Consider the following 115,343-nt stretch of genomic DNA (forward strand, 5'->3'; position numbering starts at 1 on the left):
CGGTCGTCGGCTGAAGCTCCAGTTTGGTCGGCATTGTCCCGCCTTTCAAGCGTTTCGGAGCGTCTTTCTCAAATTTTGCCCAGCTTGAGGTAAATGGGAGTCGTTGCAACAGCCTGGACCTATTCTATGTTCACGTTGAACGGGGGTGAGGTATGCCCGAAAACAGCTCAATGATCCCAGACATGACCACTTTTCTGCCACTGGTGAGTCGATGACTCGGGCGATTAGCAGAAACAGGGCATCGCCAACTGCTCAAAACAGGGTCACCACGCCCACACCTTAGCTCGCTCCCCCACACCTCACGGATTCAGGAGAGTAGAAAAGATGGAGTCAACCCGAACTCAACAAGCACGGGGGAAAGTGCCCATGGGGAACAACTTTCTCCCTTTCTTTGAGAAAAACGGAAGGTGAGCTTTCTAACGCCACGGCTGGAATCTCTTCTATGTGGCTGCCCTTGGTTTGGGGCCCACCGGCGCATGGCCGCAAGGCGTCCCTCTTCAAACCGCAAAGTGTGCACACAATCCATGGGACCAAAATTCTTAGCCTATGCCTCTACCATGATCTCCTCGTCGCCGTAGACAAAGGTCTTGCCGTGGTCGGCATTTCGATGCGGGTATCCGAATTTTATCCAGGGGCGGAACGATGTGTGTCTGCCCCGCAGATTTGTGAATTTCTGGCGGGCATAGTGATACGTTCTACAGGGTTCTTCTCAGTTCGTCATGGCATTGGGCTGCACGGGCTTGAACACGATCCAACGCAGCCTGCACTTTCTGTTCGACATCTTTTCGGAATGCGACATCCTGAATGGAACTTAGGTTGATCCAAACATTATAGGCGGCAATCCTTGCAGCCGCTGAAATCATCTGTACGGCGGCTCCGGCGTCGCTGACGGCACTGGGGTTTCCGGATTGAACCGCTTCCAGGGCATCTTCCATCATCCGGTCCAGAGTCAAAAGCGTTTCCAGGGGCACTCGAGCCGCCTCCCGAAAGGCATGCTGCATGGCCGCATCACGCCGATCCCGCTCTTCTTCCGTGTTTCGAGGCAGCCGAATACTTTCCACAACCGCCTGATAGGCTTCGGTGTCCTGTTGCATAAGCACCTGGAACGCCGCCCGATGTTTTTCGGCTTTTTTTTCTACGGCCGCCATGAGGGGATGACGATCTCGAAACTTTTCTTTGGCCAAAGTAAGCCGGGCCACCATGGTCGTGAGGGCCGCAGCCAGGGCTCCGGCCAAGGCCGCCACACTGCCCCCTCCGGGAACAGGCTTCGAAGAAGCTAGTTCTTCAAGAAACTCCGCGACGGTCAACCGGTTTAGGTCCTTAATCATTCATGCACTCCCTCATCATCGTGGGTCGAATGGGTCGGTGGACACATTTTTCCATGAGATCCCGAGCCCTTGGCCCGCTCCCTCCGCGGGCGGGACGCGCTGCTTTCAGCAAAAGACCGAGCTTCGGTCCCATGAGAGCCATACACACTTCGCCTTGATCACCCCTAAAAAAACGGCCTGAGCCGAAGCGTTCCTGGTAATTTCTTGACGAAATTTCTACGGCATGTGTCTTTCGCCTTTTTTGTAGACTTCCAGCACGGGATTGGATCCGGCATGAAAGGCGACAATGGCCGGCGTTTCCCCATCAAGGACAAGAAAATCCGCCTGTTTTCCCACATCCAGGCTTCCCACCCGCGGCGCCGCTCCCAAAGCATAGGCGGCGTTCAAAGTCGCCGCTGTCAAGGCTTCTTGGACGCTAAAGCCCATCAAGAGCACAGCGAGGCCGAACACAAAAGGCATGGATTCCGTGTACGAAGATCCAGGGTTAGCATCGGTGGCCAGCGCCACGGGCACTTCCAGATCCATCATGGTACGTGCTTTCGCGAAGGGTTTACGCAGGCTGTAGGCGGTTGCCGGAAGAACCACGGCGATGGTTCCCGACCGAGCCATAGCTCTAAGGTTTTCCTCACTGGATGCCAATAAATGTTCCGCCGAAACCGCTCCCAGTTCCGCCGCCAATCCGGCACCCCCCAGGTCGTGCACCTCATCGGCATGCAACTTGGCTCCAAGACCAGCCTTTTGAGCCGCTTGCAAAATACGTCGCGCCTGTTCCACAGAAAAGACGCCCTTTTCACAGAACACATCGCAAAACCTAGCGATTCCCTGGTGTACCACCTGGGGTATCATTTCTTCAATGACCAGGTCCACGTAAGCGTCCGGCCGGTCCCGGTATTCTTCCGGAACGGCATGAGCCCCCAAGAAGGTGGCGACCACATCCAGCGGAGTTTCACGGCCCAGGCGTTGGATGACGCGAAGCATTTTCAGTTCCGTTGCGGTCTCAAGCCCATAACCGCTTTTGATTTCCATGGTCGTGGTGCCCAGACGCAAGGCGGCGAGAGCTCTTCGCCGAGTAGCCTCGAAAAGGGCTCCCTCATCCGTTTCCCGAACCGATTTCACCGTAGAAAGAATACCTCCTCCTTGCCTGAGGATCTCCAGGTATTCCACGCCCTGTAGCCTCATGGAGAATTCACGTTCCCGTGGCGCCACGAAACACAGATGAGTATGCGGGTCCACAAAGCCAGGAATGACACAGCGCCCCTGGAGATCCACTTCAATGTCCAAGTGACGTGGATTCAGCCCCTTCATGACCGCATCTTCAGGCCCCACGGCTTCAATGATTCCGTTCCGGCACAGCAAAGCCCCTCGGTCCACCACGCGCAGCATGCCTTGGTCGGGTCCTGCTTTGGGTTTTCCGGTATCCACCGGTGTGTGAATGGCGGCGTTTCGAAAAAGCTTGGTGATCATGGCAGGTCACCTTCAAGCATCTCCAGTAACTTGAGCTCAATGACCTGAGCGGGAGTAAAATCTCTAATCTGTAGGTAATAGGCGGTGCTGTCCATAAGAGCCGCGGCGGGAACCATGCCGTAAACTTCCGTTTCCACCACGGGGACCCCCCAGCGCTTGGCTTCCATGCGGATAAATTCCGTGATTCGATAAAGAGTGTTTTTTTCGCAATCGGTCACGTTAAGACTGACTTGGACAAGCCCTCGTTCTTCCAACGCCAGGCCGATTGCCTTGACATAGCCTAGACCTCCACTGGAAGCGCGTATTGTCTTGGCAATTTCTTTGGCGACACGCACATCGGTGGTACCAAGGTTCACGTTGAAAGCCACCAGGAACTTTCGAGCTCCGATGACGGTAGCGCCTGCCGTGGGATGAAGCCTTGGTTCGCCCACGTCCGGGTGTCGTTCGGGGTTTTCGATCTCTTTTTTCAAACCTTCGTATTGGCCTCGGCGAATCACTTCCAAGCGCGACCGCTCCGGGCGAAGGGCCGCTTCTTCGTAGAAATAAACAGGGATACCGGTTTCCTGCCAGAATCGTCGGCCGAAATCGCGGGCCAAGGTTACGCATTCTTCCATGGAGATATGGCGCAGAGGGATAAACGGGATGACGTCCACAGCCCCAATGCGTGGATGGGCGCCTTGATGCCGATTCAGGTCGATGTGGGTGATGGCCGCCCTTGTGGATTCGAGCAAGGCTTCCTGGATGGGGCCTGGTGTTCCGGCAAGACTGACCACCAGCCGATTGTGGTCGGGGTCGGCTCGGTAATCCAACAGCACGCAACCTCGGCGTTCGCGAAACGGGGCCACGATGGCTTCGATGATTTCAGGACGGCGTCCTTCGCTGAAGTTGGGTACACACTCAATCCATGGCGTCATAGGCGGCCTTTCTTACAAGCTTTGCACATTGAAATTCGTAGGGGCGGAGACATCGGTCCCCCCTACAGAAGAATGTTGATTTACAGGTGCTACCTGAAAGGCAGCATGGGAATTTTGACGCCACGTTCCCTGGCCACGTCTATGGCGCGTTCGTATCCGGCATCCGCGTGGCGCATGATTCCTGTGGCCGGATCATTTCGAAGCACCGTGGTCACCCGCAATTCTCCTTCGTCGGTGCCGTCGGCTACGGTGACCTGACCTGCATGCAACGCATAGCCGATCCCCACGCCGCCTCCATGATGAAAACTGACCCAGCTGGCTCCAGAAGCCGTGTTAACCAGAGCGTTGAGCACGGGCCAGTCGGCGATGGCATCGGATCCGTCTTTCATGGCTTCGGTTTCTCGGTTAGGAGAGGCCACAGAACCGCAATCCAAATGGTCGCGACCGATGACAATAGGGGCTTTGACCGCGCCTTGGCGTACCAAATTGTTAAAAATCCTTCCGGCCTTGTCCCGTTCTCCGTAACCCAGCCAACAGATGCGTGCCGGCAGTCCCATATGCGCCACGCGAGCTTCAGCCATCTGTAACCAGCGCACCATTCGCGTTTTTTCGGGAAAAGCTTCCATCAGAGCATGATCGGTGACGACGATGTCTTGGGGATCTCCAGAAAGGGCGACCCACCGAAAAGGGCCTTCACCTTCGCAAAAAAGAGGGCGAATATAAGCGGGCACGAATCCTGGAAAATCGAAGGCGTTTTTCACACCGCGCTTGAAGGCCTGACCCCGCAAGTTATTGCCGTAATCGAAAGCGACGGCCCCTCGATGCATCATGTCCAGAATGGCTCGGCAATGGACCGCCATGGAATCCATGGCCATGTCGATGTAGCGCTTAGGGTCTTTTTGGCGCAAAGCTAAAGCTTCTTCGTAAGGAAGTCCCGCCGGCACGTACCCGTTCAATTCGTCATGGGCACTGGTTTGGTCTGTAACCACATCAGGAATAAAGCCCATCTCCAACATCTTGGGTAAGACCTCGGCGCAGTTTCCCCAAAGACCGATGGAAAGGGCACTTTTGGCTTCCGCTGCTTGGCGCGCCATGACAATGGCTTCGTTCAGGTCTTTTACCGACACGTCCAGATAGCGGGTCTCCAAACGCCGTTGAATGCGACGCCGATCCACTTCCACGCAAATGGCCACGCCCTCGTTCATGGTGACCGCCAAAGGCTGCGCACCGCCCATGCCCCCGAGACCTCCGGTCACGGTGATCTTGCCCGCCAGAGAACCACCGAAATGCTTTTGCGCCAATGCGGCAAAGGTTTCGTAGGTTCCTTGAAGAATGCCTTGAGTGCCGATGTAAATCCAGGAGCCGGCGGTCATTTGACCGAACATGATGAGTCCCTTGGCTTCCAGTTCGTGGAAATAGTCCCAAGTGGCCCAGGCGGGAACCAGATTGGCGTTGGCGATTAGGACACGAGGTGAGGTCGGGAAGGTTTTGACGATCCCCACGGCTTTTCCCGACTGCACCAGCAAGGTTTCATCGTTTTCCAGATCCAGCAGGGCTTGAACGATGGCATCAAAGCACGCCCAATTGCGGGCCGCTTTGCCGGTGCCTCCGTAGACGATGAGTTCTTCCGGCTTTTCTCCTGTTTCCGGATCCAGGTTGTTACAGAGCATACGGAGAGCCGCTTCCTGATGCCAGCCTTTGCAATGCAACTGAGAACCCCGAGGAGCTCGAACCGGACGTGGCACACCGCAGCCGATCTGCAGCTCCCGGAGTAATTTTTCTTTCGGTGTAAGACTCATTTTTCTTTATCCTCCTACCAGGGGCTTTTGAATCGCGACCAGAGCGTATCATTGACGTGGCCGCGGCAACGAGTTGCTCCCAGTCCGCAAGGTCCGGGTTCTTTTCCTTAACCACGGCAAGGTACGGCTTGTTTGTTTATAGGATAGGCTTGTTCGTAAACTAAATTCAGCGGTAGGGGCGTTTTTGGAAAGAGAGTCTTCACACCCATCACACAATCCTGCTGGATGAGTTTTTGGGCTAATCCAACAGCTGCCTTCGCAGATGTGCCGAAAAATTTCTCTCAAGAGGACAGCCGGTTACAAAGACTCAACGACAGAGACCTTTGAGCCTGACCCTCTAAAGAACCAAGGGAGGAAACTTGTCCTGCTCTAAAAGAAGTTTCCCGGCTCTTTGCGTGGGCCTTTTAGTGGCCGCGTTCCCCGCGGTGGATTTCCGCAAGGCGGCCTCCTTCAAAACGCAATCTATGCATAAAATCCATGGGGCCGAAATTATAAACCCATTCCTCCACCACAATCTTTTCATACCCATAGGGGGTGCGAAGGATCTTTTCTCCCACGTGCTGTTGATAAAGGGGGGGACCGCACTTGACGATCACATCCCCTTTGGTTTCTCCAAGACGCACCAGCCGCGAACCGCACCGAAGCGACGACAGGGACGTTTGAGCCTGCGTCGTTGCCGCTCCATGCCAAAGCCCGAACCCTAAGACCACCAGCAAGGCCCACCATCTCATCGTCGCTCCTTTCCCGCTCCACGGTTCCTGCTCATCCCCAATGTTCTTCATCGAACACTCCATCCCTGCCTTCACACTCCATGCAGAAATCAAGCCCATCATAACCCTCTTTGAAGGTATGCACAATTTTGTTTCGCTCCCGAGCAGCCTTCAAAACGCCTGTTTGTTCCGAAAAGACACGCCGAAACCAAGCATCGAAGACTATGGTGGAACAAATTTGTCACCAAAGATGGTCTCTTGGGCGCTCCATATGACTCCAAATGACCTGCAAACACGTATCCATGCTTTCCTACGATTCCTATGGCGCGAACCTTGCCTAAGCGAATGATAGGCAACGGCCAAGGGATAATTGTTTTTTTGGAGAAGACTCACAAATGGAAGGAGAAGGAAAAAGATGGACAGCGGGGATACGGCATTCATGCTTTTGGCGACGGCTCTGGTGATGCTTATGACTCCGGGGTTAGCCCTTTTTTACGGGGGGTTGGTGCGTTCCAAAAACGTTTTGGCCACCATGATGCAAAGCTTTATCTGCCTTGGCGTGATATCCATTCTTTGGGTGGTGTGCGGCTACAGTTTGGCTTTTGGACCCGACAAAGGGGGAATCATCGGAGGCTTGGAATGGGTTTTTCTGCGATCGGTGGGATTGGATCCCGGTCCCTATGCGCAGACCATTCCTCATTTGCTGTTTTCGGCTTTTCAGCTCATGTTCGCCATCATCACTCCGGCACTGATCACGGGAGCCTTTGCGGAGCGCATGAAATTTTCGGGATTTCTTCTCTTCACGGTTTTGTGGACGCTTCTTGTGTATTTTCCCGTATGCCATTGGGTCTGGGGAGGCGGATGGCTTGGCGGCCTAGGAGCCTTGGATTTTGCAGGTGGAACCGTGATTCATATCAATTCGGGATCTGCCGCGCTGGCAGCCGCTTTCGTGGTGGGAAAACGGCGTGGGTACCGCAAGGAACCGTTTCAGCCTCATAGTCTGCCTTTGACGGTCCTAGGTGCCGGATTGCTGTGGTTCGGGTGGTTTGGGTTCAACGCGGGGAGTGCGCTTACGGCCGGGTCTGTGGCGGCGGTGGCTTTTTTCAACACGCAGGTGGCGACCGGAGCCGCCGCGGTGGCTTGGATCACCGCGGAATGGATCAAGATTGGAAAACCCACCACATTGGGTGCCGTTTCCGGAGCCGTGGCGGGACTGGTGGCCATAACCCCGGCCGCTGGTTTTGTCGCTCCCATGGCCGGTGTCGTCATCGGTCTTGTGGCCGGATTTGTCTGCTATGGTGGGGTTCTGGCCAAGGAAAAGCTCGGTTACGATGATGCCTTGGACGTGGTAGGCATTCACGGTGTCGGGGGACTCTGGGGAGCTTTGGCCACGGGACTTTTTGCCACCACGTCCTACAATGCCGCAGGAGTCGACGGCCTTTTTTACGGCAATACCACACAGCTTTGGATCCAGGCCGTCGGGGCCTTTGCCGCCGTTTTCTACTCTTTTGTGGTATCCTGGATTTTGCTCAAGCTGACGGGAGCTGTTACAGGACTTCGCGTGCCCGATGAAGAAGAGGTTCAGGGATTGGATCTGTCCCAGCACAGCGAAACCGGCTACGTGCTTTAACATCCTCAAAGGGGCGCTTCAAAGCGTTCGTTTACAACGCCCTATGTCGAAAAGGTCTGTCGCGAAGAAAGGACTCGGTCATGGTTAAAATTGAAGCCATTATCAAACCGTTTGTTTTGGAACAGGTCAAGGAAGCTTTAAACACTATCGGCATCGCAGGCTTGACGGTGACGGAAGTGCGAGGATTTGGCAGGCAAAAAGGACACCGAGAAATCTATCGCGGCGCCGAGTATCTTGTGGAATTTCAGCCCAAGATCAAGGTGGAAACGGTGGTCCCGGAATCCCGAACAGAAGAAGTGGTGGGAACGATTCAGAAAGCCGCCTGCACGGGAAAGATCGGAGACGGTAAGATTTTCGTGTATCCTCTCACTCAAGTCATTCGAATCCGTACAGGAGAACGCGGCGAAACCGCCATTTGACATTCGTGAACGACATTCCTTCGCATCCCAGCCAACACATGCGGGGAGACATTCCTTTGTATTACAGCCAACATCTATGGGGGCGCATTCCTTTGCATCCAAGCCGACACCTGTAGGGGCGGACCTGCGTGTCCGCCCTACAATGATTGACCGTTGCTCATTACTTGTCTTGCTTTCATTTTGAATTCCGATCCGTTAAAAGCCAAACGGCGACCGAATTTATTCTGGGTATTTTTACTCATGGGCACTTCGTCAACGACCAGCCCTGACCTCATGGTTTTAAGCACCGTTCATGCCTCTTTGCCTGTGCACATTTCCGAGAAGGATTTGATCGTGGTGCTTCAGGAGGGCAAGCAGCAGAGCGTGATCGAGCCCATTTGGTAGCTCTTTTTACTGAAGTTTCTTTGGATGTTTTAGATCGGTTCCTAAGGCACCATGGTATTTCGTCTAATAAAGCTTTGCAGTGCTATCTGAAATATGTGAAACCCACGGACTCCAAACCCCCTGGTTGAGGAGTGGTTGGGTGAACGACTAGATCTGTAAGAAGCTTCTCCGTAGCGCCCTACAATGTTTAGACAGTCTTCCTCAATACCCTGAGCCTTTCTGGAGCCTCGGGGGTGGAACGGCGTTGATGCTTCGTTACGACCATCGAATCAGCAAGAACATAGATATTTTTATTCAAAACGTACAATACCTTACCTACTTGTCGCCGCGCCCGAATGATGCCGTTGCCGCCGTGTGCGACGGCTACGACGAACAATCCTCCTTTCTCAAGCTGCGTTTGCCTGATGGGGAAATAGATTTTATCGTCGCTCCCATTTTGACGAGCCAAGGATAGAAAGAACAGCGTTTTGAGGGACGCGCTCTTCGTCTCGAGACTCCTGTGGAGATAGGGGCGAAAAAGGTTTTTTCCAGGGCTTCAGAGTTGAAGGTTCTGACATTCTCGATCCAGCCTTTGTTTTGCACTATGACCCTGCGAAGGTCTCAGCGGATAAGGCTGTTTTTTCGCTAAGGCGGACATTGTGCGCTCTCGGCCGACCCTGCTCGAAAAGAACTTTAAGAGATGAGCCAGAGAACAAGTAGCTTTTTCGCCTCGGGGATTGGAGATGCTTCCTTTGGCATGAGGCAAGGTGCGGTCTTTTGAAAGCGGAAGTCCCGAATAAGCCATTCCATGCCATTTGGGTATGCATGGTGGGGCACGGTAAGGGGCGAGGCGCCGCCTCGGCCCATATGTGAATGGTGGGTTCTTCCAGGAGCGTGGGCCTTCGGCCCGCCGTTTGTGCGGGCGGTCTGCCCGCGCTCACGGGGCAAGGTCATTTTCAGGCAAGCTCCAAGCCCATGCATGACCGCGGCTTGCATTTTCTTGCCGGTCAAGCCGCCTTCTTACTGGTTCACCCAGACAGCTTGATGCTGAAAGTCTGCGAGGATTTTCTTCGTCACGGAACTTCTCAGAAACCCCCAGGTGCCTTCGGAACCCCCGTGGCCCAGCACCACGATGCCGGCACGTTGTTCAGCACAATAGGCGAGAATATCCGAAGCTACCTTACCGGACATGGGAGCGGCCACAAGGCGAAGCCGGTCCGAAGGGAGATTGCTCTGAGCAATCATTTCCAGGGCTTGAGCATAGTTTTCGCGGACTCCTTTAGGCTGATCGGCTACCCATCGGTTCATTTCCGTTGTAGGTTCCCGGCCTTGGGAGACAATCCTTTTGGAGAGTCTTTTGGAAAAATGGACCACATCGATCCGGGTTGCCGTGTGTTCCAGCATGAACAGAGCATGATCCAAGGCTCGAACCGACGCAGCGTGTTCGGAGACGCACACGACCGCACGGGAAGTGTCCACCGGATTGTCCACAAACCAAATAGGGCTGACCAGGCAGTGATGCAGGAGTGCAGAAGTGTGATCGCCTTTAAGAAACCCTTCCAGGCGGCTACTGGATTGTTTTGGAAACAGAACAGCGTCCACGCGTTTGATGTCGGCGAGACGACAGGCATGATGGGCGACGCTCAGTTCTTTTTCCTGCATCAGTTCATGAATAATGTCTTCGCTGAATCCCGATTCAATAAGCACTCGCTTGGCTCGAGCGCACGCTTTTAGAGCCGCTTCCTCGCGTTCCTTGAGAAATTCTTTCTTTTTAGCCACCTGAGCGGGACTCAGGCGTCCTTCGGCATACACGGGAGGAAGAGCTGGCATCAGGTAATGAATGGTAAGACTGATTTCAGAGCGGTCATGATACAGTTCGGTCAGAAAACGAATAGGTCGAAGGGATTCTTCCGTATCGTCGATAGGCAGGAGAAAAGCTTTGGGTGTTGCAGCCATGAAGGGCCTCCTCAGGGGCTCAGTTCGCATAACGGGGTTGCCCGGTCCTGAGCGGCGATAAGAAAGCGCACATGATGCCATTGTTCTCCATGCAGCCGCTGCAGACGGGTGTCTTCGACCAGTTTCGGGTGATTGTTGATTTCGCTCAAATGAGCCATGACGACCACCTGCAGGTTCTGATGATGCACATCCTGCAAAAGATCGCAGCATTCTTCGTTGCTCAGATGCCCGTGACGGCTTCGGATCCTTTGTTTGAGATGCCAGGGATAGGGACCATGTTTGAGACGATCCACATCATGATTGGCTTCCACGATCAAGCCATGGCAGTGTTGAAGGCGCGTACGTACCAATTGGGTGGCCGTGCCGCAGTCGGTACAGACGGCCAGCCGGCATCCATCGTGTTCGATGATATAGCCGACGGGATCCGCGGCATCGTGGGAAAGAGAAAAAGGAAGAACGGTCAGGTCCCCGACGTTGAAAAGACGACCTGAATGGATAATATGCACCCCTGCCAATTCACCCAACTGACTGGGCAGACCTTCCAAGGTGGCTTGCGTTAGATAAACAGGAAGGTCGAAACGTCGGCTGAAGACTCCCGCTCCACGAATATGGTCACTGTGTTCGTGAGTGATCAGGACGCCGGCCAAGCGCCGTGGAGGCAGACCGACGTTTTCCAGGCGTCGCACCATTTCCCTGGCGCTCAAACCCGCATCCAGAAGCAACGCCGTTCCCGGACTGGCCACATAGACGGCGTTGCCTTTGGATCCACTGGCAAGGACTTGAAACACTAAAGCCATGGCCTTGACACTCACGCCGCCGCCATCGAACCCGTATCATCTTTCACGGGTCCCAGAAGCATCACGGCGGTATGTTCCCTTTGATAATGTTCGCGAAACCATTCCCGCACATCATCCACCGTGACGGCATCGATCGCCTCTTCCACTTCCTTCAAAGGCACATGACGCCCGAAAACGAATTCGTTCTTGGCCAGGCGGTTCATGCGCGCATCAGTGCTTTCGGCGTTCAAGTAGATGCTTCCTTTAAGGTGTTCTTTGGCGGCGGCCAGTTCCGACACTGAAATGGAATCGCGGCGGATGGCTTCCATTTCCGTTGTGATGACGTGCAGAGTCTCGTCCACATCCTCAGGAGCCACGGCGGCGTAGACGCCCATCAGGCCTGTGTCTTCATGGCTGTTGACAAAAGAGTAGATGGAATAGGCAAGACCCCGTTTTTCCCGCACTTCCTGAAACAGGCGGCTGCTCATGCTGTTTCCGAGAACCACATTAAGCACATGGCAGGCGAAACGCTGAGGATCCAACTGGGAACATCCTGGAAATCCCAAGCAAATGTGAACTTGTTCCAGATCCTTGGGCAGGAGTGTTCGATGCGCAAACACACGGGGTGGATGCCGGTGCGGAGCCTGGCGGGCATGGTTCAGGGATTCCACATGCGGGGCGACCAAGTCCACAAAGGCGTTATGGTCCACGTTGCCCGCTGCGGCGATAAGGACGGCTTGCGGAGCGAATCGTCTGCCGAGAAAACCGAGAATTTTGGAACGGTCCAGGGCCAGAACAGATTCTTCGGTGCCGTAGATGGGTGCGCCCAGAGGATGATCTTTCCAGAAGTTTTGCTGAAAGAGAATGTGGATCAGGTCTTCGGGAGAATCTTCGATCATGTTGATTTCCTGAACCACAACCTGGCGTTCCTTTTCAATTTCTTCCTCGGCGAACAAGGAATGAAGAAAGATGTCCATGAGCACATCCACCACCAGGTTCAGGTGGGTGTCCAAAACCTTGGCATGAAGACATAGATTTTCTTTGGATGTGAAGGCATTGGCGAACCCTCCGACCGCGTCCAGCGCTTTGGCGATGTCCAGGGCGGAGCGTTGTGCCGTGCCTTTAAAGAGCATGTGTTCAATAAAATGAGTGATTCCTTGTTCGTGGGGCTCTTCGTCCCGAGACCCCACGTTGACCCAGATGCCCGTAGAGACGGTATAGACTCCTGGCATCTTTTCGGTCAGGATACGAACACCGTTGGATAACTGCGTTTTTTGAACCAACGCGGCCTCTTTATTTGCGTTGTTCCGGATTACCCAGCACGGCCTTACGGCTGAGTCGAATACGGCCTTCACGATCGATGTCGATGACTTTCACCAACACCTCATCACCTTCCTTAACAACGTCGGTGACTCTTTGAACCCGTTTGTGGTCCAATTGAGAAATATGAATCAGACCTTCCGTGTGCGGAAGGATTTCGGCAAAGGCGCCGAAGTCCGTCACCTTGGTGACCCGAGCCATATAGACTTGCCCGATTTCGGGTTCCATGGTGAGTCCTCGAATCTTGTCGATGGCCTTTTGGCATGCCTCCTTGTCCGGACTCATGATGACCACGCGTCCTGAGTCTTCCACATCGATCTTGGCTCCGGTTTCGGCCACGATTCCTCGAATGACCTTGCCGCCCGGGCCGATGACATCGCGGATTTTTTCCGGGTTGATGTGAATGACTTCCATGCGCGGCGCATAAGGGGACAGTTCCGGTCGAGGGGCGCTCATCACTTCCCGCATTTTGGACAAGATAAACAGGCGTCCTTGCCGGGCTTGCTCCAAAGCCCGCGTCATGATCTCACGGCTGATCCCCGCAATTTTAACGTCCATTTGGATGGCGGTCACACCTTTCTCGTTTCCGGTCACCTTGAAGTCCATGTCCCCCAGGTGATCCTCATCGCCGAGGATATCGGAGAGGATCAGAAAATCTTCCCCTTCTTTCACTAGACCCATGGCGATACCGGCCACCATGTCCTGCACGGGGACTCCGGCATCCATGAGAGACAAGCAGGCACCGCACACGCTGGCCATGGAACTGCTGCCGTTGGATTCCAGCACTTCACAGACCACTCGAATGGTGTAAGGAAAAGTGCCGTTGGAAGGCAAAATAGGTTTCACGGCCCGTTCCGCCAGAGCTCCGTGTCCGATTTCCCGTCGGCCTGGTCCCCGCAAAGGGCGCACTTCACCTACCGAATAGGGCGGAAAATTGTAATGGAGCATAAAAGACTTGAAGGATTCTCCGGTAAGGGCTTCAATCTTTTGCTCATCGCTGGAAGAGCCCAAGGTGGTCACGGCCAGCACCTGGGTTTCACCACGACGGAACATGGCCGATCCGTGAGTCCGTGGCAGAAGCCCTACTTCAATGCTGATGGGACGAATTTCATCAAAGGCCCGCCCGTCGATACGGCGACGTTCCTGTACCATCATACGGCGCACCGTTTCCTTTTCCAGCTTTTCCAGGACTCGTTCCACGTCCTTTTCCGAGCCGGGAAACTTTTCCGCCATGACGGCCAGCACGGTCTGATGAAGAGCTTTCTTCTTGTCCCGACGCTTCATCTTGTCGGCGGTGGTCATGGCTTCGCGCATGCCGTCGCCGACGGTTTCTCGAACCGCCTGTTCCAGCTCGAAAGGCACGACCGGTTCCACAATGTCTTCCTTGGGCAGTCCTGCAAGACGTCGCAACTCGTCCTGAGCGTCCAAAATAGGCAGAATAGCTTGATGCGCCGCGTCGATGGCTTCCAAAATGTCCGCTTCGGGAATGAACTGAGCGCCGCCTTCCACCATAACCACGGCGTCCCGGCTGCCGGCCACCACCATGTTCAAATCACTGCGTTCCAGTTGGACGGCACTGGGGTTGATGATCAGCTGCCCGTTTACACGCCCGACACGCACGGCGGCCACAGGTCCTGCAAAGGGAATGGCCGAAAGGTGCAAGGCGGCTGAAGCTCCCGTTAAAGCGACCACGTCCGGTTCGTTTTCCTGATCCACGGAAAGTACCGTGGCGATCACCTGGGTTTCATAAGCGAAACCTTTTGGAAACAGAGGCCGAATGGGGCGGTCGATCAATCTGGACGTAAGGGTTTCCTTTTCGCTGGGTCTACCGATTTCCCTTCGAAAAAAGCCGCCTGGAATCCGGCCCGCCGCGTAGCTCATTTCCTGGTATTCCACCATGAGCGGCACGAAATCGATACCTTCACGGACGCGATCTTCTTTGACGGCGGCGACCATGACCACTGTGTCCCCGTAGCGGACAAAGACCGCTCCGCTGGCTTGACGGACCGCATGGCCCGTTTCGAAAATGAGGGGGCGTCCGCCCACCTCAACCTGAACCGTTTTCTTCATAGATGTCTTCCTCATCTTTTCCGGGGTTGATCCGCATCCGTCTTAACGGCGCAGCCCCAAGCGCTCGATCAGAGTATGATACCGATCGATGTTCTTGCGTTTCAAATAATTGAGCAACTGTCGTCGCTGGCCGACCAGCTTGAGCAGACCGCGCCGAGAATGATGATCCTTTTTATGCACCTTGAAATGCTCGGTCAAATAATTGATCCGTTCACTGAGCAAAGCGATTTGCACCTCGGGTGATCCCGTATCGCTGGGATGAATCTTGAAAGTGTCGATGATTTCTTTTTTCCTTTCTGGGGTGAGAACCACGGGTATCCTCCTTTGTCTAGATGAAATTGTGCGATGATTGAAAAACCTTCAGACGTCGTTGGCCAGGATCGGTCACGGGCCACCACAGGGCCAGCAGCTCGTTGTCGGGACCCATAAGACGTACGGGTCCGCTGTGTCCTTCCGCAACCACCGCTTGTGAATCCAGCCAGGCTTCAGGCAGATGGCCGTGGCGCAACCGGTTTCGAATGGCAGAATCCGTCACGACCAAAGCAGGCAGATGGGAAAGGGCCGCATGCAGAGGAATGACATGGCGCATCCACTCTCGATCGTGAGCCATCCTTTCCAAAGTGTCCAAAGGCAGGGCGTCATGGACCGAAAACGGTCCATTTTGCGTTCGACGCAGTGCCGAGACATGAGCGCCGCAGCCGAGGCGGCTTCCTATGTCCGCGGCCAATTGTCGAACGTAAGTTCCTTTGGAACAGTGCACACTGCAGGTGATTTCAGGCCAGGAGGCATCCAGGACATGCAAAGCGTAGATGTGCACGCCTCGCGAAGGTGTTTCCACTTGGTGGCCGGCCCGAGTCCATTCATAGAGTCGTCGTCCTTGCACCTTGACGGCCGCATAACGAGGGACCCGTTGCATGGAGGGTCCCACCATGAGGGCCGCAACTTCCCGCACACGTTCGGGGGGGATGGGCGGACCTTCATAGATGTGGGTCACTTGACCTGTGGGGTCAAAGGTGTCCGTTTCCACACCCAAGCGCATGCGGAAAATGTAGTGCTTGTCGGTGAGAGTGAGGAGATCGGCGATGCGAGTGGCTTCGCCGAGGCAAAGGACCAGAAGTCCTGTGGCGAAGGGATCCAAGGTGCCCGTATGCCCCATTTTGGAAACACCTAGGCGGCGACGCAACGTGTCCACTACCTGATGCGAGGTCCATCCTTCGGGCTTGTCCACCAAAAGGATGCCGTGCACAGAAGCTGAAGCCTTCCTTTGTTGCGAACGCTTCGAGGGATCCATGGACGTCGGCAGCGTTTCAGGCATGACTGTCTAAATACTCCAAAGCGGCTTGCGTCACCGAAGCCCGCACTTGGGACAAGGTTCCTCGTGTGCGAAAGGCCGACGCATGGCGATGTCCGCCGCCGCCGTAACGGCGTGCAAAAGCCGCCACATCCACAGGGTCCTTGGATCTGAGACTCACATGCACGGTTCCGTCCTCTTCCTCGCGAAACAGAGCGGCCATGAGCACGGAGCGGACGCTGCGCAGATGATTGATAAAACTTTCCGCATCCGATCGAGTCGCTCCCGTTTCACGAAACATGGCCCGGCTTAGTTCAGCCGTCGCCAGCCGATTGTCGGCTTCAAAAGAGACGGTGAGAAGGACTTGGGCCAGCAGGCGTAATCTTTGAGGGGATCCGGAATCGTAAATCTGAGCCGCAATAAAAGCGGGCCGAGCTCCATGACCGACGAGTTCCGTGGCGATCTCCAGCACTCTGCGGGTTGTGTTGGAAAACCGAAAGGATCCGGTGTCTGTAAGAATGCCGGTATAAAGCTGGGAAGCCAGTTCCGGAGTGATCGGCACCCTCAGAAAAACCGCAAGATCGTAAAGGAGTTCGCAGGTGCTGCTGGCCTTGGGATCCACCCAGGCCACGTTCCCGAAGGGATCCTCTGTGATGTGATGATCAATATTGACCAGGATGGGAATTCGAGACAGAGCATCCGCCAGCACCGTGCCGACCCGATTGAACTCACCGCAATCTACCAAAATGGCCGTGTCGTAGTCTGCGACGGCGTTCCAGGTATGATGAATCTCTTCGACGCCCGCAAGGAAATCATGGCCCGAAGGCGGCGGGTCTTGGCAATAGGTGTCGACGGTTTTCCCTAAAAGCCGCAGCATGGTGGCCATCGCTAAAAGGGATCCCACGGCATCCCCGTCAGGGCGTACATGGGTTGCCACCGCAAAACGCCGACCTTGGTGGATCACCTGTTTCAGAGAAGCCAATGTTTGAGCCTTAGCGGCCTGCTCAAAGGTTTCTTCGTGCAACACCGTGCGTGAACACTCACCGTAACTTTCAGGATTCTTCATGGATTCGGTGAAGCAGCCGTTCAATTTTTTCTCCGTAATCAAAAGAGGCGTCAAAAAAGAATTGAATGTCCGGCACATAACGAAGTTCCACACGCCGGCCGATTTCGCGACGAATAAAGGGGCGAGCCTTTTCCAAGGCTCGAGCCACTTCCGGGCGTTCTTCGACTGTCCCCACAAAGCAGTAGTAGATCTTGGCGTACCGAAGATCGGCGCTTACTTCTACGCCCGTCACGGTCAACTTGGCCAGTCGAGGATCCCGAACACGTCGCAGAAGAATTTCGGCGACGGTACGCTGCAGAAGATCCGCGACACGGTCCGATCTTTTGTATTGCATCGTCTTTCCAGTGTCCCCTGTTAAAGCGGGATCATTTCGATATGATGACTTTCCAAATCGGCAATCCCCATGCCCACCATAAAATCCACCACTTTATCCAGAATGGAATTCAGCAGGCGTGCATCGTTGCCGATGACAGCTATGCCCAACGTCGCCCTTTGATAGCGGTCCAGGTCATCCACCTCCGCAATGGCAATGGGAAACCGATGCCGGCTTTTTTCAATAAGGCTTTTGACGATCTTGCGCTTTCCCTTTAGGGAATCGTTTCCGTGAAGCCGAAATGTGACCCGGGCCACACCCACGCTGACCGTGGTCTCCTTCATGGTGCTCACTCACACTTTCAACGGCAACCATTCAACTTCGGCCGGTGCTGCCACCTTTTTTTCATCGAGATAACTGCCCCCGCCTGGGACGGCGCAAAGGGTTGCGCTTTCACGGCACAGACCCGCCGATACCTCAGGCCATGGCGGGCCGCCTATGGCTGAGGCCGATCCTCTTGAGGCGGCTTGGTTTCCAGCACCGGAGCCACTTCCACCATGTGGTAGACTTCCAACAAATCTCCCACCTTGATGTCGTTAAAGTTTTCAATGGTCAAACCGCATTCAAAACCAGCTTTGACTTCCCGTGCATCATCCTTGAATCTTTTCAGGGACGAGATCTTACCGTCCCAGACCACCACACCGTCTCGAATGAGGCGGACCTTGGCGTTACGTTCAACTTTCCCGTCGGTGACATAGCAGCCCGCTACGGTCCCGATCCGTGAAATATGAAAGGTCTGGCGCACTTCGGCTCGCCCCAGAATTCGTTCTTCGTACTGAGGTTCCAGTAGGCCCACCATGGCGTCCTTGATGTCGTCCAGGATCTGGTAGATCACGTCATAATACCGGATGCTCACTTTTTCTTGTTCGGCCAGTTCCTGGGCTTTGGCATCGGCACGGACATTGAATCCAATGATGATGGCGTTGGAAGCCGAGGCGAGCATGACATCGCTTTCGGAAATGGCGCCGGTGCCTGCATGGATAAGAGAGACCTTCACTTCGGGAGTAGAGAGTTTCACCAAGGAATCCCGAATGGCTTCCAGGGACCCCTGGACGTCGGTTTTGAGAATGACGTTGATTTCTTTGATTTGGCCGTCTCGAATCTGTTCATAGAGCTTCTCCAAAGTCACTTTGGTGGTGCGAGACAGCTCTTTTTCTCTGGCCCTCATCTGCCGATGTTCAGCGACCAGCTTGGCCTGTTTTTCATCGGCCAGCACCACGAAATCATCCCCGGCATTGGGCACTCCGGAAAGCCCCAGCACCTCTACGGGAACCGACGGCCCTGCGGCCGTGATTCTCTGGCCCTTGTCATTGAACATGCTGCGCACGCGGCCGGAGTAGGTGCCGCACACATAGGCGTCCCCTTCCCGAAGGGTTCCTTCCTGAACCAGAATCGTTGCGACGGGACCTCGACCTTTGTCCAACTTGGCCTCAATGACACGGCCTCGAGCCGGCTTGTCGGGGTTGGCCTTGAGTTCCATGAGTTCGGCCTGAAGCAGGACCATTTCCAGAAGATCTTCGATACCGATCTTTTTCTTGGCGGAAATTTCCACCATTGTCACATCACCGCCCCATTCTTCAGGCAGAAGACCATGTTCGGACAATTCCCGTTTGACGCGATCCGGGTTGGCATTCGGTTTGTCGATCTTGTTAATGGCCACCATGATAGGTACCCCGGCGGCCTTGGCATGGTTGATGGCTTCGACGGTTTGTTGCATGACGCCGTCATCGGCCGCGACCACCAAAATGACGATATCCGTCACTTTGGCACCTCGAGCGCGCATCGCCGTAAAGGCTTCATGGCCCGGTGTATCCAGAAAGGTGATATGTCTTCCGTCCAGTTCCACGAAATAGGCGCCGATATGCTGAGTGATACCTCCGGCTTCTTCGTCGATAACCTTGGTGTGGCGAATGGCGTCCAGAAGCGATGTTTTGCCGTGGTCCACATGACCCATGACGGTAACGACGGGCGGGCGTGGCTTAAGATCTTCCGGGCGATCTTCGGTCGAATGGAGAATATCTTCTTCTTCGAATCCGGCTTTTTCCACTTCGTAATTGAATTCCGAAGCCACCAGAGCCGCTGCGTCAAAGTCGATGGCTTGATTGATGTTGGCGGGAAGGCCGAGAGCAAGCAGTTTTTTGATGATTTCCGTGGCCTTGACGCCCATCTGTTTGGCCAGATTGGCCACGGTGATGGCTTCATCAATGCGGATACGGCGCTTGATGGCCTTGGGCACGGTTACCAAAGGCTTTTGCGCCCCGGTGTCTTCACGTGGCAGGCCGGCTTTGCCTCGTTCGTCCTGAGCCCGTAGTTCTTTTTTGCTGTAAAGGTCTTCACGCCCGACGACTTCTTTGCGGCCTTTGCGCAGCTTTTTTTCGGCAACCGAAGGTTCCTCGTCCGGACGAAGGCGTTTTTTACGTAGAGGTTCCCGTGTGATTTCCTGTTCTGGAATAAAGCGCACCACTGTCGGAGGAACGTCAGGTTCTTCTTCCGGTTCAACTGGAATGACTTCTGGAAGACTGATGATACGAGCGGGTTCGTCTTTTCGGCGTTTACGACGGCGCCTTTTCGCTTTCTTTTTCTTACCTTTCTCGTCTTCTTCCGCTTCTTCCGGCAGAGGCTCGAGGACCTGACGCTTTTCAACAACAGGTGAAGGTTCAGGTCGAGAAATGATTCGTGCCGATGTTTCATGTTCGGCGAGAGGCGCTTGCTCTACCGGTTCTTCTGGAGCCGGTGTCCGTTCCGAAACCGCTGGCTCAAAGGATGAGACCGGCTCAACAGGCTCTTGGACCGAGACCGACTCCACGGTCCCCTCTTCAGGGCCGGCTTCGGCCTCCTCAGGCTCTTGAACCACGGGTTCGGTAAGAGCCGTTCTCGGCTCCTCTTCTTGAGAGAGCTCGATCGTGGGTTCAGGCTGCAGTGCGGTAGTAGGTTCGTCCTCTCTGAAGACTTCGACGGCCGGCGGGGCAGAAGGCGGTGGTTCCACGGCCGGCGGCAGGGCCGGTTCCTCAACCTCGGCTATGGGCGCAACAGGTTCTTCGACCTCGACGTCTCGGGGCGGGGCCTGAGCCTCTTCCTCCATGGCTTCGAGCTCTTCCGCCGTTTCCGGCATTTCGACCTCCACGGGCTCCTCGGCTTCAGCCTTTTTCCGTCGTCGAATTACTTGTCGGCCGATCCTTTTTTCTTCCACCCGTTTGGTCCCATCTCCTTGGAGGTGCTCCCGAATCTTGGCGATGGCCGATTCACTCAAGGTGCTCATATGGTTTTTTACGGAGATCCCCATCTTGAGGATCCTCTCAAGGAGATCCTTACTATTCATATCCAACTCTTTGGCTAGTTCGTGCACCCTCATTCGTGCCATGGAAAAAACCCCCTAGAAATCTTCAACGGCCGTGTCCCCGGACTTAAACCGCGGACGTGTTTGGGTATTACGCACACATAACGATCGATCCTCCGTGGTTTCGCAGCCCGTCAAATCCTTGAGAAGAGTAGACATTTGCCTCATCAAGGATGGGGACACTCCCCGTAGCCGGCCTCGAAAAGCGCGAAAGAGTGCTTTGCCTTTCACAACGTGCTTAAGACACGAAGCACACGCATAGGCACCGCGTCCCGGCAGACGTTGTTTTCGATCATGGATCACCAGGCACTGTTCGTCCAAAACAAGCCGCACAAGGTCTTCCTTGGGTCGCTTGGACCGGCACACGATGCATGTTCGATATGGCGTGTGTCCTTGGCGAGGCACTCTTATTCCACCGGTTTCATGTGTTCTTCGGATTCGGGCTCTTCACTTTCCCCTTCCTCCCCGGCATGGTTTTCGTCTTCATCAAGCTCATTCTCCTCGACTTCCAGCTCTCCAGCGCTTTCCAACAGGGATCGAGCCTGGGACTGCATGGCTTCCAGAGCTGACGCGGAAAGGCCGGTCAGAGTCTCCAACTCATCGATTCCCGCTTCACAAAACTCGTTCAGGGAAGTGATGCCCGCTTCATAGAGCTTGTCGGCCATTTCTTCCGACAAGTTATCGATGTGCAGCAGAGCCTGGTAGCCGGCTTGCTTTTGACGTTCATAGCGGGATTCGCTTTTCACGTCGATATGCCAGCCCGTGATTCGCGATGCCAGCCTCACATTCTGACCTCGACGGCCGATGGCCAGGGACAGCTGATCATCAGGCACAATGACTTCCATGCTTCGATTGGCCTGATCGATGATGACCTTGGTGATAATGGCCGGAGCCAAAGCGTTCACCACAAACTTGGCCGGATCCATGTTCCAGGGGACGATATCGATCTTTTCTCCACGCAGTTCCTGTACCACCGCCTGAACCCTGGATCCCTTCATGCCCACACAGGCACCGACGGGATCCACGTCCGAATCCTTGGACACCACGGCGATCTTGGCTCGGGATCCAGGCTCGCGTGCCGCGGCCAAAATACTCACCGTTCCGTCGCTGACTTCAGGCACTTCAAGGCGAAAGAGCTGAATCAAAAAATCCGGATGCGTGCGGCTCAGGACGATCTGCGGGCCCTTGCTGATCTTTTTCACATCCAAAATATAGGCACGAATGCGATCCCCCTGCCGGTACACTTCGCGAGGAATCTGTTCTTTGACCGGTAAAACGGCTTCGGCGCGACCTAGATTCACGATGATGCCGGAACGATCCACCTTTTGGACAATCCCCGTGACGATTTCGCGTTTTCGGTCCTTGTATTCTTCGTACGTGGCTTCCCTTTCGGCATCCTTCATCTTTTGAATAATCACCTGTTTGGCCGATTGCGCTGCGATGCGGCCAAGGGTGTCCGTGTCCATGCGGATGCCTAGTTCATCGCCGATTTCCGATTCCGGGTCCAGGTTTCGAGCCTGTTCCAGTGAAATCTGCTTTTCCGGATCCTCGACTTCTTCAACCACTTCTTTGAACGTAAAGGCTTCCATTTCTCCAAACTCGTCGTTATAGGTTACCTCTACGTCAATCTTGGACCCGTAGCGCTTCTTGATGGCCGACTTGACCGCTTCGACCAGGGTTTCTATCAACACGGCACGATCGATCCCTTTTTCTCGACTGACTTGATCGATCAACCGTTTCAATTCACTGGCCATAATGCCCTTTCTCCTCCTGTGCTTCTCTTCGGTCCCGGATTCGGTCCCGTGTTCTTCAATGCTTCAGTTTTCCTGCCTTGATTTCGGTACTGCCTCAAGCGATTCAAAATAGCGCAAACGGGCCCTTTCCACAGCGTCCAAGGGAATGTCATAGGGAATGCCGTCACAGTCCACACGGATCCCTTTCGGGTCCGCCGCCAGCAGAATTCCCTTGAAATTCTTTCGAGAGCCGATGGGAAGGCGGGTGCGTACAGCCACCACCTTGCCGATCTGGTGCGCGAAATGCTCCCAACGTCGAAGCGGCCGGTCCAACCCCGGAGAAGAGACTTCCAGATGGTAAGGACCATCAATGGGATCCACCACATCCAAAAGGTCGCCCACAACACGACTTACCGCCGCACAGTCTTCCACGCTGACCCCGCCGTCACGATCCACAAAAAGACGAAGCACCCATCCTTGACTTTCCCGGCGGTACTCCACTTCCACCAATTCCATGCCTTCCGCCGTAATTACAGGGGTGGTCAGATCCCAAATTTTCTCAACGACCGCTCTCGCAGCGTCCTCTTTCATGTCCATGACCACATGCCCAAAGCAAAAAAAAAGTGGGCGTTCAGCCCACTCCCATTAGCAGAGCAATGATCACAGAAAATCCGGCTTCAGTGCCGTGAAATGCGACGTTCACAAAAGACCGTGTTGAACATTGTCATCCACTAATCGAAGTCGGCGTCCGCCGGAAACCGCGCTCCCGCCACCTCAAAAAGGGAAGCCCTTTCGATCGAGGAAAGGGTGAGCTTCATGTCGCGTGGAGCGGGCAACGGGATTCGAACCCGCGACCCCAAGCTTGGGAAGCTCGTGCTCTACCAACTGAGCTATGCCCGCCCAACCGCCACAACAACGTCATCCTAGAGAGTTCCCCCAGCGAAGTCAAGCCCAATGTCAGGAAGATGGCGTGAACCCAGCCCGTATTCAACTATAACCGGTTCGTGAATCCATAGGTATATAAAATCCTAGGAGCTTGTCCGAAAATTGGCAATACCAAGGTGTCTTGCCATCACAAGGTAGGGGTGAGGAGGCGCCTCACCCCTACAAGGCGAACCTGGGCTATTTCTTGGGCTGCCATCCCTCAGGCTCGGCCTTTGTGCGAACGGGATGCCCGCGCCCCAAGAAAAAACATTCTCAGCTTCAAGCTTCTCTTTGGTTTTGGAACCGGTTACCTCTATAGCATGAAAGATGATGCAAGAGACGAGCCCAGGGGCACGGGACCTTTGCCAAGACTGTGAAGACCATGAGCGGTGTGGAAAAAGGGGTTCTAATGGGTGGCAACGGTGAAGCAAAGGATCAGAATCTCTACGAAATCATCGATCACACGGCGGATGTGGGGCTTCGTGTACGAGGACGCCATGTGGCAGAGGTTTTTGAAAAAGCGGCCTTGGGATTCTATGACCTCATGGTGAGTCTTAAGGCTGTGGAAGCTGGTGCTGTTCGTCATGTCAGCGTGGAAGCCGAGGCGTTGGATGATCTTTTGGTGCAGTGGCTTTCCGAGCTTCTTTACCTTTTTGAAGTGGAGGGTTTTTTGGGCAAGAAGGTGCAAGTGGTTATCCATCCGCAATGGAGCCTGACCGCCGCCGTCCAGGGTGACTTTTTCGATCCGAAACGCCATGAACTCAAGCTCCTTTACAAAGCCGTAACGTATCATCAAGCTTCCGTAGATTTCTCTGACGGCACATGGACGGCTCAGGTGATCTTTGATATCTGACATTTTCGCTTGCCTGAAGGCTGATATGGCTGGGAGGTTCAAGTATGAGCGGCAAAGAACGTCTCTCATTGGAAAGAATCGATGGGTGGCGCTGGAAGATTCCGCGCACCGGTGCCATGCGAACGGACGGTATCATTTATGCCGGAGAAAAAATGCTGGATGCCATTCGTCAAGATCAGGCCATGGACCAGGTGGCCAATGTGGCCTGTCTTCCCGGGATCGTGGGTTATTCCATGGCCATGCCGGACATTCATTGGGGCTATGGGTTTCCCATCGGAGGGGTGGCCGCTTTTTCCATGGAGGAAGGCATTGTTTCGCCGGGTGGTGTCGGATACGACATCAACTGTGGCGTGCGTCTCATGACCACTCACCTTAGGGCTCTTGAATTGGGTGCCGACAAGATTCGAGAACTGGTCACAGCCCTGTTTCGAAACATTCCCTCCGGCGTCGGATCTAGTCGCAAGGATTTTAAACTGAGTGAAGCCGAACTGGATCACGTGCTGCTCAAAGGGGCTCAATGGGCGGTTTCCAAAGGGTTCGGCGAAGCTTCGGACTTGGAACGCATCGAAGAGGGTGGGTGTATTCCATGGGCTGATCCCGAACAGGTGTCCGCCAAGGCCAGAGAACGTGGCCGATCCCAGTTGGGAACACTGGGATCAGGTAATCATTTTGTGGAAATCGGTGTGGTGGAAGAGATCTACGAGCCGAAGACGGCGGAGGTTTTCGGTTTGTTTTTGGGACAGCTCACCGTTTTTGTTCATACGGGCTCTCGCGGTCTGGGTCATCAAGTCTGCGACGACTTTATCCGTGTCCTGCTCAAGAGCACGCAAAAGTACGGCATCGAGTTGCCGGACAAACAACTGTGCTGCGCCCCTGTGACTTCTTCGGAAGGACGGAGTTACCTTGGAGCCATGGGAGCCGCGGCCAATTTCGCCTTTGCCAATCGCCAAATGATCAGTCATTGGGTTCGAGAAACCTTTGAACAGTTTTTTAAAGAACCGTCGGAACGCCTTGGTTTATCGCTCCTTTACGACGTATGCCACAATATGGCGAAAATTGAAGAGCATGTCTGGCAAGGGCGGCGCCTGAAATTGTGCGTGCATCGCAAGGGGGCCACTCGAGCCTTTGCGGCAGGTCATGAAGCCGTACCGGATCTCTACAGGTCTGTGGGACAGCCCGTGCTCATCCCCGGTGATATGGGTCGCTACAGCTACGTGCTGGTGGGAACGCAGCGGGCTATGGAAGATACCTTCGGCAGCACATGCCACGGTGCCGGCCGAGTGCTCAGCCGTCATCAAGCGGTGAAAAGCGCCAAGGGTCGAAGTGTCCTTAAGGAAATGGAAGATCGAGGCATCTTCGTTCTCGGCGCCAGCAAGGCCACTTTGGTGGAGGAAATGCCCGAAGCCTATAAGGATGTGAGCGATGTGGTGGAAGTTGTGGCCCACGCCGGTATCAGCCGCCCGGTGGCCAGGCTTCGCCCTCTCGGCGTTATGAAAGGGTAAACATTGTTGGTCTTGGAGCTTGAAGCGGTGGCGCAGTGCCAGCTAGAATCTGACAATTCCTATCAGGACCGCCAGGAACGAAAAACCGATCCCCATGGTCCACTGCATAAAAAGGAACCGCTTGTCCATGCTTTCAAACCGTTGATTGATAGCCTCAAAGCGCGTGTGCATTTCTCGCTGCAGGGCTTCGAAGCGTTTGTCCATGGCTTGAAACCGCTCATTGATGGCTTCAAAGCGCGTGTGCATTTCTCTCTGCAAGGCTTCGAAGCGTTTGTCCATGGCTTGAAACCTCTCATTGATGGCTTCAAAGCGCGTGTGCATTTCTCGCTGCAAGGCTTCGAAGCGTTTGTCCATGGCTTGAAACCGCTCATTGATAGCTTCAAAGCGCGTGTGCATTTCTCGCTGCAAGGCTTCGAAGCGTTTGTCCATGGCTTGAAACCGTTCATTGATAGCTTCAAAGCGCGTGTGCATTTCTCTCTGCAAGGCTTCGAAGCGTTTGTCCATGGCTTGAAACCGCTCATCCATGGTTTGAAACCGTTCATTGATGGTTTCAAAGTGCGCGTGCATTTCGCGCTGCAAGGCTTCGAAGCGTGTGTCCATGGACACAAAACGGTCACAGATGACCTGGAAGCGGTCCATTTCCATTTGGCGAAGTGACTTGACTTCCTCTTCGACACGAATGATCCGCTCCAGTAGCGAGAGCTCCTTGGCCCGGAGTTCATTTTCCCTGAAGAACTGGGCGATCTTTTCGCTGATGAGGTTTTCCGCTTCTTCGTGCAAGAGGCGCCGAAGGGCCCCAAGCATCTTTTCGTCCAGAATGGGATCTTGCGGTATTTGGGACAAAACCATAAAAATCTTCCTCCGTCGGTCATTGGGTGACCGATCTTACGAACTCTTCAGCCACCTTATCATGACAGCCTGGGTGGAGCAAGAGTCCCTTTGGAAACACTGACTTAGAGCTCATGGACGCCGCTGTCTTTGAAAATATTCCGGCACCGATGTCAAATACTCAGTTACGAAAAAAGGAATACCGGCCTGATACAGGCGAATCTCAAAGGGCCGTCTCCTAGGGCTCCGCGCCAAATCCTTTGAATGGGAAATGTTGCCACAACGCTGAATGGCTACCCAAAAGCGGGATTCCTCAACACTTGGCAAAAAGGGGTCTACATATCCACGTGCAGGATGCGGTAGGTGCGTTCGCCCGCTGGGGTTAGGACGGTGATTTCCTCGCCTTGGGTTCGGCCCATGAGGCCACGTCCTACGGGGGAATCAATGGAGAGTTTGCCGTTGCGCACATCCGATTCAAAAGGGCCGACCATTTGGAAATGAAAGGTCTGACCCGTATCCACATTGAGAACAATGATTCGGGTTCCAAAGGCTACACGTCGAACAAGGAATTTTCGACCCACCACGATTTCACACTGGGCGATCTTGGTCTGAAGATCCTCGATCTTTCTCTGCAACGCCCGGTGTTGTTCTCGAGCCCAAAGGTACTGTTGGTTGTCAACCTTGACCCCGTACAAGCGAGCTTCCTGCAATTCTTCCAAGACGCGAGGTCGCACCACACGCCTTAGGTACAAGAGCTGCGCATAAAGGTTTCGAAAGCCTTGTCGTGTAATGGGAACCTTTTCCATAGCATTCTTGGAAAGAAACTTGTGCTACCAACAAATGCCGCCGTAAACGAAGGGCCGCCGAACCTCGAGAAAGAGACCTGACGCGTCTTACGGGGTCGCAGTCAGCAGGCCTAGGCTTCCTTGTGCCTTGAGGCTCTCATAAAGACACAGCGCGATCACGGTCTTACCGTCCGTGATGGTTCCTTCACGAATACCTTGCATCACCTGATGCACCGAAAGAATTTCAACCTTTGAAATTTCATCCTGATCGCCGTAGACTTTTTCACGTTTAAGTCCAAAAGCAGCAAAAATGACAATGACTTCATTGGAATACCCAATCGCCGGATAGTATCGAAAAATGGGCGCAAGGGACGAGGCCGAGTACCCCGTTTCTTCCAGAAGTTCTCGGCGGGCGGCGTCTTCGGCAGATTCCCCCGGATCCAGTTTACCTGCCGGTATTTCCAAGGTTTCCCGACCGATGGCGTAGCGCCACTGGCGTACCATGAGCAGCTGCGTGCCTTGGGGATCCGTAAAGGCCAAAACGGCGGCGGCTTCAGGATGTTCCATGCGAATGCGTTCTGTGACTCTTCCTGTGCGCAGCCTCACGGCGTCCAGATGAGCGCTGAGATGATGCGCATGAATACTGGCCAGTGTGCGAAGGCGTTCTTCCATGTCTGCGTTGGACTCCACCAAAGGAACAAAGCTATTGCGCCATTGAAACCGTGCGCTTTTCATTAGAACAGTCGAGGTGCTTTTGGAAAGCTTTTTATGATGAGCCGAAGGAATCCTCTACGGGCACATCCAGCACGGGGTGTTGGGGTGTGGCGGTGGAGCTGAAAAGAGAGGCTGTCGATGGGACGGCCGGCCCATGGAGGGGCGGACCTGCGTGTCCGCCCCGGAGTGTTTTGAAACGGGTGCGTAACAAGGCGGACCCATGGGTGCGCCCCTCCAGGTCGTTCGAGAGGAATTGGCCAAATTCGGGCGCCTCGGGGTGTTGTGCATCAAGGGGCTACGGGGAGCACCCCTTTCGAATGTCCATTGTGGCCCGCACAAGGTCCAAATTGTTTTCGGGAAGGGAAAGGCGCGGGGAGAGCCACCCATTTAAGAAGCACAAGGCATGAGGGTAGCTTGTGAAGAATTTCATTGACACAGGCGCTTCGGTGGCCCATATTTGTGCAACCGGATGGTTCCCGTGGAAATGGATGCGGATGATCGGTGTGTGGATGCTCCAAGGATCGAGAAAGCGGGTAGGGGGCTCATGAGGCGTCCAGCGGTTTTTCAAAACCCTTCCAAAGACCTGAGTCCTTCCGAGGTCGTTCGAATTCAGGAAATCATTGAGCAATACCGAGGAAAGAAAGGGGCGCTGCTTCCTTTGTTGACCGAGGTGCAGGCGGTCTGCGGGCAATGGCTGCCGGCCAATGTGTTGGCCTGGATCGCCGATGAGGTGGATGTGCATTTGAGTTATCTTTACGGCATAGCCACCTTTTACACCATGTTGTCCTTGGAGCCTCGAGGAAAGTACATCATTCGTGTCTGTGAATCCCCGGCCTGCCATATTTTGGGAACGGGAACGGTCCTGGAGGCGCTTCGGACCGAATTGGGTATTGGCGAAGGGCAAACTACGGCTGACGGACTGTTCACTTTGGAACTGTCTTCCTGCCTTGGCGTGTGCGAAGTGGCTCCGGCCATGCAGATCAATGAAGTGGTCTTTGGGAACCTCACCCGCGAAAAAATTCATGATGTCCTGGAGCGGTATCGGCGAGGGGACGTGGTGGATTATCGCACCTTGCCCGGTTCCGGAGGAAGGGTGCGCACGGACTGGGAGATTCATCGTCGAGCGGTGCTGCTTCAAGGAGTTGGGGACATCGATCCCGAAAACATTGACGATTACTTAGCCATCGGCGGCTATGAAGCTCTTCGTAAAGTGATTTCGGGCATGTCCCCGGAAGAGGTGGTGGAGGAAGTCAAGGAATCGGGTTTGCGCGGCCGCGGTGGAGCCGGTTTTCCGACGGGTATGAAATGGTCTTTCACGCTGCCTTTAAAAGCACCCGAAAAATATGTGATCTGCAACGCGGATGAAGGAGAGCCCGGTACCTTTAAAGATCGCTACATCATGGAAGGGAATCCGCACCGGCTTTTGGAAGGATTGATCATCGCCGGGTATGCTATCGGTGCCTGTAAGGGTTTTATTTATGTTCGCGGGGAGTATTACCTTTCCATGCATCGGCTGCGCCGAGCCGTGGAGCAGGCGCGGCAGCGCGGCTTTCTCGGGGAACGTATTCTGGGATCTTCTTTTTCCTTTGAGGTGGAGATTCGATCCGGTGCCGGCGCCTACGTCTGCGGTGAGGAAACGGCTCTTATTGAATCCATCGAGGGACTGCGGGGCAACCCCAGGGTTAAGCCGCCTTTTCCCGGAGTTCGAGGCCTCTGGGCCATGCCCACGGTGGTCAACAACGTGGAAACCCTGGCCAATGTGCCGCTGATCATCAAAAACGGCGCTTCATGGTACCGGTCCTTTGGCACGGAAGATTCTCCAGGAGTGAAGCTCTATCAAATCTGCGGCCATGTGAATTCGCCTCAGATCGTGGAAGCCCCTTTAGGACTCACCCTTCGAGAACTTATTGAAGTGTACGGCGGCGGCATGAAAGATGGTATTCCTTTCAAGATGTGCCAAACGGGGGGAGCTTCCTTCGGCTTTTTTACGGCGGAACATCTGGACACGGTCATGGACTATGTGTCCATGCAGAAAAAAGGCGGCGCTTTAGGATCCGGCACCATGCTGGTGATGAACGAAAAGACCTGCGTGGTGGATGTGGTCCGAAACATCATGCACTTTTTCCAGCATGAATCCTGCGGATTTTGTACACCGTGTCGGCGGGGCACTCGAGTGCTTTACGAAACCCTGTGCCGAATCGCTCAAGGGGAAGGCCGTGAAAGCGATCTTTCCATGATGATCGATTTAGCCCAGACCATGTCGGCGACGGCCAATTGTGCCCTGGCCATGTCTCCCATCTTTTTTGTTCGCACCACCATCGAACGGCTCAAAAACGAATACCTGGCCCACATTGTCGACAAGAAATGCCCTCTGGGAGTCTGTCCCGCATGAGTCCTAGGGGTATGAGGTGCGAGGAGGCCGGTCTATGACGGCGATGTATATTCCTGTGCTGATCTATCTTGTGATCACGATGGGGGTGATAGGCGCCATCATTTTTCTTTCCAGGCGCATCGGCACACGAAAGGTCACTCGAGAAAAGATGCTTCCCTACGAGTGCGGCATGGATCCTATCGGCACATTGGAAATTCATTTTCCCGTTAAATTCTATGTCTTGGCCATGATTTTCATCATTTTCGACATCGAAACCGTGTTCCTCTACCCGTGGGGCGTGATTGTTCGGGATCTGGGCTGGTTTGGATTTGTCGAAATGCTTGTCTTCACTGTGGTTCTGTTGATCGGCCTTGTCTATCTCTACCGAAAGGGGGCTTTGGAATGGGACTAGAGCAACAGATCCGAAGCCAGATACTCACGTCCACATTGGAAAAATTCGTCAACTGGGCCAGAAAGTCTTCCGTATGGCCGGCGACGTTCGGGTTGGCCTGTTGCGCCATCGAAATGATTTGCACGGCCGCTAACCGTTTTGACATCGCTCGGTTCGGCATGGAAGCCTTTCGTGCCTCTCCGCGACAAGCGGATCTCATGATTGTGGCCGGCACGGTGACCAAGAAGATGGTGCCGGCCGTCGTGCGCATCTATGAACAGATGCCGGAACCCAAGTGGGTGATCGCCATGGGGGCGTGCGCGAGTTCGGGAGGCATCTTTCGAAGCTACGCTGTGGTGCAGGGTATTGACCGATATCTTCCGGTGGATGTGTATGTTCCGGGATGCCCTCCCAGGCCGGAAGCTCTTCTTTACGGCATTCTGAAACTCCATGAAAAAATCTTAAAGGATCCGTTTCTGACGAAAAAGGAAGGACCCATCGTGGCGGATCTTCAGGCGGCACAGAATCTTCGGGAGGTACGGGCGTGAGCGGGGAAGCGGTGCCCAGGACTTATGTGCAAGAAGTCATGGATGAACTGGCTGCCGAAGCTGTTCGTGGTCGGACATGCTTTCGGGAGCAATGGACCCTTGAAGTACGCTCGGAGTTTTTGCTGCAGGTTATGACGGAACTTAGAAACCGATGGGGATTCCGATACTTGATCGATGTGACGGCCGTGGATTTTCATCCGAAAACCCCTCGGTTTCAGGTGGTCTACCATCTTTGGTGCCACGATCGTCAGGCGTTGCTTCGTGTGAAGGCATGGGTCGACACGGATCCGCCAAGTGTTCCATCCGTCACGGGACTGTGGAAGACGGCCGGCTGGCATGAAAGGGAATGCTACGACCTTTTTGGGATCACCTTTATGGGACATCCTGATCTACGACGCATTCTGCTCCCAGAATCGTGGCAGGGGCATCCATTGCGAAAGGATTATCCCACCGAGGGTCCCGACTGGGATCTGGATTAGGATCGCACCATGAGTGAGCTGACCGAACGATTGATCCTTAATGTAGGGCCTCAACATCCCAGTACCCATGGGGTGCTGCGGGTGGTGGTGGAATTGGAAGGGGAGGTCATTGTGCGGTGCACGCCGGACATTGGGTACTTGCACCGCGGCATTGAAAAGCTCATGGAATCCAAGACCTACCACCAATGCCTGCCCTTGACCGACCGCATCGATTACCTGGCCGGTTCCGCCAACAATTTGGGGTTCGTGCTGGCGGTGGAAAAGCTTCTGGGCATCGAGGTGCCGCCTCGAGCTCGGTACCTTCGGGTGATCGTGGCGGAAATGACTCGAATCTCCAGCCACCTCTTTTGGCTGGCCACCCACGCCCATGACCTTGGAGCCATGACACCGCTGTTTTATGCGTTTCGAGAACGGGAACAACTCATGGATCTTTTTGAGGCGGTGGCGGGAGGGCGTTTGTTTCCGTGTTATTTTCGTATCGGCGGCGTTGCTCGCGATGTTCCTGACGGCTGGACCGATGGGGTTCGGGAATTTTGCCGCACTTTTCCCGAAAAGATGAAAGACTATGAAACCCTTCTCACCAAAAATCCTATCTGGATCAAGCGCACCAAGGGTGTTGGGGTGCTCACGGTGGATGAGGTTTTGGACTACGGGTTGAGCGGCCCGGTGGCGCGAGGTTCCGGCATTCCCTGGGATGTGCGGCGCGCGGATCCCTACTGCGGGTATGATGAGTTCGATTTTATCATTCCTGTGGGGGAAAACGGGGATACCTACGATCGGTATCTGGTACGATTGGAAGAAATGCGCCAAAGCGCCCGCATCATCCTGCAGGCTCTAGATCGGCTTCCTTCAGGGGATATCGCCGTCAAGGATCCCACTATCACTTACCCGCCGAAGGCGGATGTATACACCAAGATCGAATCCCTCATTCAGCACTTTCTATTGGTGGAGGAAGGCATTCGGCCGCCTGAAGGAGAAGTTTTTCATCATACGGAAGCACCGAAAGGGGAACTGGGGTTTTACATCGTCAGTGACGGTTCGTCTCATCCTTTTCGTGTGAAAGTGCGAACCCCTAGTTTCGTGAACCTGCAGGTGCTGAGCAAGATGGCGGAAGGCAGACTTTTGGCGGATCTCATCGCCCTCATTGGAACCATTGATATCGTGCTTGCGGATGTGGATCGATAGCGATGATCACAGTCACCATCAACGGAAAAGCCTTGGAAGCCCAACCGGGCATGACCATCATGGAAGTGGCGGACAGATACGGGATTTACATTCCCAGACTGTGCTACCACAAAGCCTTGAGTCCCATCGGGGCGTGTCGCATCTGCGTGGTGGAAGTGAAACCGGGTCCGCCACGACCTGTACCCGCCTGTACAACGCCTGTGACCGACAAGATGGAGGTGACCACCGAATCGGAGCGGCTCACCCATTATCGTCGAGAGCTTCTTCAGTTGTTGCTTATCAACCATCCTTTGGATTGTCCCATCTGCGATAAGGGCGGGGAATGCGAACTGCAGAACCTGACCCGTCATCTGAAAATTCAGGAGCAGCCTTATAAAGCGGCACGACTGACCCCGAGTTATGACAGTCAGTCTCCTTTGATGGAACGGTACCCGGATCGTTGTGTGAACTGCGAGCGATGTGTTCGTGTTTGTCGAGATAATGTGGGCGCTGCCGCTCTTTATTTTGACAATCGAGGTTATCGTACGGCCGTGACGGCCGGCGGTGCGGTTATGGATTGTGAGTTTTGTGGCTCATGCATCGCGGTGTGCCCCGTAGGGGCCATCATCGACAAAACATTCAAGTACAGTGCTCGATCCTGGCAGATGGACAAAGACACCGCGATTTGCCCGTACTGCGGCGGTGGATGCCACCTGGTGCTCAATACCAAAAAGGGACGTTTCAAAAGGGTCACCAGTTCTTTTGATGAACCGGTCAATGCCGGCCTTTTGTGCAGTCGGGGCCGATTCGGCCTGAACATTGTGCAGGAAGAATCCAGGCTGAAAGAGCCGCTCCTTCGCAAGGACGGCCGTCTTGTACCGGTTTCCTGGAATGAGGCTCTGGATTTTGCCGCCGACCAACTGCGACGTCTTCAGGATCAGTTCGGGCCCAAAGCTTTTGCCGGTGTAGGATCGCCTCGAGCCACCAATGAAAGCAACTATGTGTTTCAAAAGTTCTGTCGAGCCGTCCTGGGGACGCCTCACGTGGATGCCACCACGGCTCTGGATCACCAGCGCATGCTCAAAGCCCTTGTGGATGTGCTGGGGCGTCCCAAGGTGATCTATGCCAACGAAAAGGAAAGCCTGCCTCGAGTCATTCGAGGGGTTTCTGGATTTCAGTTGGCTTTAGGCACTTACGACGATCTGGAAAAAGCCGATACGGTCCTGGTGATCGGCTCCGATGTCAAAAAAGAGATGCCGCCTCTGGTCTGGAGGGTCAATGCCGGGCAAAAGCAGAAGAGGCTTCAAGAACTGCTCATTGTGAGCTCACGGCGTACACGGTTTCGGTCCGCAGCCCAGTGGAACGCGTTCTGTCGACCTGGAAGTGCGGGTTTTGTGGTCCTTGGAATCCTCAAGTCGCTCTTTGAAAAAGCTGACACCCGGCTTCGAGGGTTCGGAGATTTCCGTCGTGAGGAGGTCTTAAGAAAACGGCTGGATGCCACAGACTGGAGTCTGGTGGAAGAAGCGAGCGGGCTGCACCGAAACGATCTGGACCATGTGGCCCAAAAGCTTATGGATGCCGAAAGGCCGGCTCTGATTGTGGGCTACGATTTAGGTGGTCTTGCGGACGGCTATGGGGCCATGTGCTACGTTGCCGACCTTATGTTGGTGCTGGGCAAAAAGCTTCGGCTCCATCTCACTGCCGAAAAGGCCAACACCCAAGGTTGTTCGGACATGGGGGTCAGTCCCTTCTGGTTGCCGGGCTATGTGCCTTTGCATGAGGCCGAACGCATTGAAGCCTTGTGGGGGCGCTCGATTCCTAAGGAAGCGGGTTTTCCCTTGGATCAAATTCTGCGCGCCGCCGCGGAAGGCGGCCCGGAAGCCCACAAAGGCCTTCTCCTCATGGGGACGAACCTTTTGGGCACGCATTATTCTCGATCCTTAGTGGAAAAGGCTTTGGAAAAGGCAGCCTTCGTCATGAGCCAGGAAGTGTTTCTGAACGAAACGGCGGCTCGGGCCCATGTGGTCTTTCCGGCTAAAACCGCGGTGGAAAGCGAAGGCACGATCACCAGCGGAGAACTGAGAGTCCAAAAGCAGCGAGGTCGTTCCTTTGTGGACGGGCCGTGGGATGACTGGAAAATCCTTCAGGAACTGTCCCGTCGCTTGGGTGTGGACTTAGGCTATGGCTCAGTTCAGGATGTGTTTCAGGAAATTTGCACTGTATTCCCCCACTACGATCAGTATCCCTTTCCGGAAATTCCTCGGGAAGGGTACTGGTGGAACCGTATGTATCGGGCCAAATACGGGTCGGCCGGTTGGCGTCGGGTTTTAGATCCCACTTTAGGGGCGGTGATCCCTTGGCTGGAATTTCCTCCACAAGCTTCCGACGCTTATCCCATGTTTTTAATGGTCAGCCGGTCGCTTTTTCAATCCGGCACTTACGGACGCTACGGGACGGGTCCCAAGACATTGGAACCGCAAGGGGGTGTGTGGTTGAGTTCGGAGGATGCTCGAGCTTTGGGCATTCAAGACGGGGATACGGTCGTGTTGGCGACGCCTCATGGGATGTTGGAAGCTCAGGTGGGCCTTGATCGTCGAGTTCCTCAAGGCGTGGTGCAGGCTGCGACTCACTTTGAAAATCTGCCCTTAAACCGGATTACCGATGGCGGTCTATTGACGCCCGTACGGGTGGAAAGGTTGAGTCCCTCAAAGGCGGTTCGGCAATGAGGAAAAGCGCTGGTTTTCCTGGAAGGGTGAGCCTGGTGCCCGCTGTTTTCGCGGGCGGAACGCCCGTGGATTCCAGGGAAGAATGCGCTCTCGAACAAGCGCTAGGTGCAGTGAAAGGCGGCACACCATGGAATGGATCGTCTACGGTGTTCTCACGCTAGCCAAGACGGCTCTCGTGCTCTTTGTTTTGCTCACAGCCGTGGCCTACGCCACGCTCATGGAACGTAAGGTTTTGGGTTTCATGCAGCTGCGTTTAGGACCGAATCGAGTCGGGCCCTGGGGACTGCTGCAGCCGTTGGCGGACGGTGTTAAGCTTTTCTTTAAGGAAGACATTGATCTGCCGGTATCCGAACCGCGCCTGTACACTCTTGCTCCATGGGTGACCGCGGTGGCGGCCCTGACACCCTTTGCGGCCATTCCTTTTGCGGACACGATCTTTCCGGAAACCGTCAGCCTTTTCGGCCGCACGGTGGATTTAACCTCGTATGGCATCCATCGCGGGGTCATCGCCGATCTTCCCGGAGCGGTCCTTTTCATTTTAGCCGTCTCTTCGCTTTCCACGTACGGCGTTGTCCTGGGAGGCTGGGCCTCGGACAACCGATATTCTTTGTTGGGCGGGATTCGAGTGACTGCGCAGATGATCAGCTATGAACTGGCTTTGGGCATGGCCGTGGTCGGTGTGCTCATGGTGGCGGGATCCATGCGGCTCACCGAAATCGTCGATGCCCAAAGCCGTGTCCCTTTTGTGGTTTATCAGCCTTTAGGGTTCGTGCTGTTTATGATTGCCGCTTTTGCGGAAGCCTGCCGCACCCCCTTTGACCTCATTGAGTGTGAAAACGAGCTGGTGGCCGGATACCACACGGAATACAGCTCCATGCGCTTTGCCTTGTTTCAGTTGGCCGAATATGCCCACATCATCACGGTGAGTGCCGTGGCGGTCACCTTGTACCTTGGTGGATGGCAAGGGCCGTGGCTGCCTTCCGGAGCTTGGTTTGTGTTAAAGACGGCCGCCTTGGTGTTCTTCTTTATCTGGGTACGGGCCACGTATCCTCGAGTGCGTTTCGATCAGCTGATGCATTTCGGGTGGAAGGTGCTTTTGCCTTTATCTTTAGCCAATATCGTGGTCACGGGATGCTTTGTCCTGATCTGGGGTTGATATGAGGGTTTCAAGGAGAGGACATGCTAGGACCGCTGGTTAAAGGGCTCGCCAAGACCTTTGAACAACTTTTTCGCAAGCCCATCACCATCGAATATCCGGACAAGAAGCGGGAAGTGACCGAACGGTTTCGAGGGCATCCCAGGCTTCTCAAAGATGAAAACGGGCGCATCAAATGCGTGGCTTGTCATTTGTGCGAGACGGTCTGCCCATCCAAGGCCATCTCCATCGAACCGGAAGCGGGGGAGACCATGCACGAGAAGCGGCCGCGCAGTTTCGTCGTGGATCTAACGAGATGCATCTTTTGCGGTTTTTGTCAGGAAGCCTGCCCCAAGGGAGCGATCATGCTCAATCGGAAGTACGAACTGGCTCAGTATGACAAGAACGCTTTGCTCTACGACAAGGAAAAGCTCCTTCAAGATTAGGACATGGTGAGGACCGTTCCATGGAACTTGTGCTGTTCGTGGCCTTTTCTTCCATCACTTTGGTGAGCGCCGCCGCCGTGGTTTTGCATCCGCATCCCCTTAAGAGCGCCCTGTTTCTCATTGTGACCTTTTTTGCCATGGGCGGTCTGTATCTTCTTTTACAGGCGGAATTCATCGCCCTGATGCAGGTTCTGGTCTATGCCGGCGCCGTCATGGTCCTCTTTCTTTTTGTGATCATGTTGCTGAACCTGAAACCTCGAGGTGAAGACCGGTCGGCTTTCAAGAAACGTTTGAGCTGGGCTTTACCGCTGGTTTTGGTTTTCGTGGGAGCGGTTTTAACCGTGGTCACCAGTCCTTTGGCCCGTTTGGGCCCTTCAGCGCAGCAGGGTGTTGCCTGGGTGGAAACTCAAGGGGGCAATGTGAGGGCTGTGGGTCGAGCCCTGTTTACGTCGGCCTTTTTGCCCTTTGAAGTCACTTCCATTGCTCTTCTGGTGGCCGTTGTGGGAGTCATTGTCCTGGCCAAAAAGGAACGCAAATAGACAAAGACTCCGTGATTCGAAGGATGTTTCAAAGCAGGCTTCATGGTGTGGGCCGACACGGGAAAGGATAGGGCATGGCGGTTCCGGTTGAATACTATGTCCTTGTGAGTGCGTTGTTGTTTGCCGTGGGGGTGTTAGGCGTCCTGACCCGGCGAAACGCCATTGTGATCTTCATGTCCATCGAATTGATGCTCAACGCGGCGAATTTGAGCTTTGTGGCTTTTTCCAGGGTTCTTGAAGGCCTGGATGGACAACTCTTTGTCTTTTTCGTCATGGTGGTGGCGGCGGCGGAAGTGACTGTCGGCCTGGCCATCATCGTCACTCTGTTTCGCAATTGGAAGACTATTTTCGTGGACGAAGTTCGGCTTCTCAAAGGTTAAGGGAAGAAAAAAAGAGGTCACTATGGAGACGGCGTGGATCATTCCGGCCTTGCCCTTTACCGGCTTTCTCCTGAACGGTTTGTGGGGACGACGGCTGCCCAAAAAATATGTGGGCCTGATTGCCTGCGGTGCCATGGGTCTGGCGTTTGTGTGGGCTTTGCATTTCCTGCGGATGCTTCTGCAGCAGGAACCGTCCCAAAGGTTTTGGGAACCCGTCTGTTACACGTGGATACGAGTGGGGGAATTTCAGGCCGATATCTCATTTCTTATCGACCCTTTAAGCATGGTCATGATCCTGGTGGTCACAGGCGTGGGGTTTCTCATCCACGTTTATTCCATCGGATACATGCATGACGATCCCGGTTACAGCCGCTACTTTGCTTACCTCAATCTCTTTGCTTCGGCCATGTTGCTCTTGGTCATGGCCGACAATCTGCTGGTCATGTTTGTGGGTTGGGAAGGTGTGGGTCTCTGTTCGTATCTTCTCATCGGCTTTTGGTATGAAAAACAATCGGCCGCTGATGCCGGAAAAAAGGCTTTTATCGTGAACCGTATCGGCGATTTCGGTTTCCTGCTTGGCATCTTTTTGACCTTCTGGACATTCGGGTCTCTGAATTTTCGAGAGGTCTTTGAGGCGGCTGCCGGAAACTTTGCCGTGGGAGACATGGTCCTGGTCGGGATCACCTTGCTGCTTTTTGTGGGGGCCATGGGAAAATCAGCCCAGATTCCGCTTTATGTGTGGCTTCCCGATGCTATGGAAGGTCCCACTCCCGTTTCGGCCCTCATCCATGCCGCCACCATGGTCACCGCCGGGGTTTACATGGTGGCTCGATGCAGTGTGCTCTATGCGCTTTCTCCGTTTTCCATGGGTTTTGTGGCCATAATCGGGGGAATCACAGCCGTTTTTGCGGCTTCCATCGGCTTGGTGCAAAACGACATCAAAAGAGTGCTAGCCTATTCCACGGTAAGCCAGCTGGGATACATGTTCCTTGGCTGCGGTGTCGGTGCCTTCGTGGCGGGCATTTTTCACCTCATGACCCACGCCTTTTTCAAGGCGTTGCTGTTTCTTGGAGCCGGAAGCGTCATTCATGCTCTGTCCGGAGAACAGAACATTCAGCGCATGGGTGGGCTTCGTTCTTCTCTGCCTGTCACCTTCACCACTTTCATGATGGGGACTTTGGCTATTGCCGGTATTTTCCCTTTTGCAGGCTTTTTCAGTAAGGATGAAATCCTTTTTGAAACCCTCATGAGCGGCCGGACCACGCTTTACGCTCTGGCTTTGGCTGGAGCGGGTTTGACGGCTTTTTACATGTTCCGCTTGGTGTTTTTGACCTTTTTCGGTCCAACACGCCTGGATGAAGAAACCGCCCACCATGTCCATGAAGCTCCGAAAACTATGGCTGTGCCTTTAATGATTCTGGCGGTTCTGTCGCTGGTCGGAGGATGGATTCAGATGCCGGGGATTGAGGGAGGACGGCTTTTGGGACTGTTTCTGGAGCCCGTCTTTCAAGAGGCGTCCCATCTCTTGGGGCATCATGGGGATGCGGTCCATCCGTCCTTGTGGCTTGAAGGAGCTCTTATGGGCGTTTCGGTGGCCGTGGCTGTGGTGGGTATTTTCATCGCCTACAGGTTTTATATGGCCGATCCGCAACGCCCTGTGCGTTTGGCGCAGAGGTTTTCTCGAGCCTACCGATGGTTGTGCCACAAATATTATGTGGATGAATTTTATCAAGCGACCATTGTTGAGCCCCTCAAAAAAGCGGCCGAGAGTGCGCATCAATGGGTGGATCGGCGGACCATCGACGGTGCCGTTGACGGTACAGGGAGCCTGTTTCGCACTGTAAGCGGCCTGGTGCGCCGTGTGCAAACGGGTGTCTTTCCCCACTACGCCTTGTCGGTGATGGCCGGAGTCTGTCTTCTGCTTTTGTTCATCATGGCTCTTTGACGGAACATGCCTCGATAAAAGGATGTTGTGATGGAGTCTGTGTCCTTTCCTCTACTTTCGACGCTCGTTTTCCTACCCTTGGTGGGGGTTCTGGTGCTCCTTGTGGTAGACCGGAACAACGAACCGGTACAGCGCTGGACGGCGCTGACGGTTATGGGCATCGGCTTCGGCCTGGCCCTTTTTGTCTATGCGGGATTTGACGCCACCAACGTGAGTTATCAGTTTGAAGAGAAATACTCATGGATACCCGGTCTCGGGATTTCGTATCACCTGGGTGTGGACGGCATCAGCCTGCTTCTGGTCATGCTCACGGCTTTTCTCGGACCCATCTGTGTCCTGGCCTGCTGGTCGGACATTCAATATCGACTCAAAGAGTTCCTTATCTGCCTATTGTTCTTGCAGACGGGCATGTTGGGGGTTTTTGTGAGTTTGGACCTGGTCCTGTTCTATGTCTTCTGGGAAGTGATGCTCATTCCCATGGCCTTACTCATTCTCATTTGGGGCCATCCGGCACGAAGGATTTACGCGGCCGTTAAATTCTTCCTTTATACCATGGCCGGGTCGGTGTTCATGCTGGTCGGCATTCTTGTTTTGTATTTCCATCATGCGCGGACGACCGGCGTCTATTCTTTTGATTTGGTCACCCTCAGTGGTATGGTTCTGCCATTTTCGTTGCAACTCTGGCTTTTTATTGCTTTTGGCCTGGCCTTTGCCATCAAAGTGCCCATGTTTCCTTTTCATACCTGGCTTCCTGACGCCCATACGGAAGCTCCTACCGTCGGTAGTGTGGTGTTGGCCGCCGTGCTTCTGAAGATGGGCACCTATGGTTTTTTGAGGTTTAATCTGCCGCTGTTCCCTGATGCTTCCGTGTTTTTCATGCCGGTCATGGTGGTTTTAGCCTTGGTGGGGATCATCTACGGAGCCTTCATGTGCCTGGTGCAAAAAGATCTGAAACGACTCATCGCTTTTTCCAGCGTGAGTCACCTAGGGTTTGTGGTTTTGGGTTTGTTCAGTTTCACGTTGCAAGGGATGCAGGGAAGCCTGCTGCAGATGATCAATCACGGTTTGAGCACAGGAGCCCTCTTTCTTCTTGTGGGAATGCTTTATGAGAGGCGTCACACGCGGTTGATCGCCGACTTTGGGGGTCTGTCCAAGCCCACACCGACTTTGACCACCTTTTTCATGATCGCCACGTTGGCTTCCATCGGACTGCCGGGTTTGAACGGCTTTGTGGGTGAATTTTTGATTTTGCTTGGAACATTTCGTGTCAAACCTGTGTGGGCGGTTCTTGGGGCCACAGGAGTGATTCTTGCCGCCTGGTACATGCTCTGGATGTTTCAGCGTGTGTTTTTCGGCGAAGTGACCCACGAAGAAAACAAAAGGCTTCTGGATCTGGTTCCTCGAGAAATCGGCCTCTTGGTGCCCGTGGTCCTCATGATGGTCTGGATCGGCATAGCGCCTACACCCTTTCTGGAAAAGACCGAGCCGGCCGTCGCGCGTGTGTTGCACCTTGTGCAGGAACGTGTGCAGACGGCTGAAGCATGCCGCCCCGTATGGATGACGGTCTGTGCGGCATGGGAACACATCAAGGGAAAGTGAGGCATGGTCCATGTCGATGGTAGCGCTTCTTCATGAATGTCAAGGGATTCTTTCCGTTCTGGTCCTTTCCATAACCGGCGTTCTCGTGTTGCTCTTGGACGCTTTTTCTCCTCTGGAACGTAAAGGCCGACTGGGAGCTCTGGCCGTCGTCGGAACCCTTTTGGCTCTGGCCTCGTTACGTCTCAAACCCGCGGGAACGGCCTTTTTTAACGGTATGGTGGTGTGGGATTCTTTCAGTGTGTTTTTGAGCGGCGTGCTGCTGTTGGGAGCGGTGTTGGTCATTCTTCTATCTTTTGATCAAATGAGGCTTACCGGCCTGGAATGCGGGGAATACTACGCCCTGGTGCTGTTCGCCACCACGGGCATGATTCTTATGGTGCAGTCCTCCCATTTCATTTTGCTTTTTTTAGGTTTGGAAATCTTTTCCATCGCCATTTACATCTTGGTGGGCATTGCACGTCATGAAAAGAGAGCCAACGAAGCAGCCGTAAAATACGTCCTTTTAGGGGGGTTTGCGTCAGGCTTTTTGCTTTACGGCCTTACGTTTATCTATGGGGCTACAGGATCCCTTTCCATGAACGCCATGGCAGCGTATTTGGGAAAAGGGGATACCGTCTACAATCCCTACCTCCTTTTGGGTTCTGCTCTGGTTCTGGTGGGTTTCGCCTTCAAGCTGGCGCTGGCGCCGTTCCATTTGTGGACTCCGGACGTGTACGAAGGGGCGCCGACACCCATCACCGCTTATATGGCTGTGGGAGTGAAAGCGGCTGTTTTTGGGGCCTTGGTGCGCACCTTCTGGGTGGCTCTACCCATGGTTCATCCTCACTGGAACATGTTTTTCTGGGCCTTGGCGGCAATCACCATGACCGTGGGGAACCTCATGGCGCTGTCCCAGGAGAGTGTCAAGCGTATGCTGGCCTTTTCCAGTATTGCCCATGCGGGATACTTGTTCATGACCGTGGTTGCCGATTCCAAAGAAGCTTTGACCGCTCTCTTGGTCTATCTTCTTGCTTACACCGTCATGAACGTCGGGGCATTCGGCGTCCTGGTGATGGTCCAGAATCGACAGGAAAGCGGCGAAAGCCTGGAAGACTTCCGCGGACTTGCGGCTCGTTCGCCTTTACTGGCGGCGTCTATGGCTCTTTTCCTGTTTTCTTTAGCCGGGATTCCGCCGACGGCAGGCTTTATTGGGAAGTTCATGGTCTTTTCGGCGGTGGTTCAGTCGGGTTATACATGGCTGGTGATTGTGGCGGTCATCAATTCGGTGATCGCTGCCTACTATTACCTTCGTGTGGTCATCATCATGTATCGACCCGGTGAAGAAAAGGCGATCTCTTTTTCAGGAACGTTCATGGCAAGTCTTTCCAGCGGGGAAAAGGGAGCGCTGCTAGGCGCGGGAGTCCTGACGGCCTTGGTGGGACTGTGGCCTCATACGTTTTGGCATCTGGCACGCCAGGCCGTGCATGTTCTTTTTTAGGTTTCTCGATCCATAGCCGGCATCGAAAGGAAACGTTATGGAAAAGAAGACAAGTCCACAAGTACAACGGGCGCTCACCCTGGTGCTTCAAGGGCTTTTGGAAAGCCTTTCGGAACCTCAGGTGGCCGATCTGGTGGTGGATCGCCTGGCTCGAAAGGTGCAACAAGACGGCTGCTGCCCGCTCAATATCAAGGATGTCTCCGACCTGGAAGCGTGCCCCTTTACGGCTTTGTCCTTGGAATGTTTTCACCGGCAGGCTTTTGTGGGGGAAGAAATCGATGAAGATTCCGTCGCCATGCTGCGCCTTTTCAAAAATCCGTACCTTCAAGGGTTTATGAACATCAGCCGAACGGTGACATCCACTTTGGAATATCGCAAGGTGCTTCAGGTGATTGTGGAAGAAGTGACCAAGATCTTTCAAGCCAAGGGATGCACGCTGCTTTTGCTGGATAAGGAAAAATCAAGGTTGGATCAGGTGGCGGCCTTCGGATTGAGTGAGAAATATCTGGAAAAAGGGCCCGTGGACGCGGCTCGTAGCATCGCGGAAACCACTTCGGGAACCCCCGTGCAGATCTATGATGTGCAAAACGATCCACGAGTCCAATACCCGGCGGAAGCGGTCTTGGAGGGGATCGGATCCATTTTGGCCGTTCCCATTGTCATTCGGGATCGAGTCATCGGCAGTATGCGTATTTTTACGGAAAACAAACGACGTTTTCACAAGTACGAAGTGGAATACGCCATGGCGGTGGCGGAACAATGCGGCATTGCCATTGAAAACGCGCTGATGTACAGCAAGGGTCGAGAAAAATACCGTTCCCTGCTTTCCGAAGTGCACAATTGGATCGAATACTGCGCCTATCGGCCCGAATAGCAAGGCCGGTCGGTTACTGCACACGAAACACGCGCTCTGTCCACTCTAAGGCCTGAAGGTATCGAGTTGTGAGGGCTGAAACGTCGAGGTGAAGCTCGGAGCCGATGCGACCGAGGGTGTCCCACTTGGCTTTTTCATAGGCAAGAACGGTTTCGTACAGAACGCGGTACCGATTCATGCTACCGAGAAGGGACGCTTTGATGGCATCGTCAAGTGGGACCTCCTGCAGGGCCTCATCTATGGGACGCCCCAGCAACGTATCCATGACGGAAAAGATGCCCATGAGGAAGAGTTGATCCTTCTCCGCACCCATTCCCACAAGATCCGCCAATAGTTCCAGAAAGCGACCTCGAATCAGGGACATCTTGACCAGTTCGTTGGGCTGCTTGGCTGTTAATCTCGAATAGACACTCAAGGTGGCCCACTTTCGAATTTCCCGTTCCCCAAGAAGGACCATGGCGTGCCGAATAGAGCTGACCCTATGCCGCAGGCCGAAAAAGGCCGAATTGATGTAGCGCAGCAGCTTGTAGACCAGAGCAGGATCTTGTTTGATGACCTTATGGACGGCTTCCATGTCCAGATCGGGCCGATTTAGCTCGGCGATGAGCTTCAAGGCATGGTACTTAAAAACCGGGACGTCTTGACGTCGAATGATAACGGGTCGGCTGAAAAAATAGCCTTGAAACAGCGTATAGCCGGCTTCCAGCGCCTGTTGAAATTCTTCACGTGTTTCTGTTTTTTCCGCGAGAAGATGGGGGACACGATGTTTCAGGTCTCGAGCGATCCTCGCTTGGAAATCATTACCGGTTCCTCGAAAATCCACTTTAACGATGTCCACCAGCCCCAGGAGTTCGCGGTGTGAGTCTTCCAAGACGATCACATCGTCCAAAGCCAGCGAATAACCGTCTTCTTTCAAACGGCGGCAGGCCGTATAGACGGCCGGGGATGGTTCCACATTTTCCAAGATTTCAATGACGGCCCATTCTTTGGGAAGGAAGTAAGGGGCGTTTTGGAGCAAAAGATTTTCCGTAAAATTGATAAAAGCCTTTCGGCCTCCCACAAAAATTTCTGTCCCCATGGTAAAGAAAAGATTTTGAATCACACTGACGGAAGCTTGGTCGCCGTCACGAAAAACGGCCTGTTGATCCTGAGAAGCCGCCCGGTATAAAAGTTCGTAACCATAGACGTGAAGGCGTCGATCGAAAATGGGCTGTCGAGCGATAAAGCTTTCCATCGGGTAGGAAAGACGCAAAAGGGTGTCGTCGGCTCTCACCGGTGTTGGACGATCGATTTCCATGCAACGAGGTTCTTTATCCTTGCCCATTGGCATGCGCACCGTTTGTCAGGACAAAGTTTTTCGGACAGGACGGATCCTTGGCTACGGGTTCATGAAATCAGAGTGCCCAAGACGATCCCAACCTCTTGATTGCAGTATATTCTTTCAGGCACTGAAGCCATGTGGGTGATGCTTTCCATCCTGACCGCTTTTGCGGCAGCTTCCGTTGATGCCTGGACCAAAAAATTTTTCGGGCATCGAGATGCCGTCACTATGGCTTGTTATCCTCTCGTTTACAGCCTGCCGCTTCTTCTTGTCACGTTTCCTTTTGTTGCCATACCCGCCTTGGATGCCACTTTCTGGTGGTGCTTTGGGCTCTCCATTCCCATCAACTGCCTGAGTTTTGTCCTTTACATGGAAGCCATTCGCCTTTCCCCTTTATCGTTAACGGTGCCTTTTCTGACCTTAACCCCAGTGTTCATGCTGGTCACCGGTTACGCCGTCCTTGACGAGGTCGCCTCATGGCCTGCCGTTGTCGGCATCGGCGTCACTGTGTGCGGCGGGTACCTGCTCCACGCCCCCTCTGTCCACATGGGCTTGCTGGAACCCCTGCGATCCATCGCCAAGGAAAAGGGATCTCTCCTCATGATCGCCGTCGCTTTCATCTATAGCTTTTCCGCGGTGCTGGGCAAGAAAACCATCCTTCACTCCTCTCCATTGTTTTTCGGTTTATTTTTCTTTCTCCTTCAAAACTTTTTATTGGTCGCCTGGGCCGTTCTGACGCGCCGAGTGAACGCTCGCCAATTGCTAGCCAGGTCCGAAGGGTCTAAAGGCCTTCTTGTGGGAGGATTGTATTACCTGCATGTCATTTTGCACGTGTGGGCCATTTCCATGACCCAGGCGTCCTACATGATTTCCCTTAAAAGACTAAGCGCCGTCTTTGGGGTGCTGTATGGAGGGTGGCTGTTCAGGGAAGGCCACTTGGGATGGCGTTTGGTGGGAGCGGCGGTCATGGTGGTCGGATCGGCTCTGGTGGCCGTGGCAGGTTGAGTTCCAAGAGTGATCAAAGCTTGTATGAAATAGCGTTGTTTGACCGTTGTGTAGGAGGCATCGGCATGAGGACACAGTGTGCGCGATATGGTGTGGGTATCTTGGCTGGGGCCCTGTGGATCGCCTGCTTTTTTTCCATAGCTCCAGCCGCTGAGAATGTTTTCTATCGAGCCGGGTATGTCATAGGGTTTCGAGATGCCCAAACCTGGAAAACTAAAGACCCTTCTATGACGGCAGGCCGCTATGCTGAAATGACTCGGGACGCTCTGGCAGCTCAAGGGCCGGTGCCCAGAGTTTTCTGGCGTGGTTTGCGTGATGGGTTCCGAGATGCCGTGCGGGCCTACACGCCTAAATTTACTGCGAAAGATGTGGATGTGGAACAACTTCCTGCCCACCTTCGTCCGTGATGAAATAGTCGTCTTTTGTACTCAAGTTTTCATTCTTTCTGACCGATTCAAGAATATGACGGGCAAAGGATGTGTGTTTTTCGGGTACTGGACAGGAGGAATGGCCATGGAAAGGTTTGGGGGCAAGAAGGGAAAGTTTTCCACAAGAATCATTGTTTTTGGTGTCGGCGGAGTATTGACTTTTACGGCGGTTTTGACCTGGATTTCGTTTACGCTGGAATCGCGCATCATGGATGAAAAGAAAATTGCCACTCGACATGTTGTGGAAGTGGCGTATTCCCTGCTGGAAAAGTCCGCCAAAATGGCTCAGGAAGGGGGCCTTACGGAGGAAGCTGCCAAACGGCAGGTCTTGGATCAGATTCGTGCCTTGCGTTACAGGGAAAACGATTATTTTTGGATCAATGACTTGAAGCCGGTGATGGTCATGCATCCCTTCAAACCGGAACTTAACGGAAAGGACCTTGCGGATTTTAAGGATCCGAACGGTAAGCATCTTTTCGTGGAGTTTGTCAAAGTCTGCAAGGAAAAAGGAGCCGGTTTCGTGGATTACCTCTGGCCCAAGCCGGGTTTTGAGAAGCCCGTACCCAAAGTGTCCTATGTGAAATTGTTTGAGCCGTGGGGATGGGTGATCGGGAGCGGTATTTATGTGGATGACGTGCGGGCTCAGGCGAACCGTATTCGACTCGCTTTCGGTGGAATCGCTGGAGCCATGCTACTTATCGGGCTTTTGGCTACCTGGTGGATCGTGCGCTCCGTAGCCCGGCCCATTGATAATGTGGTTCGTGGACTTTACGAAGGTTCCGAACAGGTGGCGGCCGCTTCCGAACAGGTCTCGCAAGCGGGACAATCCCTAGCCGACGGCGCTTCCCAACAGGCGGCATCCATTGAAGAAACCTCCTCGGCTCTGGAGGAACTGGCTTCCATGACTCGACAAAATGCGGACAACGCCGCTCAAGCTCATGGGATCGTCAAAGAATCGGCCCGAGATATTGAAGAGGCCACGACGGCTATGGGCGATCTGACTCAGGCTATTCATGCCATTACCGCAGCCAGTGAGCAAACACAAAAAATCATCAAGACCATCGACGAAATCGCCTTTCAGACGAATTTGCTGGCTCTGAATGCTGCCGTGGAGGCGGCTCGAGCCGGCGAGGCTGGAGCGGGTTTTGCGGTGGTGGCCGATGAAGTGCGTAACCTGGCCATGAGGGCTGCGGAAGCCGCTCGAAGCACTGCCGAAATTATCGAAGATACCGTCAAAAAGGTTCGGGATTGTTCCACTATGGTCGGTCGAGCCAATGGTGCCTTTCATAAGGTTGAAGGAGGAAGCCGGCGCATCGGGGATCTGGTGGCGGAAATCGCGGCGGCAAGCAACGAACAAGCCGAAGGGATCGAGCAGATTAACAAAGCGGTGTCCCAATTGGATCAGGTGGTCCAACAAAACGCCGCGCATGCCGAAGAAACGGCTTCCGCATCCAATGAATTGAAGCATCAGGCGGAACGTATGAAACATTATGTGGCGGAACTGCAAAGTATTGTGGGAACGACCGTCATTGATGCCGACGGATCTCAAAGAGGGCACGGTAAGAAACCACGTAAGAAAGGAAACGGGAAAGATGTTGAAGCTTTTGATGCCGTGACGATTCAAAAAGACATGAAACCGCTCCCGTCTCTTCCAGCATCTCATAAGGAAAATCTCCGCCAAAGGAGGCTGAATTTGAAGGAATTTTAATGGTTCTGTGAACCCCATCAGCCCTAGGAGCCTGTTGAAGAACGCATAGTACCAAGGTTTTAAATGGCGTTTCAAGGTAGGGGCGAGGCATCGTCTCGCCCCTACTGTGTCTTTTCCTGGAGACCTGGGCCTCCCGATGGATGTGTTCAGATCCCACCAGGGTGGAACACCTCCAGACCGTGTCTTTTCTTTGAGACCTCGGCACTTAAAACGATCATTTTGCGGGCGGGACGCCCACCGCTCCCAAAAACAAATCCGTTCGCGTACAGATTCCTGAAAGGGCGGGTCAAGAATCCCGTCCTGAACTTTGGAAGAAAACCCATAGACCCGCCTTCGGGCAGCCTCCCTTCGGGATGCTCCATGCTCGGCAGCCGCACCCACCCAACAAGGGACGGACCAATGTGTCCGCCCATAACCCCGTAGGAGCGCGTCGGTGTGTCCGTTCCCACAGTTTCGGCGTACCACGCACCTGGTGTTCATGGAGCTGTTATGCTACAAGGGTCGAACAAGGCTTGGGCGTCACCGGTATTTTCATTTATAGGGACTTCGAAGAAAACTTTTCCCGGAGTCTGTTTCATGACCGCTGCGGTGGGGAAGAAGGCCTTGGAAAACAGGATCAATTGTTTAAGCCACGGCGTCTTGTTTGAGAACCTTTCTCAGGAACAGCTCACCACGCTTGCGGGCATCTGCAGTGAACGTTTCTACAAGAAGGGGGAAACGCTGTTTGCTGAAGGTAAAAAAGCGGAAGGTTTCTTTGTGGTCTGCAGCGGTCGGGTCAAGGTTTTCAAGGTTTCTTTTGAGGGTCGAGAGCAAATCCTCCATCTTTTTGATGCCGGAAACATCTTGGGGGAAGTGCCCATGTTTGCCGGCGGTTCCTACCCCGCTCATGCCGAAGCCTTAACGGACGTGACGGCTTTGTTCATTCCTCGCCATGAATTCATTCGCCTCATTCAAAAAGACAGCGGACTGGCTCTGACCATGTTGGCGGTTCTTGCTCGAAAGCTTCGCCATTTCACCGCTCTTGTGGAAAGCCTTTCCTTGAAGGAAGTTCCGGGAAGACTGGCTTCGTACCTTCTTTATCTCAGTGAGCGCAACCCGACCACCGACACCGTGGACCTGGATTTGTCCAAAACACATTTGGCGGCCGTGCTGGGCACGATTCCGGAAACCCTGTCCCGCATCTTTTCCAAAATGGCTGCCGCCGGACTCATCGAAATGCAGGGACGAACCATTCGCCTTAAAGACCGCGAAGCCCTCATGGCTCTCTCTCAGGGGGAGAAGCTCGGGTAAAGCGCCGATGTGTCAGACCCGCTTGAGGATTGCCAAGACAGTAACCCACGAGTCCTCCCACGATCAGGAACAATCCAGCCCAACCCCACAGCGTGGGCCAGGCTCCGTGCAGCCAAAGGATTTCACCGGCAAGGGAAAACAGCACCTCACCCGCTTGAGTGGCGTCCACAGCCGCGATGGCTAGGGGATCATGCGATGCATTACGCGCCTTGTAGAAAAGGGATGTGGCCACCACGCCCGAAGACAGAGCCACAATGCCTGTGTGCAGCCATTGAGAGGCATCGGGAGGATCCGGGCGAACAAGAATCCACAGAAAAATCCAAAAAGGCACGGATCCCAAGGTCATCAGGAACACGCAGGTGGGGGCGTCTCTAAGGTGTGAAGAATTCACGAATGGAATCCGTTGAAAGCCGCCGTGACGGGCTGCATTGAGCATCTGGTTTCCTATGGGATAAGCAAAAGCTGCCAGCACAACAAAAATAGCTCCGAACAAGGCTTCTCGGACTTGGGCGGGGTGGCTGACCTGTTCGGCATGGACCAAAAGAATTCCCATAAAGATGATGGTGGTGAAAAAGACACCCACATAGGGCACGGGGCGCTTGAAGGCCCACAAGACTACCGGTGTGGCCAAAATGGTGATCTGCCAGGTGGCGGCCACGATCCATCCGGGAGCATGATCCGCCGCAAAACACAGGGCTCCGTAAAACACACCAAAGCCGATGGATCCCGCCGTCATCCAAAAAAACCCATGGGCTCGAAAAATCTTGAAAACTCCAGTGAAATACATCCATCCATGACGGGCAAGTATCCACAGGGAAAGGATCCAGAACATATGGAAATAGCGAAGCACCGCCGACCACATCCAATGGCCGCCTCCAAGACTCATGGCACGGTTCAGAATAAACGTCGCGCTGAAAAAGGCCGATGCGGCTAATCCAAGAAAAACAAGGCGAATCATGGGATTATGACTCCGTTATCTCTAGATGTGAGGAGTTTATGACATCGTACTATTTGGCACGAAAGTTGGCCTGTGGTAAAGGAAAATGACGTGAATGTCAGGCGCGGCTCCTCTTCCTTTTCCGTTCCCTTTTCCTGTTCATGTTGTTCCGACGCGGGTGAGACTTCCACAGACACAAGGAGCCATGGGGACTGGTGAAAAAAGTACGAAAACAGAACACAAGGAGGATCGCATGGACAGAAGGTCGTTCATTAAGAAGGTGGGTTTGGGAACGGCGGCGGCAGCAGCGGCGGCGACGATCAACGCGCCTTACGTCTGGCCTAAAGGTCAGACCTATCAATGGCGTATGGTGACCACCTGGCCCCCTCAGATGCCCGTGCTCCAAACCGGGGCGGAACGATTCGCCAAACGCGTGGCCGAGGCTACAGAAGGACGCCTGAAAATCGATGTGTATGCGGCTGGGGAATTGGTCCCCGCTTTGGGTGTCTTTGATGCCGTGTCTCAAGGCACTGTGGAATGCGGCAGCGGGGCTTCCTACTATTGGGCCGGCAAGAGCCCTGCGGCTCAGTGGTTTTCCGCCGTTCCCTTTGGATTTAACCCTCAGGGTATCAATGCCTGGTTTTATTCCGGTGGAGGGTTACAGCTTTGGGAGGAAGTCTACGCCCCGTTTAATGTGGTGCCCAGACCGCAGGGCAACACGGGTGTGCAGATGGGCGGATGGTTTAACAAAAAGATAGAAACCATAGATGATTTCAAAGGCTTAAAGATGCGTATTCCAGGCCTTGGCGGCAAAGTGGTGGCCAAGGCCGGAGGTACCGTGGTGTTGTTGGCTGGAGGAGAAATTTACACGTCCTTGGAACGGGGCGTCATCGACGCCACGGAATGGGTCGGCCCGCTTCATGACCTGCGCATGGGCTTTTATCAAGCAGCCAAGTATTACTACTACCCTGGATGGCATGAACCGGGGACGACTCTGGAGGTCATCTTCAACAAGAAAGCTTACGAATCGCTTCCCAAGGACTTGCAGGCCATCCTTGACGCCGTGGCCATGGAAACCAACCTGTGGAGCTTGTGTGAATTTGAAGCCCAAAACGGAGCCGCTTTGGAAACGTTGGTGAAGGAACACAAGGTGCAATTGGTGAGGTTTCCAGACCAGGTGTTGGAAGCGTTACGAAAACTTTCCGAAGAAGCCATTGAAGAGGAGGCCAACAAGGATCCTATGGCCCGCAAGGTGCATGAAGCTTTCAAGGCTTTCAAGGCAAAGCTGGGTCCGTGGGGCACTGTGTCTGAAAAGGCCTATTATGATCTTATTGCCGCCAAAATTGGTGCGTAAGGACTGAGGCGGCCACGATTGTCGGCGTCCCCGGGAGGGGCGCCGACAAGATACCGGTTCTTTTCAACGCAAGAGAGCCCGTGGAAGCCAGGTGGCCAGAGGTGGAAAAAAGACCACGGCGATCAAGCCCATGAGCTGTAAAAGAACAAAAGCGATAATTCCTCGATAAATGTGCCCGGTGGTGATTTCAGGAGGAGCTACACCTTTGAGGTAGAAAAGGGAAAACCCAAAGGGTGGCGTCATAAAGGATGTCTGAAGGTTCACGGCGAAAAGAATGGCGAACCACAGAGGATCAAACCCCAATTCTTTCATGATAGGGGCCAGTACAGGAATGTGAATGAACGTAATTTCAATGAAATCCAAAAAGAACCCGATAATGAAAACGATACTCATGCAAATGAAGAGCACGCCCCACTTGCCGTAAGGAATATGGGTCAGAATATTCCGGACCCAATGGTCTCCTCCTAGACCTCGAAAAACAAGTCCGAAAGCTCCCGCTCCCACCAAAATGATGAACACCATGCAGGTGAGACGCGTGGTGGTTTGCATGACCTGCACGAGAATATCCAAAGAAAATTTCCTGTTGAACGCAGCAAGGACCGTGGCTCCGGTAGCTCCTACCGCGGCGGCTTCCGTCGGGGATGCGATGCCGGCAAAGATGGAACCCAACACACTAACCATGAGCACCAAGGGAGGGACCAAGGCTTTGGCGAGACGCCGAAAGAATCCCGCAGCAAGGATTTCTTTCCATTCCTCCTGAGGAATCAGGGGAGCCCAGGCTGGTTTGAGGCGGGCCACAATGAGTATATAAACGATGTAAAAGAACACCAGCACGAGGCCGGGGATGATGGCGCCGATAAAAAGATCTCCTACGGAAACTCCAATGATGTCTCCCAAAAGGACAAGGACGATGCTGGGGGGAATGATCTGTCCCAGCGTGCCCGAAGCGGAAATGGTGCCTGTGGCCAGTTCCGGCTGGTAGCCTCGCCGCAGCATGGTGGGAAGACTCAACAACCCCATGGTGACCACCGTAGCCCCTACGATGCCCGTAGAAGCTCCAAGAAGGGCTCCTACCACGACCACAGATACGGCCAATCCCCCTCGAATGCGCCCGAAAAGAAGAGCCATGGTTTCCAGAAGCTCTTCCGCAATCCCGGAACGTTCCAGCATCACGCCCATAAAGACGAAAAGAGGCACGGCAAGCAGTGTGAAATTGGTAATGACGCCCCAGACTCGCAACGGAAGTAAGTTGAAAAAGTTCCAGCCGAAACCATAGAGGCCGAAAAAGAGGGCCGTGCCGAGAAGTGTAAAAGCGACGGGAAAGCCGAACATAAGAAGGATGGTCAAGGCGAGAAACATCAATCCCGGCAGGGATTCCATCAGTGTCCTCCTTTTCTGGCTTCAGTTGCGGTGTTGATTTTGCCCATAATCACCATAAGGCTTCTTAAGGTCATGGGAACGCCTTGAACGGCAATGAGGGTAAAACCCAAAGGAATCATCGCCTTGATAACGTATCGGGCTGGAAGACCTCCAGGATCCGGGGATCCTTCGCCGATAGCCCACGAAGCCGCCAGGAATTTCATTGAAGTGGCGATGACGAGATAACAGCCGGGTAACAGAAAAAAAATGCAGCCCAGGAAATTGATCCAGGCTTGGGTTTTCGGGGAAAGACGCTGGTAGAAAACATCCACGCGAACATGAGCGTCGTAGAGTAGAGTGTAGCCGGCCCCGACAAGGAACAAGACTCCAAAAAGATGCCACTCCAGTTCCTGCACAAACACAAAGGTTTTTTTGAACATGTAGCGCATGATCACATCCGCCGTGACCACAACCACCATAATGAGGGATACCCAGGAGACGGCCCTTCCGACGGTTCGGTTTATGCTGTCCAAGCGATTGCAGAATCGTTCCAGTTTTTCCATGGAAATCCTTTACCTCCTTAAGCTGGGCTGAGCAGGGTTCACCATGCCAAAGCACAGGCCGGAAAAACGGCGCTGCGATGGCCTCGAGGATCCGCGGCCGCGACACACAATCCGTTGTGTTCCCGAGAAACCGCACAAATGAAGCCCAGGCTCCACGGCGGTTCCACAATCACGTCATGCCCGAGGGTTTCCAGAGATCGCAGGGTTTCCTCGGGGATTCGTGATTCCACTCGCAGTCGTGCCGGAAATGCGTCATGGGGATAAAAGGTGCCGGGAAAATGGTCCGAGCATATTTTGGGGCTCTCTATGGCTTGTGCCGTGTCCATGCCAAAGACGGTTCGGTTGAGGAAAAACTGCAGGGTCCACTGATCCTGTTGGTCTCCACCCATAGTGCCGAAAGCCATCCAGGGCTCGCCGTTTCGAAAGGCAAGGGATGGAGTCAAGGTGGTCCTGGGGCGTTTGCCAGGATAGAGAGCATTGGGATGAGCGGAATCCAGGTAGAAGGTTTGAAGCCTTGTGCCCAGAGGAAATCCCAAGGCAGGAATGACTTCATTTCCGGAAATCCAGCCGCCGCTGGGTGTCAAGGCGGCCATGTTGCCCCAAACGTCGGTGACGGCCACATGCACTGTGCCATATCCCCACCTTTCCCACCGAAAGACAGCCTCTGGAGAAAGAAGGGCATGGCCTCCTCGTGGATCCCCTGGTCGATGTTCCCGGCTGGCTCGATGAGGATCGATAAGTGAGCGTCGAAGCGAGGCATAGGATGGGCTGAGCAGTTCACGCAAGGGGACATCCACAAAACGGGGATCCGCATAGTATTGCTCACGGTCTGCAAAAGCCAGCTTGGCTGCTTCCACCCATAGGTGAAGATAGACCGGGCTGTGCCATGCCATGGTTTCCAGATCAAAGGCTTCCATAAGGCGAAGTATTTGCAAAAAAACAGGGCCTTGAGACCAGGGGCCGCATTTGAATACCTGGGTGTTTCGAAATTCCACGCTCACAGGGTTTTCAAAAAGAGTCTCATAGGCTTCCAGATCGCTCCGGGTCAGAAACCCTTCCTTTTCTTGAACGAAACGGTCAATCTCCTGAGCGATATCCCCCTTGTAAAAGGCGTCTCGAGCGGCACGTATCCCTCGCCATCGATCCTCCCCGAAGCGCCTGGAAGTTTCCATAAGGTGATCCATAACCTGTCCGTAAGCGGCATTGACGAGCCGAGCGCCCAAAGCCGGAACTTTTCCTTGAGAATCAAGGTACAAAGAAGCCGACGCCGGCCACTGCTTTTGAAAAAGATCGGCATTTTCGCGAATGCCGAACTTGGGCATGTCCAGCAGACCTTCATGCACGGGAAAGCCGTCTCGAGCCAAAGTCTTGGCGGGTTCGAGAATATCGTGAAGAGGCAATGTGCCGAACTTTATCAACATGTCTAGAAGGGCGGCCACGGCGGCAGGAACACCGACTGCCGGCATGCCTTGGGGAGGGATCAAGGTCATGCCTCGGCTGACATAGGCTTCCAAGGTCGCCGCAGCAGGGGCTTGAGTGTTGCCGTTGACCACCGTCACTGAGCGGTTTTGAGCGACATAAAGCACCATGGGACATTCACCGCCGATGGTGAACATGTGAGGATTGACCAAGCCCTCCACAAAGACGGCGGCGGCCGCCGCGTCAAAGGCGTTGCCTCCGGCTTTGAGCATGTCCATGGCTGCTTGCGCGGACAAGTAATGCTCGGAGGCGACGGCTCCATGAAACCCCAAAGCGGCACGAAAGTCACAGTCGATTCCGTCGGTTTTGCCGAAAGCACGCATGGAAATCCCCCTGCCGGTGGATACTTTCCACCGTCCCAATGTGCAGCATCGAACATTTTCCCCAAGGGTGGGGAGAAGCCCTTCAAGGGCATGGGGGGCCGAGCGAGAAAAGCCGGAACTGGGTTGTGTCGAGGGAGGAGTTCTTCGGTTCGCTATCGCTGTCGCTTGCAGAAAACCCGGCCCATTTCCTGGTGATGACGTCACGCCGGCTTTGCAGGCTTTTGTCAAACACCACGCCTGCATACCCAAACCAAACGCAAAATTCAAGTCTGGACTGAGATGATTCCTGGATCTATAGATGGGGATGATTTCAGAGTGCTGGTATGGAGAACAGAAACACCACAGTACTCCTAAAGGGCTCTGAAGCCGGCGGGAGCGGGGCGTTAGGAATGCCGTTGAGGATCAAAGGGGAGAAGCGAGAGTCTTGAATCGTCCACGCGCCTATACAGAAAGCCGATCGCAGATTGTCAGAGCCCGGCTTGAGGTTCTGTTTTCTTTCTTAGAACGTCACGGCTTTGTTTTGGGGCTGATTCTGGTAACGGGTTTGACCTTGGCCGATGACGCTGAATTAAGCGTTCAATGGGGTCGCTGGCTCAAAGAGCATCATGCGCCGAATGTTCTTATCGGAGCCATTTTTTTCTTTTCGGGTTTGTCTCTGGAAAAGGAAACACTTTATAAAGGCGTCTTGGACTTGAAGGCCGTGCTGGGCGCCTTGAGCCTCATTTTTCTTGTCTCACCCCTTTGGGCTCTTGCTTTGGCTCGAGAACCCTTAGGGCCTGGACTCACGGTCGGGCTTTTTCTGGTAGCGTCCATGCCTACCACCCTGAGCAGCGGCGTTGTTTTGACAGGCGCTGCAGGCGGGAACATGGCTACAGCTCTTCTCATTACCATCGTTTCAAACAGTGCCGCTGTTTTTGTAACACCCTTTCTTCTCGAGTTTCTTGTCGGCCAAACCGTGACCCCCACATCCATGGAGCTGCACAAAACCTCTCTCATGATCACCTTGGTCGCTCTGGTTTTTGCCCCTCTGGCTTTGGGCATGAGCCTCAGAGCCGCATGGCTGACCCTTTCACAGCGCATTAAAGGCCCTCAACCGTCCACCCTGAACACCTTTTTGGTGCTTTGCATTGTCTGGATAGGGGTTTGCGGATCCCGTCACACCATGGTTCAGGGAGTCCACCTGTTGCCTTTGGTGGTTGCCTTGAGTGTGGTGTTTCATGGGGGACTTTTGCTTTGTGCTTTCCTTATGGCTCGCGCTCTTAAGTTGTCGGTGGGTCGTCGTGAAGCCGTGATCTTTATGGGAGGTCAAAAGACACTGCCTCTTTCCGTGCTTATTCAAACGGCTGTTTTTCCTCAATATGGAGAAGCCCTGGTGTTCTGTGTGTGCCATCATGTGGTGCATCTCGTGATGGACGGATGTGTGTTGAGTTTCATTAAAAACTTCAAAAAAGGGTGAAAAAGAGCTTAGAAGCCTGTACCCTGAGGATAAAGCACGAAAAGTTCCCGGGGATGGCAAGGTTTCGGGACCGCTTTTCCTGTAGGTGAAACGCCTGCGCTTGCGAGAAGCGTCTCGGTTTCTTGCAGCCTTAAGGACGCTCGAGAAGACCGGAAATGATTCTTTTGGATAAAGACGGTTTCACTGTGGAGCAGCTGGTGGAGGTGGCTCGTTGTCGCGTGCCGGTGGATTTCACTGAGGCGGCCCGCCTTCGCCTTCTTAAGGCTCGGGCTCTGGTGGATTCCTGGGTGGCGGAAGGGCGGGTCATCTACGGCGTCACGACGGGTTTTGGTGCGCTGAGCGATGTGGTCATTTCCGCAGCGGATGTGAGGACTCTCCAGACCAATATTCTAATGAGCCATGCCGCAGGCGTGGGCCCGGAATTGGCTCCGGAAGAGGTGCGGGCTCTCATGGCCCTGCGCCTCAAAGATCTGGCGCGGGGTCATTCCGGGATTCGATGGGAAACGGCGGAGCGCCTTCGGGACTTTTTAAATGCCGATATTTTACCGGTGATTCCGGAAAAAGGATCTGTGGGAGCCAGCGGAGACCTGGCACCCTTGGCACATATGGCGTTGCCTCTCATCGGTTTGGGAGAAGTCTTTTATCAGGGTAAAAGACTGGCGGCCGGAGAAGTTCTGCAGCTTTTGGGGTGGAACCCTTTGGTTCTGGAAGCCGGAGAAGGTCTAGCCCTGGTGAACGGCACGCAGCTCATGACCGCCCTTGGAGCCTTGGCTGTTTATGATGCCCAAAACTTATCCAAGGTCGCTGATATTGCGGCTTCCATGAGCCTGGAAGTGCTTATGGGCAGCCGGATGGAGTTCGACCCCAGAATTCACCGTGTGAGGCCCCATCCAGGCCAAGCCAAGGCGGCCCATAACATGCGCCGTATCACGCACAATAGTGAGATTATCTCGTCTCACAAGGATTGTTCGCGGGTTCAGGATGCCTACACCTTGCGATGTTCTCCCCAGGTGCATGGCGCTTCCAAGGATGCCATAGCGTATTGTCGGGAAGTTATAGAAAGGGAGATGAACGCGTCCACGAACAATCCATTGATTTTTGCCGACTGTGAGGAGTTTCTTCTGGGAGGGAATTTCCACGGACAACCGGTGGCCCTGGCCATGGATTTTCTGGCGATCGCTCTGGCCGAATTGGCGGACATTTCGGAACGGCGCATCGAACGTTTGGTCAATCCTCAGTTGAGCGGCCTTCCCGCTTTTTTGGTTTCTCAGGGAGGGCTCCATTCGGGATTCATGATTGCCCAATACACGGCGGCGGCTCTGGTTTCGGAAAACAAGACCCTGGCCCATCCCGCCTCGGTGGATTCCATTCCCACATCCGCCAACAAAGAAGACCATGTAAGTATGGGAACTTTTGCGGCCCGCAAATGCCGCGAAGTGGTGCACAATGTGGAAACCGTGCTGGCCATCGAACTTTTGTGCGCCGCTCAGGCTCTGGACCTTTTTACCAACATGCGCCCGGGTGTGGGCACTCTGGCCGCCTACCGACGGATTCGCCAGGATATCGGCCACTTGGAAAAGGACCGTGTCCTGGCCCCGGACATTCAAGCCATGGTCGAACTCCTTCGCACCCAAGAGCTTGTGCGGGCGGTGGAAGCCGAGGTGGGAGGGCTTCATGCCTGAGCTGTACCAGGAGCGAGCCGTTATCGTTTTTGAATCATGGAAGCCATGAAGAGGATGGCTGAAAAGTTGTGAGTCATGCGGTCGGAGACTTTGCCAAAAGCGATCCGCGTACTATAGTAATTTTAATTGTTGGGTTTCCGTGCGGTCGGACACTTCCTCCTCCTCCTAACCTCCTGAAACAGACCTACCTTGGGGCAACGGCACAGGTTTTTGTCTGGCCCTGTCACGGCCTCCTCGAGCGTTCACGGAGGATTTTATGTCGACGCCCGTTTTTCAACCAAAACAGAGGGCCTATGAATCCTCTGAACGATTGAGGGTTCTTCTCGATCTGAGCCTTGCCCTTTACCGCTGCGTGGACCTGCATTGCTTGATGCGGGACACTCTTCCAAAGGTTCGCCAAATTCTGAACGTGGAAGCGGTGTCCATTATGATTGCCGATACCCCGGAAAACTTTCTGCAAGTGGTTTGGAACGAAAATCTTCCCGAAGCCCTTGACGATTTCCTGAAAAAGACGCGTATTCCCATGGAAAGAAGCATTGCCGGGTCTGTTTTCAAAAGCCGTTGTGGCGAAGTGATTGCGGATGTGCGTCAGGATTCGCGCCATTATGCGTACCTGGATCAAACCTTGGGTTTTCAGACACGATCTCTTTTGGCCATTCCATTAGTGTCGGAAGACCATGCGGTGGGGGTTTTGGAATGTATCAATAAAACCGATGGGGCTTTTGAGCCGGCAGATGTGGAGCTGGGGGAGGCGGTGGCCGGTATTTTGTGCCTGGCCATTCAAAGGGCCACACTTTTCGAGGATCTGAAAAAACGTAATGTCCAGCTTCAAAATCTGGTCGATTCTTGCAATCGGAAGATTCTGGAGATAGAAAGCGAAAAAGAGCGACTGTCGAGAGAGTTGCAGGGGCGCCACCAGTTCCAAAGCATCATCGGCTCCAGCGAAGCCATGCTTAGAGTTTTTGAGCATGCTCGGCATGCCTTGAACTCGGACATTACGGTTCTGATTCAAGGTGAGACTGGAACGGGCAAGGAACTCATTGCGCGATGTCTGCATTACGAAGGTCTTCGAAGAGACGGGCCGTTTGTGGCGGAAAATTGTGCGACCATTCCGGAGAATTTGTTCGCATCCGAACTCTTCGGCCATGTCAAGGGGGCTTTTTCCGGCGCCGTCAGAGACCGAAAAGGATTGTTGGAAACCGCGCATAATGGAACACTTTTTCTGGATGAAGTGGCTGACATGCCCATGGACGTCCAAAAAAGCTTACTAAGGACTCTTGAGGACGGTTCCTTTCGGCCGGTGGGTTCCAACGAAACCCGAAGGTCCGATTTTAGGCTTATTACCGCCACACACAAGGATCTTCAAAAAGAAGTGGATGAAGGTCGATTTCGACAAGATCTCTATTATCGAATCAGCGTCTTTCGCATTGACATGCCGCCGTTTCGAGAACGTTATGGAGATGTCCCTCTGCTCGCTTTGCACTTTCTCAAAGAGTTCGATCAAAAGTACTGTAAAAATATCTCAAGCATTGACACTGAGGCCTTGGAACTCCTGAACAGCTATCCTTTCCCTGGGAATGTTCGAGAGTTACGAAATGAAATCGAGGGTGCCTATGCCGTTGCGGATGCCGGCCGCCCCTTGATGAAGAAACACTTCAGTCCTAAGTTGTTGGCATTTGCCAAAACCACGACCCAAAAACGTTCTCAGAAGCTTAAGGAATGCCTGGAGACAGTGGAATGCAACCTCATCCTTGAAGCTTTGCAGTCTTCCAAAGGCAACCAAACCCAAGCGGCCGCCATGTTGGGATTGAGCCGCTACGGTCTTGCCAAGAAAATTCGGCGTTACAAGCTAAGTTTTGAGAAAGGAAAACATCGTTGACAGAAGCCAACGCTGTTGACTCTTGAGGGCCGAAGCGATCCCGCGGGGTGTTTGAATGTCTCACGCCCAAAAACCAGCAGGCTGATACGAGAAGACGGCGCAGCGTTTTTTCAAAAGGCGTCAACAATGTTGCCACCAGTAAGGGTCTTTTTTTGCGTCGACACCATCCTCATTGCCGCAACCCATGGAATTTCTCCATGATTTGGTTCTGGCACGAAAACTGATCATCCCAAAGACCAAAGATTTCTGAAGATCCATCACCGAAACCCAAATCTTGGAGGAAGCCATGAAGCAAAAACTTGATATCAGCTGGCTGATGGGGATGATCGTTAAAACACCTTGTATCATCGGGCTGTTTTGGCTTGTCATCGGGATAAGTACCCCGGTTGCGCTGGGGGAAGAATCGGAGGCTAAAAACTATTATGACCAATGCATAGAAAGTCGTCTTGAAAATTGTGAAAGAAAAGCATCCTATGAAACGTGCGCAGGTCCCCGGTTGCAAGAGTGTGCGGCCCGAGCCCACAAAGAAGCCGCTTTCCTGAGGGCCAACAAGGACCAATTGATGGCCGACATGGAATCGGAAAAGGTTAAACCTATCAAGTACAAGGTGGATTATACGCTGATCAAAGCCTATCACCGGACAGGGGAATGAACCGTGTAGAAAGCATTGTTCGGCGCCGTCCTGAAAAAAGAACGGCGCCTTTCTTTAGATTCCTAAAACTTCCTTGAGGGCTTGCTCGATTTCTGGATAACGGAAAACATAACCGTGACGCAGAAGCACGGAGGGAAAGACTCTTTGGCCTTCGAGCAGCACGGAGCCGAATTCACCCAAAGCCAGCTTGAGAGCAAAGGCGGGGGTTCTAAGAAAGCTGGGTCGATGAAGCAGTTTTCCAAGAACGTGGGCCAAGGTTTCGTTACGGACAGGGTTGGGAGCACAAAAATTCACAGGCCCTTCAACGGCTTTATTTTCCATGACAAACAACATGGCACCGATGAGGTCTTCCATGTGAATCCAGGAAAACCATTGGCGTCCGTCGCCTAAAGGCCCCCCGACGAACCTTTTGAAAGCCGGAATCATCTGCCCCAAAGCGCCTCCCGTTTTGCCCAACACGATGCCGAATCGTGGACATACCACACGGGCTCCTTTGGATCGCGCTGCTAAGGCAGCCGCCTCCCAGTCCACGCAAAGGGATGCCAAAAAATCCGAACCGGGGGGCTCGTCTTCCGTCAGGCTGGCATCCCCTCTGGGGCCGTAGTAACCTACCGCGGACGTGCTCAGCAGGGTCAGGGAGGTCCCATCGGGAATGGCCTGAACCAGATTTCGAGTGGTGAGAATGCGGGAATTGTAAATGATCTTTTTAGAATTGGGTGTCCAGCGCCGAAAGATGGAGGCTCCGGCCAAATTGATCAGGATATCCTGGGGAGCGACGGCTTCTTGCCATGATCCTGCCTGAGTGGTATCTGCCGAAATGTAGTCCACCTCGGGGGGCAGAGCGTTCGGCCGAGGCCCCTGGGCCACGCCTGTGACCTGATGACCACGTTCCACCAATCGATGACACAACTGAGTGCCCACAAACCCTGAAGCTCCGGTTATCAGAACCTTCATGGCGTGCTCCTCGTCTTATGGATTGGGCGATGGCGCCTCTATGGTTTTGAGAACCACAATAACCTAGAACCCTTGGGGTTCCAAGGCCGACAAAGAAGGAAAGACACAAAAAAACCCGCCCGGTGAAAAGGCGGGTTTGTTTGCGGCGTCTTTCAGACTTACTGAAAGTAAGCGCACTTTTCGCACGTAAAGCCGCTCCACATCCCTTTTGCGGCCTTATCCAGGCAGTCGTCATAGTGCAGACAGTCAAAATTGCGCAATCCTTTGCCTTCTTTGCACTTGACAGGGTTGGGAGTCGGCTGGGGCGTCGAAGGGACGCACCTTTGCGTTGACGGTCGCGTCATGGCAACCTCCTGTGAAACTTCAAGGATTAGCCCTCATTCGTTGGAATGTGATACACGCGCATGAGAAATTGTTTACCTGTTGGTGGAACTCTTGCACAACATGCCTAAAAGAAGAAAACCTGCAGCGGCGATGGCCCAGCACGCCATGTCCATAAAACCCTCCATGGTTCCGGTCATAACTTCGCCCTTTGGAAAGGCGCGGGTAGATAACTTAGGTCGGCAAAGAGGTCAAGAGTTTTTTGAGCAGAAAAAGGAAGGCACCGAAATTTTTGTTTCATGCCGTGCAATCCCATGCCCGTTCGGGTCGATCTTAGCCGCATCAACGTATCGCGCCTTTTTACACAATCGCGAGGACTTCGTCAAAGAAAAAATGTCGAAAGCCTTTCATCCCGGTTTGCAGCTCTTTCGTTTCCAGGAACAGCATGAAAATATCTTGGACAAGTATCATTTTGTGGTTACATTGGCACGATTGATACCCAGGGGAGCGGCCTTAGCGGCGACACGGATCGATGGACGCCGTAAGGGGCATGACGTGGGGTTGAACGAAAGAGTGAAGGGGGTGTCGGATTCTTGGGGGCTTGTCCGAGAACGGTTTCCCCCTGGGAGCGCAGGCGCCCGCTCGGTTCAGATGGCGGGCCGGAGGTCCGCAGAAGCAGTCAATAGCCCGGTTTCGGGGTTGTAATGGCGAGGCGCCGCTCAGTCCTTACTTGAAACCCCATTAAAGACCTTGGTACTGCCGGTTTTCGGACAAGCTTCCAAGGGGTTTATATAGTTTTTGGCGCCGAACATGGCTTCAGCAACGGAGGGATGAGGAAACCCATGAGGTCTCTTAAACGGCGTATCGCAAAACTCTTCCTAACCTTATTGTGTCTGCCCGCCGTCGTGTTTCAGAGCGGTTGGATTCCTGCGGCTGCCGGCTCTGAAGCGACTCTAGGAGAAGTCCTGTCCCTTAAGGATGCTTTGCAGGAAGCCTTGGCGAACCACCACCTGATTCGAGAAGCCGAGGAATTGGAAAAGGCGGCCATGAACGAAGAGCAAAGTGCTCAGGCGGCCATGAAGCCGTCTCTCTCCACACACTACCAGTACTTTCGCCTTGAAGATCACCCTTACGCTATCTTTCGAACCAATCTAGGGGTTCAGCAAGTCAATATGGGTCATCGAGGAACCTACACGTGGGACGTGACCTTGACCCAACCTCTTTTTACCGGATTTGCTCTTTCCACCAAGAAAAAGATCGCCGGTTTGGATGTGGCGGTCTCTCAGGTTCGAAAGGAAGCGGCAATTCTGGATGTCATCAAGCATGTCAAGACCGCGTATTACCGAGTGCTTTTGGCACAACGCTACCTTGACGTGGCTCGAGAGGAAGTGGATCTGCTGACAGCTCACCTTAAAGATGCGCAGCGCTTTTATGATCAGGGGCTTATCCCTTATAACGATGTGTTGAAATCCAAGGTGGCTTTGGCTCAAGCCCAACAGGTGCTTGTGCGGCGACAAAAAGACCTGGAGGTGGCTTCGGCGGACTTGAACCGGCTTCTGGGTCGAGACTTGTCCCGGCCGCTTCGGCTGCAAGAGGCGGCTTCTTTTCAGCCACAGGCCCTCTCTTTGGAGGCTCTGATTGCAGAAGCCTTGAGAACACGGCCCGAACTGAGCCTTCTAAGGCTTGAAGTGGAAAAGGCCAAAGAAAGTGTTCGAATGGCAGCCAGCGAGCTTTATCCCAAACTCTATGCGGTGGGAGCCTACGAACGCACAGGCAAGGATCCGTTAGGGGAAGAAAACGATTATCGAAATCCGGAAACGGCTGCCGTCGGAGTACGCATGGACTGGTCTGTCTTTGAATGGGGTCGAAGTCTGGCTCAGGTTCGTCGGCAACGCCATACCCTTGCGGCTCTGCAAGAAAAACTGGCGGATATTGAAACCAGTGTGGCCTTGGAAGTGAAAGCTGCCTTGGCTGATGTCCAGGTTGCGGAAGAAAATATTCAAACGGCTCAAAAGGCTCTGGAACAGGCCAAGGAAAATCTCAGAATCACGCGTTTACAGTATCAACAACAAGTGACCACCGTCACCGAAGTCCTGGATGCCAGAACTTACCTGACGCAGGCGGAGGCCAATTTCTATGCGGCTCATTATGGACGCCGCATCGCTCAAGCGGAACTGGATCGGGCTGTCGGATTCCGTGCTCTGGATGAGGGGGATAAAGATGGGAGATAGGTCCTTAGAGCAGGCAGCGGGACACAAGGCCAGATGGATTGTGTTCGCCGTGGCAGCGGTCCTTTTGATGGTCAGTGCCTTTAACGTGATGCGGTTTCGCACACGATCTTCGGAAACCAGGGAACTTCAGGTGGTGGTGCCTGTGGAAGTTCGAGAGGCGCGAAACGCTCTGGTGGAGGAATTCCTCAAAACCACCGGAGACCTTGTGCCGTTGCAAGATGTGTATCTTTACCCGGCCGTGCCTGGAAAGAAAATTCTGGAGGTCTTTTTTGAACGCGGTCAACTAGTTCCCAAAGGTGCTCTGGTTGTGCGCCTGGATGATGCCGAAGTGGCGGCCAGGCTTCGACAGGCTGAAGCGGCTGTGCACGCGGCGCGCACTCAGCTGGAACTGCTGGAAAAAGACAAGGCCAGATTGGAAAACTTGTATCGTCAAAACGCCGTGGCCAAGCAGAGGTTGGACCATATTCAAGCGGAATACCGAGCGGCCCGCGCGCGGCTCGACGAAGCTCAAGCCGCTCGAAAAGCCCTTGAAGAGATCCATGGGGATTTTTTTCTGCACGCGCCTTTGAGCGGCATACTGGCCGAACGCTATGTGGACCCGGGGAATCTTTCCGATGTCAAGAAGCCCATCGTCCGTATTACCAATGAAACCGTTCTCAAGGTCGTCTTTCATGTGCCTGAAAAGGATTTCCCCCTCATAAGTCCAGGCATGAAAGGCTTGTGCCGCTCGGATGCCTTTCCCGATCGAACCTTTGAAGGAACGGTGGCCGTTCTTTCTCCGGTCCTGGATCCTCGCACCCGCACGGCTCTGGCCGAGCTCCATGTGCCCAATCCCGAACTGGTTTTGCGATCCGGTATGTTTGCCCATGTGACGTTGCCTCTAAAGACCCGTGAAACCCTGGTGGTGGACCGTGACGCTCTGGTGCGCGTTCCAGGAACAGGACAGCCCTATGTGTTTGTCGTGGAAGATGGAAGGGCACGGTTACGTAATGTGCGTCTTGGGGTGGAACAAGAAACCTATGTAGAAGTCGTCGAAGGGCTTCGGCTGCACGACCAAGTGATTGTGCGGGGTCAAAACCGTGTTGTGGATGGATCCCCGGTGGAAATGGTTGCGACAAAGGCCTCATCGTAAAGGCTCAAGCAAGCGACTCAAGATGTTTTAAGGAAGCTGAAAAGGGTTTCTCATGCGACTGCCCGAATTCGCCGTGCGCCAACCTGTGGCCACCTTGATGATGCTCTCCGCAGGCCTTTTGCTGGGCATCATGTCCCTGTTTCGCCTCAGTGTGGATATGTTTCCGGACATCAGTCCTCCCGTGGTGAGCATTCTGACCACATGGCCAGGAGCCAGCGCCTCTGATGTGGAAACCGAGGTGACCAAGGTCATCGAAGACCAAGTCAACGCCGTCAATAACCTGGACACTTTAACCTCCAAATCCCTGGACAACCTTTCCGTGGTGGTCTGTCGTTTCGACTGGGGAACCGATCTTTCTGTAGCCACCAATGATATACGAGACTGGCTGGAAAGGGCCAAAAGGGATCTGCCCGCCGATGTGGAAGCCCCCATGCTTTATAAATTCAGCAGCGCTACGGCGCCTATTTTCTTTATCACGGTGACGGGCGAAAGCAGCTGGCCTCGTTTGTACCACCTGGTCGACAAACGTATTTCCGATGAACTGAAAAGGGTTCCGGGCGTTGGAGCCATTCAGCTCTACGGAGGTTTGCGGCGCCGTATCAATGTTTATTTCGACCTCGAAAAAGTCGAAGGATACCGGCTGTCTCTAGAACAGGTCAACCGTGTGCTGGCGGCGGAAAATGTCAATGTTCCGGCCGGAGCCATCAAAGCCGGCCAAAAAGAATATTTCGTGCGGGTTCCCGCACGATTTGCCGATGTTCATGAGATGGAAAACACGGTGGTGGGTTTTTATGAGGGTCGTCCTGTGTATCTCCGTGATATCGCGCGAGTGGAAGACGACTTTAAACCCATGGAACTGAACGGTTGGGGGGATGGAAAGCCTGCCATTGTGCTTATTCTGCAAAAACAAACAGGTGAAAACACGGTGGAAGTTTCCCGCCGTGTGCGCGCCAAGATAGAAGAAATCCAAAAGAGTCTGCCCAGCGATGTACGCATTCACATTGTCATGGAAATGGCCGAAAATATTCTCACCTCCATCAAGAACCTTCGTGTCACTCTGTTCTACGGTATCGCCTTGGTGATTCTAGTCACATTGATTTTTCTTCGTCAGATTCGTTCGGCGCTCATTATCGCTTTGAGCATTCCCTTTTCGCTGATTCTTTCTTTTATCTTTTTGTTTTTATTCGGTTATACGATCAATTTGATTTCCCTCATGTCCCTGGCCATTGCTTCCGGTATGGTGGTGGACAATGGGATCGTGGTTTTGGAAAACATTGTTCGTTACATGGAGCGGGGTAGCCGAAGAACATCGGCGGCCATGTTCGGAGCCAGTGAAATGGGTTTGGCCATCACCGCATCCACCTTGACCACGGTGGTGGTCTTTGTCCCCCTCATGTTTCTGACGGGATTGCCTGGGATTCTTTTTAAGCAATTGGGTTTTACGGTGGTGGTCACTTTGGGAGCGTCCCTGGTGACGGCTCTCACGCTCACGCCCATGCTCAGTTCCCAATGGTTGCATCGAAGGTATTTTTTGCCGGAACGCCATACAGGGATGTTGGGAAAGCTGTATCACTGGAGCGAGTCCGCCTTTCAGGCTTTGGAACGCAGCTATGAATGGACCTTACGGTGGGCTCTGCAACATGGAAAGACCACGCTCTTTTTGGCTTTTGCCATCTTTTTGAGCAGCCTTTCCTTGGTGCCGTTTCTTTCCACGTCTTTCATGCCGGAAGTGGACAGTGGGGATATTCTTATAGATTTTCGGCTTCCGGAAGGCACACGTGTAGAAGAAACCAATCGTGTCGTGGACGCGATTTTGGAAAACATCGATCGAGTGGTGAAGCCTGAGGAATTTCGCCATTCCTACGCCTTTGCGGGGCAGTCCGAGGAAGGTATCGGAGTGGCTTTGGGATTTGAGGAAGGGGCCAACACAGGTTCCATTGGATTTAAGCTCGTGGATCGGGACAAGAGGGATCGTAGCGCCCAGGAAATCGCAGCGCTTCTTCGTCAAGAAGTGCAAAAGATTCCCGGCATCAGCCGGATCATGGTCAGTGCTCAGGATCCCATCGCGCAGATCCTCAAAGGTCGTGGCAAAGCCGTGTCCCTAGAAATCCAGGGAGCGGACATGGATGTTTTGATGGATACGGCCCAGCGTGTGGAAAGAGTCTTTCTTTCCATGCCCGGCCTTGTGGATGTGGAAATCAGTCAGAAGCCACCGCGTCCCGAATTATGGGTGATCATCGATCGAGAAAAAGCTGCGGCGCTCGGCCTACGCGTCGCCCAGGTAGCCGCGGTGCTTCGAAACTTTTTTTACGGCAAGGAAGCCAGTCAGTATCGGGATGCAGGGGATAGTTTCGACATATTTACACGACTGAAGGAAGAAGACAAAGATCGGTTGGAAAATCTTTTGCGTTCTCCTGTGCCCTTGCCGGACGGGCGCATGGTGCAGCTTAAAAATTTTGTGACATTGCGCGAAGGTTCAGGACCCATTGAGATCGAGCGCAAGAACAGGCAAAAGATCGTTCGCGTGGAAGCGGATCTTTTCGGTCGATCCTTAGGATCCGCCAGTGCCGAGATTCGGGAACGTCTTGCGGCCTTGGACATTCCAGAAGGGGTGAGCGTGTCTTTTGGAGGCGATGTGGAAGAGCAGCAGAAAGCGTTCAGGGAACTGAGCGTTCTTTTCATTTTAGGCATTGTGTTGGTGTACATGGTGATGGCTTCTCTTTTCGGCAACCTGAGGGATCCTCTGATCATCATGTTTTCGGTACCTTTTGCCATTAGCGGGGTCCTGTATGCTTTTTACCTCACAGGGACGACCCTGGGCGTGGTCTCCTTCATGGGTGTCGTGATGTTGGTAGGCATTGTGGTCAATAACGCCATTGTCCTTTTGGACTATACGCATCTTCTGGAAAAGAGAGGCTTGATGCTTTTTGAAGCGGTGACGCAGGCAGGACGCACCCGCCTGCGTCCGGTGCTTATGACCACGATGACCACCTTTTTCGGTATGTTACCCATGGCCGTTTCGCGCAGTGTAGGGGCGGAAACATGGAACCCTCTAGGGATCACTATGTTGGGGGGGCTGACCCTTTCAAGCACGGTCTCCCTTATTTTGGTGCCGACTTTTTATTATCTTCTGGAAAAACGCCGACAGGCCTTCAAGGCGGCACGCACCGGCGGAGCATAGAGGTGAATTCATGGACATGTATTGGATTTTTTACGACGCCTCCTATGATGAGGATGTGACGGAAACCCTGGAGCATTGTTGCGTGACGGGGTTTACCAAATGGGATCGAGTGTTGGGCAAAGGTCCTCACGCGGAGCCCAAGATGGATAATGCGGTGTGGCCTGGGTACAACGGTGCCGCGGTGGTGATCGTTCCGGACGAGCAAAGTCGTCGTTTGAGGGCGGCTCTGCTGGAATTGCGGAAAAAGCTTGGAGGACGAGGGATGGAGATTTTTGTGACTTCGGCACAACGTCTTACCGATGAGGCATAAAGGAACGCGACCATCAACGAGCACGGAAGCGCCTCACGGTGCCTGGATGGCTCGAGCGCATCTGCATGCTCACGTCAACGCTGTCTTGGCCCCTAAGGCTTTTGGGGTGCAGGTGAACACTTGGGGATCAACGGCCATCATGTCCTGTAGGGGCGCCCCGGCGTGTGCGCCCCGTACCTCATCTAAATGGAATTGTTGTTCCTTGATGCCTGTTTCATCCATTCGAATCAGGAAAAAAGGTGGAAGGGCGTCTTGGGTTTGGTGGGCGCGGCGTCGCAACAGATCTTCCATGAGATTTTGCACCGTGACGAGATCTTCCGGGGTTTCCGAAAGACGGCTTGCCCGCACTTCAAATCCCATGTGTCGAGGAATGGCCAGTGCGGATCCAACAGGGAGACGCTCCACGGGTGCTTCATGGGATTCGGCCCCCAGAAGCATCCAGTGGGCGGTGGGTGGATCGGATCTTAAGGAGATACCCGCTAGAAGGATGTAAAAACGTTCGAGATCGGGATCCTTGGAACTGTTCAAAAACCCCAAGTGCTGACGCACCAGAGGCGCTTGGGCTCTGGCAAAAGGCAGCGCTTTGGGAAAGATGCTTTCCACGTCCCAAAGACCCTGGGAACGTACGGCATCGGCGAATTGATGGCTTAAGGCGAGGCCGACGCCGGATCCTCCTGCGATCACAAGGACCGATGGAGATAGATGGACGAACTTGCGCACTGTCTTTCGATCCCAGCCACCCTGAGTGTCAGGGCAGAGAGCCAAACTGTCTGTAGCTAAAAGGATTGTATGTGCTGTATGATAGCCGAAAATTTGGGTCATGGGACGCTCCTTGGTGCTTAAAGTCACTGCACGGTATGGGCCGAGCACGTGCAGCTGCATAACATGGTCGAGAAAGGAAAGTCATGCCCTTCGCGCAGAAAATGGAAACGGACACCATAGGCTGCTTGGAATTTGAAGGCGGGAATGTTCTCGGCGTTTTGTTTCCTTGGTTTCAGTCCGGCGTGTGGGTTCTTCTCCCCGCGGAGTCCACCGTAGGTCTTCTTCTGACCCAAGAATGGGGGCTCGATCCAGAAAGCCTCGATGAAAAACTCGGGACCGTTTTTCTGAACGGCACACCCTTGGACGATATGGAATCGGCTTTTCTTTGCGATGGGGACGTTCTGGCCCTTTCCGGACCCATGCCTGGGCTGGCGGGGGCCATTCTTCGAAGAAACAGCCCCTTGGCGGTCTTGCGTCACGGTTGCAAGACCACGAGCTTTGAAACTTCACCAAAGGCGTCCGGACCGATTCTTGTGCGGGTCAAACTCTTCAACCGGCTCATTGAGGATCTTGGACCGATCTTGCTTCGAAAGGGTATTCTTTTGGAAAAAGACGATGCGCTGCAGTGCCTGAGGACCTGGAAGTATTCCGAAAGAGCGAAACCCACAAGGGTATGGCTGAACCGAGAAGAGGTATCCTTTGAGAACCTTGAGCTTAGCCCAATCCACAGGTGTTCCTACGTGGAATTTCGCTTGGCGGATGGATCCGCTTAGGAGCTTGTTCGACAATTTAGGATCAGCCATTCCTTGTCACAACGTAGGGGCACGGCGTGCCGTGCCCCTACGTCCCAAGCCATTTTTCCGCTGGGAGCGTAGGCGTCCCGCCTGAACAAAAGGCGGGCCCAAAAGGCCAGAGCTCCAAGAAAAAACACCGTTTTTGGCCTGATGGGTGCGAGGCGCTTCCTCGCCCCCACCTTGAAAATCCGTCCAAGACTTAAGTTCTATAAATTCTTCCACAAGCTTCAGAGGGAATGGCTTTCGGCTTGCGCAGCCTACTGCGAAACAAAAACTTTGGCCTAGCGCCCGTTTCACATGCTCGCGTATCGTGCCAGGTAGTTTTCCAGGCGAACCTTGCGAGCCGTGTTTTCTGAGGACATGTAACGAATCTTTCCAAACACAGGGCGTTCGGGGCCCCAAGGTCTGTCGTAGCGTCCGAGAACCCAAAAGATGCCCGTGTATGAATTGGGATCCCGGCCGTCCAACGCATATTTGTTGTTCAATTCAATCATGATCTCAAGAGCTTCCTGAGGGGAACGGCTCCAGTGGAGAATCTTTTTTCCCCATAACATGCGAAGGTAATTGTGGATTCGCCCTTCGGTGACAAGCTGCCTTTGGGCGGCATTCCATAGAGGATCATGGGTTTCGGCTCTTTCAAAGTCCTCAAGCATATAGACGTAAGGTCTGGTATCTTTAGCATGGGCTTCCAAGGTTTCCCGGGCCCAGGAAGGCAGGGACGCATAGGTGTCGTAGTCGTCATGATAGCGGCACATATTGAATCCCAGCTCCCGCCATGTGATCAGCTGGTCCAGAAAGGCTTCCGCCCCTTCGCTCATCCCCCACCACCCGGAACGGGATCCGGTGGCCTTGGTGCCCAGCCTCTCAGAAGACCAACCTTCATGGCTACAGACTGCCTCAAATACTTCGTGAACACTCAGGTGCCCGAAATGCAGGTAGGGAGAAAGCCCACTGGTGACCTCTTCATCCGGATGATTACGTTCTTCCGCATAGCGAGACAATAGATGTTCAAGGAACTGTCTCAGGCGTTTTTGACCCGCTGTTGTGCCTCCCCGGGTTGCACAGGCACCCACGTGATGATTCACGGGAAGGGCGGCGAGCAGATCCAAAGGGCGGAGGAGCTCTTTTTCCGTGCAGAGTGGCCACTTTTGAAAGATGTCCTCAAGAGCCACCCTGTCTGCGGTATAGGGTAATTGTTCCAAGGGATTTTTCGTCGGTTTCTGGTCCAGATGATTTCTCAGGACGCTTTGAAGGTAACGTCGAAAAGCATAAGCCGATGGAAAAGCCCTGCCGGGACTGTTGAGAGGAAGAAGTCCGTTGGAATCGACTTTTTCCAAAAGCACCGTCAGTTTTCGGCCTGCGGCTTCAATCATGAAAGGGATGAAAAAGGCGGGAAAATCGTCCGTAATCACAACACAGGCACGATGTCCCAAAGCGGTGAGCAACCCCTTTCCCTCCCCGTTGGATTTTTCCACGTAGGCATAATAGGTCACCGCCGTGTTTCGGCTTTGCGCTTCATTTTCTCGCATCCCTTCGAGGATAAAGGTATGAAAACGCTCACAAGCCCAGGGGTAATCCAAACGCAAGGCTTCGAGAATGACCAGAGGCTTTTGCAGTTCCAAAGCCCACTGAACGGACCGGTCCAAAGCAAAATTCCAGGAAAGACGCCGGTAGGCCGTCATCCAGTAGAGCACATAATCCCCTTGAGGGTTCACAGGATGTTGATTGACAAGGTGAATACGTTCCCGAGGCACTTGAAAGCCGGACATGGGGATTTCCTTTTGACATGCTCTTAGGCACACCGCCTAAATTATATCGGGTCAGTAAAGCCACCACAATTTCGGCAGCCAGAGGCTCAAGGCCGGAAACACGGTCGCTAACAAGAGCGTTGATACCATGGCTGCAATGAAAGGCAAAGTGGCCAGGGATGCTTTTTCCAGGGAAACACCGGCAAAGTTTGGAGTCACACAGAGAACCACGGCCACAGGAGGCGTAAACTGCCTTATGGCCAGGTTCAGTGTGATGACGACGATGAACCACAGAGGATCCCAACCAAAATGAGACATGATTGGCATCAGAATGGGCTAGAACACATAATAGATGGAAATGGCATCCTAGAGCATGCCTGCTATGAAAATGAGAACATTGACGTGCAGCAAAACAACACCAGGTTGCAAGCACACATGGAGGAGGGAACCGGCGACTTTTTCCATAACACCAAGGGTGGCTCCCGCCCAACTGTACAACCCGCCTAAGGCGACAGTTGGAAGTACTAAAGAAATGGAGGCATCGACGAGGATCTGACAAAAGCTTTGAAGGTTCAAAGTTCGATAAACGACAAGACCTAAAAGGACCACAATAAAACACGGCAACAATGGCAGCTTCCGTAGCCGTGAAGATCCCCCGTTAATGCCACCCAAAATCACCAACGGGTCCAGAAGGCCCCAAAAAGCGTCCCTAAAAACGGCAGCCACTTCCTTCAAACTTCCACGTTTTTCACCCATGTAGCCTCTGTGCTCTAAAATCCAATAAGCGGGCCAAATCAGGGAAAGACCGGCGAGGATACCGGGGAAGATGCCTGCCGCAAAAAGGGCTGGAACCGACGTGGTAGTGATCACCCCGTAAAGGATGAAAGCGATGCTGTGAGGCACCACTATGGCTGCGGAACCTCCAGCAGCGATCAGGGCCGCACTGAAAAATCTTTAGCGTAATTTTTTCGAGCCATGGCAGGGATAAGCACCGCTCCCATGGCGGCGGCATCCGCTGGGCCGGAACCACTGACGCCGCCCAAAAACACACATAGACAAAGATTGATACAACGACCAATCCGCCGGGAAATGCCCTCAACGAGACTAGCCAGATGAACCAAACGTCAGGAGACACAGCAATGCTCTAAAATCATGCCGGCCAAAATGAAAAAGGGAACAGCCAAAAGGGGATACTTGGCGATGCCCGCATAGAAATTGGAAGAAACCACCGGAATACCCAGCTGGAAATGTCCAAGGCTCAGGATAGTCACTCTTTTCAGAGCCACTGCAATGGGAACTCCCAGAAAATGCAGCGTCAGGAAAGAGAAAAAAGCCATATTGCCGAATCTATCAGAGGAACCCCATTCCAAAGCGATGGCGTAGATCACCCTTCATCACGCCAGAGGACACGAGTGCGTTCCAAAGCCCCTAGCATGATGAACACGCCGCCGATGGAAACCGCCAAGGTATAAATCCATCGAGGGACCTGCATGGCATAGGAAGTGATCGACAGAACGGCTTCCTCACGAATCTGCAAAATGCAGTAGTAGGTTAGATTGCCGAAGACGATGAAAACCAGGGTCATGGAGAGGACGAGCACCGCATGTCGCAGGAATCGAGGAAAGCGCACGAAAATGAAATGAAGCCCAAGATGCAGTCCTTTGCGAAAGGCAGCGGCGGCCCCAAACACGGTCAGATAAACCAGAGCGCTCACTTCCACTTCTGAGATAAAGGCAAAGGAGTAATTGGTGCTGTAGCGAAGAACCACATTGACAAAAGCGATTATGGCCATCACCAGCAGGAATAGCGCACAGGCGGCTTCCTCAAAATGATCGCGAAGCCAGACAATCATTCAGCGAAGCATCTTTTGGGATGCTTTTCCTGCGTTCATTCCTAGCGTCAGAGAAGTTTTTCCGCCTGAGTGACCAGATCGGTTCCGATCATTTCTTTCCATTCGTTATAGACGGCTCGGGTTTTTTCACGGACCGCGGCGCGCATCTCGGGTGTGAATACTGTGACCTCCATGCCGTTTTGCCGCAAGAGCTGCAAACCTGCCGTGTCACCCTCAAGACCCTGACGTGGTTGTTGAATCTCCCCTAACATAGGCGTCCAGGGCGGCTTGGTTCACAATGGCCTGATCTTCCGGACAGAACGTTTTCCATGTTTCTTCTCTGGCACCTGGAATGAGCGGATCGATAGCGTAGTGCCAAATGCTGATGTATTTATGCACTTGCCAGAGCTGTTAAGGAATAATGACGTCATTCGCAGGGTTTTCTTGGCCGTCCACGGTCCCTTGCTGAAACGCGGTTTGAGCTTCGCCCCAGTTCATGTTGATGGGATTGGTTTCAAAGGCTCGAAAGGTGTCGATAAAGAAGCCTACGTTAAAACATTTCCTGGGCTTGCCTGCGGTACGAACATAGAGCCGTCCCTTTGCCGGGTCTGATACGGTAAGCTTCCTCATTTCATAGGTTTCCTGTTGGACGCAGAATGTCAACCTAGTCGTTCGACACACCTCCTTCATCTCACTGACTGGGTGGCACAGATGGTTTATTGGGATGATGGGGAAGCTCTTTGGGGATCGCGTTGAGAGTCCTGAAGCAGCGACGATGATTCGGATCGAGCCCTGCGGGTTGATTTTCCACACTGTCGTCGGGCTTTGAGCCAAAAGGTAAGCTTTCGGGGAACCGCGCCTTCCCGGATCAGTCAGAATAGCCCATAGTGGTTGCGCACGGGATGTGATCTAAGCAAGGTCGATGATTCAGGCTAATTCCTTATCTATCGGGGAAGAGTCCAACAAAAGGGCGGCTTGGAACTGGATAGCCGGCTCGAGGTTGCGGGACCCATGGGGACTCATAATGGGAAAGTGCCCCGCAACGAGCAGCATCTCTGGTCTGCGTGGCAAAATTCATGGCATGGGCGAGAGGTTTCTGGATTTGCAGAAGGCGTTCCATCCTGGCAAGCTCGGAATGCTGGTGGACGCCGTTGAAGAGAAGGGGGTTGCGAGAGACAACCCGCGTGGCTTTACTGCGACTATCCGTCGGTAAGAGACACCGTGGAGAGGTTCCTGTGGCATAGGGGGCCGGATCCTACGCCGTGACGTTTTGAGGAAGCAGCCGGCGCCAATTCTCTTCCGTTTCCGCCAGGGGGACATGGTCAAGAAGAAAATGCAGATAACGGCTGGGGTTCAACCCGAGGACCTTGGCCGCGCTGGTGAGGGCCAAGGATCTTGCCGCCGTGTGCGCCCCGTTGGGATCTCCGGCAAAGAGCCGGTTTTTCCGATCCAGGGCCAGGGGCCGATCTCGTTTTCGATCCGGTTGTTGTTCGGGGTGATGGAGGAATGTTCCAGATACCGAACGATTTTCTTCCAGCCATTCAAGAAATAGCCCACGGCTTTACCCAGATGGCTCTTGGGCGGGACTTCGGGTGCCACAGATGCCGCAGCGCGCCCGTGACGAAAGCGTTCGAACTCGGAAAAGGCCCTCTCCTTGCGGAAGGCATAGAAATCCTCGGGGCTCAATTCCTGGCTGTAAGCTTTATTTCCAACGGCCTAGAGCCGCTGAAGGCAGCCCAAGGACACCTCGGTACGACCGGTTTTTCCCTTGGCGGATTGGGTTTGGAAGTCAAGGAATTCTTAACCCACATTTGTAAGATCGGTGACCTCCGATGCCAGGAGGACATAAAAGGCGCAGGGAAGCATTATGGATGTGTTCCTCCCCCGCGCAAGAACTTCCGTAGAACGAGGATTTCGGGTTCGCTCGACGGGATGTGGCGGATTTTGCTTGGCAGGAGAGGATGTGGCGGATTTCGCTTCGCTTCATTCGCCCTACGGATACTACGGATACAGAGGCGGATTTCGCTTCGCTTCATCCGCCCTACTACAGGGTTACTGAGCCCGCTGACATGCCAAGAGACAATCCGCCTAGGCTATTGTTCCTAATGTTCGCTCTCGTACTTACCGCCCCCTTGGTTCATTGATAGCCTCCTTTAGCTTTTCGGAGATCATGAACGAAAAGGCTTCAGACCGGAAGGTAGGGTTGCCCGGAAGCTGACGAATCATCTGATAGGGAAAGTTTGGATCGATGAACGAAGCCGCCCTGGTCTTCTGTCCCCAAAAAGGCCTTCTGTAGCATCCGCTAGAGAAAGATGGATGTCGATCCCGTAGGGTTCTAAAAGAGCATGTGGGAAAGGGGGAGTGAAGGGAGGTGATGACTTATGCCGAAATGCGGAATCTACGGAGGTGAGGCGTCGCGTCAAACGTGTATCACCGAGGACGGTCGATGCGATCTGTATGGCAGAAAAGGGGTGCTGGTCGAGGAAGAGACCAAGGAAAAGAAGGAGAAGAAGTGAGGCTTCCTGGAGGGGGTGCGAGCAGACCCCCTTCTGTGTCCCAAGCGCACCGGGCGGACCGCATGTTCCTGATCAAGGCCGGGCGGGTCAGGCTTACCAAAGTGCAGGAAGACGGCCACGAAATCACCTTGGACTTGCGCAAACCGGGAGATTTTCTCGGCGAGCAGATGCTGTCCGAAGAAGCGGATTACCCAGTGAGTGCTGTCTGCATGGAACGCACTCTCATCCGCGGGATTTCCAGGAAACGCTTCGAGGCTCTGGTGAGAGAGCGCCCTGACGTGGGGCTTCAGGTGATTCAAAACTAAAGCACTAGAATACATCTGTTGACGGATCGAGCTGAGAGTTTCTCCTTTTCCAATCTTGAAGAGCGCCTCTATCGGATCTTGGTCGCCGTGGCCAAAGAGCACGGAAAGCGCATGGCAAAGGGCCACGTTATCCATTTCCCGCTCACCCACGAGGACCTTAGTTTCCTTGTGGGAGCGCACCGGGTGAGTATCACGCGGGCCATGGGAGAGCTTCGCAAAAGCCGGCGGATCTCTATTGAAGGCCGAAGACTCCTTGTCTGCGCGGAACCTTTGTCTTAGGACCTTGTCCGAAAACTCAGAATTACCCATTCTAGACAACGCAATTTCAAGCACTTAGCATTCCCAAGAATGCCAAAAACGGTATTCCGGGAAAAGCCCCCAGTGCATTCCATGACGCTTTGGGCTTTCACCCTCAGGTCCCCGATCCATACGAGTCGCCAGCCCAGCAAAGGGCGAACAAGGAATTTTAGGCTTAGGCTTGAACCGCGCACGGGAACCTCAAATGAAAAAGACAAGGCACACAGAGCCCCGACCACGCGTTGGAGCCTTGCGGTGTGACTTGCCCGTAAAGTCCAGGTTTACAATGGAATGAACATTGACTCATGACACCCGTGCTTCGTTTTTAGAGGCGAGCGATCGGTTTTTCTGAACATCAGACCTGTGCCATGCTTCCTAAGGTTCACAGACGCCGAAAATGCTCGGACGTCCTGATCCAATTGCACCGACGAGGATCTCTGAATTTCCCATTACTGGGAGAGGCTGCGTTGTGTCTGAATGGTCGGATCGTGGTGAGTGGATCGACCTGGTTCAGATTTGCCGCCTCAAACACTTCGGGGTTCAGCTCCGTGCAGCGTTGTCACTCAGGGATCGGTTTGGGGCTCAATGAAGATATTCTTTTTCGAGACGCTCCATCAGGCGGTGAAACTCTTCATGTTTTCCGTGGCCGATGCGTTCCTGCTCAAGCCGCTCAAAGGCCTGTAGGAGGTCATTGTCCGACCAAGGCTCCAGGTGAGACTCGGCCATAGGAAACAGGACGTTGTCCTCTTTGTCGATGTGGGTCCTCAAAAGTTCACCGTATTGGTTTGCGATCTCCTCAACTCTTGAATGTGCCTCGGGATCTCCCGCCCGCAAAAGGGCCGTAGCCTCTTCGAGCCTAGCCACAAGGGCTCTGCCTTTCTCATGTTCGGCCAGCATAACACCGATGGGACCGCCCTCGCGGAGCACGCCGACCGATTCCAAGGCTCGAAAGAGAAAATCCTCTTCTTTTCCGTGATGACAACGGTCCACAAAAACCTTCAGGAATTCTAGTACACCCTGCACATCCCTTTCAGGAACGTTTTCCCTTCGGCCGATCTTTTCGCTGAGCACCTTCAGGATCTCAAGCGTGCCCTTGATACTCTGGTGTTCCCTTTTCAATTCATCGATTGCTTTCATGACCATGCCTCCTCACGAGGTGTTTCGACGCCCACAACGTTCAGGGAAATCCGTTTTCGCGATGCTTCGACGCAATGGTGGCAGCCAGCCGGTCCAGAGCCTCGAAATCTTCCTTGGTGGGCAATCCCTTGCAAAGCACAGGATCCAGAACCTCCGCCTTCAAGTTGGTGAGCATGCCAGACAAGACTTTTACAGTCATCCCGCCCCATCCGTAGGAACCGATTACGGAGAGAAATTTCGCTTTGGGTCGAAGGGCGTTGGCAAGGAATGCCGCGTAGACGGCCAACGGGTGGGGACCACCCAGAACCGTCGGCGTAGCCAGAACGATAGTCGCCGCGTCCACCAGGGTCACGGCGAGCTTTCCAATGTCCACGACGGTCAGGTTGAAGGGTTCCACGGAAACGTCTCGAGCGATCAAAGAGGAAATGAAGCGGTCCACCATAAGCCTTGTGCTGTCATGCATGGACACGAAGGGAAGGACAACCAGACTCCTTGGATCTTCGGAAATCCAAGTTTCGTAGGCTTCCAGAATCGAAAAAGCATCCTCATGGATTTGACCATGGCTTGGGGCAATCATACGGATGTTTAAGGCTTTGAGCTTTGCCAGGTTCTTTGCGATCACCGAGCGATGCGGCATCATAATCTCGCCGAAATACCTTTTGCATAGCTCCAGAACCCGGCCTTTATCGACCACGAAAAGATCGCTGGAGGCGATGTGAGACCCGAAAAAGTCACAGCTGAATAGGATACCTTCCTCCTCCAAAAACGTTACCATTGTTTCCGGCCAGTGCACCCAGGGGGTGTGCAGGAACCGTAAGGTGCGATCCCCCAGGCTGAGGGTTTTGCCGTCCTCCACCGTCACGAACACGTTTTCCCGCAGGTGGAGCAGGTCTACCAGCATGCCCTTGGCCTTGGGAGTACAGATCACCTTCGCGTTTGGGAAGCGCTCTAAGACGAGCGGGATGGTTCCCGAGTGATCCTGTTCAGCATGGTGCGAGATGATGAAATCCAGATCCCGGATTCCGTCTAGCTGAGCGAGCAGTTTGGGAGCCATGTAGGGATCGACGCTGTCCAAAAGAGCCGTTTTTTCGCTTCCTCGAACCAGGTAAGCATTATAGGAAGTGCCGTCGGGTAGCGGGATCAATGAATCAAAAAGACGCCGATCCCAATCCACCGCTCCCACCCAGAAAACGCTATCGGTAACTTTTCTTGGCTCCATATGCAGGTCCTTTACCCTTCGTTGTGGAACAATACTGTGGTGTCGCACTCGGCGCTTTAGTTGTGGGCCGAGCGCCGTTCCCATCTTCTTGCGTGAATCAGTTTTCCCAGGAGATGCATTCGGCCGGGCAGGATGCCATCGCTTCTTCGATGCATTCCTCATCGCCTGCGACCTCACTCAGTACGTAAGCCTTCTCCTCTTCTGTATGCATGGCAAACACTTTGGGGCAGAGTTCCACGCAAGTGCCGCAACCCAAACAGCATTCCTCATCCAGAACGATTCGCTTTTCCACCTTGCACCTCCTTTTCTTGACTCCCTCAACCGAAAGAGACGTATGTGAATGTTTATTCACTGCGGTAATCATATAAGCCCTCTTGGAACAAGATCAAGATTTACAAAGATTTTCTAGAGAAGTTTTTCTCGGCTCTCAAGGAAACCTGAGGGGCTCTAAGGCTCTGAGATGGAAATTCATATTCACATTAAATCCTCAATAAATCTGTGGTTCACATGTGAAAAATCGCTGAACCTTGCGCTCTTTCGGGAAACCTGATGCCCAAAATGTGCCGCGGACCCGAGCTGGAAACGAATCCAGAAAAATGCGGCTTTGAAACGGATCCCTAATACTGCGCGAGACTCGGAGTGGCCTTCAGCCTTCCCACGGTTTCAGGTTTTCTTGATCATTGCCTTTCCAGCTGTTTATAAGGACGTGAGCCAGTGAAACGACCGAGCTTCACGGACGACGCTCACACATACCCGTGGCCGTGCATGATCTCGGTGCTTGAAACATAGGATAAGTCATGAACATTTTGGTTTTTTTGGTGGGCTTTCCCGTGATGGGGGCGCTCCTTGTTTTTCTGGGAGCCAAACGCGGGCGCACCATGGCTACCTGGATGGCGGCGGTGTCCTTGGGATGTGCCTTGGGACTTTTGGCGAGCCTGTCTTTTTCTGTTTTCCAGGGACTGTCTCTGGAATTTCGCCTCGCTTGGATGCCTCATCTAGGACTGGAATTCGCCCTGCGCCTTGATGGATTGTCATTGATCTTTTGTGCCATCATTTTTGGCATCGGCCTTCTCATTGTTCTTTATGCTCACTACTACATGCCTCAACGGGACTCACTAGGCCGCTTTTTGGCTCTGTTGCTACTCTTTGCCGGTGCGATGACCGCCCTGGTGCTGGCCGATGATCTTGTGTTTTTGTTCGTTTTTTGGGAAGTAACAAGCTTGGTTTCCTTTTTTCTTGTGGCCTACGATGGCGCTTCTCGAGAGGCCCGGCATGGAGCCCGGTTGGCCTTGACCGTCACGGTTGGAGGCGGGTTAGCTCTTCTGGCCGGCTTTCTGCTCCTCGGGCATATGTGCGGCACCCACCGTCTCTCGTCTATCCTGCTTATGGGTCATGTGGTGCGCACCCATCCACTCTATGCGCCGGCTTTGATCTTGATCCTTTTCGGCGTGTTCACCAAATCGGCCCAGTTTCCCTTTCATTTTTGGCTCCCTGCAGCCATGGCGGCCCCGACGCCAGCCAGTGCCTATTTGCATTCGGCGACCATGGTGAAGGCCGGGGTTTTCCTGCTGGCTCGGCTCTTTCCTGTGTTCTCCGGCACCTCGTTGTGGTTTGGTCTTGTGGTCGGCGTGGGGCTTTGCACTCTTGCCGTGGGAGCCTACATCGCCCTTTTCAAACACGACCTGAAGGCCCTTCTGGCCTATTCCACGGTGAGCCATCTCGGGCTGATCACGTTGCTTCTGGGATTTGGGACACCTCTGGGCGCTGTAGCGGCCGTTTTCCACATGATCAACCATGCGACTTTCAAAGCTTCCCTTTTTATGGCCGCGGGGATCATCGATCATGAGGCGGGCACGAGGGACATGCGGCGTTTGAACGGGTTGTGGTTCTGCATGCCGTACACGGCTTTGCTGGCCACGGTTTCGGCGGCGGCCATGGCCGGCGTGCCGTTATTGAACGGGTTTTTGAGTAAGGAAATGTTTTTCGCGGAGCTCCTGCAGCAGGAGGTTTTGGGGCCTTTTCGACACTTTTTGACCTTTGCAGCGGCTTCGGCCGGAGTCTTTTCCGTGGCGTATTCGCTACGGTTTATTCACGATGTTTTCTTTGATCGGCCATGGTGCGAACTCCCGCAACGCCCCCATGAAGCTCCGGCATGGATGCGGGTGCCTGTGACCGTCCTTTCGGCTCTATGCCTCTTGGTGGGTGTGTTTCCTGACCAGAGCGTTCGGCCTTTATTGGAGGCGGCGTCTGCCTCCGTGCTCATGGGCCCGACGCCCGAGTATTCCCTTGCCCTGTGGCATGGTCTGACACCTCCCTTGATCCTGAGCCTGTGCGTGATGACAGGCGGCGTTGTGCTTTACGGGTTTCGAGAACGCCTTTTTCAGCTGCACGATGCGTATTTTCCCCCATGGACCGGAGGCACGCTATTCGATGCCCTTATGGATAAACTCCTGTCCTTAGCTCGTAGCTTCCATAAGGTGTTGGACAATGGGTCTATGACACGTGCTGTGGCACTGCTCATAGGTTCGGCGACGGTGCTGGGTGCGTGGGCCTTTATGGGTACCCGAAGTGTCCTTTTAGGTCCTTTGGGCCTTTCTTCGATGGACGGGCCGGCTCTTGTGGGAGCCGCGCTTCTTGTGGTTGCCACGTGGGCGGCGGTCATAGGACGCAGGCGTCCATTGCTGGCGATCGTTAACCTGGGCGTCACGGGGGTGGTGGTCACGCTGACTTTTGTGCGTTTTTCAGCCCCTGATTTGGCTTTGACCCAGATAGCCGTGGAAATGGTCTTCACAGTGCTGCTTCTTTTGATTTTGTTTTTCATGCCCCAGGAAATCCCTCCGCAATCTTCCCCTTGGCCACATGTTCAGAGCGCCTTTCTGGCCCTTCTGGCAGGGTTGGGCATGACTGCCGTGACCCTTGGCGTGCTGACCCGCCCCTATGCTCCTATTTCCGATTATTTTCTCAGGGTCGGGAAGCCTCTTGCCGGAGGTGCCAATGTGGTCAATGTGATTCTGGTGGATTTCCGAGGATTTGACACGCTGGGGGAAATCACGGTAATGGCCATTGCCGCCCTGGGTGTTTTTGGGCTGCTGGACAGTTTGCGCAGGCATCGAGTCTCTTCCGGGTTCACTTTGGAAAACCGGGCCATAGAAATTCATCCGCCGCTCCTGGCCCATATTGCCCGGCTGCTCATGCCTTTTGCGCTTCTGGTGGCTGTTTTCCTCTTCTTTAGAGGCCACAACCGGCCCGGGGGGGGATTCGTAGCCGGGCTTGTGGTGGCCACCGTGCTCATTTTGCAGCATATGGCCAGCGGGATTGAATGGACACAGATGCGACTGCGCTTTCGAATTTTGCCGTGGATCGCCGCAGGTCTTTTTACAGCCCTTTTGACGGGATTGGGAAGCCTCATCGTCGGCCGGCCTTTCCTCACATCGGCCTTGGTTCACGGACGGATTCCATGGATCGGTGAGTGGGAAATCACCACGGCCCTTGCTTTTGATCTGGGAGTCTTTTTCACCGTGGTGGGGACATTGCTCCTCATTCTCGTGGGATTAGGGCGCCTTAGCGTGGGACCGGACAAGGTGCCGCACCCAAAAGAAAGCCGAGGGGAGGCGAACTGATGGAAGTCCTGTATGCTCTGAGTGTGGGAATGCTGACAGCTGCGGGGGTGTATCTGCTGCTGGAAAAGCGCAGTGTCTTCGTTGTCCTGGGTCTTATGATTCTATCCTACGCGGTGAACCTCTTTCTTTTTGCCATGGGACGCTTGCACACCAACAAGCCGCCTTTGGCGGATCTGGGAACACAGTTTGCCGACCCTTTGCCGCAGGCCTTGGTGCTCACGGCCATCGTCATAGGCTTTGCCATGACGGCCTTCGTGCTGGTCTTAGCCCTGCATGGGCGGGTAGTGTCCGAATCCGACCGGGTCGATGTTATTGAGGAGGAATCAGAGTGAACCATTGGATCGTAGCCCCCGTTGTGATTCCTCTCGCCGGCGGCGCCCTGCTGTTGGCCATGGCCCGCTCCAGCTTACCCTGGAAACGCGGCGTCAGTGCGGTTGCATGCGTCCTACAGCTTTTAGCAACCTGGAAGCTGGCCGTCGCGGTCGCTTCGGGGGGTCTCTGCGTTTACAGTGTGGGTCATTGGCCGGCACCGTTCGGGATCGTGTTGGTGGTGGATCGACTGGCCGTCGTCATGCTAGGGCTCACGGCGGTTGTAGCCCTCATGGTCCTTGGGTATGCCGCTTCGGGCGAGGATGCTCAAGGCCGTGGCTTTCATGCTCTGTATCAATTACAAGTGATGGGCCTCTCTGGGACCTTTCTTGCGGGGGACCTGTTCAACCTTTTTGTGTTCATCGAAATTCTCCTCATCGCCTCCTATGGACTGCTCCTTCAAAATGCCGGCTCTGGGCGCAGTCGTGCGGCATTCCATTATGTCGTCATGAATCTGCTGGGCTCATCGCTCTTTCTTGTGGCTGTGGGCCTTTTTTACGGCATGCTCGGCACGTTGAACCTTGCCGACCTGTCGGTCAAAATGGCATCGGTGCGACCCGAAGACGCCGGTTTGGTGCGCACGGCCGCCGTTTTGTTGCTGACTGTCTTTGGGCTCAAGGGGGCTCTGGTCCCCCTTCATTTCTGGCTTCCGATCGCCTATACAGCGGCTCCTGGATCGGTGGCCGCTCTCTTTTCGCTTTTGACCAAAGCAGGGGCTTACGCGACGATGCGGGTCCTGCCTTTATTTTTCGGACCGGATACTGGCGGAGCGCCAAACGTGGCGATGCCATGGCTGGTGCCGACGGCCTTGGCCACGGTCTTGGTGGGGACAGCCGGTGCCCTGGCCGCCACAGACCTTCGCCGCTTGTTGTCTTATGCGGTGCTTGTGTCCATGGGAACCCTTTTTGCCGGTATCGGTCTTTTCAGCGTCCAGGCCATGGCGGCGTCCCTCTTTTACCTGGTTCACAGCACACTGGTCACGGCAGGGCTCTTTGTGCTCTCGGATGTCATAGCTAGCCAGCGGGATCGAGGAAGTGCACTGACGCCGGGAAGCCCCGTCCCTCAATCGGCGCTTCTAGGAACATGTTTTGTCACAGGTGGCATGACCCTGGCGGGGATGCCTCCCCTTAGCGGGTTTGCAGCCAAGGTTCTCCTTCTTCAGGCCGCATGGGGCCGAGGAGCCGTCACCGTCGGGGTTTGGACGATTCTCCTCCTGTCCGGGTTGGCTCTTTTGGTGGCATTGCAGCGTGCCGGCAGTGTGATCTTTTGGAAGGCCGAGCCTTTGGAAGGGATCGTGAGGGGCAGGGCAGAGCATCCACGGTGGCCGGTTGTGATGCTTTTGGCCATGAGCCCGGCTTTGGTGGTGCTGGCCGGTCCTTTCAGCGCCATTTGCCTGGAAACGGCGGTGCAGATCATGGATCCCAGCTCTTATGTTTCCGGGGTTTTGGAACTCGGCCTTATGGGGAGGAGACCATGAGACGTTGGGTTCCTCAGCCGCTGCTGACAGGAGTCTTATGGGCCACATGGGTGCTACTTTCAAACGAGCTGGAGATCACGTCGGTGGTTGTGGGCGCCTTTTGGGGTTTCATGATTCCCCACGTCACGCGGGCTTTTTGGCCTCGCGTGCAGGTTCGAAATCCCATGCAAATCCTCAAGTATGTGGCACGGCTTTTGTGGGATATAGCCGTGGCGAACCTGGAGGTGGCCATGGTTGTGCTGGGCCCTCGGAAGCGCATGAGACCCGCTTTTGTGATTTACCCTTTGGAACTGACTCATGAATTTGCGGTCATCGTGTTGGCCTGTACCATATCCCTTACCCCTGGCACTGTGACGGTGGACGTGGACAAAGCCCATCGCCGCCTGCTTATTCATTGTCTCAACGCCCCGGACCCATCGACCTTGGTGCGGCGGCTGCGGGAAAGATACGAAGCCCCTTTAAAGGAGATTTTTCCATGATCTTATCCATGGCTTTTCTTGTGGCTCTTTTCATGATGTGCACCGCTTTGGTGTTGTGCCTATGGCGTTTGGTGCTGGGCCCTGACATGCCGGACCGCGTTCTGGCATTGGATACCCTGTACATCAACACGATCGCCCTTTTGGTGCTCCTGGGTGTTTATTATCCGAGCCAGGTTTATTTTGAGAGCGCTGTGGTGCTGGCCATGTGCGGGTTCATTTCGACGACGGCTTTTCTTAAGTACTTGCTGCGAGGAGACATTATCGAATGATCCCGTGGAATCTGATGGGTGAGATCGTCATCGCTTTTTTCCTGGTTCTGGGAGCCTCCCTGGCGCTGGTCGGTTCCATCGGCTTGGTACGCATGCCGGACTTTTTCATGCGTCTTCACGGACCTACCAAGGCCACCACGTTGGGGATCGGAAGTATGCTCACAGCCTCCTTTCTTTGCTTTCTTCTTCGTGAACATACCTGGAGCTTGCACGAGATTCTGATCACTTTTTTTCTTTTTATTACGGCTCCAGTAAGCGCTCACATGCTGGGTAAGGCGGCATTGCACCTTAAAGTTCAAAAAAATGCGGATTCATACGGTGCGGACCAACGTGTCCGCCCCTAAAAAAGACGCTTGCAAAGGGACCAACGCATTTGTCCATAACCCGACCTTCGTAGGCGCGGACCGATGTGTCCACCCCAAAACACCGACCCTGGCAAACAGGCCAGCATGTCCAACCATGAGCAGATCCCCGTAGGGGCGGTTTGATGAGTCGGCCCCAAAACACTTCCGCATGCCATCCAGATCCGCGTTGCATACAACGGTACGCCCCTAAAGAAATGCATCGGAAAGCTTCCAATCGCAACAAGCTGCCTTGAGGCTTTGACGGCTCTGCGCTATGGGGATTATCGGGATTGCTGTCTGCTCAAGACCTTAAAAACCATGCGTTCACCAAAAGGAAAGGACGAACCGGTATGCTGGAAAAGATGATCGCCTTGCTCAAGTCCCAGGATATGTGCGTCTTGGCGACCTGCCGAGATCACAAGCCCCATTGTTCTCTCATGGCTTACGTGACCGATCAGGAGGGCCTCACGGTGTATATGGCCACACTGAGGAACACAACCAAGTTTCATAACATTTTGCAAAACGGACATGTAAGCCTTCTTGTGGATACTCGACAAAACACTCCAGACCGCTCACACATTTTGTCCCTTACCGTGGAAGGATGGGCTGCACCGCTAACCGATGCGTCCCGCGAAATGGATGTGCGTCGCCTTCTTCAAGAAAAGCACCCTCAAATTCGAGGACTCTTGAATCACGAGCAATCGGCAGTGCTTGAAGTGAAGGTTCGGGCTTTGCTCTTGCTGGAGGGACCCGAAAAAGCCACCCATGTTCAGGTGCAGCGGTCGAGCTGAAATTCGACCCTGCTCACGTTTTTCTGCTGTCACCTCTTGCCTTGCCTTCATGGAATGATTTTGTTCAGGTGTGGACAAACCCCGACAGGTTGCTGTCCGCATACAGAAAGGAGCAAGGCATGGCCGAAAGAAACACATTGCAGCAAAAGGTACAACAATGGATCTACACGGAGGACGCTTTTCAAAGACTCGACGAAACGGATGATACGGTTTTCTACAGCACGGACCGGTTTGTGTCGCACCTAGACCGCGCAGCTTTGGAAACCGTGGAGCAGATCATCGGCACTTTGATCATTGAAGATCATCCGGTGATTTTGGACCTGATGGCGGGATGGGATTCTCATATTCCCGACACTGTCCAGGCTGCGGAGGTGGTCGGGTTGGGACTCAATGAAAACGAACTTAAGGCCAACAAGGCGCTCACACGCCATGTCCTTCATGACCTCAACCGGGATCCTCGGCTTCCTTTCCCCGACAACACCTTTGATGTGGTCCTGAACACGGTGTCCGTCGACTATATGACGCAGCCTTTTCGTGTTTTTGCGGAAGTGGCTCGTATTCTCAAACCGGGCGGCATGTTTCTGGTCATCTTCTCCAACCGTATGTTCCCTCAAAAAGCCGTCAAGATATGGAGACAGAGCAGCGAAGAAGAACGCATTATGCTTGTGGAAGATTTCTTTACCAGCGTGCCGGACTTTGAACAGCCGCGCCTTGTGATTTCCAAGGGGAAACCTCGCCCTGCCGACGATAAGTACGCCCATCTGGGTATTCCCAGCGATCCTATTTACGCCATGTGGGCGGAAAAGAAAGGGGCTCCCAAGGGTAGGCGTGCGAGACCGATGGTGAACTTAAGTGCCGGGGAAGCAAAGTCCTCGGAAGAGGTGGAAGAAAGAAAGCGTCACGTGGCGAAAACCCTGCAATGCCCTCACTGTGGGGAGCGAATGAAAAAGTGGAGGGTTCCGCAGACACCCTTTACGGAATGGGATAACGAGTTCATGTACATCTGCTTCAACGACGCTTGTCCATACCTGGTGAGGGGTTGGAGCGTCATGGAGTGCCAAGGGAACCGAGGCTTTTCCTATCGCATGATGTACAATCCGGACCGGAACATTCTCCTGCCTGTTCCCGTACCCTGTCTTCGAGCCCTGAAGGAGAGCATCGTGGACGAAGAGTAAGCTTGAGCTAAAGACTCCATGAAGAAAGGGCCGCCGTGAAAACGGCGGCCCTTTCGTTTAGGGTGTGAGGCACTGACGGTAAAGTTTCCAGGCCGTGCGAGCGTGTTCCAAAAAATCAAATCGGCCTCCGCTCGCATGCCATAAAATGGCTGCAGGCTGCACAATGCCCAAAAACATGACGGCGGCGGCTTCAGGCGGCACATCGGAACGCAATTCACCTTCCTGTTGTCCTTCACGAATAATGGCTGCAATGCGCATGACATGAGCGTGAATGATTTCGCCCAGCCGAACCCGCCTTCGATCTGCATCCCCGATGATTTCTTCCGAAAAAAGGATACGAGGAAGAGCCTGATGGGAAGTGATGAAAAAGACGTGCCGAGCCAGCAAGGCGTCCAGACGGGCTAAGGAAGAAAAATGTTCCTGGCGCACCTTTTCCACGTGCTCCGCCAGCCGCTGCCCCACCAGTTCCAAGACCGCATCCAAAACGGCGTCTTTGTTGGGGTAATGCCGATAGAGGGCCGAAGGCACCACGCCCACCTCTTGCGCCAGCCGTGAGACACTCAGACGCTTCAACCCCTCTCGATTCACAATCCGTAAAGCCGCCTCGGCAATCTCCGCTCGACGCCCTATAAGCTCAGTGGGTGATTGAGAAGCGTGTTTTCCATGAGAATTTTCTTTCACTTTTCGTGCTGCCATGCCCGGGCCTCAGGATGTCTGGATTTTTCGAAAACATTGGGGTCCTGGGAACGCACTGAAGCGTGCGCCCTCATGTTCGAGCCGTAGCTAAGGATTTTGGGACAGATACCATGGGCCGCCCTTTACAGAAAAAGGACTTGAATCGTGGGTGAACACTTGTTCGTCCCCCTCTTGACCTTTGAGCCCTCATGGGCTCCAATGTGTCCAGTAGGTGAAAAAATATTCACTTCATGCCGGGGCTTTGGTTCAGGAACGCCCCACAACAGGAACTTTCATACCATGGAGGATACGTATGGAAAAAGAACGATTGTCCTACCACGAATCGGTGCAGACCATGGTGGAGCGCATTCGCCGCGACGGCATGACCAACATTTGGGATCGCTATGCGGCTCAGGGACTTGGCAGCGATCCTGATAAACGTTGTCCCTTTTGCATGGGCGGTGTGCGATGTGATCTGTGTTCCAACGGGCCCTGTCGAGCCGATGCGGAAAAGGACAAACGGGGTGTATGCGGGATTAAAGCGGACGGCATGGCCATGCGCATGATGGTTTTGCGCAATATTATGGGAACATCCACGTATCATTATCATACGGAACAGACCTTACGCACGCTTCGTGCCACGGCTCGAGGTCAAAGCCCTTTTCGCATTGCGGAGCCGCAGAAGTTGAAAAGTTTTGCGCAACGCCTTGGTGTGGACACATCGGGTTCCGTGGAAGACACGGCTTTGCGTCTGTGCGATTTCGCCCAGAAAGATTTCAACCGACCCGCTCATGAACCCAGCGAAATCGTCTCAAGGTTGGCGCCGGCGGATCGGCAGGCTTTGTGGAAAAAGTTGGATATTTTTCCCGGAGGTGTTTACGGGGAGATGCTTCGTGCGTGCAGTTCTTGCCTGACCAATGTGGACGGTTACTACGTCAGTTTGGCGCTGAAAGCCATGCGTATGGCCGTCGCCATGGCGTACCAGAGCCAAATCGTCAATGAGTACTGCCAAGACGTGCTCTTTGGTGTTCCCAGACCGCACCGTATGCGCGTGGATTTGGGAGTGTTGGATCCTGACTACGTGAATGTGCTCCCGAACGGTCATGAACCTTTTTTGGGTTTTGCCATGGTGCAGCTGGCTCGCCGACCCGAGTGGCAAGAGAAGGCCAAAGCTGTGGGTGCCAAGGGGCTTCGTGTCATTGCGTGCATTGAAACAGGGCAGGAAATGATTCAGCGTTGGACCATGGACGATGCCTTTTACGGCTTTACGGGCAACTGGATCATGCAGGAAGCCGTCTTGGCGAGCGGCTGCGTGGATCTTTTTGCCTGCGACATGAATTGTTCCATGCCCATTGACCCGCTCTATGCCCAAAAATATCAGTTTAAACTTATTCCGGTAAGTGACCTCGTGGCCTTTGAAGGCATTACGGATCGTTTGGATTATGTACCGGAACAAGCGGCTGAACAGGCGGCTGCACTTTTAACCATGGCCATCGAGAATTTTCCAAAAAGGCGTAAGGCCGTCGAACCTGTCACTGGATTACGGCTCGGAGAAGCGGTGGTGGGCTTTTCTACGGAAAGTATTGTAGACGCCTTGGGAGGATCCTTGGATCCCTTGCTTAAAGCCATCAAGGATGGAGCCATTCGAGGGGTGGCCGGGTTTGTTTCCTGCACCACGTTGAGGGATTCCGGCCAGGATGTGCATAGTGTGCGTATGGCCAAGGAATTGATTCGTCGAGATATTCTCGTGTTGTCTATGGGCTGTGGGAATGCAGCCTTGCAGGTGGCGGGACTGTGTCTGCCCGAGGCCAAGGATTTGGCCGGGCCGGGTCTTAAGGCGGTCTGTGAGGCTTTAGGGGTTCCACCGGTGCTCAGTTACGGCACGTGCACGGATGTGGGCCGATGTGCGGACCTGGTGGCCGCCGTGTCGCAGGCTTTGGGAGGCGTGCCCATTCCCGATCTGCCCGTGGTGGCATGCGCACCGGAGTACATGGAACAAAAGGCCACCATTGATGCCATCTTTGCTCTGGCTTTTGGGTTGTACACCTATGTGAATCCCGTGCCTAATGTGACAGGGGCGCCCAATCTGGTGAAGCTTCTCACCGAGGATCTCGTCAACGTTACCGGTGGGCTGCTGAATGTCAATCCCAACGCTCAGGAAGCCGCCGATGCGCTTCTAGCGCATATTGAAAAAAATCGTCAGAAACTCGGCCTTTAAAACGGCAGAGGGTGCTGGGATTCCCAGCGCCCTTCATAAAGCCCGATGGTGCCGTGAAAGTGAAAGGTGCACGAAAGAATTCGAAGGCCTGCGGCCTCAAGCAGTGCTTGGGTGGCGCCTCGCTTCATAAAGTCGCGAAAAGCTTTGTAATGGTTTCGACCCGCCATACATTCCACCATGTTCAAAAGGTTCATAAACATTCGAGCAGACCCGTGGGTGGGGCAAGCATAGTCCAGCACGAAGACAGTGCCGCCAGGTTTTAAGACACGATACCCTTCGGCCAGCATGGCAAGGCGTTTTCCATGCGGTTTTTCATGAAGGGAAAGAGAATAGATGAGGCCGTCAAATACCTTGGCGGGAAAAGGAAGGAGGCAACCGTTGCCTCGAACAAAAAATCCTGCGTGCCGCACCTCGCGCCCAACACGTCGAAGCATAGGCCACGAAATATCGATCCCCACGGCGGCTGATCCAGCAGCTCGAAGCCTGATCACTTGTGTGCCCGTGCCACAGCCCATATCAAGGATTCTGGAAAGGTTGTGCTTTTGAACCGCCTCGGTGACACTCTGGCGACAGGAGTGAAGCGCTCTGTCCACCCAGGGATAGAGGACGGCAATCAGGGCGTAGTCATTCCCGGTTCGATCAGCTCTTTTCATACACTTCCACCAGATCTCCCAAGTGAGCCTCTTTCCAGTCGGGAATTTTAATGCCCACCTGCTTGCCTTTGCCGGCTTCTTTGACGGGGTTTCGATCGATTTGCATGGATTGAATCACCCCTGCATACACCGGTCCCATGGCGGAAAAGATACGAAAGGGAGCCCCCAGTCGAAAAATGCCCTCTGTGATCTCACATCCGATAATGATGCCGTGCCGGCTGCTCTTGAAAAGGGCAATGATTTTGCCTTGCCCAAGAATCTTTTCCGGCTCTGCGGTTTGGCTCTGAACTTGTCTGGTCTGAAAAATGCGAGCGGTGACGGCGTCCACCAGATCATGAATGACATCAAAGAGAAAAATTTCCACTCCCATGTCTCGAGCGATTGCCGCCACCTTGGGACCCAAATCCACACCCAATGCCAGCACCAGGCGGCTTCCGGTAGCCGCCATCAGGATATCGGACTTGGAGACCGTACCCACGCCTCGATGAATGATGCGAATGGAGTGGCCTTTCGCGGTGAGGTTTTCCAAGGCCTTTTCGATGGCTTCACAGGTTCCCACCGTATCGGCCTTGATCACCACTTCAAGGGTCTCTTTCGACGAAAGAGTCTTTTTCGGGGTTGAGAGGCTTTCTTTTGAAATTTTGGACTTGGAAGACTTCTGTTCTTTGGGGTCGGCCATGTTTGTGCTCCAGGTGTTGGGATCGTCGTAGGCCATGGGGCTTTGAAAGCTTTTTCCAGAAAACTCGCGGCTTGGCTTATGGTTCCGCTAAGGCGTTTTTAACTTCGATTTGTGTAGAGTCAATCAATGGAGGCAAGGATGTCGGGAAAGTCAACAAAATTTTGCGGTGCATAGGCACTGGATATTCAGAAAGAATTCGAGAGGTCGAAATCCAGCGTTCGCTTGGGAACCTGAATCTATCACGTTATTCGCCCTGCAGGGGCGTACCGGTGTGTGCGCCCCTACGAAAGGGTTTTGCAGGCGTACGGGTATTTCACGCAAAACCCAGAATGTGTTGGAAAGGGCCCATGGTGCATCGGTCGGTGGACGGCACGCAGAGTGTTTTCGGAAATGTCACCGATATACCCAGGAGTGCCTCTGTCGGGGTTGATCGATGTGTCAGCCCCTGAACCTGCGCCAAGGGGCTGACTTTCGGGCGGACACGTCGGTCCGCCCCTCGGAATCCCCAAATCGATCCCGTGTGTAGACCTGCAGGAAATCCCCGCTGTTTCGTGCCACGGGAAACCCAGAAAAGCCGCAGTCGGCATCAAAAACCCTGTAGGGGCCAACCCATGTGTCCGCCCCAAATGCGCCGCCACGGCCTTAGTGCCCAGGCCCATCCACCAATTCCCGCCCACGGACCATAAGGTAGGGGCGGACCGATGTGTCCGCCCCAAAACCCACCGGGAACGGGAAGTCCAGGGCGCATACATCGGTGCGCCTCTTCAGAAAAGGCAAATGGGTCTTTTGGGACGGGGTGCTAGGCGCTTTCCCGTCCCTTATGCCGGCATTGTCGCGTCCTTTACGCCCTTGATGTGTCAGCTAGGGGCCGAACACCTCTTTGGGACGTTCCGTGCTTCCCGTGGCGTTTGGAAAATCGGTGGCCTTATAAGCCTTTTGGTTCGTTTCCAGCAGATGACGTGCCTCTTCCATGAAATTGTTGTAACGCTTTTTGCATTCGTAAAAACCATGCCACCAGGAATAATCGGGCGCCATCATGGCCGCCCCCATACGGGCTCGCCGTCCTTCGTGGTGCCACAGCTCGTAGTATTCCACTTCCAATCGCTCGTCAAAAAACTTGGTTTTGTCCAGAAGGCCTTTAGCGTAAAGATCATCCAACATCGCCTTGGCCGGTTTGAAATAAACCTGGTTGTACTCTTCTATCACCTTGTCAAGTTTTACATAGTGATCTTGAACCCAGGTCTTGCCGTGGCATTGCATGCAGATAACCTGCATTTTCTCCCTTTCCACCTGCCAGTTCGTCTGAGCCGGAAAGGCCGCAAATTCGGAAGGGCGAATGGTCAAGGGCGCCTGGGTTTCCCAGGAGAGGCGTTCCGTCACGTCATGGGAAGTGAGCACAGTGCCGGCCCCTGACATGTGGCAGGATGCGCAGGTAGGGGCGCGATAATCCACACCCGGAGTCCATGTGCCCCCAGCGGCGGTCCAATTGTATTGATCGCCGAAGGCGGTGTAGATGTCTCCGTGCTTGGACTCCATGTAAATCTCAATTTGCGGATGGTCCGGACCCAGATGACACTGGCCGCAGGCTTCGGGTTTGCGAGCTTCCATGACCGAAAAACGATGGCGGGTATGACAGCTGGTGCAGCTCCCTTTACTCCCGTCCAGGTTGACCCTTCCCACGCCCACGTTAGGCCAGGTGGCCGGATCCAGGACGCCGTCCTTAATACGAAGCACCGTGCCGTGACAATGGAAACAGCCGGCTTCCCGTTCGGTGTCGCTGTTCATGCCCAACTGAAGCCATGGGTCGATTTTCCACATGATTTCCACCGTATTGGCGTGTTTGCTTCGACTGTACTGTTTGGCTTCGTCCGGATGGCATCGGGAACAATCCTTAGGGGTCACCACAGCCGCCACTGGAACCCGGTATTCTTTGTTCCCATAAGGCACATCGTTTCTTTCGTATTGCTTGTAATGCTCTTGGCTTACGTCCGGATCAAACGCTTCCGCTTGATGGCAGTCCAGGCACGTAATGTTGGCACTGGCGTGGCGGCTATAAGCCCAATCGGCGAAAATACCAGGACTCTCCCTGCGGTGGCACTCAAGGCAAGCGACAGCTTCCTTGGGCATGCTGCGTTCGATGCGGAATTCCTTGACCTTGGGCGTATTCAACGCCGTTTGAGCTAAAGCCACGGCCCCAAGGACGACGGCCATCAACAAAGCACCTGCCAAAACCTTTCCCAGCCGATGTCCTTCCTTCACGGCACACCCTCCTTTCAAACCCAAGAGCCTCTCGTCTTTTTACATGCCCAAACCCCTGTAATTGCCCTCCAACTGCTTGTACCCAAAGCGATCCCGTGCCACGTGCACCAAATTGCGATGACAATCGACACAACGTTTTTCATAACCCGGTCGAGGATACAGCACAGACCGATGAGCCAGCATGGCACCCCTTTTTTCAGGCATATAAAGAATGTTTCGATGGCACTTCTGGCATTGGTTGTTCTTGAAAGACGCATACGCTGCTTCTCGAGCCTTGGCCCGGTCATAAGCGTCGGGGCCCTGAGCGAAATGAACCACGATGTCCTTAATACCGTGCATGGTCTTGGCGTAAAAGAATTCCACAGTGTCGTGAGGGGCCGGCAGATGACAATCCATGCAGTCGGCCACAAAGCCTTGGGCATTGTTGGTATGGGTCGATGTTTTCCAGGTGTTGTAGGCGAAGCGAATCTCATGGCAAGAAGCACAAAACTGAGGGGTCGAGGTGCGGACCATGGTGTAGTAGGTCATGGAAAAAAGAGGGAAAGCCAGCACAACCCCCACGGCGATCCATAATGAAGCCTTCACCCAACGCTTCATGGATTTTCCCTCCGGCGCGGGTTTACACGGATACGTTCCACCCCCAGGACCTTTACGGGCGGTTGCCACTTCCTTCGTTAGATCCCAAAGACCGCAGAGAATGTGAATGTGTTTTCACGGTAAAGGAAGCTTCAATGCCTGTCAAGCGGAAATGTTTCTTCCCTCACCCAGCCAATTCCTCAGCTATTGAATACTCATATGGATCGGCGGAAGGAAGATGAAAGGGTTTTAGCATGTGACTTTGATTTCACTTGTTCGGCTGTTCCAACGATTCCAGGGCCAGGACGGTTTCCGGGTCTTTAGAGACGTTTCTTTGGCGAAGGTAGGCGGCGAGAGCCTTTCGATCTTCGAGGGATTTGTACTGCCATAGATCAAACTTGGCCGAAATCTTTTCCGGAATGATTTCAATGACGGCGCATGCCCGAACTCCGGGAAGATCTTCGGTGACTTCAGGGACCGAATGTCCTTTTTCATGGGCGGCCACCAGGGCGTTTAAGGCTTCGGTTTTTTGGGTCACATCTTCCACCAGGCGCGCTCGGCCGCGAATCACGACGCTCTTGTAAAGCTGGTGAAGCCGGCATGGTCCTTGACAAGGGCGGAATCGGGAGTCCACATAGGCCAGAGGGATATCCACTTGAAAGCCCACGCGATCGTCGCGACGAATATTGTCGATTTTTTCTCCTTCCGGTGCCGAATGGACATAGATTCGCCCAGCTCGAAAAACGTAATTCACGGGGGTCACATAAGGATATCCGTCTCGATCGGTGGTTGCCAGACGACCGATGGTACAGGATTCGAGAAGGTCGCGAATAGCTTCGGAATCCATAACTTCACACTGTTTCCTTCGCATGAGGTTTCCTCTTGAATGGGTTCCATTTTCATTGCGAGAGCGCCTGACTCGTGGCATTTTCCTTGACGCACTCAGCCTACGGGGCCTCAAGTAGGCTTCATTGAATCGTGAACAATCAAGGTGAAAGAAGATGAACGACGGTAACATGACTTCTGTGGAAGCCTTGCGTCAAGCCTTTCTTAATCAAGGCTACGTTTGTTCGGTGGAAGTGGCGACGACCCTGTTTCTGGCGGATCGTTTGGAAAAGCCCCTTTTGGTGGAAGGCCCTGCGGGCGTCGGCAAGACCGAAATCGCCAAAACGGCAGCCCGTGTCTTCGGTCGTCCTCTCGTTCGTCTTCAGTGCTACGAGGGCTTGGACGAATCCAAGGCACTTTACGAATGGCAGTACGGAAAACAGCTCTTATATTCGCAAATTCTCAAAGACCGCATGGACGCCGTGCTTCGGGAAGCCCGGGATCTGCACGAAGCGGTGGGGCGGCTGCATGGTGTGAAGGACCTTTTCTTTTCCGAGCATTTTCTCGAACCTCGCCCTCTGCTTCGAGCCATTCGCCAAGAGGGGGGCGCGGTGCTTCTCATTGACGAAGTGGATAAGGCCGATGAAGAATTTGAAGCCTTTCTGCTGGAAGTGCTGTCGGATTTTCAGGTTTCGGTCCCGGAACTGGGAACGATTCACGCCCTTCTAAGTCCTTTTGTGGTCATAACCAGCAACAGCACCCGCGAACTCGGGGAAGCTCTTAAAAGGCGCTGCCTTTATCTCTATTTAGATTTTCCATCCCCCGAACTGGAACAGGAAATTCTCAGAGTCCATGTGCCTGATCTGCCGGTCAAGCTGAGCGCTCAGCTCGTTGCCTTCATGCAGCGTGTGCGCCGCTTGGAACTGCGAAAGGTGCCTTCGGTCAGTGAAACCATCGATTGGGCTAAGGTGCTCCTGCTGCTCAATGTGGGGACACTCTCTCGAGAGTTTGTGACACAAACCCTGAACATCTTTCTCAAGCATGAAGAGGATCTGCGCACTCTGAGACCGCTGGTTTCGGAACTTCTTGCGGCCGTGCGTAGCGAGGCGCCCTGATGGACCGCGTGATCGCCGATTTTGTGAGGGTTTTAAGACGAGCCGGCGTTTTGGTTTCCCCGGCCGAACACATGGACGCTTTGCAGGCCGCCGAGGCCGCCGGCCTTGCCGATCGATCGGTGCTCAAAGCGGCTCTCCGATCCTGTCTTGCCAAAACACCCGCTCATAGGCGGGTCTTTGACAGGTGTTTTGATGGATTTTTTACGGTTGGCCCTTGGCTGCGTAGGACAGCGTGGCACGAGCATGCCGAAGAAGGGGTTCCGGAAGGTTTGTCGCCTTTGGCGGCCATGCTTCTTTCTGGAGATCAGGCCGATCTGGCGGTGGCCGTAGCGGATGCCATGCGCCAAGTGTGTCTGGAGGGAGCGCGGTCCATGATTCAGAGAGGGCTCTATGTGCAGGATGTCTTGAGGCGTTTGAATGTGGATCGGCTGAACCAGGACGTGGATGTGTTGCGCAGTTCCGGAGGGTCCGCCGCCAAGAGCCAGTATTTGGAGGAGGCCAAGGAAGCTCTGGTGGACATGGTTCGATCCTATGTGGACAGCCGCTTGCGCCTTCAGGGGACGGAATCGCCTGCCGTCGCCTTAAACGGTGTTGATGGGGATAGGGTGCGGCTTTCCGGTTCGGAATGGCGGGATGTGGAAGACATGCATCGTCTGGTTTCAGCCTTGGTTCGAAAGATTCATGCGCGCCATGGACGAAGGAAAAAACAGGAAAGGCTCGGATACTTGGATTTCAAGAGAAGCCTTCGCCAAAGCCTGGGGACTCAAGGACTTATTTTTGTTCCTCGATGGAAAAAGGCTCGTCCCCATCGACCAGAAATCGTGGCCCTTTGTGATGTGAGCCGGTCGGTGCGGCATGTGACACGCTTTTTTCTCTTTTTCCTTCACAACCTGAACCAGTTGGTTTTACGCCTTCGTTCTTTCGTGTTCTGTTCAAACCTGGTGGAAGTTACAGATATTTTTCGTAAGGAACCCTTGGAACGGGCTCTGGCCCGTATCGAAACGGGTCAAGGTCTGCCTCTGATCATGGGCCTTACCGATTACGGACGAACCTTTGAAGACTTTGCTTCGCAGGAGCTCAAAACCATCTCGCGCCGCACAGTGCTCGTGGTGCTTGGGGATGCCCGCAACAATCATGATGATCCCGCCGAAGGCGTCTTTCGGCGCCTTAGGGATCATGTCCGTCGAATCGTATGGCTGAACCCAGAACCCGAACCCCTATGGGACACAGGGGATTCGGTCATGCGTGTGTACCGGCCCTATTGCCATGTTGTTTTGCCGTGTCATTCCATGAAGGATCTGGAACGTCTTGTCGATGTGATCGCTTCCCCTTCCTTTTCAAAGGCATAACCCTTCTCCGGCATTCCTTCGTTCAGAAAAAGCCGCGCATGTGTTCGGCGAGTTTTTCCGGACGGATGATCATGATCTCGTTTTGAAGCAGCTTCTGAAAGTAATAGTCGTCCGTGCGGTAATGGGGAGTCACGTTTTGACGGACTACGATGCGAAGCAGGCAGGTAAAGGATTCGTCATCCTGGAGCAAGGGCGCGCTGAAGCAGGAAAAATTGAAAGTGGAAAAGCCCAGGGTGTGGTAAGCGCTGAGCACGCGGCTGAGTCCTTGAGCCGCGGCGCAAATGTGAGTGTCCTTCCACTGGAGAAAGCTCGGGGTGTTGGAAAACACGGCCAGGATTTCGTTAACCCCCATAGGTGAATAGGCCGCCATCCAGTGGGTCTCGTCGATCTGCGCGATATAACGTTTGTTTTCCTGACGTTCCGACGCCACCAGGTCGTCCCAGTAGCGAATCCCCGTCCGCTCCTTGTAATCCCTGGAAGTATTCAAGAGCAGTCGATGATGGGTTCCCGGCTGAGTGGTCCCGAGAATTTGCAGATGTGGGTGGGTTACACTGGCGCCGGCGGGGAACAAGTAATTGGCGTTGATGGTAAAGAAAGGAATGTTTGGTGTTTTCTCGGCGCAGATTCTGACGAAATCCACGGCAAGCGTCAAAGCGTCTGCAAGAAGACCTTCGGGAAAATCGTTCAAAGGCCGGTAATGTTGGTTCCCCACCATGACCACGGCATGGTAGGCGGATAGCGGAAACAGGTTGGGGAATAAGACGGCCTCACCTCGAACCAGCCTTCCTTCGGAAATGAAATCCTTTGGGTAAGATGGGGTCATGGAGCGCCATTTTTCGTCGCACAAAAAGCAAGTGGCCTTGGTGGCGGCGGCGCGTTCCTCAAGGTAGTCTTCATCCGTGGCTGGGAAAAGAATGGACGCCTTGCCTTCCAAAGCGGCGTTGTAGATGCTTTGGTGGCCTGTGAGGGGGTCTTGTCGAACCTCGATGGTTTGCTCGTCCAGGTTTCCGTTGTGAAGAGGACTGTGAAAGCGAGCGTTTTCGGTCCAGGATACCCACTGAAGCATAGCTGTTTTCTCCTCTGTTGCCTGTGCCCATGAAGCCAGGAGATATTTCAGGAAAAGCCCGGCCTTTGTCAATGGTGATGGTGTCGGGGGGGCACATGGGTCCGCCCGTACCCATTGGTCCATGGGCGGGGATTTGGTTGATGGACCCGGGTATTAACCTTATGGCGGAGAATTTTGGGGTGGACAGAGATGGATATGCCCGTACAGGTTTTTTGATGCCGGCGGAGGTTTTTGTGGGTTTCCCGTGGTAGGAAACACCGGGGATGACCTGCAGGTGTGCCTACGGCGTGGATTTGCAGGGGCGAACCTGTGTGTCCGCCCGAAAATCGGCCCCTTGCGCGGGTTCAGGGGCGGACACATGGGCCCGCCCGTACAGGGTTTCCGTGGGTCCGATGCTATTCTGGGTCGGCATGACGGCCATTGGGTCCGCCCCTACATGGGTTATGATGACGGACGAAGGAATCAAAGCGCCGCTTTCCATTAAAGAAGTCCCTATTCTATGCCGACTAGTAAAGCAGGTGAAGCGTCGAAAAAAGGAGGGACGAAAAGGTGGCGTGGCAGATTGTTTTTGTGGATGACGAGCCCAACGTCTTGGAAGGACTTCGTCGCATGCTACGGCCCATGCGCAGGGAATGGACCATGTATTTCTGTGCGGATGCTCGAGAAGCCCTGAACCTTCTGGATCGAGAACCGGTGGATGTGGTCGTTTGGACATGCGTATGCCGGGGATCGACGGAGCCCAATTTCTTCTGCAAGTCAAAAAGCAGTATCCAGACATCATTCGCATTGCTCTGTCCGGGTATTCGGAACAAGATCTTATCTTACGAGCGGTTCGATCTGCACATCAGTACCTTGCCAAGCCATGTGATGCAGAGAAATTGAAAAGCACCATCGAACGAGTCAAGACCCTTCGGACACTTTTGAACAAAAAACCGCTTCGAGCCCTGGTGTCCAGCATTGACACTTTGCCCAGTCTGCCGTCTCTGTATCGACAGATTATGGAAGAGCTGGAATCCGAAGATCCAAGCGTCAAAAAGGTAGGGGAGATTATCGCTCGAGACGTGGCATGACGGCCAAGATTCTGCAATTGGTCAATTCGGCTTTTTTTGGGCTGAGCCGGCATGTGAGCAGCCCGGAGCAGGCGGTGGTGCTCTTGGGACTCAACACCATCAAAACTTTGGTCATATCCACCCAGATCTTCAGTGACTTTCAAGAAAAGGGTGCGCCCGCGGACCGTCTCGACCAACTCTGGACCCACAGTCTGAACACCGCTGTTTGTGCCAAGACGGTGGCGCAAAAAGCCGAAGCGGATTCCATAATTGTGGATGATGCGTTTATGGCCGGCATGCTTCACGATGTGGGCAAGCTCATTCTCTTTCAGGCTTGGCCCGACAAGGCCGATGCCGTGCTGAAGCGGAGCGAGGAAACGGGAGATCCGGTCTGGAAAAGTGAAGAGGCTGTCCTAGGGACCACTCATGGGGAATTGGGAGGCTATCTGTTAGGGGTGTGGGGGCTTCCGGACAACATTGTCGAAGCCGTGGCTTTTCACCACTTTCCAGACCGCTGCCCGCATCGGGAATTCAGTGCCCTGACGGCGGTCCATGCCGCCGATCTGCTGGATTACGCCATTCATGGAGGACCACCCTATCAGGGACCGAACCTGGTGGATTCGACTTACCTGCAGCAGTTGCAATGCCTTGGGCGCCTCAAGGAATGGAAAGACGCCTGCAAGACTGTCCTTTGTGGACAATAGAGACGCATCATGGCCGAAAGAATCCTTTTCGTGGACGATGATCCGAATATTCTATCGTCCTTAAAAAGAAGCTTGAGAAAGCACTATGACATCGAGACGGCGGTAGGCCCGGAAGAGGGCCTGCAGGCGGTTCGAGACAACCGTTCTTTAGCCCTTGTCATCTCGGATCTGCGCATGCCCGTCATGGACGGCATACAGTTTCTAACCAAGGTCCGCGAAATCAGCCCGGACACGGTGCGCATGATTTTGACCGGAAATGCGGATTTACAGGCGGCCATGGATGCGGTGAACCAAGGCAACATTTTTCGGTTTCTCACCAAACCGTGCGCACCTGAAACCCTCCTTCTGGCCATTCAGGCAGGGCTGCAACAGTATCGGCTGGTCAGAGCCGAAAAGGAGCTGTTGGAAAAAACCCTGCGCGGAGCCATTCAAGTCATGGCCGACGTGCTGAGTCTGGTGAATCCCGAAGCCTTTGGAAGGGCATCTCGAATCCGCCGTTACGCCGTGGAAGTAGGTCGACGGCTCAGGTTGCCCAAACTGTGGCAGCTGGAAACCGCCGCCATGTTAAGCCAGATTGGGTGTGTGATTCTTCCTGTAGAAGCCCTGCACAAGATCTACACCGGGGAAGCGCTGACGGCCGAAGAACAGCAGCTCTTTTCCATGCATCCTTCGGTGGGAGCCGGTCTCATTGCCAAGGTTCCCAGGCTCCAAGATGTCAGCGAAATCATCGCTTACCAGGAAAAACACTTTGACGGTTCCGGTATTCCCAAAGACGACCGTTTCGGTGAAGCCATTCCCTTGGGGGCTCGAATCCTCAAGGTGGTGTTGGACTTCGATGCTCTGGAATCGGCAGGGCTGCCTCGAGCCGCAGCCCTGCTGCAGATGAAAAAACGCTCGGGCTGGTACGATCCACTTGTGCTCAAAGCCCTGGAAGCCGCTTTGGGTGATGAAGCCAGGTTCCAGGTGCGGGAAATGACCGTCCAGGATTTGAACCTGGGCATGATCGTCGGCCAGGATGTGATGAGTTCCAAAGGGGTGCTGCTCATCAAGAAGGGTCAGGAGATTACGCCGGCCCTGTTGGAAAGGCTCAAAAATTTCGCCAAAACGGTGGGCGTGCAGGAGCCGGTTCGTGTGCTGCTGCCCATCCAGTGAAGAGAGTGCCTCCCATGAGAAAGACCGTGCTTTTCGTGGACGATGAGCCCAATTTCACCAGCGCTGTCAAGAGGGCGTTGCGCCATGAGCCGTACAGGATTCTCACGGCCAACTCCGCCGCGGAAGCTCTGCGCCTCTTGAGCGAAGTCCCGGTGGATGTGGTGGTTTCCGATGAAAGAATGCCCGGAATGAGGGGCTCGGAGTTTCTGGCTTTGGTTCGAGAACGACATCCTCATACCACACGGATCATGCTCACGGGATATGCCACGCTGGAGGCGGCCATACGGGCCATCAACGAGGGGGAAATCTACAGGTTTCTCACCAAGCCGTGTCAGACTCAGGACCTGAGCCAGATCATTCGCCAAGCTCTGGCGTACCGGGAAGCTTTGGAGCGCTCGGCTGAGCGAGAAGGACGGAGTGCAGCGTCCAGCGAAGCCGAAGCGCTTATGCATGAACTGGAACGCAACCACCCCGGTATCACAAGCCTCAAAATGGACGAAACCGGAGCCATCCTGTTGGATGATGTGGACCTGGGGCTCATGGAACCTGCGGGAACGATCCCACGCTCCCACACGTAACCGGCCGGAGCGGACACATGGGTCCGCTCTTACAGGGTTTTTGATGCCGGCGGCGGTTTTCGTGGATTTCCCCTGGCAAAAATCGGTGGGGATGACCTCTGGGTGTACGGGTGGTAATTTAGGGGCGGACCTGTGTATCCGCCCGAAAAACGGTCCCATGGCGCGGGTTCAGGGGCGGAGACGTGCATCCGCCCTTACGTATGTTTTGATGGCTCATGGGCTGGGCTTTATGGGTAGGCGCGGGAAATGGCCCATGGCGGCGAATTTGGAGCGGACACATGGGTCCGCCCCCGCGAATATTTACAAGGCCGGTAGGGGTGAACCTGTTACGGCTCGGAGAAAGTCTTCAAGGGTTCATCGCCAAGAATCTCTCGAATCTTCAAGGCGATGGCATCACGCGTGAAAGGCTTTTGAATGAACGGTGTGCGCGGGTCCAGCACCCCGTAGGACACGATGGCGTTGTCCGTATAGCCCGACATGTAGAGCACCTTAAGGTCGGGTATGGTTCGCATGAGTCGATCGATCAGCTGTTTTCCGCTCATTTTGGGCATCACCACATCGGTGAGAATAAGATCAGGTTTCAGCCCGGATTCCTCGACCAGGAGCAAAGCTTCGCCGGCATTGGCCGCCAGGGTCACCTTGTAGCCCAGCTCGTATAGAAGGCTTCCTATCATTTTGCGCAGCGTCTCGTCGTCTTCCACCACCAGAATATGTTGGCCTCGGCCTGCAGGGTGCATGACCATGTGTCTCTCTACCTTAGCCTGTACCTTGGCTTCGCTCGCCGGAAGATAGATCTTAAAAGTAGTGCCCCGCTGCGGTTCGGAATAAACCCGGATATGGCCGCCCGATTGCTTTACGATGCCGTATACCGTCGACAATCCCAGCCCGGTTCCTCGACCTCGCTCCTTGGTGGTGAAAAAAGGCTCAAAAATGCGATCCAAAATCTCCTTGGTCATGCCGCAGCCTGTATCAGTGACGGCAAGCCGCACATAAGCTCCGGGACTCACTCCGGAATGTGTGGACGCGTAGGCCTCATCCAAAACCACGTTGTTGGTTTCCATAAGAAGTGTCCCGCCTTGGGGCATGGCGTCGCGAGCGTTGACCGCCAAATTCATGATTACCTGCTCGATCTGCCCCGGGTCCACCAGGACGGGGGCAAGGTCCTCCGCCAACGCCATCTCCAGAGAAACATCTTCTCCGATAAGCCGGCGAAGCATTTTTTCAAGGTCACGCAGCACATCGTTCAGGTTCAAAATCACAGGTTGCAAGGTTTGCTTGCGGCTGAAGGCTAAAAGCTGACGAGTCAGTCCCGCCGCTCGGTTGGCGGCATTCAAAATTTCCTTCACATAACTGCGCAGAGGATCCTCTGGATAAAGCTTGTTGAGCACCATTTCGCCGTAGCCCAAAATGATGATCAGCAGGTTATTGAAATCATGGGCCACACCGCCCGCCAAACGTCCGACGGATTCCAGTCTTTGCGCCTGCTGCAGCTGTTCCTGAAGCTCAACCCTCTCATCCTCCGCGCTCTTGCGTTCGGTGATGTCCTGCATCACATGCACCGCCCCGAGAAGGCGGTGGTCTTCGCTCAGAATAGGGTCTACCGTGACATTGTACCAGCGGTCCTTGATCTGTATTTCCAGGCTTTCCCGCTTCAGACTGTGGCGCATGCGTCCCAGAGGGCAATCGGGAACGGGTTTCGGAGTTCCATGGGTGATTTCCCAGCATGGCTTTCCGATCATGGCTTCATCGTCGTGGGCAAGGATCCGTTCCGCCGCCTTGTTGCAACGCATCACGCGATGGTCGGCATCCAGAATGAAAACGGCGTCGCTGAGGGCATCAAAGGTCGTCTTCCACTCTTGGACCAACCGCTCGTTTTCTTCCACAAGAGACCGGAAGCGCACCACCAGAGGCGCATCCAGTCCGATCACCAGATCCACTTCCCCGCGCCGCAAGGCTTCCAAAGCGGCTTCGGCCTTGGCAAGCCTTTCCCGCAGATCATCATCGAAAGCTCCGGTCTCGCTCATGACGGATCCCCATCTTTTGTAAGACCCAAGGCCGCTAAAACTTTTTCCTCATCGGTTAGGGACCCCAAAATGCTTCGCACAGGAGGCGGCCATTCCACGATCAAAGTGGGCACAACCATCACCTGGTGCTCAATGGCCGCCTTGTAGTCCTGGAGTACATCCACGATCATAATCTTGCAGTTTTCAAGCAAATACTTTTCGCACAGCCGGTTCAGCATCGCTTTGGCCTTGGCCGAATTAGGTTCATCGCCGGCCACAAAAAGCCGCAGCCGATACTTTGGCTTTGATTCGTGGATCGGGACGTTTTGCCTTTCATGCGCCTGTATCGTCATGACTTCCTCCTGATTCTTCTCCATCGCCGATCGGCGAAGGTCCCGGCATGGAAGACTTGGCCCGATCTACGGTCGCGGTTCGATTAGCCAAAGCTTGTTGGACTTCTTTCTGCGCAAGCCGCAATCGTTTAAGTTCCAGTTCTTTCAATTGAATATCGAAGTCGAGGCGCTGGGCTTTCAGTCGATCCTTGAGTTCCTGGCGTTGGCGAAGCGTGCCTGTCAGCACATCGCCTTCGCCAACATACGGGTCGAGAATGTGAATGCCGTCGTCGCTGATGACATATTCGTGTTTGACGTTGGAATGTCTGGAGCCTCTGGACTTGAGCACGTGAAGGATCCGGTTGGTTTCGCCGGGACACGGCTGGTAGTGCAGAAAGAGTACCGTATCCACCATGGAGGAGATTTCGTTCCCGGAAATTTCCACATAGCCCGTAGATCCCGAGAGCTGATTGATCAAAAAAACCGTGATCCCTCGCTCCTTACAGGCATTGAGCAGCCTCATCAGATATTCGTAAGCGGCTTGTTTTCCGCCCATACGCTCACATGCGGAAATGGCATCCACCACTACGTGGGCCGGAGACAATGCCTCAATGCGTTCCATGGCTCGGAAAAAGTGATCTTCCGCCCCCATGGCTTCTGGATAATGGACCAGGAAAGCGAGAAGTTCCGAGCGGGCATGGTCTCTGAGGTCCAAACCTGCACTTCGAACGTTTTCCAGCATTGCTTCCTGGGATTCCTCGAACCCGATATAAAGAACACGTTCTCCACGATCGCAGGCTTGAGCCACAAAGGTGCTCGCAAGAATGGTTTTTCCCGTCCCAGGCAGTCCGGCGAAAAGAATACAGGCTCCTCGTCGATAGCCTCCACCCAGCATGTCGTCCAAACGAGGAATGCCCGTGGTCATTCGTTCCCCCAAAGGTTTATGGCGAAGTCCCACGGTGGATATAGGGGCCAAGCGAAGGCCGCCCATGCCGATGGTATAAGGATACTCGTTACGGCCGAAATCGGAACCACGATACTTGATGACGCGAAGCCGCCGTGTGGTGATCTGAGCATCGACCCTTGCGTCCATGCGAATGAGGCAATCGGACAGGGAATCGAAAAACTCTTCATAAACCGATGGGCCACCACGGGTTTGGCGAATGGTCAAAATGGCCGAAAGGCCCCCAGCCTGAAGCCAGTCATGGAGGGCATGGAGTTCATTGCGCATGGTCTGAGGGGAATCAAAAAGGCGTAAAGCCACTTCAAGGGCGTCGATAACGACACGTCGAGCGTTCATTTCACGCTGTTTTCCGGAGGTTATGGCCAAGAGTCCTCTCAGGCTGAAATCGCCGCTTATAAAAGTTTCCGGCCTGATGCGCCCATCCAGCAAAACAAGCCGGTTCCGTTCCACGAGGCTCTCCAGGTTCCAGCCCAAAACGGAGGCGTTTTCTCGAAGCTGAAGCGACGATTCTTCAAAACCGACAAAGATGCCCGGCTCTCCATGCAAGGCGCCGCGGTAGAGAAATTCCAGGCCCAAAAGGGTTTTTCCGGATCCCACACCACCACTCACCACGGTCGTTCGGCCTCGAGGAAGACCTCCTTCCAGAATGTGGTCCAATCCTTCGATGTAGGTAGGCGCCTTGTCCAAAACAGCGTTTCGGCCGGTCTTTTCAGTGTCCACAAAGATTGCCATTACCTTGACTCCGTCTTTGATTCCCTTCAGTCTTTTCATGCGCCAAAACACGCGGGTCGGTCCGGCGCCCCGACGTGTCTTTCACTCCAGGCATCGGCTTTGGCTTCCAAGACGGTAAAGCCGCCCCAATCCTTTACGGCTTGCCTTCGGCGTTGGTTGCGAGAATGAAACAACCTGTGACTAACATTTTTTCGAATCGTGAGCCAGCCGAAACTCCTCACCGGTTTTCTAAGAAAAATTGCCCCCAAAAGACGTTGAACCTTGCTGTGCATGAATCTCCTTTCTCGCTTACACTTTTCTTACGAAGCTAATTTTATTCTTGAACCCAGACGCGGTGTGTATAGAAAAAAATAAGGTGCATGAAATTCGGCCTTATGTCCTGAGGTGAACGAAAGCCCCGCCATGATGGAAATCATGACCGATGGATCTTCCCAGGTTTTATGGATAGAACCTGATAGAGAATAGGTGAGAAGACTCAAACGGGGCTACAGGATCGGTGCGACGTTTCTCATCTTTCTCGTGATTGGGTATCCCTTACTTATTCATTATGTTAGAGCCTTCGCTCGAAATGCTGTCTCTGTTTTTGCGCCACATCCCTTATGGTGTCTTGTGACACTATCCATGTGGTTAGAGTACAACACATTAGACAATCGTCTAGTGACGGATGGAAAAAAATCTACCCGGCGGACTATAAGGGTAAATTCTGGACCGGGGGCCCAACGCATCTCGTCTATACGGAGAAAATGCCGGCGCATGTGGACATTAGAATTATGCTCAGAGACAAATTTTTGAGCCCTATTTACAAAGAATGTGAAGTAGACGATATTGTATGACGAAGTAACAAAATCTCTCAATTCAAATACTAATGTATTTATATGCCCAAACATAATAAATGGCTTATTTTCATTTACTTTTTCTGCACGCCTTTCTTGGTTTTCTTTTCCGTACATGCATTCCTTAATCAGAGACCTCCCTTCTGACGGCAGGTTTTGTGGCACGGAAACAGGAGCCGGCAGAAAATCGCCCGTAAAGAAATGATGTGCCTCTGTCGCGGACGCCGGCCCTGCGTGAATTGCCAAGAACGGGCGTCAAAAAGATGCGGTATGGAAGGATTTTATTGACATCTTAACATTTGATATACAAAATATTAGCGCACTAACTGAATGTGCCGCATCAACCCGAGCCCAGGAGAGAGCCCATGAAAGACGATGTCCAGAAACTTCGGGTTTATCTAGATCATATGCAGATTCCCTTTTACGGCACCGGAGAAGTTCGATGGTTGGAAAGCGAACCGCCAGGGTATCGGCCTTCGGATCTTCTCTCGGGTGCTCGAAGCGTTTTCTGCTTGGGGGTTCCGGTGCCAAAGGGGGTTTTTCGATCTGGAGGGCGCTCAGAGACCACCTACTGGCGCACGGCAAGTGTGATCTACCGTTTCTTGGATGCTGTTCTTGTGCGTTGTGCAGCGATCTTGGAGGAGGCTGGGGAAACGGCCGTTCCGGTTTTCGGCTGTTTTCCTTATGAGGTGAAAGGGAAAGGGGATTTCTGGGGATATCTCAACTTGGTCAAGGCTGCCGAAGCGGCGGGACTTGGAAAGATAGGCAAGAACGGAGTGTTGTTCCATCCCAAGGTCGGATGCCGCCTGTTGCTCGGCGGTATGGTGACTTCGGCGGCTCTTCCCTCGTGGCGTCTGCCGGGAGAAGCGAGAGGGTGTCCGGATAATTGTTTCGCATGCCGAGAAGCTTGCCCTGTCCAGGCCATAGACGCGCAGGGATCCGTGGATCGGCTGCGCTGTGTGCGGCATTCCATGAGGAGTCCCTTATTTATCCACCTTATGAAGAGCGGGGAAGTGGCGGATTCCGAAGCCGCTTTGATCAATCACATCAGTGCGGTGGACGATCATTCCATGTACACATGCATCGCCTGTGTGGCTGCCTGCCCTTATTGACCTTTCTTTTTCATAACGAAAAGGAGGTCCTTTTGGCTGACGACAGACTGATTTTTCTCTTATCCCGAGCGCACCACAAACTTCAGAATCACATTAAGGAACGGCTGGCCGCAGCAGGCGTTCGCCTCACCGTGGCTCAGGCCGGGATTCTTTTTCTCCTGAAGCACTTCGACGGGCGCACCATGACGGAGCTCAGCGGGGCGCTTTCCACGGACAACTCAGCGGTCACAGGCCTTGTGGATCGGCTTGAAAAACTGGGGTTCATTGTTCGACGCCCATGCCCCAAGGACCGTCGGGTTTATCGAATCCACATAACGCCGGAAGGAATCCAGGAGGTCAACAAGGCCAAGGATGTCATTCGGGCCGTCAATAAAGAAATCAAGGAAGGATTCAGCCCGGAAGAAATCGATGTTTTTCGAGCCGTTCTCAATGAAATTTTTACCAAGTTTTCGAAATGAACAAAATCTTCCATGGGATGATGGATCGGGTTGTGAGGTTTTATGACGGGAGCGGTAAGTGAGGGCCGCAGGCAACAGAGGCGCCTTTCCGTGTTTTGATGCGGACGATGATCGAAGTGGCATGGGTTTAAGTGAAAAGAAGGGAGAAGTTAAAATGGCGACCAGGGTTTACGAAAACTTGCTGGAAGTGATGCAAGGCCGTGGAGGCCCTTACGCAGGGTTGAATATTCCTGAGTTTTTTGCGCTGGTGCAGGAACTGTTTGATCCTGAGGAAGCCGAGATCAACAACGTTTTGAGCCGAAAACCGGCCTCCGTGGCGGAGATTGCCGAGCGGGCCGCAAAGAGTCCCGAAAGGGTCGTCCATATTCTGGAAAGGATGGCTCGAAAAGGCCTCTGTGGGATCGTCAAAACATCCGACGGCGTGCTTTATCGAGGAGTCCCGTTCATGCCCGGAATTTTTGAGTTCACCTTTGTCGGAGGTGGGGAAACCGAACGAGAGAAGAGAATCGCACAATTGATACACGCTTACAAAAAAGCGTATGTGGCAGCCAAAGGCATGGAAAGGATCACATATCCCGTAACGCGGGTCATCCCCGTGTTGCGAACCATCAAGGCCGGCAATATCGTTCACACGTACCATCAAGTAATCTCGTATATCGAAAAGTACGACGTCATCGGCGTTGGGGCCTGTTACTGCCGCCATGCGGCGGGGCTTCGTGGAGAGGATCTTCATGGAATGCCCGTGGATGTGTGCATGTGGTTTGGAGAGATGGCGGAAAACATCACCGAACGATTGGAAGGAAGGCGAATCAGCAAGGAGGAAGCAAAAGAAATTGTGAATCGATGTGAAGAAGCGGGACTGATTCATATGAGCCGCAACACCAGTGAGGACATCGACTTCATGTGCCACTGTGACCGCTGGCATTGTGAAGTCGTCCGTCAGGTTCTCAAACAGCCGAAGCCCGGACTTGTTTTCAATTCTGGATTTGAGCCCTCTTTTAATGCTGAAGCGTGCCTTGCCTGCGGTACATGTTTGGAACGATGCCCGGCGGAAGCCCTGACGATGGCCGAGCAAAGCGTGCCCGCGGTGGACAAGGATCGATGTTTTGGGTGCGGTGCTTGTGCTACCGGATGTCCGGAAGGGGCCATCGGTTTGGTCAACAAGCCGGCTTTTCCTGCGCCGCCGAAAACCACCAAAGACCTGGCCAAAGCCTTGAAAAAAGCGCTGGAAAGGGATGAAGCAGCTTCTCAAGGCTCATAATATGGCCATAAAAAAAAGGGATGAGGCCATCGGGCCTCATCCCCTTGATTTTCCGTGGCAGGCCAGGAGGGATTCGAACCCCCAACCCCCGGATTTGGAGTCCGGTGCTCTAGCCGTTCGAGCTACTGGCCTGCACGCCCGGACCTTATAGCGAGTCCCTTGAGGCTTGTAAAGGAAAATGTGGCCATTGGGGCCTGCAGAGCGCGGGCCGGCTGAAGCGTGAAGAAAAAAACAGGGAGCCCCGTTGCCTTCGGCACGCTTTGTGCTTAAAATAACTTAAAATTGCAAAGGAAATCCCTTAGAGGGATGGAAGGAGGGTGTGATGAAGATTAAGTACTGTAAAAAATACGAAAAGTACGTGAGCCAGCAGCATTGTGAATTTTTCAATGAAGGGGCTTCCTGTGAATTTTACAGCCCTGTGACATGGAGCAGTATCAAGGAACTGCTTCAGGACGTGAATCGTCCCAAGTGGGAAGTGAGCGAAGTCATCAAACCCTTTAAGTGCCATCTTTTGGATCGGCAATATCTGAACCAGATGAGCCGAAGGCGGCGGGAACAGCGAAAGAGGCCGACGGTCCGCGCCTAGCCCGGTTCTTTTCATTTTGCTGAAACACAAGGCTTTCTTCCATCGAAACTCCCCCCTTGATCCCCGTGTTGGGCTCATGATACGAGCATCAGGTGACGCGGCGGAATTTTAGAGGCGCCGCGGTCCGAGCCGAGGATTCTTGGAATGGGCCGTGAAGCGTCATCATGTCGGCGTGGCATGTCAAAGGAGACCGCATCGGCAAAGGGTGAAGTTTTGCCGCCGGTGCCATCCGTCAGGTCCGTGGAACGTCAGAAGGATGACCCCCTATGTTCCGAAAGCTTCTTGTGGCCAATCGTGGTGAGATCGCCATTCGAATCATGCGATCCGCTCAGGAATTAGGCATTCGCACGGTGGCGATCTATGAAGAAACGGACAAAACCGCCATGCACATCATGAAAAGTGATGAAGCGGTGTGCATCGGCGCCGGGCCTCGCAAAGATTATCTGGACATTGACCGCATCATTCAGGCGGCCAAGGCCACGGGAGCCGACGCCGTGCATCCCGGGTACGGTTTTTTGGCGGAAAATCCTTTATTTTCCAAGTGCTGCACAGATAACGGGCTGCTCTTTGTGGGCCCTCCTCCCGAAGTCATCGCCGATATGGGCAGCAAGGTCGTGGCTCGCCGCATCATGATGGAGGCGGGAATTCCCGTGATTCCAGGAACCCCTGTGCTTTCGCAAGGTGAAGCGGGAGAGAGACAGGCGGTTCGGTTTGCCGAAGAGCATGGATTTCCCGTGATGATCAAGGCGGTGGCCGGTGGAGGAGGCCGTGGAATTCGTGCGGCGCATAACCTGGATGAGCTTGTCACGGGACTGAAGCTGGCCCGGTCGGAAGCACGCATGGCCTTTGGAGACGAAAGCATTTATCTGGAAAAGGGATTGAAGAATCCTCGGCATGTGGAAGTCCAGATCCTTGCCGATCGTTTCGGATCGGTCATCCATTTAGGAACACGTAACTGTTCCATTCAACGGCGTCACCAAAAACTGGTGGAGATCGCTCCCGCCAACCTTCCTGCTCGGATTCTGGAAAGAATTTGTGCGGATGCGGTGCGCGCCGCCAAAGCGGCGCGTTATGTCAATGCCGGCACAGTGGAGTTCCTCGTTGACGAAAAGGATCAGTATTATTTCCTTGAGGTGAACACCCGTATTCAGGTGGAACACACGGTGACGGAAATGGTCACCGGTGTGGACATCGTACGGGAACAGTTGCGCATTGCCGCCGGAGAACCTTTGTCTCTAAGGCAGGAAGACATTCAGATTCGAGGCTGGTCCATCGAGTTGCGGATCAATGCGGAGGATCCTAAAAATAATTTTATGCCAAGTCCGGGACTCATTCGCGTGTATCAGTCCCCCGGAGGCCACGGTGTGCGCTTGGATGGCGCCATTTACCAGGGTTATGAAATTCCGAGGTTTTACGATTCCATGCTGGTCAAGTTGACGGTCTACGGCTTCACATGGAGGGAAGCCGTGGATCGCTTGCGTCGAGCTCTGGACGGATTCAGCATTGTGGGAGTGCCGACCACCATTCCCTTTTACAAGCAGATCGTGCAGGACCCTGATTTCATCGAACAGCGCTTCGATACCTCTTATATCGACACCCACCCGCACTTGTTGTCCTATCGCGAAGAGACCCCCCCGATGCATCGATTGGCGCGATTGATCGCCGAAATCAATGCTTACGGGTACAATCCCTATGCCCAAGATAAACCGTGAAGGACGGAGTTTTTTCATGGCCGAACGAGAACGCATCACCCCATCCATGAGCCCCCCGGAAATCCTCGCTTTTCTGCGGGAAACACCCGGCTACTTTCTGACCAACAACGAAAGGGACGTATCCCAATCGGATTTCAAATGCCGCATTCTTCCGTGGACCACGCTGCGCGTGGCCCCCTACCGGGACGATACCGGTTATTTCGCCTTTGAAATCAGCGGCGGGGCTTCGGTGCACGTGGATCTCTTGGCCAAGCAGATCAATCCCTTTGAAAAGCTGCGCCTGGTACGCCGGCGCATGCCGAACACCCTGATTCAAACCGTGTGTCGAGGGCGCAACCTGTTCGGGTACCGACCCTATCCCGACAATGTGCTGACCATGGCGGTGTCACTTTTCAGTCGCTACGTGGATGTGTGGCGTGTTTATGATTTTCTTAATCATGTTCCCAACCTGGAAGTGGTCGGGCGTGCCGTCCAAAAAGCCGGAAAACTGCTCATGCCTTCCCTTTGTTTCAGCATCGGCATCGGGCACACGGACGAGTACTACGTGAACAAAGCCCAGGAGATCGTCGAGACTTTCGGTGAAGAGATTATTTTGGGCATCAAGAACCATTCGGCTTTGGGGACACCCAGGCGCATCGCATCTCTCGTGCAGTCCCTGCGCAAGCGTTTTCCAAACCTGGTATTGGCCTATCACGGCCACAACACGGACGGCAACGATTTGGGGCGTATGGTGGCGGCCGTGGAAAGCGGTGTCAAGATCGTGGAAGTGGCCGACCACGGTTTTGGAGGAATGTTTTCTCAAGCGCCTGCCTTGAGCCTCATTCAAACTTTGCACGATTACGGCTATAAGGCTCCGGGCCTCAAGATTCAGCCCATTGTGGATGCCTCCGACCTCTTACGACGAGAACGACGTTACTACGAACGCTTTGAAACGCCGTTTCGAGGTTTCGACCCTACGGTCAAAAGACACCGCCTTACAGGAGGAGCGGCTTCCATAGCTTTTGAACAGGCGGAAAAACTGGGGCTTTTGGAACGTATTCATGAAGTTTTCAGCGAACTCATGAACGTCAACAAAGAACTGGGCAACATCTGGTCCGTGACTCCTGGAAGCCAAATCCTGTGGACTACAGCGGTGAGCAACGTGCTTCACGGCCGCTACGAGCAACCCAGTGATGATTTGAAGAATCTGCTTCTCGGCCGATACGGTCCTTTTCCTTTTTATGACCCTCAGGAATGGATTTACGAAAAGGTTCTGGAACACAAAAGACGCGATGGCAAGAAATGGTACCAAATTCTGGCAGACGAGGCGGGTCTTCAGAAACTGCCTGATGTGGACGTGGAACAAAAGAGACAGGAACTTGAGGCGCGGCTCAAAAGGCCGGTGGACGATGAAGACTTGTGCCTTTATCTTCAATTTCCCAAGGACGCTCTGGAATACTTTCGCTTTGAGGAATCCTTTGGAAAGACCTGGCTGTTGCCGCCCCAAGTTTGGTACCGGCGCGGAGGATTTCAGGACGGTGAAAAG

At 53.9% G+C, this 115,343-nt stretch carries 101 protein-coding genes, 2 tRNA genes and 1 pseudogene (1 of these 104 running past the window's edge); 56 read left to right on the forward strand and 48 right to left on the reverse strand.

Annotation, left to right across the window (positions count from 1 at the left end; all coding sequences use genetic code 11):
• Positions 1-695: 695 nt before the first annotated feature.
• From WHS46_11625 to WHS46_11645, 5 genes are all read right to left on the reverse strand, one after another.
• The gene (locus WHS46_11625; GenBank protein ID MEJ5349324.1) at positions 696-1,328 is read right to left on the reverse strand and encodes a cyclodeaminase/cyclohydrolase family protein; all 633 of its coding nucleotides are present in this window, start codon (positions 1,326-1,328) and stop codon (positions 696-698) included.
• Between the two features lie 216 nt (positions 1,329-1,544).
• The gene (gene hutI, locus WHS46_11630; protein ID MEJ5349325.1) at positions 1,545-2,792 is read right to left on the reverse strand and encodes an imidazolonepropionase; all 1,248 of its coding nucleotides are present in this window, start codon (positions 2,790-2,792) and stop codon (positions 1,545-1,547) included.
• A complete protein-coding gene (ftcD, locus tag WHS46_11635) occupies positions 2,789-3,706 on the reverse strand; it encodes a glutamate formimidoyltransferase (protein ID MEJ5349326.1) in 918 nt (305 codons plus the stop codon). Before ftcD ends, hutI begins: the two co-directional genes overlap by 4 nt.
• A gap of 89 nt (positions 3,707-3,795) precedes the next feature.
• Positions 3,796-5,505 (reverse strand): urocanate hydratase, encoded by a 1,710-nt coding sequence (gene hutU / locus WHS46_11640; GenBank protein MEJ5349327.1) that lies wholly within the window; start codon positions 5,503-5,505, stop codon positions 3,796-3,798.
• Positions 5,506-5,909: 404 nt separating this feature from the next.
• Positions 5,910-6,236 (reverse strand): DUF2845 domain-containing protein, encoded by a 327-nt coding sequence (locus WHS46_11645; GenBank protein MEJ5349328.1) that lies wholly within the window; start codon positions 6,234-6,236, stop codon positions 5,910-5,912.
• A gap of 394 nt (positions 6,237-6,630) precedes the next feature.
• On the opposite strand from WHS46_11645, the gene WHS46_11650 reads away from it, so the two are divergent.
• From WHS46_11650 to WHS46_11660, 3 genes are all read left to right on the forward strand, one after another.
• Positions 6,631-7,845, forward strand: coding sequence for an ammonium transporter (locus tag WHS46_11650; GenBank protein MEJ5349329.1), 1,215 nt, complete (start codon positions 6,631-6,633; stop codon positions 7,843-7,845).
• Positions 7,846-7,925: 80 nt separating this feature from the next.
• Positions 7,926-8,264, forward strand: a complete 339-nt coding sequence (locus WHS46_11655; protein MEJ5349330.1) for a P-II family nitrogen regulator — start codon at positions 7,926-7,928, stop codon at positions 8,262-8,264.
• A 535-nt stretch (positions 8,265-8,799) separates the two neighbouring features.
• The gene (locus WHS46_11660; GenBank protein ID MEJ5349331.1) at positions 8,800-9,102 is read left to right on the forward strand and encodes a nucleotidyl transferase AbiEii/AbiGii toxin family protein; all 303 of its coding nucleotides are present in this window, start codon (positions 8,800-8,802) and stop codon (positions 9,100-9,102) included.
• Between the two features lie 545 nt (positions 9,103-9,647).
• Here the strand turns inward: WHS46_11660 and WHS46_11665 are convergent.
• From WHS46_11665 to WHS46_11725, 13 genes are all read right to left on the reverse strand, one after another.
• Positions 9,648-10,583 (reverse strand): universal stress protein, encoded by a 936-nt coding sequence (locus tag WHS46_11665; GenBank protein ID MEJ5349332.1) that lies wholly within the window; start codon positions 10,581-10,583, stop codon positions 9,648-9,650.
• 11 nt (positions 10,584-10,594) lie between these two features.
• Positions 10,595-11,395 (reverse strand): MBL fold metallo-hydrolase, encoded by an 801-nt coding sequence (locus WHS46_11670; protein MEJ5349333.1) that lies wholly within the window; start codon positions 11,393-11,395, stop codon positions 10,595-10,597.
• Complete coding sequence (locus WHS46_11675) at positions 11,392-12,642, reverse strand: pitrilysin family protein (protein MEJ5349334.1); 1,251 nt, start codon at positions 12,640-12,642, stop codon at positions 11,392-11,394. The genes WHS46_11670 and WHS46_11675 overlap by 4 nt, the downstream gene beginning before the upstream one ends.
• Positions 12,643-12,652: 10 nt before the next feature.
• On the reverse strand, positions 12,653-14,749 hold the full coding sequence (gene pnp / locus WHS46_11680) for a polyribonucleotide nucleotidyltransferase (GenBank protein ID MEJ5349335.1): 2,097 nt from the start codon (positions 14,747-14,749) through the stop codon (positions 12,653-12,655).
• A gap of 42 nt (positions 14,750-14,791) precedes the next feature.
• Complete coding sequence (gene rpsO, locus WHS46_11685; protein MEJ5349336.1) at positions 14,792-15,061, reverse strand: 30S ribosomal protein S15; 270 nt, start codon at positions 15,059-15,061, stop codon at positions 14,792-14,794.
• A 16-nt stretch (positions 15,062-15,077) separates the two neighbouring features.
• Complete coding sequence (gene truB, locus WHS46_11690) at positions 15,078-16,064, reverse strand: tRNA pseudouridine(55) synthase TruB (GenBank protein MEJ5349337.1); 987 nt, start codon at positions 16,062-16,064, stop codon at positions 15,078-15,080.
• Positions 16,057-17,130, reverse strand: coding sequence for a bifunctional oligoribonuclease/PAP phosphatase NrnA (locus tag WHS46_11695; GenBank protein ID MEJ5349338.1), 1,074 nt, complete (start codon positions 17,128-17,130; stop codon positions 16,057-16,059). Before WHS46_11695 ends, truB begins: the two co-directional genes overlap by 8 nt.
• Positions 17,093-17,440, reverse strand: coding sequence for a 30S ribosome-binding factor RbfA (rbfA, locus tag WHS46_11700; protein ID MEJ5349339.1), 348 nt, complete (start codon positions 17,438-17,440; stop codon positions 17,093-17,095). Before rbfA ends, WHS46_11695 begins: the two co-directional genes overlap by 38 nt.
• Positions 17,441-17,460: 20 nt before the next feature.
• Positions 17,461-17,763: a DUF503 domain-containing protein gene (locus WHS46_11705; GenBank protein ID MEJ5349340.1), complete on the reverse strand. Its 303-nt coding sequence runs from the start codon at positions 17,761-17,763 to the stop codon at positions 17,461-17,463.
• Positions 17,764-17,915: 152 nt separating this feature from the next.
• Positions 17,916-20,840, reverse strand: coding sequence for a translation initiation factor IF-2 (infB, locus tag WHS46_11710; protein MEJ5349341.1), 2,925 nt, complete (start codon positions 20,838-20,840; stop codon positions 17,916-17,918).
• A 383-nt stretch (positions 20,841-21,223) separates the two neighbouring features.
• Entirely contained in the window at positions 21,224-22,570 is a 1,347-nt protein-coding gene (nusA, locus tag WHS46_11715) for a transcription termination factor NusA (GenBank protein MEJ5349342.1), read from the reverse strand.
• Positions 22,571-22,633: 63 nt separating this feature from the next.
• On the reverse strand, positions 22,634-23,140 hold the full coding sequence (rimP, locus tag WHS46_11720) for a ribosome maturation factor RimP (protein MEJ5349343.1): 507 nt from the start codon (positions 23,138-23,140) through the stop codon (positions 22,634-22,636).
• Between the two features lie 233 nt (positions 23,141-23,373).
• Positions 23,374-23,449: transfer RNA gene (locus WHS46_11725), tRNA-Gly, on the reverse strand.
• Between the two features lie 433 nt (positions 23,450-23,882).
• Between WHS46_11725 and WHS46_11730 the strand changes: the two genes are divergently transcribed.
• Positions 23,883-24,326 carry an archease gene (locus tag WHS46_11730; protein ID MEJ5349344.1) on the forward strand — a complete coding sequence of 148 codons (444 nt, stop codon included), beginning with the start codon at positions 23,883-23,885 and terminating at the stop codon, positions 24,324-24,326.
• Between the two features lie 44 nt (positions 24,327-24,370).
• Positions 24,371-25,828 (forward strand): RtcB family protein, encoded by a 1,458-nt coding sequence (locus tag WHS46_11735; protein ID MEJ5349345.1) that lies wholly within the window; start codon positions 24,371-24,373, stop codon positions 25,826-25,828.
• Between the two features lie 42 nt (positions 25,829-25,870).
• Here the strand turns inward: WHS46_11735 and WHS46_11740 are convergent, their stop codons facing one another.
• From WHS46_11740 to WHS46_11750, 3 genes are all read right to left on the reverse strand, one after another.
• The gene (locus tag WHS46_11740) at positions 25,871-26,677 is read right to left on the reverse strand and encodes a hypothetical protein (protein ID MEJ5349346.1); all 807 of its coding nucleotides are present in this window, start codon (positions 26,675-26,677) and stop codon (positions 25,871-25,873) included.
• Between the two features lie 314 nt (positions 26,678-26,991).
• Complete coding sequence (gene greA, locus WHS46_11745; protein MEJ5349347.1) at positions 26,992-27,462, reverse strand: transcription elongation factor GreA; 471 nt, start codon at positions 27,460-27,462, stop codon at positions 26,992-26,994.
• An 87-nt stretch (positions 27,463-27,549) separates the two neighbouring features.
• Positions 27,550-28,113, reverse strand: a complete 564-nt coding sequence (locus WHS46_11750) for an NUDIX hydrolase (protein MEJ5349348.1) — start codon at positions 28,111-28,113, stop codon at positions 27,550-27,552.
• Positions 28,114-28,699: 586 nt separating this feature from the next.
• On the opposite strand from WHS46_11750, the gene nuoF reads away from it, so the two are divergent.
• From nuoF to WHS46_11820, 14 genes are all read left to right on the forward strand, one after another.
• Positions 28,700-30,547, forward strand: coding sequence for an NADH-quinone oxidoreductase subunit NuoF (gene nuoF, locus WHS46_11755; GenBank protein ID MEJ5349349.1), 1,848 nt, complete (start codon positions 28,700-28,702; stop codon positions 30,545-30,547).
• Between the two features lie 34 nt (positions 30,548-30,581).
• Positions 30,582-30,938: an NADH-quinone oxidoreductase subunit A gene (gene ndhC, locus WHS46_11760; protein MEJ5349350.1), complete on the forward strand. Its 357-nt coding sequence runs from the start codon at positions 30,582-30,584 to the stop codon at positions 30,936-30,938.
• Entirely contained in the window at positions 30,929-31,465 is a 537-nt protein-coding gene (locus WHS46_11765) for an NADH-quinone oxidoreductase subunit B family protein (GenBank protein ID MEJ5349351.1), read from the forward strand. Before ndhC ends, WHS46_11765 begins: the two co-directional genes overlap by 10 nt.
• Positions 31,462-31,944, forward strand: coding sequence for an NADH-quinone oxidoreductase subunit C (locus WHS46_11770; GenBank protein ID MEJ5349352.1), 483 nt, complete (start codon positions 31,462-31,464; stop codon positions 31,942-31,944). Before WHS46_11765 ends, WHS46_11770 begins: the two co-directional genes overlap by 4 nt.
• A gap of 9 nt (positions 31,945-31,953) precedes the next feature.
• The gene (gene nuoD, locus WHS46_11775) at positions 31,954-33,129 is read left to right on the forward strand and encodes an NADH dehydrogenase (quinone) subunit D (GenBank protein ID MEJ5349353.1); all 1,176 of its coding nucleotides are present in this window, start codon (positions 31,954-31,956) and stop codon (positions 33,127-33,129) included.
• Between the two features lie 2 nt (positions 33,130-33,131).
• Positions 33,132-35,834 carry a molybdopterin-dependent oxidoreductase gene (locus tag WHS46_11780; GenBank protein ID MEJ5349354.1) on the forward strand — a complete coding sequence of 901 codons (2,703 nt, stop codon included), beginning with the start codon at positions 33,132-33,134 and terminating at the stop codon, positions 35,832-35,834.
• 127 nt (positions 35,835-35,961) lie between these two features.
• Positions 35,962-36,990: an NADH-quinone oxidoreductase subunit NuoH gene (nuoH, locus tag WHS46_11785; GenBank protein MEJ5349355.1), complete on the forward strand. Its 1,029-nt coding sequence runs from the start codon at positions 35,962-35,964 to the stop codon at positions 36,988-36,990.
• Between the two features lie 23 nt (positions 36,991-37,013).
• Positions 37,014-37,415 (forward strand): NADH-quinone oxidoreductase subunit I, encoded by a 402-nt coding sequence (locus WHS46_11790; GenBank protein ID MEJ5349356.1) that lies wholly within the window; start codon positions 37,014-37,016, stop codon positions 37,413-37,415.
• Positions 37,416-37,435: 20 nt separating this feature from the next.
• The gene (locus WHS46_11795) at positions 37,436-37,954 is read left to right on the forward strand and encodes an NADH-quinone oxidoreductase subunit J (GenBank protein ID MEJ5349357.1); all 519 of its coding nucleotides are present in this window, start codon (positions 37,436-37,438) and stop codon (positions 37,952-37,954) included.
• A 74-nt stretch (positions 37,955-38,028) separates the two neighbouring features.
• Complete coding sequence (gene nuoK / locus WHS46_11800; GenBank protein ID MEJ5349358.1) at positions 38,029-38,334, forward strand: NADH-quinone oxidoreductase subunit NuoK; 306 nt, start codon at positions 38,029-38,031, stop codon at positions 38,332-38,334.
• A gap of 22 nt (positions 38,335-38,356) precedes the next feature.
• Positions 38,357-40,279, forward strand: a complete 1,923-nt coding sequence (nuoL, locus tag WHS46_11805) for an NADH-quinone oxidoreductase subunit L (GenBank protein MEJ5349359.1) — start codon at positions 38,357-38,359, stop codon at positions 40,277-40,279.
• 30 nt (positions 40,280-40,309) lie between these two features.
• Entirely contained in the window at positions 40,310-41,878 is a 1,569-nt protein-coding gene (locus tag WHS46_11810) for an NADH-quinone oxidoreductase subunit M (GenBank protein MEJ5349360.1), read from the forward strand.
• A gap of 10 nt (positions 41,879-41,888) precedes the next feature.
• Complete coding sequence (locus tag WHS46_11815) at positions 41,889-43,355, forward strand: NADH-quinone oxidoreductase subunit N (protein ID MEJ5349361.1); 1,467 nt, start codon at positions 41,889-41,891, stop codon at positions 43,353-43,355.
• A gap of 37 nt (positions 43,356-43,392) precedes the next feature.
• A complete protein-coding gene (locus WHS46_11820) occupies positions 43,393-44,229 on the forward strand; it encodes a GAF domain-containing protein (GenBank protein ID MEJ5349362.1) in 837 nt (278 codons plus the stop codon).
• Between the two features lie 13 nt (positions 44,230-44,242).
• Here WHS46_11820 and WHS46_11825 read toward each other — a convergent pair whose 3' ends face one another.
• The gene (locus WHS46_11825; GenBank protein MEJ5349363.1) at positions 44,243-45,526 is read right to left on the reverse strand and encodes an HDOD domain-containing protein; all 1,284 of its coding nucleotides are present in this window, start codon (positions 45,524-45,526) and stop codon (positions 44,243-44,245) included.
• A gap of 159 nt (positions 45,527-45,685) precedes the next feature.
• On the opposite strand from WHS46_11825, the gene WHS46_11830 reads away from it, so the two are divergent.
• The 4 genes from WHS46_11830 (at position 45,686) to WHS46_11845 (ending at position 49,981) form a co-directional block, all read left to right on the forward strand.
• The gene (locus WHS46_11830) at positions 45,686-46,555 is read left to right on the forward strand and encodes a DMT family transporter (GenBank protein ID MEJ5349364.1); all 870 of its coding nucleotides are present in this window, start codon (positions 45,686-45,688) and stop codon (positions 46,553-46,555) included.
• Between the two features lie 65 nt (positions 46,556-46,620).
• On the forward strand, positions 46,621-46,962 hold the full coding sequence (locus tag WHS46_11835; protein MEJ5349365.1) for a hypothetical protein: 342 nt from the start codon (positions 46,621-46,623) through the stop codon (positions 46,960-46,962).
• 106 nt (positions 46,963-47,068) lie between these two features.
• Positions 47,069-48,691 (forward strand): cache domain-containing protein, encoded by a 1,623-nt coding sequence (locus WHS46_11840; GenBank protein MEJ5349366.1) that lies wholly within the window; start codon positions 47,069-47,071, stop codon positions 48,689-48,691.
• A 576-nt stretch (positions 48,692-49,267) separates the two neighbouring features.
• A complete protein-coding gene (locus WHS46_11845; GenBank protein MEJ5349367.1) occupies positions 49,268-49,981 on the forward strand; it encodes a Crp/Fnr family transcriptional regulator in 714 nt (237 codons plus the stop codon).
• Here the strand turns inward: WHS46_11845 and WHS46_11850 are convergent.
• Entirely contained in the window at positions 49,947-50,939 is a 993-nt protein-coding gene (locus WHS46_11850) for a multidrug resistance efflux transporter family protein (GenBank protein MEJ5349368.1), read from the reverse strand. The two genes, WHS46_11845 and WHS46_11850, sit on opposite strands and share 35 nt — an antisense overlap.
• 232 nt (positions 50,940-51,171) lie before the next feature.
• On the opposite strand from WHS46_11850, the gene WHS46_11855 reads away from it, so the two are divergent.
• A complete protein-coding gene (locus WHS46_11855) occupies positions 51,172-52,272 on the forward strand; it encodes a TRAP transporter substrate-binding protein (GenBank protein ID MEJ5349369.1) in 1,101 nt (366 codons plus the stop codon).
• A gap of 63 nt (positions 52,273-52,335) precedes the next feature.
• Here WHS46_11855 and WHS46_11860 read toward each other — a convergent pair whose 3' ends face one another.
• Genes WHS46_11860 through WHS46_11870 form a run of 3 tightly spaced genes read right to left on the reverse strand, consistent with a single transcriptional unit; the run spans position 52,336 to position 55,996 of the window.
• Positions 52,336-53,652, reverse strand: a complete 1,317-nt coding sequence (locus tag WHS46_11860; GenBank protein ID MEJ5349370.1) for a TRAP transporter large permease subunit — start codon at positions 53,650-53,652, stop codon at positions 52,336-52,338.
• Positions 53,652-54,194, reverse strand: a complete 543-nt coding sequence (locus WHS46_11865) for a TRAP transporter small permease subunit (protein MEJ5349371.1) — start codon at positions 54,192-54,194, stop codon at positions 53,652-53,654. Before WHS46_11865 ends, WHS46_11860 begins: the two co-directional genes overlap by 1 nt.
• Positions 54,195-54,232: 38 nt before the next feature.
• Complete coding sequence (locus tag WHS46_11870; GenBank protein MEJ5349372.1) at positions 54,233-55,996, reverse strand: gamma-glutamyltransferase; 1,764 nt, start codon at positions 55,994-55,996, stop codon at positions 54,233-54,235.
• A 424-nt stretch (positions 55,997-56,420) separates the two neighbouring features.
• On the opposite strand from WHS46_11870, the gene WHS46_11875 reads away from it, so the two are divergent.
• The 4 genes from WHS46_11875 (at position 56,421) to WHS46_11890 (ending at position 61,665) form a co-directional block, all read left to right on the forward strand.
• Positions 56,421-57,452, forward strand: coding sequence for a bile acid:sodium symporter (locus WHS46_11875; protein MEJ5349373.1), 1,032 nt, complete (start codon positions 56,421-56,423; stop codon positions 57,450-57,452).
• 155 nt (positions 57,453-57,607) lie between these two features.
• Positions 57,608-59,134, forward strand: coding sequence for a histidine ammonia-lyase (gene hutH, locus WHS46_11880; GenBank protein MEJ5349374.1), 1,527 nt, complete (start codon positions 57,608-57,610; stop codon positions 59,132-59,134).
• 256 nt (positions 59,135-59,390) lie between these two features.
• On the forward strand, positions 59,391-61,013 hold the full coding sequence (locus WHS46_11885) for a sigma 54-interacting transcriptional regulator (GenBank protein MEJ5349375.1): 1,623 nt from the start codon (positions 59,391-59,393) through the stop codon (positions 61,011-61,013).
• A gap of 286 nt (positions 61,014-61,299) precedes the next feature.
• The gene (locus tag WHS46_11890) at positions 61,300-61,665 is read left to right on the forward strand and encodes a hypothetical protein (protein MEJ5349376.1); all 366 of its coding nucleotides are present in this window, start codon (positions 61,300-61,302) and stop codon (positions 61,663-61,665) included.
• Positions 61,666-61,719: 54 nt separating this feature from the next.
• Here the strand turns inward: WHS46_11890 and WHS46_11895 are convergent, their stop codons facing one another.
• Complete coding sequence (locus tag WHS46_11895) at positions 61,720-62,619, reverse strand: TIGR01777 family oxidoreductase (GenBank protein ID MEJ5349377.1); 900 nt, start codon at positions 62,617-62,619, stop codon at positions 61,720-61,722.
• A gap of 1,163 nt (positions 62,620-63,782) precedes the next feature.
• On the opposite strand from WHS46_11895, the gene WHS46_11900 reads away from it, so the two are divergent.
• Genes WHS46_11900 through WHS46_11915 form a run of 4 tightly spaced genes read left to right on the forward strand, consistent with a single transcriptional unit; the run spans position 63,783 to position 69,794 of the window.
• The gene (locus WHS46_11900; GenBank protein ID MEJ5349378.1) at positions 63,783-65,171 is read left to right on the forward strand and encodes a TolC family protein; all 1,389 of its coding nucleotides are present in this window, start codon (positions 63,783-63,785) and stop codon (positions 65,169-65,171) included.
• Positions 65,161-66,303, forward strand: a complete 1,143-nt coding sequence (locus tag WHS46_11905) for an efflux RND transporter periplasmic adaptor subunit (protein MEJ5349379.1) — start codon at positions 65,161-65,163, stop codon at positions 66,301-66,303. The genes WHS46_11900 and WHS46_11905 overlap by 11 nt, the downstream gene beginning before the upstream one ends.
• Before the next feature lie 52 nt (positions 66,304-66,355).
• Positions 66,356-69,484 carry an efflux RND transporter permease subunit gene (locus WHS46_11910; GenBank protein MEJ5349380.1) on the forward strand — a complete coding sequence of 1,043 codons (3,129 nt, stop codon included), beginning with the start codon at positions 66,356-66,358 and terminating at the stop codon, positions 69,482-69,484.
• Positions 69,485-69,494: 10 nt separating this feature from the next.
• Positions 69,495-69,794, forward strand: a complete 300-nt coding sequence (locus WHS46_11915) for a PG0541 family transporter-associated protein (protein ID MEJ5349381.1) — start codon at positions 69,495-69,497, stop codon at positions 69,792-69,794.
• A gap of 69 nt (positions 69,795-69,863) precedes the next feature.
• Here WHS46_11915 and WHS46_11920 read toward each other — a convergent pair whose 3' ends face one another.
• Positions 69,864-70,616 carry a hypothetical protein gene (locus tag WHS46_11920; protein ID MEJ5349382.1) on the reverse strand — a complete coding sequence of 251 codons (753 nt, stop codon included), beginning with the start codon at positions 70,614-70,616 and terminating at the stop codon, positions 69,864-69,866.
• An 83-nt stretch (positions 70,617-70,699) separates the two neighbouring features.
• Here WHS46_11920 and WHS46_11925 point away from each other — a divergent pair, with 83 nt between their 5' ends.
• A complete protein-coding gene (locus WHS46_11925) occupies positions 70,700-71,329 on the forward strand; it encodes a hypothetical protein (GenBank protein ID MEJ5349383.1) in 630 nt (209 codons plus the stop codon).
• A gap of 314 nt (positions 71,330-71,643) precedes the next feature.
• Here the strand turns inward: WHS46_11925 and WHS46_11930 are convergent, their stop codons facing one another.
• The 6 genes and pseudogenes from WHS46_11930 to WHS46_11955 form a co-directional block, all read right to left on the reverse strand.
• Positions 71,644-73,119: a hypothetical protein gene (locus WHS46_11930; protein MEJ5349384.1), complete on the reverse strand. Its 1,476-nt coding sequence runs from the start codon at positions 73,117-73,119 to the stop codon at positions 71,644-71,646.
• Between the two features lie 51 nt (positions 73,120-73,170).
• Positions 73,171-74,034 (reverse strand): annotated as a pseudogene (locus WHS46_11935) (TRAP transporter large permease subunit).
• 188 nt (positions 74,035-74,222) lie between these two features.
• On the reverse strand, positions 74,223-74,486 hold the full coding sequence (locus WHS46_11940; protein MEJ5349385.1) for a TRAP transporter large permease subunit: 264 nt from the start codon (positions 74,484-74,486) through the stop codon (positions 74,223-74,225).
• Positions 74,483-74,950: a TRAP transporter small permease subunit gene (locus WHS46_11945; protein ID MEJ5349386.1), complete on the reverse strand. Its 468-nt coding sequence runs from the start codon at positions 74,948-74,950 to the stop codon at positions 74,483-74,485. Before WHS46_11945 ends, WHS46_11940 begins: the two co-directional genes overlap by 4 nt.
• Positions 74,951-74,997: 47 nt before the next feature.
• Positions 74,998-75,123, reverse strand: coding sequence for a hypothetical protein (locus tag WHS46_11950; GenBank protein ID MEJ5349387.1), 126 nt, complete (start codon positions 75,121-75,123; stop codon positions 74,998-75,000).
• A 217-nt stretch (positions 75,124-75,340) separates the two neighbouring features.
• Entirely contained in the window at positions 75,341-75,559 is a 219-nt protein-coding gene (locus tag WHS46_11955; protein ID MEJ5349388.1) for a hypothetical protein, read from the reverse strand.
• Between the two features lie 1,816 nt (positions 75,560-77,375).
• On the opposite strand from WHS46_11955, the gene WHS46_11960 reads away from it, so the two are divergent.
• Positions 77,376-77,750, forward strand: coding sequence for a cyclic nucleotide-binding domain-containing protein (locus tag WHS46_11960; GenBank protein MEJ5349389.1), 375 nt, complete (start codon positions 77,376-77,378; stop codon positions 77,748-77,750).
• An 879-nt stretch (positions 77,751-78,629) separates the two neighbouring features.
• Here the strand turns inward: WHS46_11960 and WHS46_11965 are convergent.
• From WHS46_11965 to WHS46_11975, 3 genes are all read right to left on the reverse strand, one after another.
• Positions 78,630-79,184, reverse strand: a complete 555-nt coding sequence (locus WHS46_11965) for a hemerythrin domain-containing protein (GenBank protein ID MEJ5349390.1) — start codon at positions 79,182-79,184, stop codon at positions 78,630-78,632.
• Positions 79,185-79,224: 40 nt separating this feature from the next.
• Positions 79,225-80,403, reverse strand: coding sequence for an FprA family A-type flavoprotein (locus tag WHS46_11970; GenBank protein MEJ5349391.1), 1,179 nt, complete (start codon positions 80,401-80,403; stop codon positions 79,225-79,227).
• A gap of 97 nt (positions 80,404-80,500) precedes the next feature.
• On the reverse strand, positions 80,501-80,695 hold the full coding sequence (locus WHS46_11975; protein MEJ5349392.1) for a ferredoxin: 195 nt from the start codon (positions 80,693-80,695) through the stop codon (positions 80,501-80,503).
• A 505-nt stretch (positions 80,696-81,200) separates the two neighbouring features.
• Between WHS46_11975 and WHS46_11980 the strand changes: the two genes are divergently transcribed.
• From WHS46_11980 to WHS46_12015, 8 genes are all read left to right on the forward strand, one after another.
• On the forward strand, positions 81,201-84,023 hold the full coding sequence (locus WHS46_11980; protein MEJ5349393.1) for a monovalent cation/H+ antiporter subunit A: 2,823 nt from the start codon (positions 81,201-81,203) through the stop codon (positions 84,021-84,023).
• Positions 84,023-84,355 (forward strand): Na+/H+ antiporter subunit C, encoded by a 333-nt coding sequence (locus tag WHS46_11985; GenBank protein MEJ5349394.1) that lies wholly within the window; start codon positions 84,023-84,025, stop codon positions 84,353-84,355. The genes WHS46_11980 and WHS46_11985 overlap by 1 nt, the downstream gene beginning before the upstream one ends.
• The gene (locus WHS46_11990; GenBank protein ID MEJ5349395.1) at positions 84,352-85,869 is read left to right on the forward strand and encodes a monovalent cation/H+ antiporter subunit D; all 1,518 of its coding nucleotides are present in this window, start codon (positions 84,352-84,354) and stop codon (positions 85,867-85,869) included. Before WHS46_11985 ends, WHS46_11990 begins: the two co-directional genes overlap by 4 nt.
• On the forward strand, positions 85,866-86,348 hold the full coding sequence (locus tag WHS46_11995) for a Na+/H+ antiporter subunit E (GenBank protein ID MEJ5349396.1): 483 nt from the start codon (positions 85,866-85,868) through the stop codon (positions 86,346-86,348). The genes WHS46_11990 and WHS46_11995 overlap by 4 nt, the downstream gene beginning before the upstream one ends.
• On the forward strand, positions 86,345-86,617 hold the full coding sequence (locus tag WHS46_12000; protein MEJ5349397.1) for a K+/H+ antiporter subunit F: 273 nt from the start codon (positions 86,345-86,347) through the stop codon (positions 86,615-86,617). Before WHS46_11995 ends, WHS46_12000 begins: the two co-directional genes overlap by 4 nt.
• Complete coding sequence (locus WHS46_12005; protein ID MEJ5349398.1) at positions 86,614-86,961, forward strand: Na+/H+ antiporter subunit G; 348 nt, start codon at positions 86,614-86,616, stop codon at positions 86,959-86,961. Before WHS46_12000 ends, WHS46_12005 begins: the two co-directional genes overlap by 4 nt.
• A 350-nt stretch (positions 86,962-87,311) precedes the next feature.
• Positions 87,312-87,752 carry a pyridoxamine 5'-phosphate oxidase family protein gene (locus tag WHS46_12010; GenBank protein ID MEJ5349399.1) on the forward strand — a complete coding sequence of 147 codons (441 nt, stop codon included), beginning with the start codon at positions 87,312-87,314 and terminating at the stop codon, positions 87,750-87,752.
• Between the two features lie 119 nt (positions 87,753-87,871).
• Positions 87,872-88,927 carry a methyltransferase domain-containing protein gene (locus tag WHS46_12015; protein ID MEJ5349400.1) on the forward strand — a complete coding sequence of 352 codons (1,056 nt, stop codon included), beginning with the start codon at positions 87,872-87,874 and terminating at the stop codon, positions 88,925-88,927.
• A 57-nt stretch (positions 88,928-88,984) separates the two neighbouring features.
• Here the strand turns inward: WHS46_12015 and WHS46_12020 are convergent, their stop codons facing one another.
• Positions 88,985-89,623 carry a TetR/AcrR family transcriptional regulator gene (locus tag WHS46_12020; GenBank protein ID MEJ5349401.1) on the reverse strand — a complete coding sequence of 213 codons (639 nt, stop codon included), beginning with the start codon at positions 89,621-89,623 and terminating at the stop codon, positions 88,985-88,987.
• A gap of 292 nt (positions 89,624-89,915) precedes the next feature.
• Here WHS46_12020 and cooS point away from each other — a divergent pair, with 292 nt between their 5' ends.
• Positions 89,916-91,820: an anaerobic carbon-monoxide dehydrogenase catalytic subunit gene (gene cooS, locus WHS46_12025; protein MEJ5349402.1), complete on the forward strand. Its 1,905-nt coding sequence runs from the start codon at positions 89,916-89,918 to the stop codon at positions 91,818-91,820.
• Here the strand turns inward: cooS and WHS46_12030 are convergent.
• The 5 genes from WHS46_12030 to WHS46_12050 form a co-directional block, all read right to left on the reverse strand.
• Positions 91,817-92,473 carry a class I SAM-dependent methyltransferase gene (locus tag WHS46_12030; GenBank protein ID MEJ5349403.1) on the reverse strand — a complete coding sequence of 219 codons (657 nt, stop codon included), beginning with the start codon at positions 92,471-92,473 and terminating at the stop codon, positions 91,817-91,819. The genes cooS and WHS46_12030 overlap by 4 nt on opposite strands.
• Positions 92,460-93,152 (reverse strand): hypothetical protein, encoded by a 693-nt coding sequence (locus tag WHS46_12035; protein MEJ5349404.1) that lies wholly within the window; start codon positions 93,150-93,152, stop codon positions 92,460-92,462. The genes WHS46_12030 and WHS46_12035 overlap by 14 nt, the downstream gene beginning before the upstream one ends.
• 861 nt (positions 93,153-94,013) lie before the next feature.
• The gene (locus WHS46_12040; protein MEJ5349405.1) at positions 94,014-95,411 is read right to left on the reverse strand and encodes a multiheme c-type cytochrome; all 1,398 of its coding nucleotides are present in this window, start codon (positions 95,409-95,411) and stop codon (positions 94,014-94,016) included.
• Positions 95,412-95,450: 39 nt separating this feature from the next.
• Complete coding sequence (locus WHS46_12045; GenBank protein ID MEJ5349406.1) at positions 95,451-96,008, reverse strand: NapC/NirT family cytochrome c; 558 nt, start codon at positions 96,006-96,008, stop codon at positions 95,451-95,453.
• Between the two features lie 247 nt (positions 96,009-96,255).
• Positions 96,256-96,858: a pyridoxamine 5'-phosphate oxidase family protein gene (locus WHS46_12050; GenBank protein ID MEJ5349407.1), complete on the reverse strand. Its 603-nt coding sequence runs from the start codon at positions 96,856-96,858 to the stop codon at positions 96,256-96,258.
• Positions 96,859-96,988: 130 nt separating this feature from the next.
• Here WHS46_12050 and WHS46_12055 point away from each other — a divergent pair, with 130 nt between their 5' ends.
• Entirely contained in the window at positions 96,989-97,927 is a 939-nt protein-coding gene (locus WHS46_12055; GenBank protein MEJ5349408.1) for a MoxR family ATPase, read from the forward strand.
• The gene (locus WHS46_12060) at positions 97,927-99,276 is read left to right on the forward strand and encodes a VWA domain-containing protein (GenBank protein MEJ5349409.1); all 1,350 of its coding nucleotides are present in this window, start codon (positions 97,927-97,929) and stop codon (positions 99,274-99,276) included. The genes WHS46_12055 and WHS46_12060 overlap by 1 nt, the downstream gene beginning before the upstream one ends.
• 22 nt (positions 99,277-99,298) lie before the next feature.
• Here the strand turns inward: WHS46_12060 and WHS46_12065 are convergent, their stop codons facing one another.
• Entirely contained in the window at positions 99,299-100,342 is a 1,044-nt protein-coding gene (locus tag WHS46_12065) for a hypothetical protein (protein ID MEJ5349410.1), read from the reverse strand.
• A 549-nt stretch (positions 100,343-100,891) separates the two neighbouring features.
• On the opposite strand from WHS46_12065, the gene WHS46_12070 reads away from it, so the two are divergent.
• The 5 genes from WHS46_12070 to WHS46_12090 are packed head-to-tail and all read left to right on the forward strand — an operon-like array spanning position 100,892 to position 103,825.
• Positions 100,892-101,224, forward strand: coding sequence for a hypothetical protein (locus tag WHS46_12070; protein ID MEJ5349411.1), 333 nt, complete (start codon positions 100,892-100,894; stop codon positions 101,222-101,224).
• The gene (locus WHS46_12075) at positions 101,221-101,412 is read left to right on the forward strand and encodes a hypothetical protein (protein ID MEJ5349412.1); all 192 of its coding nucleotides are present in this window, start codon (positions 101,221-101,223) and stop codon (positions 101,410-101,412) included. Before WHS46_12070 ends, WHS46_12075 begins: the two co-directional genes overlap by 4 nt.
• Positions 101,409-102,095, forward strand: coding sequence for an HDOD domain-containing protein (locus tag WHS46_12080; protein MEJ5349413.1), 687 nt, complete (start codon positions 101,409-101,411; stop codon positions 102,093-102,095). The genes WHS46_12075 and WHS46_12080 overlap by 4 nt, the downstream gene beginning before the upstream one ends.
• Positions 102,096-102,104: 9 nt before the next feature.
• On the forward strand, positions 102,105-103,247 hold the full coding sequence (locus tag WHS46_12085) for an HD domain-containing phosphohydrolase (protein ID MEJ5349414.1): 1,143 nt from the start codon (positions 102,105-102,107) through the stop codon (positions 103,245-103,247).
• A 14-nt stretch (positions 103,248-103,261) separates the two neighbouring features.
• Positions 103,262-103,825 (forward strand): response regulator, encoded by a 564-nt coding sequence (locus WHS46_12090; GenBank protein ID MEJ5349415.1) that lies wholly within the window; start codon positions 103,262-103,264, stop codon positions 103,823-103,825.
• Between the two features lie 326 nt (positions 103,826-104,151).
• Here WHS46_12090 and WHS46_12095 read toward each other — a convergent pair whose 3' ends face one another.
• From WHS46_12095 to kaiC, 3 genes are read right to left on the reverse strand one after another with little or no spacing between them, the layout of a single operon-like run.
• The gene (locus tag WHS46_12095) at positions 104,152-105,849 is read right to left on the reverse strand and encodes an ATP-binding protein (protein MEJ5349416.1); all 1,698 of its coding nucleotides are present in this window, start codon (positions 105,847-105,849) and stop codon (positions 104,152-104,154) included.
• Positions 105,846-106,181, reverse strand: coding sequence for a circadian clock KaiB family protein (locus tag WHS46_12100; protein MEJ5349417.1), 336 nt, complete (start codon positions 106,179-106,181; stop codon positions 105,846-105,848). The genes WHS46_12095 and WHS46_12100 overlap by 4 nt, the downstream gene beginning before the upstream one ends.
• Positions 106,162-107,856 carry a circadian clock protein KaiC gene (gene kaiC / locus WHS46_12105; GenBank protein ID MEJ5349418.1) on the reverse strand — a complete coding sequence of 565 codons (1,695 nt, stop codon included), beginning with the start codon at positions 107,854-107,856 and terminating at the stop codon, positions 106,162-106,164. Before kaiC ends, WHS46_12100 begins: the two co-directional genes overlap by 20 nt.
• A gap of 1,198 nt (positions 107,857-109,054) precedes the next feature.
• Here kaiC and WHS46_12110 point away from each other — a divergent pair.
• The 3 genes from WHS46_12110 to WHS46_12120 all read left to right on the forward strand — a co-directional run bounded on the left by WHS46_12110 (position 109,055) and on the right by WHS46_12120 (position 111,520).
• Complete coding sequence (locus WHS46_12110) at positions 109,055-109,801, forward strand: hypothetical protein (GenBank protein ID MEJ5349419.1); 747 nt, start codon at positions 109,055-109,057, stop codon at positions 109,799-109,801.
• Positions 109,802-109,833: 32 nt separating this feature from the next.
• Positions 109,834-110,259, forward strand: coding sequence for a MarR family transcriptional regulator (locus WHS46_12115; protein MEJ5349420.1), 426 nt, complete (start codon positions 109,834-109,836; stop codon positions 110,257-110,259).
• Positions 110,260-110,413: 154 nt separating this feature from the next.
• Positions 110,414-111,520 carry a 4Fe-4S binding protein gene (locus WHS46_12120; GenBank protein ID MEJ5349421.1) on the forward strand — a complete coding sequence of 369 codons (1,107 nt, stop codon included), beginning with the start codon at positions 110,414-110,416 and terminating at the stop codon, positions 111,518-111,520.
• A 55-nt stretch (positions 111,521-111,575) separates the two neighbouring features.
• Here WHS46_12120 and WHS46_12125 read toward each other — a convergent pair.
• Positions 111,576-111,652, reverse strand: a tRNA-Trp gene (locus tag WHS46_12125).
• A gap of 190 nt (positions 111,653-111,842) precedes the next feature.
• On the opposite strand from WHS46_12125, the gene WHS46_12130 reads away from it, so the two are divergent.
• The 3 genes from WHS46_12130 to WHS46_12140 form a co-directional block, all read left to right on the forward strand.
• Positions 111,843-112,106, forward strand: coding sequence for a hypothetical protein (locus WHS46_12130; GenBank protein MEJ5349422.1), 264 nt, complete (start codon positions 111,843-111,845; stop codon positions 112,104-112,106).
• 266 nt (positions 112,107-112,372) lie between these two features.
• Positions 112,373-113,818: an acetyl-CoA carboxylase biotin carboxylase subunit gene (locus tag WHS46_12135; protein MEJ5349423.1), complete on the forward strand. Its 1,446-nt coding sequence runs from the start codon at positions 112,373-112,375 to the stop codon at positions 113,816-113,818.
• Between the two features lie 16 nt (positions 113,819-113,834).
• Positions 113,835-115,343, forward strand: the 5' portion of a protein-coding gene (locus WHS46_12140; protein MEJ5349424.1) for a pyruvate carboxylase. Its footprint extends 141 nt past the window's final position; only the first 1,509 of its 1,650 coding nucleotides appear in the window; its start codon is at positions 113,835-113,837; its stop codon lies off the right edge, out of view.

Source organism: Desulfosoma sp., assembly GCA_037481875.1.
Classification (GTDB): domain Bacteria; phylum Desulfobacterota; class Syntrophobacteria; order Syntrophobacterales; family DSM-9756; genus Desulfosoma.

What these genes read in the sequence shown, in the direction of transcription:
- hutI (MEJ5349325.1), bottom strand. Translation starts at nt 2,792, where the DNA reads ATGATCACCAAGCTTTTTCGAAACGCCGCCATTCACACACCGGTGGAT.
- WHS46_12020 (MEJ5349401.1), bottom strand. Translation starts at nt 89,623, where the DNA reads ATGGCAGCACGAAAAGTGAAAGAAAATTCTCATGGAAAACACGCTTCT.
- WHS46_11795 (MEJ5349357.1), top strand. Translation starts at nt 37,436, where the DNA reads ATGGAACTTGTGCTGTTCGTGGCCTTTTCTTCCATCACTTTGGTGAGC.
- WHS46_11840 (MEJ5349366.1), top strand. Translation starts at nt 47,069, where the DNA reads ATGGAAAGGTTTGGGGGCAAGAAGGGAAAGTTTTCCACAAGAATCATT.
- WHS46_11650 (MEJ5349329.1), top strand. Translation starts at nt 6,631, where the DNA reads ATGGACAGCGGGGATACGGCATTCATGCTTTTGGCGACGGCTCTGGTG.
- WHS46_11920 (MEJ5349382.1), bottom strand. Translation starts at nt 70,616, where the DNA reads ATGACCCAAATTTTCGGCTATCATACAGCACATACAATCCTTTTAGCT.
- nuoD (MEJ5349353.1), top strand. Translation starts at nt 31,954, where the DNA reads ATGAGTGAGCTGACCGAACGATTGATCCTTAATGTAGGGCCTCAACAT.
- nuoL (MEJ5349359.1), top strand. Translation starts at nt 38,357, where the DNA reads ATGGAGACGGCGTGGATCATTCCGGCCTTGCCCTTTACCGGCTTTCTC.
- ndhC (MEJ5349350.1), top strand. Translation starts at nt 30,582, where the DNA reads ATGACGGCGATGTATATTCCTGTGCTGATCTATCTTGTGATCACGATG.
- WHS46_11825 (MEJ5349363.1), bottom strand. Translation starts at nt 45,526, where the DNA reads ATGGAAATCGATCGTCCAACACCGGTGAGAGCCGACGACACCCTTTTG.
- WHS46_11850 (MEJ5349368.1), bottom strand. Translation starts at nt 50,939, where the DNA reads ATGATTCGCCTTGTTTTTCTTGGATTAGCCGCATCGGCCTTTTTCAGC.
- WHS46_11960 (MEJ5349389.1), top strand. Translation starts at nt 77,376, where the DNA reads ATGCGATCTGTATGGCAGAAAAGGGGTGCTGGTCGAGGAAGAGACCAA.
- ftcD (MEJ5349326.1), bottom strand. Translation starts at nt 3,706, where the DNA reads ATGACGCCATGGATTGAGTGTGTACCCAACTTCAGCGAAGGACGCCGT.
- WHS46_12045 (MEJ5349406.1), bottom strand. Translation starts at nt 96,008, where the DNA reads ATGAAGCGTTGGGTGAAGGCTTCATTATGGATCGCCGTGGGGGTTGTG.
- WHS46_11830 (MEJ5349364.1), top strand. Translation starts at nt 45,686, where the DNA reads ATGTGGGTGATGCTTTCCATCCTGACCGCTTTTGCGGCAGCTTCCGTT.
- nuoF (MEJ5349349.1), top strand. Translation starts at nt 28,700, where the DNA reads ATGAGGCGTCCAGCGGTTTTTCAAAACCCTTCCAAAGACCTGAGTCCT.
- WHS46_11925 (MEJ5349383.1), top strand. Translation starts at nt 70,700, where the DNA reads ATGCCCTTCGCGCAGAAAATGGAAACGGACACCATAGGCTGCTTGGAA.
- WHS46_12130 (MEJ5349422.1), top strand. Translation starts at nt 111,843, where the DNA reads ATGAAGATTAAGTACTGTAAAAAATACGAAAAGTACGTGAGCCAGCAG.
- WHS46_12080 (MEJ5349413.1), top strand. Translation starts at nt 101,409, where the DNA reads ATGACGGCCAAGATTCTGCAATTGGTCAATTCGGCTTTTTTTGGGCTG.
- greA (MEJ5349347.1), bottom strand. Translation starts at nt 27,462, where the DNA reads ATGGAAAAGGTTCCCATTACACGACAAGGCTTTCGAAACCTTTATGCG.
- WHS46_11885 (MEJ5349375.1), top strand. Translation starts at nt 59,391, where the DNA reads ATGTCGACGCCCGTTTTTCAACCAAAACAGAGGGCCTATGAATCCTCT.
- WHS46_11835 (MEJ5349365.1), top strand. Translation starts at nt 46,621, where the DNA reads ATGAGGACACAGTGTGCGCGATATGGTGTGGGTATCTTGGCTGGGGCC.
- WHS46_11855 (MEJ5349369.1), top strand. Translation starts at nt 51,172, where the DNA reads ATGGACAGAAGGTCGTTCATTAAGAAGGTGGGTTTGGGAACGGCGGCG.
- WHS46_12055 (MEJ5349408.1), top strand. Translation starts at nt 96,989, where the DNA reads ATGAACGACGGTAACATGACTTCTGTGGAAGCCTTGCGTCAAGCCTTT.
- WHS46_11965 (MEJ5349390.1), bottom strand. Translation starts at nt 79,184, where the DNA reads ATGAAAGCAATCGATGAATTGAAAAGGGAACACCAGAGTATCAAGGGC.
- WHS46_12050 (MEJ5349407.1), bottom strand. Translation starts at nt 96,858, where the DNA reads ATGCGAAGGAAACAGTGTGAAGTTATGGATTCCGAAGCTATTCGCGAC.
- WHS46_12030 (MEJ5349403.1), bottom strand. Translation starts at nt 92,473, where the DNA reads ATGAAAAGAGCTGATCGAACCGGGAATGACTACGCCCTGATTGCCGTC.
- WHS46_12010 (MEJ5349399.1), top strand. Translation starts at nt 87,312, where the DNA reads ATGCTGGAAAAGATGATCGCCTTGCTCAAGTCCCAGGATATGTGCGTC.
- WHS46_11900 (MEJ5349378.1), top strand. Translation starts at nt 63,783, where the DNA reads ATGAGGTCTCTTAAACGGCGTATCGCAAAACTCTTCCTAACCTTATTG.
- WHS46_12120 (MEJ5349421.1), top strand. Translation starts at nt 110,414, where the DNA reads ATGGCGACCAGGGTTTACGAAAACTTGCTGGAAGTGATGCAAGGCCGT.
- truB (MEJ5349337.1), bottom strand. Translation starts at nt 16,064, where the DNA reads ATGCCTGAAACGCTGCCGACGTCCATGGATCCCTCGAAGCGTTCGCAA.
- WHS46_12015 (MEJ5349400.1), top strand. Translation starts at nt 87,872, where the DNA reads ATGGCCGAAAGAAACACATTGCAGCAAAAGGTACAACAATGGATCTAC.
- WHS46_11985 (MEJ5349394.1), top strand. Translation starts at nt 84,023, where the DNA reads ATGGAAGTCCTGTATGCTCTGAGTGTGGGAATGCTGACAGCTGCGGGG.
- WHS46_11865 (MEJ5349371.1), bottom strand. Translation starts at nt 54,194, where the DNA reads ATGGAAAAACTGGAACGATTCTGCAATCGCTTGGACAGCATAAACCGA.
- WHS46_12060 (MEJ5349409.1), top strand. Translation starts at nt 97,927, where the DNA reads ATGGACCGCGTGATCGCCGATTTTGTGAGGGTTTTAAGACGAGCCGGC.
- WHS46_11820 (MEJ5349362.1), top strand. Translation starts at nt 43,393, where the DNA reads ATGGAAAAGAAGACAAGTCCACAAGTACAACGGGCGCTCACCCTGGTG.
- WHS46_11705 (MEJ5349340.1), bottom strand. Translation starts at nt 17,763, where the DNA reads ATGAAGGAGACCACGGTCAGCGTGGGTGTGGCCCGGGTCACATTTCGG.
- WHS46_11890 (MEJ5349376.1), top strand. Translation starts at nt 61,300, where the DNA reads ATGAAGCAAAAACTTGATATCAGCTGGCTGATGGGGATGATCGTTAAA.
- WHS46_12035 (MEJ5349404.1), bottom strand. Translation starts at nt 93,152, where the DNA reads ATGGCCGACCCCAAAGAACAGAAGTCTTCCAAGTCCAAAATTTCAAAA.
- WHS46_11735 (MEJ5349345.1), top strand. Translation starts at nt 24,371, where the DNA reads ATGAGCGGCAAAGAACGTCTCTCATTGGAAAGAATCGATGGGTGGCGC.
- pnp (MEJ5349335.1), bottom strand. Translation starts at nt 14,749, where the DNA reads ATGAAGAAAACGGTTCAGGTTGAGGTGGGCGGACGCCCCCTCATTTTC.
- WHS46_11980 (MEJ5349393.1), top strand. Translation starts at nt 81,201, where the DNA reads ATGAACATTTTGGTTTTTTTGGTGGGCTTTCCCGTGATGGGGGCGCTC.
- WHS46_11950 (MEJ5349387.1), bottom strand. Translation starts at nt 75,123, where the DNA reads ATGGAGGTCACAGTATTCACACCCGAGATGCGCGCCGCGGTCCGTGAA.
- WHS46_12110 (MEJ5349419.1), top strand. Translation starts at nt 109,055, where the DNA reads ATGAAAGACGATGTCCAGAAACTTCGGGTTTATCTAGATCATATGCAG.
- WHS46_11955 (MEJ5349388.1), bottom strand. Translation starts at nt 75,559, where the DNA reads ATGAGGAAGCTTACCGTATCAGACCCGGCAAAGGGACGGCTCTATGTT.
- nuoK (MEJ5349358.1), top strand. Translation starts at nt 38,029, where the DNA reads ATGGCGGTTCCGGTTGAATACTATGTCCTTGTGAGTGCGTTGTTGTTT.
- WHS46_11845 (MEJ5349367.1), top strand. Translation starts at nt 49,268, where the DNA reads ATGACCGCTGCGGTGGGGAAGAAGGCCTTGGAAAACAGGATCAATTGT.
- hutH (MEJ5349374.1), top strand. Translation starts at nt 57,608, where the DNA reads ATGATTCTTTTGGATAAAGACGGTTTCACTGTGGAGCAGCTGGTGGAG.
- WHS46_11625 (MEJ5349324.1), bottom strand. Translation starts at nt 1,328, where the DNA reads ATGATTAAGGACCTAAACCGGTTGACCGTCGCGGAGTTTCTTGAAGAA.
- WHS46_12065 (MEJ5349410.1), bottom strand. Translation starts at nt 100,342, where the DNA reads ATGCTTCAGTGGGTATCCTGGACCGAAAACGCTCGCTTTCACAGTCCT.
- WHS46_11765 (MEJ5349351.1), top strand. Translation starts at nt 30,929, where the DNA reads ATGGGACTAGAGCAACAGATCCGAAGCCAGATACTCACGTCCACATTG.
- WHS46_11730 (MEJ5349344.1), top strand. Translation starts at nt 23,883, where the DNA reads ATGGGTGGCAACGGTGAAGCAAAGGATCAGAATCTCTACGAAATCATC.
- WHS46_11930 (MEJ5349384.1), bottom strand. Translation starts at nt 73,119, where the DNA reads ATGTCCGGCTTTCAAGTGCCTCGGGAACGTATTCACCTTGTCAATCAA.
- WHS46_12135 (MEJ5349423.1), top strand. Translation starts at nt 112,373, where the DNA reads ATGTTCCGAAAGCTTCTTGTGGCCAATCGTGGTGAGATCGCCATTCGA.
- cooS (MEJ5349402.1), top strand. Translation starts at nt 89,916, where the DNA reads ATGGAAAAAGAACGATTGTCCTACCACGAATCGGTGCAGACCATGGTG.
- WHS46_11910 (MEJ5349380.1), top strand. Translation starts at nt 66,356, where the DNA reads ATGCGACTGCCCGAATTCGCCGTGCGCCAACCTGTGGCCACCTTGATG.
- WHS46_11655 (MEJ5349330.1), top strand. Translation starts at nt 7,926, where the DNA reads ATGGTTAAAATTGAAGCCATTATCAAACCGTTTGTTTTGGAACAGGTC.
- WHS46_11995 (MEJ5349396.1), top strand. Translation starts at nt 85,866, where the DNA reads ATGAGACGTTGGGTTCCTCAGCCGCTGCTGACAGGAGTCTTATGGGCC.
- WHS46_11860 (MEJ5349370.1), bottom strand. Translation starts at nt 53,652, where the DNA reads ATGGAATCCCTGCCGGGATTGATGTTTCTCGCCTTGACCATCCTTCTT.
- WHS46_11945 (MEJ5349386.1), bottom strand. Translation starts at nt 74,950, where the DNA reads ATGATTGTCTGGCTTCGCGATCATTTTGAGGAAGCCGCCTGTGCGCTA.
- WHS46_11790 (MEJ5349356.1), top strand. Translation starts at nt 37,014, where the DNA reads ATGCTAGGACCGCTGGTTAAAGGGCTCGCCAAGACCTTTGAACAACTT.
- WHS46_12005 (MEJ5349398.1), top strand. Translation starts at nt 86,614, where the DNA reads ATGATCCCGTGGAATCTGATGGGTGAGATCGTCATCGCTTTTTTCCTG.
- WHS46_12095 (MEJ5349416.1), bottom strand. Translation starts at nt 105,849, where the DNA reads ATGAGCGAGACCGGAGCTTTCGATGATGATCTGCGGGAAAGGCTTGCC.
- WHS46_11895 (MEJ5349377.1), bottom strand. Translation starts at nt 62,619, where the DNA reads ATGAAGGTTCTGATAACCGGAGCTTCAGGGTTTGTGGGCACTCAGTTG.
- nuoH (MEJ5349355.1), top strand. Translation starts at nt 35,962, where the DNA reads ATGGAATGGATCGTCTACGGTGTTCTCACGCTAGCCAAGACGGCTCTC.
- WHS46_12090 (MEJ5349415.1), top strand. Translation starts at nt 103,262, where the DNA reads ATGAGAAAGACCGTGCTTTTCGTGGACGATGAGCCCAATTTCACCAGC.
- WHS46_11750 (MEJ5349348.1), bottom strand. Translation starts at nt 28,113, where the DNA reads ATGGAAGAACGCCTTCGCACACTGGCCAGTATTCATGCGCATCATCTC.
- WHS46_12100 (MEJ5349417.1), bottom strand. Translation starts at nt 106,181, where the DNA reads ATGACGATACAGGCGCATGAAAGGCAAAACGTCCCGATCCACGAATCA.
- WHS46_12085 (MEJ5349414.1), top strand. Translation starts at nt 102,105, where the DNA reads ATGGCCGAAAGAATCCTTTTCGTGGACGATGATCCGAATATTCTATCG.
- WHS46_11815 (MEJ5349361.1), top strand. Translation starts at nt 41,889, where the DNA reads ATGTCGATGGTAGCGCTTCTTCATGAATGTCAAGGGATTCTTTCCGTT.
- kaiC (MEJ5349418.1), bottom strand. Translation starts at nt 107,856, where the DNA reads ATGGCAATCTTTGTGGACACTGAAAAGACCGGCCGAAACGCTGTTTTG.
- WHS46_11870 (MEJ5349372.1), bottom strand. Translation starts at nt 55,996, where the DNA reads ATGCGTGCTTTCGGCAAAACCGACGGAATCGACTGTGACTTTCGTGCC.
- WHS46_11665 (MEJ5349332.1), bottom strand. Translation starts at nt 10,583, where the DNA reads ATGGCTGCAACACCCAAAGCTTTTCTCCTGCCTATCGACGATACGGAA.
- WHS46_11740 (MEJ5349346.1), bottom strand. Translation starts at nt 26,677, where the DNA reads ATGGTTTTGTCCCAAATACCGCAAGATCCCATTCTGGACGAAAAGATG.
- WHS46_11645 (MEJ5349328.1), bottom strand. Translation starts at nt 6,236, where the DNA reads ATGAGATGGTGGGCCTTGCTGGTGGTCTTAGGGTTCGGGCTTTGGCAT.
- WHS46_11780 (MEJ5349354.1), top strand. Translation starts at nt 33,132, where the DNA reads ATGATCACAGTCACCATCAACGGAAAAGCCTTGGAAGCCCAACCGGGC.
- rimP (MEJ5349343.1), bottom strand. Translation starts at nt 23,140, where the DNA reads ATGAAAGAGGACGCTGCGAGAGCGGTCGTTGAGAAAATTTGGGATCTG.
- rbfA (MEJ5349339.1), bottom strand. Translation starts at nt 17,440, where the DNA reads ATGCAATACAAAAGATCGGACCGTGTCGCGGATCTTCTGCAGCGTACC.
- nusA (MEJ5349342.1), bottom strand. Translation starts at nt 22,570, where the DNA reads ATGGCCAGTGAATTGAAACGGTTGATCGATCAAGTCAGTCGAGAAAAA.
- infB (MEJ5349341.1), bottom strand. Translation starts at nt 20,840, where the DNA reads ATGGCACGAATGAGGGTGCACGAACTAGCCAAAGAGTTGGATATGAAT.
- WHS46_11905 (MEJ5349379.1), top strand. Translation starts at nt 65,161, where the DNA reads ATGGGAGATAGGTCCTTAGAGCAGGCAGCGGGACACAAGGCCAGATGG.
- WHS46_11915 (MEJ5349381.1), top strand. Translation starts at nt 69,495, where the DNA reads ATGGACATGTATTGGATTTTTTACGACGCCTCCTATGATGAGGATGTG.
- WHS46_12000 (MEJ5349397.1), top strand. Translation starts at nt 86,345, where the DNA reads ATGATCTTATCCATGGCTTTTCTTGTGGCTCTTTTCATGATGTGCACC.
- WHS46_11810 (MEJ5349360.1), top strand. Translation starts at nt 40,310, where the DNA reads ATGGAGTCTGTGTCCTTTCCTCTACTTTCGACGCTCGTTTTCCTACCC.
- WHS46_11970 (MEJ5349391.1), bottom strand. Translation starts at nt 80,403, where the DNA reads ATGGAGCCAAGAAAAGTTACCGATAGCGTTTTCTGGGTGGGAGCGGTG.
- hutU (MEJ5349327.1), bottom strand. Translation starts at nt 5,505, where the DNA reads ATGAGTCTTACACCGAAAGAAAAATTACTCCGGGAGCTGCAGATCGGC.